102 protein-coding genes, 5 tRNA genes, 4 pseudogenes and 1 riboswitch (2 of these 112 only partly in view) are annotated in these 114,017 nt (G+C 70.4%); of the genes and pseudogenes, 77 read left to right on the top strand and 34 right to left on the bottom strand.

Features of this window, described 5'->3' with window-relative positions:
• The 5 genes from SGFS_RS19460 to SGFS_RS19440 all read right to left on the bottom strand — a co-directional run.
• Positions 1–2,532, bottom strand: the 5' portion of a protein-coding gene (locus SGFS_RS19460) for a sensor histidine kinase (protein WP_286251966.1). Its footprint begins 696 nt before the window's first position; only the first 2,532 of its 3,228 coding nucleotides appear in the window; it begins with the start codon at positions 2,530–2,532; its stop codon lies beyond the left edge, outside the window.
• Between the two features lie 388 nt (positions 2,533–2,920).
• Positions 2,921–3,496 carry a GTP-binding protein gene (locus SGFS_RS19455; protein WP_286251965.1) on the bottom strand — a complete coding sequence of 192 codons (576 nt, stop codon included), beginning with the start codon at positions 3,494–3,496 and terminating at the stop codon, positions 2,921–2,923.
• The gene (locus SGFS_RS19450) at positions 3,477–3,875 is read right to left on the bottom strand and encodes a DUF742 domain-containing protein (RefSeq protein ID WP_086754757.1); all 399 of its coding nucleotides are present in this window, start codon (positions 3,873–3,875) and stop codon (positions 3,477–3,479) included. The genes SGFS_RS19455 and SGFS_RS19450 overlap by 20 nt, the downstream gene beginning before the upstream one ends.
• A 111-nt stretch (positions 3,876–3,986) precedes the next feature.
• Entirely contained in the window at positions 3,987–4,400 is a 414-nt protein-coding gene (locus tag SGFS_RS19445; protein ID WP_005479910.1) for a roadblock/LC7 domain-containing protein, read from the bottom strand.
• 9 nt (positions 4,401–4,409) lie between these two features.
• The gene (locus SGFS_RS19440; protein WP_286251962.1) at positions 4,410–8,417 is read right to left on the bottom strand and encodes a nitrate- and nitrite sensing domain-containing protein; all 4,008 of its coding nucleotides are present in this window, start codon (positions 8,415–8,417) and stop codon (positions 4,410–4,412) included.
• A 610-nt stretch (positions 8,418–9,027) separates the two neighbouring features.
• Between SGFS_RS19440 and SGFS_RS19435 the strand changes: the two genes are divergently transcribed.
• The 9 genes from SGFS_RS19435 (at position 9,028) to SGFS_RS19395 (ending at position 13,134) form a co-directional block, all read left to right on the top strand.
• Complete coding sequence (locus SGFS_RS19435) at positions 9,028–9,207, top strand: hypothetical protein (protein WP_286251960.1); 180 nt, start codon at positions 9,028–9,030, stop codon at positions 9,205–9,207.
• 265 nt (positions 9,208–9,472) lie between these two features.
• The gene (locus SGFS_RS19430) at positions 9,473–10,249 is read left to right on the top strand and encodes a fumarylacetoacetate hydrolase family protein (protein ID WP_286251958.1); all 777 of its coding nucleotides are present in this window, start codon (positions 9,473–9,475) and stop codon (positions 10,247–10,249) included.
• Positions 10,242–11,726, top strand: a complete 1,485-nt coding sequence (gene gltX / locus SGFS_RS19425; RefSeq protein WP_286251957.1) for a glutamate--tRNA ligase — start codon at positions 10,242–10,244, stop codon at positions 11,724–11,726. Before SGFS_RS19430 ends, gltX begins: the two co-directional genes overlap by 8 nt.
• Before the next feature lie 93 nt (positions 11,727–11,819).
• Positions 11,820–12,551, top strand: a complete 732-nt coding sequence (locus SGFS_RS19420; RefSeq protein WP_286251956.1) for an HAD family hydrolase — start codon at positions 11,820–11,822, stop codon at positions 12,549–12,551.
• A 90-nt stretch (positions 12,552–12,641) separates the two neighbouring features.
• Positions 12,642–12,713 (top strand) — tRNA-Gln (locus SGFS_RS19415).
• A gap of 21 nt (positions 12,714–12,734) precedes the next feature.
• A tRNA-Glu gene (locus SGFS_RS19410) sits at positions 12,735–12,807 on the top strand.
• Between the two features lie 62 nt (positions 12,808–12,869).
• Positions 12,870–12,942: transfer RNA gene (locus tag SGFS_RS19405), tRNA-Glu, on the top strand.
• 20 nt (positions 12,943–12,962) lie between these two features.
• A tRNA-Gln gene (locus tag SGFS_RS19400) sits at positions 12,963–13,034 on the top strand.
• A 27-nt stretch (positions 13,035–13,061) separates the two neighbouring features.
• A tRNA-Glu gene (locus tag SGFS_RS19395) sits at positions 13,062–13,134 on the top strand.
• Between the two features lie 137 nt (positions 13,135–13,271).
• On the opposite strand, the pseudogene SGFS_RS51835 reads toward SGFS_RS19395, so the two are convergent.
• Positions 13,272–13,351, bottom strand: a pseudogene (locus SGFS_RS51835) (MerR family transcriptional regulator); the annotation flags it as partial.
• 110 nt (positions 13,352–13,461) lie between these two features.
• On the opposite strand from SGFS_RS51835, the gene SGFS_RS19385 reads away from it, so the two are divergent.
• Positions 13,462–13,959, top strand: a complete 498-nt coding sequence (locus SGFS_RS19385) for a DUF4188 domain-containing protein (RefSeq protein WP_286251955.1) — start codon at positions 13,462–13,464, stop codon at positions 13,957–13,959.
• A gap of 176 nt (positions 13,960–14,135) precedes the next feature.
• Here the strand turns inward: SGFS_RS19385 and ndgR are convergent, their stop codons facing one another.
• Positions 14,136–14,852 carry an IclR family transcriptional regulator NdgR gene (ndgR, locus tag SGFS_RS19380; protein WP_089098541.1) on the bottom strand — a complete coding sequence of 239 codons (717 nt, stop codon included), beginning with the start codon at positions 14,850–14,852 and terminating at the stop codon, positions 14,136–14,138.
• A gap of 197 nt (positions 14,853–15,049) precedes the next feature.
• Here ndgR and leuC point away from each other — a divergent pair, with 197 nt between their 5' ends.
• The 4 genes from leuC (at position 15,050) to SGFS_RS19360 (ending at position 18,389) form a co-directional block, all read left to right on the top strand.
• Positions 15,050–16,474, top strand: a complete 1,425-nt coding sequence (gene leuC, locus SGFS_RS19375) for a 3-isopropylmalate dehydratase large subunit (protein ID WP_286251953.1) — start codon at positions 15,050–15,052, stop codon at positions 16,472–16,474.
• 5 nt (positions 16,475–16,479) lie between these two features.
• Positions 16,480–17,073: a 3-isopropylmalate dehydratase small subunit gene (gene leuD / locus SGFS_RS19370; protein WP_286251952.1), complete on the top strand. Its 594-nt coding sequence runs from the start codon at positions 16,480–16,482 to the stop codon at positions 17,071–17,073.
• Between the two features lie 287 nt (positions 17,074–17,360).
• Positions 17,361–17,591, top strand: coding sequence for an SCO5555 family protein (locus SGFS_RS19365; protein ID WP_286251951.1), 231 nt, complete (start codon positions 17,361–17,363; stop codon positions 17,589–17,591).
• A gap of 138 nt (positions 17,592–17,729) precedes the next feature.
• Positions 17,730–18,389 carry an HU family DNA-binding protein gene (locus SGFS_RS19360; RefSeq protein ID WP_286251949.1) on the top strand — a complete coding sequence of 220 codons (660 nt, stop codon included), beginning with the start codon at positions 17,730–17,732 and terminating at the stop codon, positions 18,387–18,389.
• A 168-nt stretch (positions 18,390–18,557) separates the two neighbouring features.
• On the opposite strand, the gene SGFS_RS19355 is transcribed toward SGFS_RS19360, so the two are convergent.
• Both SGFS_RS19355 and cofC read right to left on the bottom strand, forming a co-directional pair.
• Positions 18,558–18,761 carry a hypothetical protein gene (locus SGFS_RS19355; protein WP_286251948.1) on the bottom strand — a complete coding sequence of 68 codons (204 nt, stop codon included), beginning with the start codon at positions 18,759–18,761 and terminating at the stop codon, positions 18,558–18,560.
• Between the two features lie 9 nt (positions 18,762–18,770).
• A complete protein-coding gene (gene cofC / locus SGFS_RS19350) occupies positions 18,771–19,421 on the bottom strand; it encodes a 2-phospho-L-lactate guanylyltransferase (RefSeq protein ID WP_286251947.1) in 651 nt (216 codons plus the stop codon).
• Positions 19,422–19,580: 159 nt separating this feature from the next.
• Between cofC and SGFS_RS19345 the strand changes: the two genes are divergently transcribed.
• Genes SGFS_RS19345 through SGFS_RS19335 form a run of 3 tightly spaced genes read left to right on the top strand, consistent with a single transcriptional unit; the run spans position 19,581 to position 22,617 of the window.
• Positions 19,581–20,393: a lysophospholipid acyltransferase family protein gene (locus tag SGFS_RS19345; protein ID WP_286251946.1), complete on the top strand. Its 813-nt coding sequence runs from the start codon at positions 19,581–19,583 to the stop codon at positions 20,391–20,393.
• Complete coding sequence (locus tag SGFS_RS19340; RefSeq protein ID WP_286251945.1) at positions 20,390–21,400, top strand: NAD(P)H-dependent glycerol-3-phosphate dehydrogenase; 1,011 nt, start codon at positions 20,390–20,392, stop codon at positions 21,398–21,400. The genes SGFS_RS19345 and SGFS_RS19340 overlap by 4 nt, the downstream gene beginning before the upstream one ends.
• A 59-nt stretch (positions 21,401–21,459) precedes the next feature.
• A complete protein-coding gene (locus tag SGFS_RS19335) occupies positions 21,460–22,617 on the top strand; it encodes a D-alanine--D-alanine ligase family protein (RefSeq protein WP_286251944.1) in 1,158 nt (385 codons plus the stop codon).
• Between the two features lie 93 nt (positions 22,618–22,710).
• On the opposite strand, the gene SGFS_RS19330 is transcribed toward SGFS_RS19335, so the two are convergent.
• A complete protein-coding gene (locus tag SGFS_RS19330; RefSeq protein ID WP_286251943.1) occupies positions 22,711–23,220 on the bottom strand; it encodes a DUF3515 domain-containing protein in 510 nt (169 codons plus the stop codon).
• 20 nt (positions 23,221–23,240) lie between these two features.
• Positions 23,241–23,474, bottom strand: a complete 234-nt coding sequence (locus tag SGFS_RS19325; protein ID WP_286251942.1) for an Lrp/AsnC family transcriptional regulator — start codon at positions 23,472–23,474, stop codon at positions 23,241–23,243.
• Positions 23,475–23,692: 218 nt separating this feature from the next.
• Here SGFS_RS19325 and SGFS_RS19320 point away from each other — a divergent pair, with 218 nt between their 5' ends.
• Both SGFS_RS19320 and thiD read left to right on the top strand, forming a co-directional pair.
• Positions 23,693–24,658 (top strand): thiamine-phosphate kinase, encoded by a 966-nt coding sequence (locus SGFS_RS19320; RefSeq protein ID WP_286251941.1) that lies wholly within the window; start codon positions 23,693–23,695, stop codon positions 24,656–24,658.
• Positions 24,655–25,446, top strand: coding sequence for a bifunctional hydroxymethylpyrimidine kinase/phosphomethylpyrimidine kinase (thiD, locus tag SGFS_RS19315; RefSeq protein ID WP_286251939.1), 792 nt, complete (start codon positions 24,655–24,657; stop codon positions 25,444–25,446). The genes SGFS_RS19320 and thiD overlap by 4 nt, the downstream gene beginning before the upstream one ends.
• 86 nt (positions 25,447–25,532) lie before the next feature.
• Here the strand turns inward: thiD and rpmB are convergent, their stop codons facing one another.
• Positions 25,533–25,718 (bottom strand): 50S ribosomal protein L28, encoded by a 186-nt coding sequence (gene rpmB, locus SGFS_RS19310; protein WP_003993230.1) that lies wholly within the window; start codon positions 25,716–25,718, stop codon positions 25,533–25,535.
• A 287-nt stretch (positions 25,719–26,005) separates the two neighbouring features.
• On the opposite strand from rpmB, the gene SGFS_RS19305 reads away from it, so the two are divergent.
• Entirely contained in the window at positions 26,006–27,697 is a 1,692-nt protein-coding gene (locus tag SGFS_RS19305; RefSeq protein ID WP_286251930.1) for a DAK2 domain-containing protein, read from the top strand.
• A 143-nt stretch (positions 27,698–27,840) separates the two neighbouring features.
• Here SGFS_RS19305 and SGFS_RS19300 read toward each other — a convergent pair whose 3' ends face one another.
• Together SGFS_RS19300 and SGFS_RS19295 are read right to left on the bottom strand one after the other, a co-directional pair.
• Complete coding sequence (locus SGFS_RS19300; protein WP_286251929.1) at positions 27,841–30,771, bottom strand: tetratricopeptide repeat protein; 2,931 nt, start codon at positions 30,769–30,771, stop codon at positions 27,841–27,843.
• Complete coding sequence (locus SGFS_RS19295) at positions 30,768–32,624, bottom strand: HSP90 family protein (RefSeq protein WP_286251927.1); 1,857 nt, start codon at positions 32,622–32,624, stop codon at positions 30,768–30,770. The genes SGFS_RS19300 and SGFS_RS19295 overlap by 4 nt, the downstream gene beginning before the upstream one ends.
• A gap of 190 nt (positions 32,625–32,814) precedes the next feature.
• Here SGFS_RS19295 and recG point away from each other — a divergent pair, with 190 nt between their 5' ends.
• The 9 genes from recG (at position 32,815) to mutM (ending at position 42,864) form a co-directional block, all read left to right on the top strand.
• Complete coding sequence (gene recG, locus SGFS_RS19290; RefSeq protein WP_286251926.1) at positions 32,815–35,025, top strand: ATP-dependent DNA helicase RecG; 2,211 nt, start codon at positions 32,815–32,817, stop codon at positions 35,023–35,025.
• A gap of 178 nt (positions 35,026–35,203) precedes the next feature.
• Positions 35,204–35,818, top strand: a complete 615-nt coding sequence (gene rsmD / locus SGFS_RS19285; protein WP_286259977.1) for a 16S rRNA (guanine(966)-N(2))-methyltransferase RsmD — start codon at positions 35,204–35,206, stop codon at positions 35,816–35,818.
• Positions 35,819–35,844: 26 nt separating this feature from the next.
• Positions 35,845–36,324: a pantetheine-phosphate adenylyltransferase gene (gene coaD, locus SGFS_RS19280; RefSeq protein WP_286259976.1), complete on the top strand. Its 480-nt coding sequence runs from the start codon at positions 35,845–35,847 to the stop codon at positions 36,322–36,324.
• Positions 36,325–36,454: 130 nt separating this feature from the next.
• Entirely contained in the window at positions 36,455–37,510 is a 1,056-nt protein-coding gene (locus SGFS_RS19275) for an ATP synthase subunit B family protein (protein WP_286251925.1), read from the top strand.
• Between the two features lie 168 nt (positions 37,511–37,678).
• Positions 37,679–38,332 (top strand): YceD family protein, encoded by a 654-nt coding sequence (locus tag SGFS_RS19270; protein WP_286251923.1) that lies wholly within the window; start codon positions 37,679–37,681, stop codon positions 38,330–38,332.
• A gap of 2 nt (positions 38,333–38,334) precedes the next feature.
• Complete coding sequence (gene rpmF, locus SGFS_RS19265) at positions 38,335–38,508, top strand: 50S ribosomal protein L32 (RefSeq protein ID WP_007493396.1); 174 nt, start codon at positions 38,335–38,337, stop codon at positions 38,506–38,508.
• A gap of 20 nt (positions 38,509–38,528) precedes the next feature.
• The gene (gene rnc / locus SGFS_RS19260) at positions 38,529–39,353 is read left to right on the top strand and encodes a ribonuclease III (protein ID WP_286251915.1); all 825 of its coding nucleotides are present in this window, start codon (positions 38,529–38,531) and stop codon (positions 39,351–39,353) included.
• Positions 39,354–39,542: 189 nt separating this feature from the next.
• Positions 39,543–41,951 (top strand): tetratricopeptide repeat protein, encoded by a 2,409-nt coding sequence (locus SGFS_RS19255; protein WP_286251913.1) that lies wholly within the window; start codon positions 39,543–39,545, stop codon positions 41,949–41,951.
• Positions 41,952–42,003: 52 nt separating this feature from the next.
• Positions 42,004–42,864 carry a bifunctional DNA-formamidopyrimidine glycosylase/DNA-(apurinic or apyrimidinic site) lyase gene (gene mutM, locus SGFS_RS19250; protein WP_286251912.1) on the top strand — a complete coding sequence of 287 codons (861 nt, stop codon included), beginning with the start codon at positions 42,004–42,006 and terminating at the stop codon, positions 42,862–42,864.
• On the opposite strand, the gene SGFS_RS19245 is transcribed toward mutM, so the two are convergent.
• Together SGFS_RS19245 and SGFS_RS19240 are read right to left on the bottom strand one after the other, a co-directional pair.
• Positions 42,837–43,280 carry a winged helix-turn-helix transcriptional regulator gene (locus tag SGFS_RS19245; protein WP_286251910.1) on the bottom strand — a complete coding sequence of 148 codons (444 nt, stop codon included), beginning with the start codon at positions 43,278–43,280 and terminating at the stop codon, positions 42,837–42,839. The two genes, mutM and SGFS_RS19245, sit on opposite strands and share 28 nt — an antisense overlap.
• Before the next feature lie 80 nt (positions 43,281–43,360).
• Positions 43,361–44,314, bottom strand: coding sequence for a CAP domain-containing protein (locus SGFS_RS19240; RefSeq protein WP_286251909.1), 954 nt, complete (start codon positions 44,312–44,314; stop codon positions 43,361–43,363).
• A gap of 174 nt (positions 44,315–44,488) precedes the next feature.
• Between SGFS_RS19240 and SGFS_RS19235 the strand changes: the two genes are divergently transcribed.
• From SGFS_RS19235 to SGFS_RS19220, 4 genes are all read left to right on the top strand, one after another.
• The gene (locus SGFS_RS19235; RefSeq protein ID WP_286251907.1) at positions 44,489–44,770 is read left to right on the top strand and encodes an acylphosphatase; all 282 of its coding nucleotides are present in this window, start codon (positions 44,489–44,491) and stop codon (positions 44,768–44,770) included.
• A 390-nt stretch (positions 44,771–45,160) separates the two neighbouring features.
• A complete protein-coding gene (locus tag SGFS_RS19230; RefSeq protein WP_005479841.1) occupies positions 45,161–45,361 on the top strand; it encodes a hypothetical protein in 201 nt (66 codons plus the stop codon).
• Between the two features lie 294 nt (positions 45,362–45,655).
• On the top strand, positions 45,656–49,681 hold the full coding sequence (locus SGFS_RS19225; protein WP_286251905.1) for a chromosome segregation SMC family protein: 4,026 nt from the start codon (positions 45,656–45,658) through the stop codon (positions 49,679–49,681).
• Positions 49,682–49,891: 210 nt separating this feature from the next.
• Entirely contained in the window at positions 49,892–51,310 is a 1,419-nt protein-coding gene (locus SGFS_RS19220; protein WP_286251903.1) for a sugar porter family MFS transporter, read from the top strand.
• A gap of 31 nt (positions 51,311–51,341) precedes the next feature.
• Here the strand turns inward: SGFS_RS19220 and SGFS_RS19215 are convergent, their stop codons facing one another.
• Positions 51,342–52,313: an LLM class flavin-dependent oxidoreductase gene (locus tag SGFS_RS19215; protein ID WP_286251901.1), complete on the bottom strand. Its 972-nt coding sequence runs from the start codon at positions 52,311–52,313 to the stop codon at positions 51,342–51,344.
• 134 nt (positions 52,314–52,447) lie between these two features.
• On the opposite strand from SGFS_RS19215, the gene ftsY reads away from it, so the two are divergent.
• A complete protein-coding gene (gene ftsY / locus SGFS_RS19210; RefSeq protein WP_286251899.1) occupies positions 52,448–53,653 on the top strand; it encodes a signal recognition particle-docking protein FtsY in 1,206 nt (401 codons plus the stop codon).
• A 112-nt stretch (positions 53,654–53,765) separates the two neighbouring features.
• Here ftsY and SGFS_RS19205 read toward each other — a convergent pair whose 3' ends face one another.
• Entirely contained in the window at positions 53,766–54,422 is a 657-nt protein-coding gene (locus SGFS_RS19205; protein ID WP_286251897.1) for a bifunctional DNA primase/polymerase, read from the bottom strand.
• Positions 54,423–54,915: 493 nt separating this feature from the next.
• Here SGFS_RS19205 and nsdA point away from each other — a divergent pair, with 493 nt between their 5' ends.
• The 5 genes from nsdA (at position 54,916) to ffh (ending at position 62,590) form a co-directional block, all read left to right on the top strand.
• A complete protein-coding gene (nsdA, locus tag SGFS_RS19200; protein ID WP_286251896.1) occupies positions 54,916–56,391 on the top strand; it encodes a transcriptional repressor NsdA in 1,476 nt (491 codons plus the stop codon).
• Between the two features lie 351 nt (positions 56,392–56,742).
• Entirely contained in the window at positions 56,743–58,092 is a 1,350-nt protein-coding gene (locus SGFS_RS19195) for an ammonium transporter (protein ID WP_286251895.1), read from the top strand.
• On the top strand, positions 58,089–58,427 hold the full coding sequence (locus SGFS_RS19190) for a P-II family nitrogen regulator (protein ID WP_003997576.1): 339 nt from the start codon (positions 58,089–58,091) through the stop codon (positions 58,425–58,427). The genes SGFS_RS19195 and SGFS_RS19190 overlap by 4 nt, the downstream gene beginning before the upstream one ends.
• 26 nt (positions 58,428–58,453) lie before the next feature.
• Complete coding sequence (locus SGFS_RS19185) at positions 58,454–60,904, top strand: [protein-PII] uridylyltransferase (protein ID WP_286251890.1); 2,451 nt, start codon at positions 58,454–58,456, stop codon at positions 60,902–60,904.
• 120 nt (positions 60,905–61,024) lie between these two features.
• Positions 61,025–62,590: a signal recognition particle protein gene (ffh, locus tag SGFS_RS19180; protein WP_286251888.1), complete on the top strand. Its 1,566-nt coding sequence runs from the start codon at positions 61,025–61,027 to the stop codon at positions 62,588–62,590.
• Positions 62,591–63,062: 472 nt separating this feature from the next.
• Here ffh and SGFS_RS19175 read toward each other — a convergent pair whose 3' ends face one another.
• The gene (locus SGFS_RS19175) at positions 63,063–63,821 is read right to left on the bottom strand and encodes an SAM-dependent methyltransferase (protein WP_286251887.1); all 759 of its coding nucleotides are present in this window, start codon (positions 63,819–63,821) and stop codon (positions 63,063–63,065) included.
• Between the two features lie 703 nt (positions 63,822–64,524).
• Between SGFS_RS19175 and SGFS_RS19170 the strand changes: the two genes are divergently transcribed.
• The 17 genes from SGFS_RS19170 (at position 64,525) to SGFS_RS19090 (ending at position 77,782) form a co-directional block, all read left to right on the top strand.
• On the top strand, positions 64,525–65,121 hold the full coding sequence (locus SGFS_RS19170) for a hypothetical protein (protein WP_086746543.1): 597 nt from the start codon (positions 64,525–64,527) through the stop codon (positions 65,119–65,121).
• Between the two features lie 440 nt (positions 65,122–65,561).
• A complete protein-coding gene (gene rpsP, locus SGFS_RS19165) occupies positions 65,562–65,981 on the top strand; it encodes a 30S ribosomal protein S16 (protein WP_286251884.1) in 420 nt (139 codons plus the stop codon).
• Positions 65,982–65,983: 2 nt separating this feature from the next.
• Complete coding sequence (locus SGFS_RS19160; RefSeq protein ID WP_003973401.1) at positions 65,984–66,223, top strand: RNA-binding protein; 240 nt, start codon at positions 65,984–65,986, stop codon at positions 66,221–66,223.
• A gap of 83 nt (positions 66,224–66,306) precedes the next feature.
• Entirely contained in the window at positions 66,307–66,849 is a 543-nt protein-coding gene (rimM, locus tag SGFS_RS19155) for a ribosome maturation factor RimM (RefSeq protein ID WP_286251883.1), read from the top strand.
• Complete coding sequence (trmD, locus tag SGFS_RS19150; protein WP_286251882.1) at positions 66,849–67,682, top strand: tRNA (guanosine(37)-N1)-methyltransferase TrmD; 834 nt, start codon at positions 66,849–66,851, stop codon at positions 67,680–67,682. Before rimM ends, trmD begins: the two co-directional genes overlap by 1 nt.
• Positions 67,683–67,816: 134 nt before the next feature.
• On the top strand, positions 67,817–68,167 hold the full coding sequence (gene rplS / locus SGFS_RS19145) for a 50S ribosomal protein L19 (RefSeq protein ID WP_013000407.1): 351 nt from the start codon (positions 67,817–67,819) through the stop codon (positions 68,165–68,167).
• 48 nt (positions 68,168–68,215) lie between these two features.
• Positions 68,216–68,941, top strand: coding sequence for a signal peptidase I (gene lepB, locus SGFS_RS19140; protein WP_286251881.1), 726 nt, complete (start codon positions 68,216–68,218; stop codon positions 68,939–68,941).
• Positions 68,934–70,055, top strand: a complete 1,122-nt coding sequence (gene lepB / locus SGFS_RS19135) for a signal peptidase I (RefSeq protein ID WP_286251880.1) — start codon at positions 68,934–68,936, stop codon at positions 70,053–70,055. Before lepB (SGFS_RS19140) ends, lepB (SGFS_RS19135) begins: the two co-directional genes overlap by 8 nt.
• On the top strand, positions 70,021–70,902 hold the full coding sequence (gene lepB / locus SGFS_RS19130) for a signal peptidase I (protein WP_286251879.1): 882 nt from the start codon (positions 70,021–70,023) through the stop codon (positions 70,900–70,902). The genes lepB (SGFS_RS19135) and lepB (SGFS_RS19130) overlap by 35 nt, the downstream gene beginning before the upstream one ends.
• A gap of 90 nt (positions 70,903–70,992) precedes the next feature.
• Positions 70,993–71,739, top strand: coding sequence for a signal peptidase I (gene lepB, locus SGFS_RS19125; RefSeq protein WP_286251878.1), 747 nt, complete (start codon positions 70,993–70,995; stop codon positions 71,737–71,739).
• A 40-nt stretch (positions 71,740–71,779) separates the two neighbouring features.
• Entirely contained in the window at positions 71,780–72,280 is a 501-nt protein-coding gene (locus SGFS_RS19120; protein WP_286259975.1) for an NUDIX hydrolase, read from the top strand.
• A gap of 56 nt (positions 72,281–72,336) precedes the next feature.
• The gene (locus tag SGFS_RS19115; RefSeq protein WP_005311352.1) at positions 72,337–72,645 is read left to right on the top strand and encodes a DUF2469 domain-containing protein; all 309 of its coding nucleotides are present in this window, start codon (positions 72,337–72,339) and stop codon (positions 72,643–72,645) included.
• A gap of 138 nt (positions 72,646–72,783) precedes the next feature.
• Entirely contained in the window at positions 72,784–73,158 is a 375-nt protein-coding gene (locus tag SGFS_RS19110; RefSeq protein ID WP_286251856.1) for a YraN family protein, read from the top strand.
• Complete coding sequence (locus tag SGFS_RS19105; RefSeq protein ID WP_286251854.1) at positions 73,158–74,780, top strand: YifB family Mg chelatase-like AAA ATPase; 1,623 nt, start codon at positions 73,158–73,160, stop codon at positions 74,778–74,780. Before SGFS_RS19110 ends, SGFS_RS19105 begins: the two co-directional genes overlap by 1 nt.
• Positions 74,781–74,814: 34 nt before the next feature.
• On the top strand, positions 74,815–75,975 hold the full coding sequence (dprA, locus tag SGFS_RS19100) for a DNA-processing protein DprA (protein WP_286251853.1): 1,161 nt from the start codon (positions 74,815–74,817) through the stop codon (positions 75,973–75,975).
• Between the two features lie 272 nt (positions 75,976–76,247).
• Positions 76,248–77,084: an RNA polymerase sigma factor WhiG gene (gene whiG / locus SGFS_RS19095; RefSeq protein WP_286251851.1), complete on the top strand. Its 837-nt coding sequence runs from the start codon at positions 76,248–76,250 to the stop codon at positions 77,082–77,084.
• A gap of 140 nt (positions 77,085–77,224) precedes the next feature.
• Positions 77,225–77,782, top strand: coding sequence for a TetR/AcrR family transcriptional regulator (locus tag SGFS_RS19090; RefSeq protein ID WP_286259974.1), 558 nt, complete (start codon positions 77,225–77,227; stop codon positions 77,780–77,782).
• Between the two features lie 274 nt (positions 77,783–78,056).
• On the opposite strand, the gene SGFS_RS19085 is transcribed toward SGFS_RS19090, so the two are convergent.
• Positions 78,057–78,686, bottom strand: a complete 630-nt coding sequence (locus SGFS_RS19085) for a murein hydrolase activator EnvC family protein (RefSeq protein WP_286251849.1) — start codon at positions 78,684–78,686, stop codon at positions 78,057–78,059.
• A gap of 274 nt (positions 78,687–78,960) precedes the next feature.
• On the opposite strand from SGFS_RS19085, the gene rpsB reads away from it, so the two are divergent.
• From rpsB to SGFS_RS19035, 10 genes are all read left to right on the top strand, one after another.
• A complete protein-coding gene (gene rpsB / locus SGFS_RS19080; protein ID WP_286251848.1) occupies positions 78,961–79,878 on the top strand; it encodes a 30S ribosomal protein S2 in 918 nt (305 codons plus the stop codon).
• Between the two features lie 207 nt (positions 79,879–80,085).
• Positions 80,086–80,922, top strand: coding sequence for a translation elongation factor Ts (tsf, locus tag SGFS_RS19075; RefSeq protein ID WP_286251847.1), 837 nt, complete (start codon positions 80,086–80,088; stop codon positions 80,920–80,922).
• A 194-nt stretch (positions 80,923–81,116) separates the two neighbouring features.
• A complete protein-coding gene (gene pyrH, locus SGFS_RS19070) occupies positions 81,117–81,875 on the top strand; it encodes a UMP kinase (protein ID WP_286251846.1) in 759 nt (252 codons plus the stop codon).
• A 157-nt stretch (positions 81,876–82,032) separates the two neighbouring features.
• A complete protein-coding gene (gene frr / locus SGFS_RS19065) occupies positions 82,033–82,590 on the top strand; it encodes a ribosome recycling factor (protein WP_286251843.1) in 558 nt (185 codons plus the stop codon).
• Positions 82,590–83,717 (top strand): phosphatidate cytidylyltransferase, encoded by a 1,128-nt coding sequence (locus tag SGFS_RS19060; protein WP_286251841.1) that lies wholly within the window; start codon positions 82,590–82,592, stop codon positions 83,715–83,717. Before frr ends, SGFS_RS19060 begins: the two co-directional genes overlap by 1 nt.
• 141 nt (positions 83,718–83,858) lie before the next feature.
• Positions 83,859–84,308 carry an SRPBCC family protein gene (locus SGFS_RS19055; protein ID WP_286251840.1) on the top strand — a complete coding sequence of 150 codons (450 nt, stop codon included), beginning with the start codon at positions 83,859–83,861 and terminating at the stop codon, positions 84,306–84,308.
• Positions 84,309–84,373: 65 nt separating this feature from the next.
• Complete coding sequence (gene rlmN / locus SGFS_RS19050; RefSeq protein WP_286251838.1) at positions 84,374–85,480, top strand: dual-specificity RNA methyltransferase RlmN; 1,107 nt, start codon at positions 84,374–84,376, stop codon at positions 85,478–85,480.
• A gap of 46 nt (positions 85,481–85,526) precedes the next feature.
• Positions 85,527–85,632: riboswitch (TPP riboswitch) on the top strand.
• A gap of 82 nt (positions 85,633–85,714) precedes the next feature.
• The gene (locus SGFS_RS19045; protein WP_286251837.1) at positions 85,715–86,806 is read left to right on the top strand and encodes a thiamine ABC transporter substrate-binding protein; all 1,092 of its coding nucleotides are present in this window, start codon (positions 85,715–85,717) and stop codon (positions 86,804–86,806) included.
• Positions 86,807–86,862: 56 nt separating this feature from the next.
• The gene (locus tag SGFS_RS19040) at positions 86,863–88,461 is read left to right on the top strand and encodes an ABC transporter permease (protein ID WP_286251835.1); all 1,599 of its coding nucleotides are present in this window, start codon (positions 86,863–86,865) and stop codon (positions 88,459–88,461) included.
• A complete protein-coding gene (locus SGFS_RS19035; protein WP_286251834.1) occupies positions 88,461–89,495 on the top strand; it encodes an ABC transporter ATP-binding protein in 1,035 nt (344 codons plus the stop codon). The genes SGFS_RS19040 and SGFS_RS19035 overlap by 1 nt, the downstream gene beginning before the upstream one ends.
• Positions 89,496–89,759: 264 nt before the next feature.
• On the opposite strand, the gene SGFS_RS19030 is transcribed toward SGFS_RS19035, so the two are convergent.
• From SGFS_RS19030 to SGFS_RS19000, 7 genes are all read right to left on the bottom strand, one after another.
• Positions 89,760–90,413 (bottom strand): LAETG motif-containing sortase-dependent surface protein, encoded by a 654-nt coding sequence (locus SGFS_RS19030; protein ID WP_286251833.1) that lies wholly within the window; start codon positions 90,411–90,413, stop codon positions 89,760–89,762.
• 227 nt (positions 90,414–90,640) lie between these two features.
• The gene (locus SGFS_RS19025) at positions 90,641–91,765 is read right to left on the bottom strand and encodes an LOG family protein (RefSeq protein ID WP_286251832.1); all 1,125 of its coding nucleotides are present in this window, start codon (positions 91,763–91,765) and stop codon (positions 90,641–90,643) included.
• Positions 91,766–91,809: 44 nt separating this feature from the next.
• Entirely contained in the window at positions 91,810–92,220 is a 411-nt protein-coding gene (locus SGFS_RS19020; RefSeq protein ID WP_286251831.1) for a VOC family protein, read from the bottom strand.
• A 121-nt stretch (positions 92,221–92,341) separates the two neighbouring features.
• On the bottom strand, positions 92,342–93,616 hold the full coding sequence (locus tag SGFS_RS19015; RefSeq protein ID WP_286251830.1) for a hypothetical protein: 1,275 nt from the start codon (positions 93,614–93,616) through the stop codon (positions 92,342–92,344).
• Complete coding sequence (locus SGFS_RS19010) at positions 93,598–94,335, bottom strand: ABC transporter ATP-binding protein (protein WP_286251828.1); 738 nt, start codon at positions 94,333–94,335, stop codon at positions 93,598–93,600. The genes SGFS_RS19015 and SGFS_RS19010 overlap by 19 nt, the downstream gene beginning before the upstream one ends.
• Before the next feature lie 219 nt (positions 94,336–94,554).
• Positions 94,555–95,919 (bottom strand): aspartate aminotransferase family protein, encoded by a 1,365-nt coding sequence (locus SGFS_RS19005; protein WP_286251826.1) that lies wholly within the window; start codon positions 95,917–95,919, stop codon positions 94,555–94,557.
• 19 nt (positions 95,920–95,938) lie between these two features.
• On the bottom strand, positions 95,939–96,457 hold the full coding sequence (locus SGFS_RS19000) for an Lrp/AsnC family transcriptional regulator (protein ID WP_286251825.1): 519 nt from the start codon (positions 96,455–96,457) through the stop codon (positions 95,939–95,941).
• 165 nt (positions 96,458–96,622) lie between these two features.
• Between SGFS_RS19000 and SGFS_RS18995 the strand changes: the two genes are divergently transcribed.
• Together SGFS_RS18995 and SGFS_RS18990 are read left to right on the top strand one after the other, a co-directional pair.
• Entirely contained in the window at positions 96,623–98,071 is a 1,449-nt protein-coding gene (locus tag SGFS_RS18995) for a gamma-aminobutyraldehyde dehydrogenase (protein WP_286251824.1), read from the top strand.
• Positions 98,072–98,155: 84 nt separating this feature from the next.
• Positions 98,156–99,343 (top strand): polyamine ABC transporter substrate-binding protein, encoded by a 1,188-nt coding sequence (locus SGFS_RS18990; RefSeq protein WP_286259973.1) that lies wholly within the window; start codon positions 98,156–98,158, stop codon positions 99,341–99,343.
• Positions 99,344–99,445: 102 nt separating this feature from the next.
• On the opposite strand, the gene SGFS_RS18985 is transcribed toward SGFS_RS18990, so the two are convergent.
• Positions 99,446–100,093 carry a dihydrofolate reductase family protein gene (locus tag SGFS_RS18985; RefSeq protein WP_286251823.1) on the bottom strand — a complete coding sequence of 216 codons (648 nt, stop codon included), beginning with the start codon at positions 100,091–100,093 and terminating at the stop codon, positions 99,446–99,448.
• Positions 100,094–100,240: 147 nt separating this feature from the next.
• Positions 100,241–100,477: pseudogene (locus tag SGFS_RS18980) on the bottom strand (2-keto-myo-inositol dehydratase); the annotation flags it as partial.
• A gap of 238 nt (positions 100,478–100,715) precedes the next feature.
• Between SGFS_RS18980 and SGFS_RS18975 the strand changes: the two are divergent.
• The gene (locus tag SGFS_RS18975; protein WP_286251822.1) at positions 100,716–101,717 is read left to right on the top strand and encodes a LacI family DNA-binding transcriptional regulator; all 1,002 of its coding nucleotides are present in this window, start codon (positions 100,716–100,718) and stop codon (positions 101,715–101,717) included.
• 116 nt (positions 101,718–101,833) lie between these two features.
• Here SGFS_RS18975 and SGFS_RS18970 read toward each other — a convergent pair.
• A pseudogene (locus tag SGFS_RS18970) lies at positions 101,834–101,943 on the bottom strand (sugar ABC transporter substrate-binding protein); the annotation flags it as partial.
• Between the two features lie 130 nt (positions 101,944–102,073).
• On the bottom strand, positions 102,074–102,733 hold the full coding sequence (locus SGFS_RS18965) for a YceI family protein (RefSeq protein WP_286251821.1): 660 nt from the start codon (positions 102,731–102,733) through the stop codon (positions 102,074–102,076).
• A gap of 137 nt (positions 102,734–102,870) precedes the next feature.
• Here SGFS_RS18965 and SGFS_RS18960 point away from each other — a divergent pair, with 137 nt between their 5' ends.
• Entirely contained in the window at positions 102,871–103,404 is a 534-nt protein-coding gene (locus tag SGFS_RS18960; RefSeq protein WP_286251819.1) for a hypothetical protein, read from the top strand.
• Positions 103,405–103,592: 188 nt separating this feature from the next.
• A complete protein-coding gene (locus SGFS_RS18955; protein WP_286251816.1) occupies positions 103,593–105,293 on the top strand; it encodes an RNA polymerase sigma factor in 1,701 nt (566 codons plus the stop codon).
• A gap of 12 nt (positions 105,294–105,305) precedes the next feature.
• On the opposite strand, the gene SGFS_RS18950 is transcribed toward SGFS_RS18955, so the two are convergent.
• The 3 genes and pseudogenes from SGFS_RS18950 to SGFS_RS18940 form a co-directional block, all read right to left on the bottom strand.
• Positions 105,306–105,995, bottom strand: a complete 690-nt coding sequence (locus tag SGFS_RS18950; RefSeq protein WP_286251814.1) for a glycerophosphodiester phosphodiesterase — start codon at positions 105,993–105,995, stop codon at positions 105,306–105,308.
• Positions 105,996–106,017: 22 nt separating this feature from the next.
• Positions 106,018–107,221 (bottom strand): annotated as a pseudogene (locus SGFS_RS18945) (adenosine deaminase).
• 116 nt (positions 107,222–107,337) lie between these two features.
• On the bottom strand, positions 107,338–107,898 hold the full coding sequence (locus SGFS_RS18940; RefSeq protein WP_286251803.1) for an NADAR family protein: 561 nt from the start codon (positions 107,896–107,898) through the stop codon (positions 107,338–107,340).
• 211 nt (positions 107,899–108,109) lie between these two features.
• Here SGFS_RS18940 and SGFS_RS18935 point away from each other — a divergent pair, with 211 nt between their 5' ends.
• The 6 genes from SGFS_RS18935 to SGFS_RS18910 form a co-directional block, all read left to right on the top strand.
• On the top strand, positions 108,110–109,645 hold the full coding sequence (locus SGFS_RS18935; RefSeq protein ID WP_286251801.1) for a gamma-aminobutyraldehyde dehydrogenase: 1,536 nt from the start codon (positions 108,110–108,112) through the stop codon (positions 109,643–109,645).
• Positions 109,646–109,728: 83 nt separating this feature from the next.
• Entirely contained in the window at positions 109,729–110,973 is a 1,245-nt protein-coding gene (locus SGFS_RS18930; protein WP_286251800.1) for a polyamine ABC transporter substrate-binding protein, read from the top strand.
• 8 nt (positions 110,974–110,981) lie between these two features.
• A complete protein-coding gene (locus tag SGFS_RS18925; RefSeq protein WP_286251799.1) occupies positions 110,982–112,160 on the top strand; it encodes an ABC transporter ATP-binding protein in 1,179 nt (392 codons plus the stop codon).
• Positions 112,160–113,098 carry an ABC transporter permease gene (locus SGFS_RS18920; RefSeq protein ID WP_286251797.1) on the top strand — a complete coding sequence of 313 codons (939 nt, stop codon included), beginning with the start codon at positions 112,160–112,162 and terminating at the stop codon, positions 113,096–113,098. The genes SGFS_RS18925 and SGFS_RS18920 overlap by 1 nt, the downstream gene beginning before the upstream one ends.
• Entirely contained in the window at positions 113,099–113,926 is an 828-nt protein-coding gene (locus SGFS_RS18915; protein ID WP_286251796.1) for an ABC transporter permease, read from the top strand.
• Between the two features lie 40 nt (positions 113,927–113,966).
• Positions 113,967–114,017: the start of an NAD(P)/FAD-dependent oxidoreductase gene (locus SGFS_RS18910; RefSeq protein ID WP_286251795.1), read on the top strand. 1,368 nt of this gene lie beyond the right edge of the window; 51 of the gene's 1,419 nt are visible here — the first part of the coding sequence; the start codon lies at positions 113,967–113,969; the stop codon falls past the right edge of the window.

Here is a 114,017-nt window from a genome sequence, read left to right as displayed (position 1 = left end):
ACCGCCGTTGCCGTTCGGCAGGCTGCCGTTCGACGCGAAGTACGGCTCGTCGTACGACGGCTGCTGCGGCTCCTCGTACCCCGTCTGCTGGTCGAACGAGCGCTGCGGGTCGACGTACCCCGTCGCGCCGTTGTCGTAGGACGGCTCGGGTGCCTGGAAGTCGTCGCCGTAGCGCGGGGCCTCGCCGCCGGGCTGCTGCGGGATCTGGCCGTGCGTCTGGGCCTCCAGGGCCGCCCGGCGCTCCTCGCGGATCAGGGAGCGGCCGACGGGGTCCAGCTCGCGGATGTCGTCCGGGACCTCGTAACGACTGTCGTCGAAGCCGAGCTCGGCGGCCGTGCGCATCGGGGGCACGGCGGCCTGCTGGAAGCCGTGCTGCTCCGGGATGATCTGCGAGACCGTGAACTGGTCGGCCTGCGGCTGGTGCTGCTCGCCACCGCCACCGTGGGTGATGACGTCGGGGAGCATGACCAGCGAGGTCGTACCGGCCTGCTCGCCCGAGGGGCGCAGCTGGACACGGATGCCGTGCCGGTCGGACAGCCGGCCGACCACGAACAGACCCATGCGCTGGGAGATCGCGGCGTCCACGGTCGGCGGGTTGGCCAGCTTGTGGTTGATGTCCGCGAAGTCCTCGGCGGTGAGGCCGATGCCCTTGTCGTGGATCTCGATCATCACGCGGCCGTCGGGGAGACGGGTCGCGGTGACGCGGACCTTGGTCTGCGGGGAGGAGAACGTGGTGGCGTTCTCCAGGAGCTCGGCGAGCAGGTGCACGAGGTCGGTCACGGCACGGCCGTGGATCTCGGCCTCCGGAACGCCGGAGAGCTCGATGCGCTCGTACTGCTCCACCTCGGAGGAGGCGGCGCGCAGCACGTCGATCAGCGGGACCGGCTGGTCCCAGCGGCGGCCGGGCTCCTCGCCGGCGAGGACCAGGAGGTTCTCGCCGTTGCGGCGCATACGGGTCGCCAGGTGGTCCAGCTTGAAGAGGTTCTCCAGCTGGTCCGGGTCGGCCTCGTTGTTCTCCAGGTCGGTGATCAGGGTCAGCTGGCCCTCGATCAGGGACTGGTTGCGGCGCGAGAGGTTGGTGAAGATCGCGTTGATGTTGCCACGGAGGAGGGCCTGCTCGGCGGCGAGCCGGACGGCCTCGCGGTGGACCTGGTCGAAGGCGCGGGCGACCTCGCCGATCTCGTCCGTGGTGTTGATCGGAATCGGGGCGACCCGGGTGTCGACGCGGCCGGGGTCGGTGCGCGAGAGCTGGTCGACCAGCATCGGCAGGCGCTGCTCGGCGATGCCGAAGGCGGCGTTGCGCAGCTGGCGCATCGAGCGGCTCATCTGACGGGCCATGATCCCGGCGATGATGAACGCCGCGAGCAGGGCGACCACGACGATCGCGCCGTTGATGTAGGCGTCGCGCTGGGCGTCGGAGGCGATCGTGCCGGCCTCGTCCACCGCGCGGTTGATCAGCTCGGTCTCGACCTCGCTGTAGCCCTCGAACTTCAGGGTGGAGGCCGCCATCCAGGTCGACGGGGTGATGCCCTTCGCCGCGAGCTCATCGGGCGTCTGGCCCTTGCCGATCTCCTGGATCATCGCCAGCATCGAGTCCGGCGGCGCGACGAAGTTCTTGCCCTGGGCCTTGGCGGCCGTGGCCGCGGCCTCGACCTGCTTCTTGCCCTCGGCGGTCTTCTCGGCCATGACCGACTGCAGCCGGGTGGCGTCCGCCTCGGTGCCACCGGAGACGTACTCCTGCACGGCGACGTTCTCGAGGTACGCGTACGAGGTGAAGGCGGTGACCTGCTGGCGGTAGGTCGTGGCGTTCTCGCTGGGCCTGACCAGCAGGTGCATGCCGATCGCGCGCTGCAGCGACGCGGCGCCCTTGGCCAGTGCGAGCGCGTAGACCGTACGGCCGTACGCGGTGACGTTGCCCGTACCGAGGCCGAGCTCGTTGGAGAACTCCATCAAGTAGTGCTCGATGGTGACGTAGCCCTCTTCGGTCTGCGTCGGGTCGGCCGCCCGGGTGAAGGCGGCCTGGCGTATGTCCTCGAGCTTGGGCTCGGCCTTCGTCACCAGGTCCAGACGGCGCTCCAGGCCCTGCCCGGAGGGCATGCCCACGACCGCCGCGTGGAAGGCGTCCTGCTTCTCGTCGGTGACGGCACGGGCCTTCTGGACGACATCGCTGTCCCGGTTGCCCTTCAGCAGGGGCTCGGCCGAGACGTCACGCTCGTTGAGCAGCGCCTCGGCGTAATCGCCTGCGGCGGCCACGATCTTCGCGACCTTCTCGGCGTCGCGTGCTTCCTGCCAGGTGTCGATCGAGCCCTTCACCTGGAAGCCGCCCATGACGAGGCCGACCAGCACGGGTATGAGGAGAATCGCGTTCAGGCGGGTGGGTACACGCCAGTTGCGAGGGGAGAGACGACTACCGCTGGAAGCGGGTGCGGCCGTCGGCTCCGGTCCGGTCACTTGTGCGGGTGCCGCTCCGCGCGGCGGCGGGGTGAAGTTGCCCCGCGCCGACGGCTCGGGACCTTTCTTGCTTCGCCTCACTCGACCAACAACCTCTCGGCGCCGGCACCTACGTCGTGCCGCGGGTGACTCCACGCCCTAGTACGTCTTTGACTAATGGGCAGTTCAGGCATTCCAGCACGTCGGGTTGCGCAGTTCCAAACACTGGGAGGCAACGATTCCGCGTGATGTAAGTCCCAGATAAAACGGTCAAAAAGAGCGAGCCCCGGCAAAAAGCGGGGCTTTTGTGAACGCAGCGACATCGGGCGACCGCGAGGCGTGGCCGTACCACCCTATTTCTCTGTCGAAACGTTATGAACACCTGCGCCGACCGTGTCAAAGGACACAGCCGGCGTTGGTGTATCTACGACAACTTGCGTATTCAACTGTGGACTTGGGTCCTGAATGTACGCCCTGGTGGCTACGTCCCCTAACGCAGGCGGGCCATCAGAGCGTGCTCGACGAGCGTGATCAGGGCCGATTTGGCGTCCGCGCGGTGGCGGGCGTCCGTCGTGATGATCGGCGCGTCCGGCCCGATCTGCAAGGCCTCGCGTACTTCCTCGGGCGAGTACGGCTGATGCCCGTCGAAGCCGTTGAGCGCGATGACGAAGGGGAGCCCGCTGTTCTCGAAATAGTCGACCGCGGGAAAACAGTCGGCGAGCCGACGCGTGTCCACCAGCACGACGGCACCGATGGCGCCGCGCACCAGGTCGTCCCACATGAACCAGAAACGGTCCTGCCCGGGGGTGCCGAACAGGTACAGGATCAGGTCCTGGTCCAGGGTGATACGGCCGAAGTCCATGGCGACCGTCGTGGTCGTCTTGTCCCCGGTGTGCGTCAGGTCGTCGATGCCCGCCGAGGCGGAGGTCATCACGGCCTCGGTGCGCAGCGGGTTGATCTCCGAGACGGCCCCGACGAACGTGGTCTTGCCCACGCCGAAGCCACCCGCCACCACGATCTTGGCCGAGGTGGTGGCCCGCCCCGGTTCAGAGCTTGCGAAGTCCACTGAGCACCCTTTCCAGCAGAGTCACGTCCGGAGCGCCACCGGCGTTCTCGTCGCCACCGGGCTGGTGGATCGCGACGAGTCCGGCCTCGGCGAGGTCCGCGACAAGGATCCGAGCCACGCCGAGCGGCATGGACAGCAGGGCCGACACCTCGGCCACCGACTTGACCTCGCGGCACAGATGGCAGATCCGCTGGTGCTCGGGAAGCAGCCCCATCAGGTGGGCGGGGTCTGCCGTCGTGCTGATCAGTGCCTCTAGCGCGAGCTGATAGCGCGGCCGCGTCCGGCCGCCGGTCATCGCGTAGGGCCGAACCAGCGGCTGGTCGCCCTCGTCTCCGTACGGCTCTGCGTACGGATCGTGAGGGGCGGTGGGCGGGGTCATGGATCCTCCGGGCGGGACAGCAAGTCGGTCAGTCGTGCCGTCTGACGGGGGCCGGTGGGGGGACTGTGGCGGCCGGACGGTGATTTGGTGAGTTCTGTGGATCCGCAGGCGTCAGTGGAGCAGACTGCCTTGGAGTTCGGCGCGCAGGTCGGGCGTGAGCACTGCTCCCGCACGGTCGACCAGCAGGGCCATCTCGTAACCGACGAGGCCGATATCGCACTCGGGGTGGGCCAGTACGGCCAGGGACGAGCCGTCCGAGACCGACATCAGGAAGAGGAAGCCGCGCTCCATCTCGACCACCGTCTGAGCCACATCGCCACCCTCGAAGATCCGGGACGCCCCGGCCGTGAGTGACGTGAGCCCGGAGGCGACGGCGGCGAGCTGGTCGGCACGGTCGCGCGGGAACCCTTCCGACATCGCCAGAAGGAGACCGTCGGCGGACACGACGACGGTGTGGGACACCCCTGGGGTGTTGTCCACGAAGTTGGTGATCAACCAGTTGAGGTTCTGTGCCGCTTGGCTCATCTGGCTCAACTAACGCTCCTGCTGGTGAGTGGGGCTCGGGAAGCTGCCGGTCTGACCGGTACCGGGACCAGTCCCGGCCTGACGGCCCTGTGCGATGCCCCGACGGAGATTGGTCAGCCGGCCGCGTACGTCATCGGGCGCACGCGAGATCTGCGGACCGGTTTGGTGCTGTTGCTGCTGAGCCGTGCCCGGTACGAGATTCGCACGCGGGACCCGACGCGGCAGGCCGGAGGTGGTGACGCCGCCCGCCGAGGGCTGACGGGCGCGTTCGGCCTGGCGGACCAGGTCGTCATTGGGGGTGCTCCGCCAGTTGGCGGCGGGAGCGGCGGCGGGCGCCACGGGGGCGGCGGGCCGCTGGGGGACCGGCGGGGCACGATCGGGCAGCGGCGGCTGCGGCGCACTGCCGTTGCCGTTCGCGTGGCCGCCCGCGCCGTTGCCGTCCTGGGGACCGCCGTGGAACCAGTTGGTCTCCAGCGTGTCGTACAGCGGCGTACGGCCGTCGCCCGGACCCGACGCCGGCGGCAGGGCCTCCGGCTGCTGCGGAGCCATGGGGCGCTGCGGCGGCACCGGCGGACGCTGCGGCGCCTGCGGACGGGAGGAACCGAAGCTCTCGCCGTTCACCTGCGGACGCTCGAACTGCCCGGTGTCCTGCGGGTTCTGGCCCGGCACACCGAACTGGCCGGTGGCCTGGCCGTTCTGCCGGCCCGGGATCGGGAACTGCCCCGTGCTCTCCGGGCCGCCCGGCCGACCGGGGACCGGGAACTGCCCCGTGCCCTCCGGACCGCTCTGCCGACCCGGGATCGGGAACTGCCCGGTGTCCTGCGGGTTCTGCCGCGCGGGCGGGTTGAACCGGGCGCCGTCCTGGCCGCCTGCCTGCCCGTTCGGCCGGCCCGGGGCCGCGAACTGGCCCGTGCCGGAACCGTCGAAGCTCGGAGCCGACGGGAACTGCCCGGTGGACGACGGGTCCTGCCCGGCGCCGCGGGGCGGACCCGCGGGCGCGGCCGGACCTGAGGTGCCGAAGACATCGGAGCGGACGTACGACCCGTTGCCGTTCTGCGGCGCACCCGCGCCGGGGCGCTGGGCGTCGAAGTCGGAACGCGGGAAGTCCGAGGCCGGGGCCTGGCTCGGGTCGACGCGCGGCATGGGCGCGGTGACGTCCGGCTGCTCGTCGTGGCCGCGCGGGGCGTCCAGCGAGGCACGCGGCACCGGCGGCAGCGCGTTCTCGTCGCTCCAGCTCGGCGTGCGCTGCGGGGCGTTGCCACCGGGCAGCTCGGCCCGCGCGCCACCGCGCCCGGGCAGCTGCGGCCGGCGCCTGCCGGAACGTTCCTTGCCCTGCTTGGGCGGTACGGCACCCGGGCCGCCCGACGGCGCGCCGCCGACGTCACCGAGGTTGCCGCCCGGCGGGCGCAGACCCGAGCCGCCGCCGGCGAAGCCGCCCTGACGGCCGGAGTCGTCGAAGTTCTCGCCCGTACCCGGGCCGGGGGGCCGCTGGCCCTGCTGTCCGCCGGGGTTCTGACCGCCGCCGTAGGCGTTGCCGCCACCGAAGGCGTCGGGGCCGCCGAACAGGTTGGCGCCGGTACCGGCGGGAGCCGGACGGCCGCCCTGCGGAGGCGGACCGCCCTGCGGGCCACGGGGACCACCGGGGTTGCCCGGACCGCTGGGGTTGCCGGGCAGCGCGGCCCGCGGACCCTGGCCGGCGCCGACCTGCCCGCGCTGGGGAGCGCCGCCGAGCAGACCCGCGGGGGCGGGACCGCCGCCGAGCGGGGGACCCGACTGACCGCCGGTCTGGCGACGCGCGGCGGCGACACCGGCCGCGGCCTGCGCGGCGGCCGGACCACCGGTGGAGGGGGCACCCTGGCCGGGCTTGCCCGGGGTCGGCTTCTTGTTGCCCTGCGCCACGTCGACGGGGAGCATGACCAGCGCGGTCGTGCCACCCGAGTCGGACGGACGCAGCTGGATACGGATGCCGTGACGCTGCGACAGCCGACCGACCACGAACAGACCCATGCGGCGGGAGACCGAGACGTCCACGGTGGGCGGCGAGGCGAGCCGCTCGTTGATCGCGGCGAGGTCCTCGGGGGAGAGGCCGATACCGGTGTCGTGGATCTCGATCAGCACCCGGCCGTCGGGCAGCGCGTGACCGGTGACCTTGACCTTGGTCTGCGGCGAGGAGAACGAGGTGGCGTTCTCCAGCAGCTCGGCGAGCAGGTGCACGAGGTCGTTGACGACCCGGCCGGCCACTTCGGTGGTCGGCACGGAGGCCAGCTCGATGCGCTCGTACTGCTCCACCTCGGAGGCGGCGGCGCGGAGCACGTCGACCAGCGGGACCGGACGGGTCCAGCGGCGGCCGGGCTCTTCACCTGCGAGAACGAGGAGGTTCTCACCGTTACGGCGCATACGGGTGGCGAGGTGGTCGAGCTTGAACAGCGACGACAGCTGGTCGGGGTCGGCCTCGCGGGACTCCAGCTCGGAGATCAGCGACAGCTGGCGTTGGATGAGACCCTGCGAGCGGCGCGAGAGGTTGGTGAACATCGCGTTGACGTTGCCCCGCAGCAGGGCCTGCTCGGCGGCGAGGCGGACCGCCTCGCGGTGCACGTCGTCGAAGGCCGCGGCCACCTGGCCGATCTCGTCCCGGGAGTGCACACCGACCGACTCGACGGAGGTGTCGACGTCCTGGGGGTCCGACTCCGACAGCTGCTTGACCAGCTCGGGCAGCCGGTCCTGGGCGACCTTGGTCGCGGTGTCCTGAAGGCGCCGCAGCGAGCGGATCATCGACCGGGCCACGACGAAGGCGCCGACGAGGGAGACACCGAGGACGAGGAGGATCAGCGCACCGGAGATGATCGCTTCCTGCTCGGCATCGCTGCGCAGCGATCGAGCGGTCTGCTCCATCTCCTCCAGCAGCGAGCCCTCGATCTTCTTCATCTGCTCCATCTTGGACGTGGAGTCGTCCAGCCAGTCCTTGTACGACCGATCGTCCTGCGAGCGCAGGCCGTTGGGGCTCTTGAGCACTCGGTTCGCGTACAGGTCGGCGGCCTCGATGGTGGGGCTCGCGTCGTCGATGGGCTTGGTGACCACGGCGGCGCCATCGCCGTAGATCTTGCCGAACGTGGTGCGGTCGGACTCCTCGTTGTCCAGCGCGGAGCTGCCGTACAGCCGGTCGTTCTCCGAGAGGGAACCGGCCTTGTTCTTGGTCTCCGGCAGGGCCGCCGCGATGATCGCGCGCTGCACGGAGGCGTACTCCTTGGCGGAGGAGAAGGCCGCCAGCGAACGGGTCTTGCTGATCATCTCCGGGTTGCTGGTGGCCTCGGCCATGTCCGTGGAGAGATCGAGCAGCTGCTGGATGAGGCGGTGGTACGCCTCGACGGTCTGCGTGGAGTTCTTGGGGTCCTCGTAGGCGCTCTTGCGGATGCCGTTGAGCTTCATCAGCTCCTGCGTCACGCGGACGAGGCTGTCGCGGACGCCGGGCAGCCGACCCGCGGCACTCGCGTCGTCGATTTCCTGGGTGGCCTCGGAGAACTGCTTCTTCTCCGTGTCCGTCTTCTCGCGCTGGCCCGTGACCGTGTAGTCCTCGGCGTCCCGGTTGTGCGCGAGCGGACCGGCGGACAGGTCGCGCTCCTGCTGGAGCGCGGTGGCGAGCTCGGTCGCCTGCTTGGTCATGTCCGTCAGCAGGCGCATGTTGTCGAGCTGCTGGATGTCGTCCACGTTGTCGCTGATGCGCAGCGCGCCGAGCGAGGTGGCGGCGACCACGGGCAGCGCGAGCAGCGAGACCAGACGGGTCGAGATGCGCCAGTTGCGCAGGGCTATTCGGGTGCCGGGGCCGCTGGGCCCGGCCTTCGCCTTCCCGGACTGCGGGGGAGGACCGGCCGCGCCGGGGCGCCCGGAGCGCTCACCGCCGTCGCCGAGCTCCGGCTGGCCCGGGTTCTGGGCGTGCTGGGGGGAGGAACCGTTACCGGCTCCGCTTTGTGGCTCCGGCTCCGCCGAAGCGCTGCCATCCCTCTTGAAACGTCCCTGCACTAGCGTCGCAACCTCTGGACCAGGCGCCCCTCCGCGTGAACGGACGGGACGGTGTCGGCGTCTTCGGGGGCGCCCTGAATACGTCCCCACTTGAGTGGTGGTCGGTGAGTGACCGGCGCTGACTCCCCCTCCACCGCCGCCCGGCGCTGCTGTGCGCCCCTGCGCGCCGGCACGATTCCGGCGGCGGTCCGTGGAATTCCAGCACAGTGCCGGATCTGCAACAAGGCCAATGGGTAACGGTCTGTTTACCGTGACGCCGAGTGAGGGCCGGAATACGAGGTGTGGAAGGCATTCTTCCGCAAAACGGGCGCAAAGTCGCCAATTTCTGGCGCGAAGAAGGTGTCCTAGTCGCCATGATCAGGAGCGGAATGAGCGCTTCAGTGGCTGAATGTCCGGTATGCCGGGCTGGGCTGAGGGTCCGAATTGCCCGTTATGCCAGTAAGTGAGTGAGCAAACTCACACAGCGATCATGCCTTCTTCGCGCCTCGGCCCGGGAATCGGATGTTTAGCCTGACGCTTTACAGGGATGGCGAATCCGACAACCCGCGCCAGTGGGGCAGCCGCTTGAGGCCTGCCCGGGGCGCCCTCACCCGCGAGGTCGACGACAACAGTGAAGACGACGACGATGTTCCGCCCGATAGCCAACCCGCGGCGCACGACGCTGGCCCACCTCAGCGACGCCGAGGACCTGCGCACGCCGGAGCTGGAGCACTCGGTCGACCTCCCCTCCCAGACCGCCAACCCCCGTCGGACCGTCCTGATGACGGTCCCGGTCCAGGCCGGCGAGTAGTCACAGCACCCCCCAATACGCGCCAGAATCGCCGACTGCTCAAGGCGGTTTCCGCGAGTTCCTGTGGAGATACGGGAAAGAAGGGCGCCCGGCACCGCCGAGGCGCCCTTCGCCACGTCATGGCCGGGGCACGAGCGGCATCCGGCGAGCCGCACCCGGGTCGATGCGCGAGGCGCGCCCCCCTCCCCGCGCTAGCCTGGAGCGTCAGACTCCAGCCAGCCCGGTCACTCACTCATTTCACTCAGTTAAGGGGCGCAAGGATCCCGTGCGCATCGCCAGGTTCTCCATCGACGGGAACGTAGCCTTCGGCGCGGTCGAGGGCGACAAGCCGGACGAGCTCGTCCTCGACATCATCAAGGGCATCCCGTTCACGGACTTCGAGCTCTCCGGCACGAAGGTCCCGCTCAGCAAGGTCAGGCTGCTGCCGCCGGTGCTCCCCAACAAGGTCGTGGCCTTCGGCCGCAACTACGCCGAGCACGCGCGGGAGCTGGGCAACGAGGTCCCCGACAGCCCCTTCGCCTTCTTCAAGCCCGCCACGTCGGTGATCGGCCCCGGTGACGAGATCCAGTACCCGACCTTCTCGCAGGAGCTGCACCACGAGGCCGAGCTGGCCGTGGTCATCGGCCGGATGTGCCGCGAGGTCCCGCGTGAACGCGTCAAGGACGTGATCTTCGGCTACACCTGCGCCAACGACGTCACCGCGCGGGACGTCCAGAAGCGCGAGAAGCAGTGGGCCCGCGCCAAGGGCTTCGACACGTCCTGCCCGCTGGGCCCCTGGGTGGAGACGGAACTCGACCCCTCGGACCTCACCATCCAGCTCACGGTCAACGGCGGGCAGCGCCAGCTCGGCCGGACGAGCGAGATGATCCACTCCATCGAGGACCTGATCGTCAACATCACCGAGGCCATGACGCTGCTCCCCGGCGACGTGATCCTCACGGGCACCCCGGCAGGGGTCGGCCCCCTGGCTGTCGGCGACGAGGTCGCCGTCACCATCGAAGGCATCGGCACTCTCAACAACAAGGTTGTCAAGCGTGGCTAGCGCACCCGGCTCCCCCGTACGCGTCCGTTTCTGTCCGTCCCCGACCGGCAACCCCCATGTGGGCCTGGTCCGCACGGCACTGTTCAACTGGGCGTACGCCCGCCACACCGGCGGCACCTTCGTCTTCCGCATCGAGGACACCGACGCGGCCCGCGACTCCGAGGAGTCCTACGAGCAGCTCCTGGACTCCCTGCGCTGGCTCGGCTTCACCTGGGACGAGGGCCCCGAGATCGGCGGCCCGCACGCGCCGTACCGCCAGTCGCAGCGGATGGACACGTACAAGGAGATCGCCCGGAAGCTCCTGGACGCCGGCCACGCGTACCACTGCTACTGCTCGACGGAGGAGCTGGACACCCGCCGCGACGCCGCCCGCGCCGCCGGCCGGCCCTCCGGCTACGACGGCCACTGCCGCGACCTGACCGCCGAGCAGAAGGCCGCGTACGAGGCCGAGGGCCGCACGCCCATCGTCCGCTTCCGGATGCCCGACGAGACGATCACCTTCACGGACCTGGTCCGCGGCGAGCTGACCTTCACCCCGGAGAACGTCCCGGACTACGGCATCGTCCGCGCCAACGGCGCCCCGCTGTACACACTCGTCAACCCCGTCGACGACGCCCTGATGGAGATCACCCACGTCCTGCGCGGCGAGGACCTGCTCTCCTCCACCCCGCGCCAGATCGCCCTGTACAAGGCGCTGACCGAGCTGGGCGTCGCCAAGCAGACCCCCCAGTTCGGCCACCTGCCGTACGTCATGGGCGAGGGCAACAAGAAGCTCTCGAAGCGCGACCCCGAGTCGTCCCTCAACCTCTACCGCGAGCGCGGCTTCCTCCCGGAGGGCCTGCTCAACTACCTCTCCCTCCTCGGCTGGTCGCTCTCGGCGGACCAGGACATCTTCACGATCGAGGAGATGGTCGCCGCCTTCGACGTCGCCGACGTGAACCCCAACCCGGCCCGCTTCGACCTGAAGAAGGCCGAGGCGATCAACGCCGACCACATCCGTCTGCTGGATGTGAAGGAGTTCACCGAGCGCTGCGCCCCGTGGCTGAAGGCCCCCTTCGCCCCTTGGGCGCCGGAGGACTTCGACCAGGCGAAGTGGGAGGCCATCGCCCCGCACGCGCAGACCCGCCTCAAGGTCCTCTCCGAGATCACGGAGAACGTCGACTTCCTGTTCCTGCCGGAGCCGGCGGAGGACGAGGCGAGCTGGACGAAGGCCATGAAGGAGGGCTCCGACGCGCTCCTGCGCACGGCGAAGGAGAAGCTGGAGTCCGCCGACTGGACCTCCGCCGAGTCCCTGAAGGAGGCCGTCCTGGCCGCCGGCGAGGCCCACGGACTCAAGCTCGGCAAGGCCCAGGCCCCCGTACGCGTCGCCGTCACCGGCCGTACGGTCGGCCTGCCCCTCTTCGAGTCCCTGGAGATCCTGGGCAAGGAGAAGACGCTGGCGAGGATCGACGCGGCCCTGGCCAAGCTGGCCGCGTAAGGCCCGTACGTGAGGGGCGGCACCCGATGGTCCGGGTGCCGCCCCTTCGCCATCCTCCGGACAGGACGGCCTGCCTCGGGCTACCGTCGGATCATGGACATCAAGGCCGTGCTCTGGGACGTCGACGACACTCTTTTCGACTACACCGCGGCCGACCGGACCGGAATGCGTGATCATCTCGCCGCCGAGGGCCTGCTGCTCGGACACGGGTCCGTCGAGGAGGCCCTCTCGCGCTGGCGCGAACTCACGAGCCTGCACTGGCGGCGGTACGCGGCGGGCGAGGGCGACTGGGAGTCCACACGCCGCGACCGGGTTCGGGACTTCCACGGGCGGCCCCTGAGCGACGCGGAGGCCGACGCCTGGTTCCAGCGCTACGTCGCCCACTACGAACGGGCCTGGGCGCTCTTCCCCGACGTCCTGCCCGTCCTGGACGTGCTCGCCGCCACCCACCGGCACGCGGTGCTGTCCAACTCCAGCCTCCCCGTCCAGGAACGCAAGCTGCGCACCCTCGGCGTGTGGGACCGCTTCGAGACGGTGCTGTGCGCCGAGCAACTGGGCGTCCACAAGCCGGCCGCCGAGGCCTTCCACGCGGCCTGCGAGGCCCTCGCCCTGCCTCCGCACGAGGTCGCGTACGTGGGCGACCACCCGGAGATCGACGGGCGTGGGGCCGCGGACGCCGGTCTGCTGTCGGTCTGGATCGACCGCGACGGCCTGCACGCGACGGTCGAGCCGCCCGTCGGTCCGCACCGGATCGCGACCCTCGCCGAACTCCCCGCGATCCTCGGCTCGGATACCCGTTTTGGAGCGCCGTCCACCTTCGGGTAATGTTCTTTCTGCGCCGCCGGGGAGCGGGCCGAAAGGCCGGAACCGACGGAGCAAACTAGAACAAGATCCCCTCAAGGGCTTGCGTTCCAGTGGCCTATGGTGTAATTGGCAGCACGACTGATTCTGGTTCAGTTAGTCTTGGTTCGAGTCCAGGTAGGCCAGCTCGCAGAGCTCATCTGCAAAGCCCCCGTTGTGTAGCGGCCTAGCACGCTGCCCTCTCAAGGCAGTAGCGCCGGTTCGAATCCGGTCGGGGGTACAGATCCTTCCCGCGAAGACAGTTCGGGTCGCACCCGCTGACCTCGATGCAGGATCGCTAGGGCCCCCGTTGTGTAGCGGCCTAGCACGCCGCCCTCTCAAGGCGGTAGCGCCGGTTCGAATCCGGTCGGGGGTACTGACTGGTCTAAACCACATTGGTCTATGGTGTAATTGGCAGCACGACTGATTCTGGTTCAGTTAGTCTTGGTTCGAGTCCAGGTAGACCAGCTCGGAACTGCGGAAACGCAGTTTCACGCCCCCGTTGTGTAGCGGCCTAGCACGCCGCCCTCTCAAGGCGGTAGCGCCGGTTCGAATCCGGTCGGGGGTACGTGACGAAGAAGGCCCTCCACTTCGGTGGAGGGCCTTCTTCGTGCTCCCGGCCCACTCGAAGCCGTACCCCCGCGCCGACCCGGTGTATCAACTCGGCGTACGAAGCCATGAGTTCGGCGTCACAGGTGAAGTCGAGTCCGCCGTCGTCCCGTTGATCCGGCGGCCGGCGCCAACAGCCCTTCGCGCAGGCAGTACTTGATCGTTGCCGTGGGCACCCCGCCGCGCTCGCTCGGCTCCGCCGGCCGCGTCTCTTGCGTCTTTTACTGGGTAGTGCCACTCTCCAATAGTTGTCTTCGATAGCGCCGCTCGCCAACAAGGGGGAGTCATGTTCGGGAAGCCGGTCAACGCTGGTCGCACCACTGCGGCCGCCGAAGGTGATGTGGTGGTCCTGCTCATCGGCATGCGCATCAACCACTTCTGGGCCGTGCACCACTGGGGGCCGGTCATCGCGGCGATGCCGCGGATGATGCGGGAGCTGCGCAAGGACCGGAGCCGGGGGCTGCTGAACGCCGTGCTGCTCACGGCCTCGCCGCGGACGTACTACCTGGTCCAGTACTGGGAGTCCAAGGAGAAGCTGTACGAGTACGCGCACGCGCCCGACGCGTTCCACCGGGTGGCGTGGGCGGCGCTCAACCGCAAGGAGCGGAAGGGGAAGACCCGGCAGCATGTGGGGCTCTGGCATGAGACGTACGTGGTGCCAGAGGGGTCGTACGAGTCGATCTACGCCGATATGCCCGCGTTCGGCCTCGCGGCGGCTACCGGGGTGCTGCCGATCGAGGGGCGGGGGCGTACCGCGAAGGAGCGGTTCGCTCACCGGGGGTGAGCGCCCAGGCGTCGTGGCGGGGAGTTGGGTGGGGCGGCGCGGGTTGGCTGTGGTTGCTCGCGCCCACGAGGCGGAGCCGCATATCGAGACAGCCCAGCGCCCCTTCAGGGTGTGAAGAAAGGCCTGCCGCGGCGTTGAGGCAGGCCTTGTTCGTGGTCGGACGGGGCTTTGACGGGTCAGCCTGTGCGGCGGAGGGCCTCCGACAGGCGGGCTGCGGCGTCGATGACCGCCTGGGCGTGCATACGGCCGGGGTGGCGGGTCAGGCGCTCGATGGGGCCCGACACCGAGACCGCCGCCACCACGCGGTTGGACGGGCCGCGTACGGGGGCGGAGACCGAGGCGACGCCCGGCTCGCGCTCGCCGATCGACTGGGCCCAGCCCCGGCGGCGTACGCCCGAGAGCGCGGTCGCTGTGAAGCGGGCGCCCTGGAGGCCGCGGTGCAGGCGCTCCGGCTCCTCCCAGGCCATCAGGATCTGGGCCGACGAACCGGCCTTCATCGTGAGCGTGGAGCCGACCGGGACCGTGTCCCGGAGTCCGGACAGACGCTCGGCCGCGGCGACGCAGATGCGCATGTCGCCCTGGCGGCGATAGAGCTGAGCGCTCTCGCCCGTGATGTCGCGGAGGTGCGTGAGCACCGGGCCGGCGGTGGCGAGGAGGCGGTCCTCGCCGGCGGCCGCGGCCAGCTCGGCCAGCCGGGGGCCGAGAATGAATCGGCCCTGCATGTCGCGCGCCACCATCCGGTGGTGTTCCAATGCCACGGCCAGGCGGTGGGCCGTGGGTCGTGCGAGTCCGGTGGCCCCGACCAGACCCGCGAGGGTGGCCGGACCGGACTCCAGAGCGCTCAGGACCAGGGCCGCCTTGTCCAGAACGCCGACGCCGCTACTGTTGTCCATGCAACGATACTCGCGTCTCACTCTGTGAAACGCAAGTTCAATTTCGCGTGGACCTTGCCACTCTGGAAGCAGAACGACAGCGGCTCGCGGACCAACGAGCCCGGCGGCCGGCGCGCGATACGAGGGGTACGGGCGCTCGCCACCTCCGATATCTCTAGTTGGGCCGGTGCTCGGACAAGCCGGCCGGAGGGAAAGCGATGGGTAGGACACTCGCGGAGAAGGTCTGGGACGACCACGTCGTCCGGCGCGCCGAGGGCGAGCCCGACCTCCTCTTCATCGATCTGCACCTGCTGCACGAGGTGACCAGCCCCCAGGCCTTCGACGGCCTCCGCAAGAGCGGGCGGAAGGTTCGCCGGCTCGACCTGACCATCGCGACCGAGGACCACAACACCCCCACCCTCGACATCGACAAGCCCATCGCGGACCCGGTCTCCCGTGTTCAGCTGGAGACACTGCGCGCGAACGCCGCCGAGTTCGGTGTGCGTCTGCATCCGCTGGGCGACGTCGAGCAGGGTGTCGTGCACGTCGTCGGCCCGCAGTTGGGTCTGACCCAGCCCGGCATGACGGTCGTCTGCGGTGACTCCCACACCTCCACGCACGGAGCCTTCGGCGGTCTGGCGTTCGGCATCGGCACCTCCCAGGTGGAGCATGTGCTGGCCACGCAGACCCTGCCGCTGGTCCGCCCCAAGACCATGGCGATCACGGTCGAGGGCGAGTTGCCCGAGGGCGTCACGGCCAAGGACCTGATCCTGGCGATCATCGCCAAGATCGGTACGGGCGGCGGCCAGGGCTATGTCCTGGAGTACCGCGGCTCCGCCATCGAGAAGCTCTCGATGGAGGCCCGGATGACCATCTGCAACATGTCGATCGAGGCCGGCGCCCGCGCGGGCATGATCGCCCCCGACGAGACGACCTTCGAGTACCTCAAGGGCCGTCCGCACGCCCCCGAGGGCGAGGACTGGGACGCGGCCGTCGCGTACTGGAAGACGCTGAAGACCGACGAGGACGCCGAGTTCGACGCCGAGGTGATCATCGACGGTGCCGCTCTGTCGCCGTTCGTCACCTGGGGCACCAACCCCGGTCAGGGCGCGCCGCTTTCGGCGTCGGTCCCCGACCCGGCTTCGTACGAGGACGCTTCGGAGCGCCTCGCCGCCGAAAAGGCCCTGGAGTACATGGGGTTGGAGGCCGGCCAGCCGCTGAAGTCCATCAACGTGGACACCGTCTTCGTAGGTTCGTGCACCAACGGCCGCATCGAGGACCTGCGCGCCGCCGCCGAGCTGATCAAGGGCCGCAAAGTCGCCGACGGCGTACGGATGCTGGTCGTCCCCGGCTCCGCGCGGGTCGGTCTGCAGGCCGTCTCCGAGGGCCTGGACGTCGTCTTCAAGGAGGCCGGCGCCGAGTGGCGGCACGCGGGCTGCTCGATGTGTCTGGGCATGAACCCGGACCAGCTGGCCCCGGGTGAGCGTTCCGCGTCCACCTCCAACCGCAACTTCGAGGGCCGGCAGGGCAAGGGCGGTCGTACGCACCTGGTCTCGCCGCAGGTCGCCGCCGCGACCGCCGTGCTGGGCCACCTGGCCTCGCCCGCCGACCTGTCCGACGCCCCTGTGTCCGCTGGAGTCTGAGAGTCATGGAAGCATTCACCACGCACACCGGCCGGGCCGTTCCGCTGCGCCGCGGCAACGTCGACACCGACCAGATCATCCCCGCCCACTGGCTCAAGAAGGTGACCAGGGACGGCTTCGAGGACGGGCTGTTCGAGGCCTGGCGCAAGGACGAGACCTTCGTCCTCAACCTGCCCGAGCGCAAGGGCGCCACTGTCCTGGTCGCCGGCCCCGACTTCGGCACCGGCTCCTCCCGTGAGCACGCCGTGTGGGCGCTGCAGAACTACGGCTTCAAGGCGGTCATCTCCTCCCGCTTCGCCGACATCTTCCGCGGTAACTCGCTCAAGAACGGCCTGCTCACGGTCGTGCTGGAGCAGCAGATCGTGGACGCGCTGTGGGAGCTCACCGAGAAGGACCCCGAGGCCGAGGTGACGGTCGACCTCGAGGCCCGCGAGGTGCGTGCCGAGGGCATCACCGCCTCCTTCGAGCTGGACGAGAACTCCCGCTGGCGGTTGCTGAACGGGCTGGACGACATCTCCATCACGCTCCAGAACGAGGCCGACATCTCCGCGTACGAGGCCAAGCGGCCCTCGTACAAGCCGCGGACGCTGAAGGTCTGAATCCGCCGTCGCGCGGGTCCGCCCCAGGACCCGGCAGCGGTTGATTCCAGCCACCGCGACACCCCTCTGTACCCCCAATCGTGCACGGTTGGGGGTACAGCCATGTGTGGGGTCGGACACCTTCGAAGTCGCGTGCAGAAAGGTTTCAACTCCCCTAGTTACAAAGGCGATTGCCTGGGTACGCGCACCATGGTGCCGACCTGGGGCGGGGTGCCCGACTGGCCCCCGGGAGGCCGCAGTTGCCCCCTGCGCAGGCGACAACTCGCCCCAGATGGCACAATCTGTGCATGGAACACGACGGCCAACTCGAGCTCTATGCGGCGGTCGCGGGCCAACTCAAGGAAGCGCACGCAAGAGTGCGCGCACTGCAAGTCCCGGAGGGCGTACGCATGGCGCTGACCCGGAAGCTGCTGGTCATTACGGCCGTGGCCAAGCACGATCTCGCCGACGCGGCAAGGCGTCTGGAGAGCTTCACGACGGACCTCGACGAGGGACGAATCCCCGCAGAGGAACGCTGAAGGAACTCCGAGACCGCCGAGTTCGTTGCGGCACAAGGGTGATAAGCCCGTTTCGTGTTTGATTTGCGGTATATATCTGCCTAACGTGCGAAAAAGCTTGAACACTTTCGTTCTGGCGAGGTCTCCGAAGGGGAAGACGTGAACAAGGCGCAGCTCGTAGAAGCGATTGCGGACAAGGTCGGTGGGCGTCAGCAGGCCGCCGACGCTGTCGACGCCGTTCTGGACGCCATCGTCCGCGCGGTCGTCGCCGGAGACCGGGTGTCGGTCACGGGGTTCGGTTCGTTCGAGAAGGTCGACCGTCCGGCCCGCTACGCCCGCAACCCGCAGACGGGTGAGCGGGTTCGGGTCAAGAAGACCTCCGTGCCGCGTTTCCGCGCGGGCCAGGGCTTCAAGGACCTGGTGAGCGGCTCGAAGAAGCTTCCGCGTGGTGGCGAGGTCTCGGTCAAGAAGGCGCCCAAGGGCAGCCTGACCGGCGGTGCCTCGGCCACGGTCAAGAAGGCCGCCGCGAAGAAGACCACGGCGAAGAAGGCGACCACCGCCCGCAAGGCGGCGCCGGCCAAGAGGACTACGGCCGCGGCGAAGAAGACGACCGCGACCGCGAAGAAGACCACGGCGAAGAAGGCGACGAGCAAGACCGCCGCCGCGAAGAAGACCACGGCCGCGGCCGCGAAGAAGACGGCCACGGCGAAGAAGGCGACCGCGACGAGCGCGCCGGCCAAGAAGGCCACGGCGAAGAAGGCGCCGGCCAAGAAGTCGACTGCTCGCAAGACCACCGCGAAGAAGTCTGCCGCCCGCTAGTCGGTGGGGCGTATCGGGTACTCACGCGTCGGGCCGGGCTCCTGTTCTGGAGCCCGGCCCGCGGCGTTCTTGAGCGCCTGATCGCCTTTGCCTCGGAGGACTGGCCGTGTGCGACTGCGGGTGCTTCGTGGCTGGTCGCGCAGTTCCCCGCGCCCCTGAAGGGGTGCGTCAGAGCGTCTGCAGGGTGATCAAGGTGATTCGGAGGGCTTCGCCCTCACCCTCCGTCTCGATGCGGACCCGCTGGCCCGGGCGCAGCAGGCGCAGGCCGCCCGCGTCGAAGGCCGGGGTGTCGAAGGGGACCGGGGTGCCGTCGTCCAGGAGTACCTGGCCGGAGCGGGTCTCGGGGTCGTACGTGTACGCGGTCGCCTGCATGGGCGCAGCCTACTGGCCCGGGGTCAGCAGGCGCGCGGCCGCGGCGGCCGTACGAGGGCCGACGCCCAGGGCCAGGGCCGCCCGCAGATCGTCGCCGGTGTCCACGTCCTGGCGTACGGAGTCCACCTTGTCCGGGGTCAGTTCCGTCGCGCCCGAGCGGCGGTGGCGCAGCCGGGAGTCGGGGCCGAAGGCGGGGCGCAGGGCCCGGCCGGGGGCCGCGGTGAGAAGTGTGGTGCCGATTTCGGCGGCGTCCGGAAGGAATGCGCGAGGGAATTCGGCGGCGGCGTCCAGGACGCGGGCCAATTCCTCGGGGCGCAATGCCGGCAGATCGGCGTTCAGGGCCGCCATGGGGCTTTGCGGGTGCGCGGCGCGAACGAGCGCCGCCCCGTGCCGCAGGGCCGCGTTCAGGCCGTCCGCGGGGTCGGCCTGCGGGTCGTCCGGGGCGATCCGGGCGCCCAGCGCCGCCAGCTCGCGCCCGGCCAGCGGGTCGTCCGTGACGACGACCACACCGCGGACCGCCCCGCAGGCCAGCGCCGCCGCCACGGTGTCCTGCGCGAACGCGAGGGCAAGCCCCGGGCGCACCCCGTCGCCGACGGTGTCCGCGAGCCTGCTCTTGGCCCGCGCCAAAGGCTTCAGGGGTACGACCAGGGTCCACTGCACAGGCGTTCCGTTTCTCTCTCGTCGCGGTCATTGTCACCTGGCCGCAATGGCGACGCGCAGACCGGGGCGTACGGTGTTCTCGACAGACAGACGGCCCGGGGCGACACTTGTGCGGCTCCCCGGCGAGCAGCCCCTTGGTTCCTGGAGGAAGGTGTCCGCGTGCCCCGCCGCAGAATCGGCTTCTGGTACCGCTTCGCAGCGGTGATCGCCAAACCGCCGCTGGTGGTTCTGATCAACCGGGACTGGCACGGAATGGAGAACATTCCGGCCGACGGCGGATTTATCACCGTGGTGAACCATAATTCGCACGTTGATCCCTTCGCCTACGCGCACTTTCAGTACAACACCGGCCGCGTTCCGCGATTCCTCGCGAAGAGCGGTCTTTTCAAGAAGGGATTCATCGGCGCCTTCATGCGAGGCACCGGGCAAATCCCCGTCTACCGCGAGACCACGGACGCGCTGAGCGCCTTCCGGGCCGCCATCGAGGCCGTGGAGCGCGGCGAGTGCGTGGCGTTCTACCCCGAGGGCACGATCACCCGGGATCCCGACCAGTGGCCGATGACCGGCAAGACCGGCGCCGCGCGCGTGGCCCTGCAGACCAAGTGCCCGGTGATCCCGGTCGCGCAGTGGGGCGCCAACGAACTGCTGCCGCCGTACGCCAAGAAACTCAACGTCCTGCCGCGCAAGACCTCGCGTGTCCTCGCGGGCCCGCCCGTGGACCTCTCGCGCTTCTACGACGAGGAGATGACCCCGGAGCTTCTGAAGGAGGCGACCGAGGTCCTCATGGCCGCCATCACCCTCCAGCTGGAGGAGATCCGCGGCGAGAAGGCGCCCGAGACGCCGTACGACCCCAAGCGGGAGCGCATCGAGCAGCGGCGCCGGACCTCCGCGGCGGTCGAGCACCGGCGGCCCGAGCAGCACAATGGAGCCCTGCGGGAACAAGAACGTCAGGAAGAGGGGCAGGGCAAGTGAGCAAGCCGGTCAAGGCGGCCGTCTTCGGCACCGGTTCATGGGGCACGGCCTTCGGCATGGTGCTCGCCGACGCGGGGTGTGATGTCGTGCTGTGGGGGCGGCGTCCGGAGCTCGCGGACGCGGTCAACTCCACCCGGACCAACCCGGACTACCTGCCGGGTGTGGAACTCCCGGAGAACCTGCGGGCCACCTCGGACCCCGCCGAGGCGGCTGCCGGGGCCGACTTCACGGTTCTTGCCGTCCCGTCCCAGACCCTGCGCGCCAACCTCGCCGAATGGGTGCCCCTGCTGGCGCCCGACACCGTCCTCGTCTCGCTCATGAAAGGCGTCGAACTCGGTTCCGCCATGCGGATGAGCGAGGTCGTCGAGGACGTCGCGAAGGTCGGCCAGGACCGTATCGCCGTGGTCACCGGGCCCAACCTGGCGCGCGAGATCGCCTCCCGGATGCCGGCCGCGTCCGTGGTCGCGTGTACCGACGAGGCGGTCGCCCAGCGGCTCCAGGCCGCCTGCCACACGCCGTACTTCCGGCCGTACACGAACACCGACGTGGTCGGCTGCGAGCTGGGCGGCGCGGTGAAGAACGTCATCGGTCTCGCCGTCGGCATCGCGGACGGCATGGGTCTCGGGGACAACGCCAAGGGGTCGCTCATCACCCGCGGTCTCGCCGAGACGACCCGGCTGGGCCTGGCGATGGGCGCCGACCCGCTCACCTTCTCCGGACTCGCGGGCCTCGGCGACCTGGTGGCGACCTGCTCCTCGCCGCTCTCCCGGAACCACACCTTCGGCACCAACCTCGGCAGGGGCATGACCCTGCAGGAGACCATCGCGGTCACCAAGCAGACCGCCGAGGGTGTCAAGTCCTGTGAATCCGTACTGGACTTGGCCCGTCGGCACGGCGTCGACATGCCCATCACCGAGACGGTCGTCGGTATCGTCCACGAGGGCAAGCCGACCGTCGTCGCTCTCAAGGAGCTGATGTCGCGCAGTGCCAAGCCTGAGCGACGTTGAGCGAAAGCGACCGTATGGGCGCTGACTGGCGCACTACCAACGGGTACTCTCAACGCGATATGAGCAGCGAGAACCTCCCCCAGAGCCCTGAGCAGCCGTCCCGCAAGCCGCGCGTGGCCGTCGTCTTCGGCGGCCGCAGCTCGGAACACGGGATCTCCGTGGTCACGGCCGGCGCCGTACTGCGCGCCATCGACCGGACGAAGTACGACGTCCTGCCGATCGGCATCACGCGCGACGGCCGTTGGGCGCTCACCGCCGACGAACCGGAACGCATGGCGATCACCGAGCGCCGTACGCCCGAGGTCGAGGAACTCGCCGAGTCGCGGGAGGGCGGCGTCGTCCTCCCGGTCGACCCCGCCAACCGCGAAGTCGTCTACAGCGAGCCCGGTTCGGTACCCAAGGCGCTCGGCGAGGTCGACGTCGTCTTCCCCGTCCTGCACGGCCCGTACGGCGAGGACGGCACCCTCCAGGGCATGCTGGAGCTCTCCGGCGTCCCCTACGTGGGCTCCGGCGTACTCGCCTCGGCCGTCGGCCAGGACAAGGAGTACATGAAGCGGGTGTTCACCTCCTTCGGGCTCAAGGTCGGCCCGTATGCGGTGATCCGGCCGCGCGAGTGGCAGCTGGACGAGTCGGCCGCCCGCAAGAAGATCATCGACTTCGCCGGTGAGCACGGCTGGCCGCTGTTCGTGAAGCCCGCGCGCGCGGGGTCGTCGATCGGCATCACCAAGGTCGAGGACCTCACCGACCTCGACGAGGCGATCGCCGAGGCCCAGCGGCACGACCCGAAGATCCTCGTCGAGGCGGCGCTGCGCGGCCGCGAGATCGAGTGCGGCGTCCTGGAGTTCGAGGACGGCCCGCGCGCGTCCGTCCCCGCCGAGATCCCGCCGCCGAGCGCTCACGCGTACTACGACTTCGAGGCCAAGTACATCGACTCGACGCCGGGGATCGTGCCCGCGCCGCTGACGCCGGAGGAGACCGCTGAGGTCCAGCGGCTCGCGGTGGACGCGTTCGAGGCGGCGTCGTGCGAGGGGCTGGTGCGGGCGGACTTCTTCCTCACGGAGGGGGGCGACTTCGTCATCAACGAGATCAACACGATGCCGGGGTTCACGCCGATCTCGATGTACCCGGCGATGTGGAAGGCGAGCGGGATCGAGTACGCCGAGTTGGTGGACCTCTTGGTGCAGGCCGCTCTGCGGCGTTCGACGGGGCTGCGGTAGGCCGTTGGCCGGCTGCGGGTCCGTCGTGGTCGCTCGCGCCCACGCGGCGGAGCCGCACGATGCCACAGCCCCGCGCCCCTCAAGGGGCGCGCCTCAGCTCGCCACGCCCTCAGGGATCGCCTTCTTGATCGCCGGCGTGAGAGCGACGAGCACCGGCGATGTGTCCTCGCCCGCCCGCTCCTTCGAAACCGTCACCTCCACGTACGCCGAGCGATTCGCGGTGGTGAAGCGGTAGGAGCCGTCCTCCCGCTTCTCCATCAGCCAGTCGATGCCGTCCACCGTGCCGGCCACCGCGTCCGGATCGCGCCCGACCGGCACATCAGGGTCGATCATCTTGGGCGGCTGGGGCACCCCGCAGCGCAGTATGATCGCCGGGTCGCCCCAGCCTGCCGTCAGCGCGGAGGCCGGCTCAGGGTCCCGGCGGCTCTGACCGTCCACCTTGCGCGGCAGCGCCTCGTCCAGGTTCCGGCACAGCTTCGTGACCTCCGCGTCCGGGCTGGGAACCGCCGCCGAACCACCGTCGTCTGCTGAGGAGCAGCCCGCGGAGGCGATCAACAGTACGAGGGCGGGCAGACCGAGAAGCCGGTGACGCGAGAAGTTCACCGGCCAAGGGTAGACGGGGGCTACAGGTGCACGACCGGGCAGGTCAGAGTTCGGGTGATCCCTTCCACTTGCTGGACCTTCGCGACCACCATGCGACCGAGCTCGTCGACGGTGTCGGCCTGCGCGCGCACGATGACGTCGTACGGACCTGTCACGTCCTCTGCCTGGAGGACCCCAGGGATCTTGCTGATCTGCTCGGCGACGGTCGACGCCTTGCCGACCTCCGTCTGGATCAGGATGTACGCCTGTACCACGGAACCTCCAGGGCGGCCACGAGGATCATGTGGGGAAAAGGAACGCCACGGTATCGCGTCGTCACGCGCCACGGGGAGACCCGCGGGGGCCGAGCCGCCGACACCGGGGTGCGCGGACGACGGAAGTTGACGGTCGACTCGACCGTACCGAGCACGAGGACGCCTCGCGACCGGGCGCGGGCGACACTGGAAGCGGCACAAGAAGGGGCGATACGACGATGAAGGGCACCGTGGGAGAGCTGGGGGAGTTCGGGCTCATCAGGGAGCTCACCTCCCGGCTCACCACCACCCCGGCGGTCCGGATCGGCCCCGGCGACGACGCGGCCGTGGTGGCCGCCCCGGACCGCAGGGTCGTGGCGAGCACCGACCTGCTCCTGGAGGGGCGGCACTTCCGCCGCGACTGGTCCACGGCGTACGACGTCGGGCGCAAGGCGGCGGCGCAGAACCTCGCCGACATCGCCGCCATGGGTGCCGTACCGACCGCGCTGCTCCTCGGCCTGGTCGCCCCCGCCGAACTCCCGGTGACGTGGGCCACCGAGCTGATGGACGGCCTGCGCGACGAGTGCCAGGTCGCGGGCGCGGCCGTGGTGGGCGGCGACGTCGTACGCGGCGACACGATCATGATCTCGATCACCGCGCTCGGTGATCTGCGCAACCACGAGCCCGTGACCAGGGGCGGAGCCCAGCCCGGCGACGTCGTGGCCGTCACCGGCTGGCTCGGCTGGTCCGCCGCCGGGCACGCGGTGCTCTCCCGGGGCTTCCGCTCGCCGCGCGCCTTCGTGGAGGCCCACCGGCGCCCCGAGCCGCCGTACCACGCGGGTCCGGCCGCCGCCGAGCTGGGCGCGACCGCGATGTGCGACGTGAGTGACGGGCTGATCGCGGATCTGGGGCACATCGCGGAGGCGAGCAAGTGCCGGATCGACATCCGCTCGGGCGCGATCGACGTCCCGTCCCAGATGTACGACATCGGGCAGGCCGTCGGGGTCGACCCCATCCAGTGGGTGCTCACCGGCGGCGAGGACCACGCGATCGTGGCGACGTTCCCGCCGGATGTGAAGCTGCCCGCCAGGTGGAAGGTGATCGGCGAGGTCCTGAACCCGTCGGCGCTGCCCCAGGTGACCGTGGACGGGGCGCCCTGGACCAGCAAGGGCGGCTGGGACCACTTCGGGGACATCGAGTCATGAGCCCGGCGCCACCGAGAGTGCTCACCGTGGCCGGCTCCGACTCCGGCGGTGGCGCGGGCATCCAGGCCGATGTGAAGACGATGCTCGCGCTCGGCGTGCACGGCATGAGCGTGATCACGGCGGTCACCGCGCAGAACTCCCTCGGGGTGCAGGGCGCTTGGGAGCTGCCCGTGGAGGCCGTACGGGCCCAGTACCGCAGTGTCGTCGACGACATCGGCGTCCAGGCGGTCAAGACCGGCATGCTGGCCTCGGCCGAACTGGTCGAGGCGGTCGCCGCATTGCTCGACGGCACGGACGCGCCGGTCGTCGTCGACCCGGTCGGCGTCTCCAAGCACGGCGACCCGCTGCTCGCCGCGTCCGCCCTGGACTCCGTACGCGCGAAGCTGCTGCCGGTCGCGACCGTCGCGACCCCGAACCTCGACGAGGTGGCCCAACTCACGGGCGTACGGGTCGAGAACGAGTCGGGGATGCGCGAGGCCGCCCGGGCCGTGCTGGCGTACGGCCCCCGGTGGGCGCTGATCAAGGGCGGGCATCTGTCCGGTGACGCCGTGGACCTGCTGACCGACGGCTCCGAGGAGCACTGGCTGCGGGCGCCCAGGTACGACAACCGGCACACGCACGGCACGGGCTGCACCCTCGCCTCCGCGATCGCCTCACGGCTGGCGCACGGCGACTGCGTGCCGGAGGCCGTGACGGCGGCCAAGGAGTACGTCACCGGGGCGATAGCGGCCGGGTTCGCGCTCGGTGGGGGGATCGGGCCGGTGGATCACGGGTGGCGGTTCCGGTAGCACGTGGGTACGGCAAAAAGCCGGCCCACCTGTCGGTGGACCGGCTCTGTGCAGCGAACCAGCAGTGGCCGCGCGCTAGCTGAGCGTCAGCGCGAGACCTTGCCGGCCTTGATGCACGAGGTGCAAGCGTTCACGCGCTTCGGCGTCCCGCCGACCACGGTACGGACGCGCTGGATGTTCGGGTTCCAGCGGCGGGACGTACGGCGGTGCGAGTGCGAGATGTTGTTGCCGAAGCCCGGCCCCTTGCCGCAGACGTCGCAGTTGGCAGCCACGGGTCACTCCAAAGACTTCAGATGCACTTACGGTTGATCCCGGCATGCCGGGATCAGGATCTGAGATCTGAGTGGCGCTGCCGGGGGGAAGGCCCGAACCTGAATCATCGATTCGGATCGGGCAACCGGAGCAGCATACAACGACTGCGTCCGTGGAACGAAACTACCATGGCTGGTCCGGGTGCTGCTCCCGGCCCTCTTACCGGCGGTCACCACCCCGGGTCTACGCTGCGTGCGGCGTTCCACGTACGACACGGTCACACGCACAGCAGCTCAGGGAGGCGCAGGTGCCGCAGGTGCCGCAGACATTCTTCGATGCTCTCGCGGTGCGCACCTGGTGCGGCCTCGCGCTGGCGGCGCTGGGGCGCGCGCGTGAGGAGATCGACGCGATCAACGTGTATCCGGTGGCCGACGGGGACACCGGCACGAACCTGTATCTGACGGTGGAGTCGGCGGCGGCGGCCGTCGAGGCGGTGTTCGCGGGGCACGAGACCGGGGCCGACCTGGGTACGCCCACACTCGGCGAGGCCGCGCGGGCCATGGCACACGGGGCGCTGATAGGCGCCCGGGGGAACTCGGGGACGATCCTCGCGCAGCTGTTGCGGGGCATGGCCCAGGTGCTGGCCGACGACCATGCCGCAGCCCACACCGACGGCCCGGGCCTGTGCCTGGCCCTGCGCCGGGCGGCCGACTCGGCCCGCGACGCCGTCGCGCACCCGGTGGAGGGCACGGTCCTCACGGTCGCCTCGGCGGCGGCCGACGCCGCCGACGCGGCCGAGGGCGACTGCGGGACGATCGCCCGGGCCGCCTACGAGGGCGCCCGTGCGGCGCTCGCGGAGACCCCCGGGCAACTCGTCGCCCTGGCACGCGCGGGCGTCGTGGACGCGGGCGGCCGGGGGCTGGTGGCGGTGCTGGCGGCGCTGGTGGAGACGTTCACCGGGGAGGCGCCCCGGGGGCTGACGGCGAGCGAGACTCAGGTGCACGCGCGCGTGGCCGCCGCAGCAGGTGCGGAGGTGGGCGAGGAGAGCTCCGCCGGGGCCTGTGCGGCCGGTGGGCCCGCCTTCGAGGTGATCTACCTCCTGGAGGCCGACGACACGGCCGTGGCCCGGCTGCGGACCCGGCTCGACTCCCTCGGCGACTCGCTCGTCGTGGTCGGCGGCGACGGGCTCTGGAACGTCCATGTGCACGTCGACGACGCCGGGGCCGCCGTGGAGGCCGGGGTCGAGGCCGGACGGCCGTACCGGATCCGGATCACGCACTTCGGGGCCGAGGACGCGCACATGGCCGGTGGCGCCGGGCGTCCGCCGCGTGAGCGGGTGCAGCGCGCGGTGGTGGCGGTCGTGCCGGGGGAGGGCCTGGCCGGGCTGTACACCGAGGCCGGCGCGACGACAGTCCTGGCGCGTCCCGGGGAGCCGCCCGCCAGCGGGGAGCTGGTCGATGCCGTACGGCGGGCCCACGCGCGCGAGGTGGTGCTGCTGCCGAACGACGCGGACCTGCGCCACACGGCGGCGGCCGCGGCCGAGCAGGCGCGGACGGAGGGGGTGCGGGTGGCGTTGATCCCGACGCGCTCGGCGGTCCAGGGGATCGCCGCGCTCGCCGTCCACGAACCGGACCGCCGCTTCGACGAGGACGTCGTCTCCATGACCTCGGCGGCCGGCGCCACCCGCTACGCCGAGGTCGTCATCGCCGAGCGCCAGTCCTGGACCATGGCGGGCATCTGCCAGGCCGGAGACGTCCTCGGCCTCATCGACGGCGATGTCGCGGTCATCGGCTCCGATGTGACGGCGGCGGCCGAGACGGTCGTCGACCGGATGCTGTCCGCGGGCGGTGAGATGGTCACGCTGGTCCTGGGGGACGAGGCGCCGGCCGGTGTCGCGGACCACCTGGAGGCACGGGTACGGGAGTCCTACCTGGCGGTGGACACGGTGGTGTACCGGGGCGGGCGGCAGGGGGCGTTGCTGCTGATCGGGGTGGAGTAGGGACGCCCTTGAGGGGTGCGGGGATCTGCGCGACAACCCCCCGGGCCAGAGCCGACGACCGGCCGGGGGTCTGGGGACGCAGCCCCCAGGGCGGACGGGTAGGGGCGGCGGGGGCGGAGAGAAACTCAAACGCCCCAGCCCCTTCACTCCACCGCCCCCACCACCTCCCGCATCCTCTCCGCCTCGGCCCGCCGCGCCGTCGCCACCTCGTCGTCCCGGTCGCCGTACGCGGCCAACACCCCCAGCGCCCGCCCCGACGCCTCCTCAGGACGCCGTAGATCGGCCTCCAGCCACCCGGCGGCAAGCTCCGCCGCCGTACGCTCGTCGAGCGCATCGACCCCCAGCGAGCCGTACACCGCGACCGCCCGCTCCACGAGCGCCAGCGCCTCCTCGAACACCGGCCGGAACGCGGCGAGTTCCGCTTCCTCGGCGACGGACCGGGCGAGAAGATCCCCGAACTGCCGGTACGTCTCGCCGAGCTCGGCGGCGATCCGCCGCCGGTTGTCCTCACCCGTCACGTCCGACAGCGCCGCCTCACAGCCCAGCACCGCGTCGCCCATCAACTCCCGCGCCGAGGACAGCCCTTCGCCGCCCTCCCCGCGCGCCGCGTACCACGCCCGCGCCCGCAACGCCCGCACGTACCCGTGGACATTGCCGAGCGCGCCCCACAGCTCGGCCGCGCGCTCGTACGCCCGGTCGGCGTCGGCGGGCAGCCCCGCGCGGGCGAGGGCCTCGGCGGCGAGATGCGCGAGCATGGCGTGGTCGCGCTGCTCGGGCCAGTGCCGGGCGATCTCGGCGGCCTTCAGCCACCGCTCGGCCGCCTCCCGGTGCTCGCCCAGCTCGGTGTGGCAGTCGCCGAGCCACCACTGGGTCTGCGCGATCGCCCCCTCGCCGTGCGTCTCGGCGGTGAGATCCGGCAGCGCCGACTCCAGGACCTCCGCCGCCTCCGCCCACCGCCCCAGCCGCAGCAGGAACCCGCCGAGCTGATGCCGGGCCCAGGCGCCCAGCGTCGGCCCCTCGCCCGCCCCGTCGGCCCAGTGCGCCGCCTCCAGGGCGTGCTCGGCGGCCGGCTCGAACCGCTCGGTGGCGCCGAGGATCTCGGCCAGCTGGACGTGCAGCTGGGCGTGGCCCAGCGGCTCCAGGTCCGCCCCGCCGTGCTCCAGCGCGGCGAGCGCCGCCCGCTCGGCGGTCTCCAGGTCCCCGAGCTGCTGCGCCGCCCCGGCGAGCCGAGCCTCGTACTGCACCGCGAACCACGGCAGCCCGGCCGCCACATACCGCTCCGCGGCCTCGGCGAAGAGCGCCATGGCGGTCTGCGCGTCCCCCGCGTGCGCGGCCAGCTCCCCGAGCATCGCCCGCGCCTCCGCCGCCCGCGAGGCCAGCCGCACGTCCTCGGCGCGGTGCGGCTCGGCGAACTCCGCCAGCTCGCGCACGGCGGCCTCGGCGGCGGCCACGGCGCCCGCGTCCTCCTCCGTCTCGTGCATCCGCTGCATCAGGATCCGGGCCCGGCCCACCAGGACGGACGCTGTCTGCCGCACTCCCGTCCCGCCGTCCGCGAAGAGCGCCAGGATCTTGTCGTACGGCTCCGAGACGAGGGCCAGGGCCTCTTCCGTGTGGCCCGTCAGGGCGTGGACGTTCGCGTTGCGCGCGCGTGCCGCCAGGGCCTCGCCCGGGTCGCCCGCCTGCTCATACAGCTCGGCGGCGCGGTCGAACAGGGCGCGGCCCTCGGGGCCGAGACCGATCGCCTCGTGGTCGACGATCTCCGCGCGGTCCCGGACGTCCAGCTCGGCGCCCTCGGCCTCGGCGGCCCGTGACACGGCGGCCCACGCCCCCACGGAGTCGGGGTGGAGGGACGCGGAGAGCCGTCGCGCCTCGGCGAGGAGGCTCGCCAGGTCCTCCCGTGCCGCCGCCACCCGCTCCACCACGGCGGGCGGCCTCGGCGCCGGCGCCGCCCGCTTCGCGCGCACCCCCAGCGGCAGCCGGTCCAGCAGTGGGGCCTGGTCCATCCGCTCACGCGCGCGCGTGCTGACGTACGACGTGCCGTTGCGGGCGTCGAACAGCGCGGCCAGGGAAAGCGCCTCCTCGCGCGCGTGGGAGGCCAGTTCGCGCGCCGTCCACGTACGACCCGCCGGACCCGGGACGGTCTGATCGCCGAAGCCTCGGTCGGCCAGGCGGTCCATGAGGAGGGCCACCACGGTCAGGAAGTCCAGCTTGCTGCGCGGATCCCCGGAGTCCGTGAAGTACGCAGGACGCTCGGCCAGCAGTTCGAGACCACGCGCCTCGTTACCGGTCAGGGCACAGAACTCGACGTGGTCCGCGTACGCGTCCCGCATGCTCTCCATGGCCCTCACGAGCCGGAAACCGCGCAGATGGTGGGCGCGCGCCTCGTCCGGGCGGCCCAGGCGCAGCAGCGGCACCAGGGAGGACGCCAGGACGGTGTGCGGCTCGTGGGCGCAGGCGTACTCGCCGTCCAGGACCGGCGCCCACAGCTCCAGCGCCTCCGGGTCCGCGCCGAGCCGTGACTGCCACCAGCCCTGGCTGTGCAGCTCGCACGCGTGGCAGTCGGCCATGGTGTCCCGATCGGCGGCCAGCCAGGCCGCGTAGGCCCGCTCGGCCCGCGCCAGGTCCCCGATGTGCGCGGCCACACTGAACTCGGCGCTGCGCACGGCCCGTTCGGTGTGTCCGGCGAGCCGGTAGCGGTGCTCCATCTCGCCGAGCCACTTCTCGATGGAGGCGAGCGGCACATGCGGCTGGTTGAGCATGCCTGCCGACATCCACTTGAAGACCCAGTGCAGGGAGTGGATCTCGTACTCGTCGAAGTCCTCCGGACGCTCGTCCCACATGCGCAGCAGGCGCGCGAAGGGGACGAACATCTTGTCCTTCTCGGAGCTGTAGTTGTAGACCTTCAGCTGGTGTCCGAGCGCCTCGATCACGGCGAGCGGGATGTTCAGCTTCTCGGCCTCGGCGAGCAGCTGCTCCGCGCGCGCGTTGCGCGCGGGGCCCTCCGGCTGCTCGTAGTTCTCGGCCAGGGCATGGCGGAGCCCGTCGAAGTCGGTGATGTCGTTGATTCCGCTCATCGGCGGCCGCCCTCCCCGGACTCGGTGTGCGTGGCCCACTCCAGCAGACCGAGGAACGCGCGGTTCAGCAGCGCGGAGTCCGCGGGCCTCAGCGGGCGCTGCGCCATCAGCAGGGCCTGCCCGTACAGGGACTCGGTGGCGGTGCCGATCAGCTCCGGATCGCCCAGGGAACCGATCCGCCGGATCAACGGGTTGAGGTGGTTGAGCACCAGCCGCGCGCGCGGGGCGCTGCCCCGGAGCGAGCCCAGGATGCCCGCCCACAGGTCGTCGGCCCGCTCCTCGGCCTCCGCGCGGGCCTGCTCGTGGCGCGAGGACCGGTCGTCCAGGTGCAGCGCCGGCACCGAGACCGGATGGAAGGCCCGGAGCACGACATCGCACCCCAGGGAGTCCAGCTTGGCCCGCGCGGCCGACAGGAAGCCCGCCAGCGCCAGCTCCTCGTCCGGGTCGAGCGTGTCCAGGTGCGCGGTCACCGTGTCTGCGTCCAGCTCGGCGACCGCCGTACCCGGCCGCACCGACGGCAGCGCCTCGACCAGCTCGCTGTCGTACGTGTAGCCGCCGTTGACGACGCCGATGCCCTGCGCCGAGGCGATCGGCGCGACCTGGCGGTACTCCTCCACCGTGCGCGTGAAGTGCACCACCGGGTGCCGCTGCGCGAACTCCTCCAGGGACAGCCGCCCGTCGGTCGTCTCGAAGGGCAGCCACGGCAGCATCGTGCGCAGCATCTCCTTGTCGTGCCGCGCCAGGGACTTCACACCCAGGTGGTGCACCGACAGGAAGGCCGCCAGCCGCTCGGGATCACCGGCGGCGAGCCCGGTCAGCCAGGAGCGGATGCGTTCCCCCAGGGCCTCCCGTACGGCCGCCAGGGTCTCGTCCTCGTACAGCGACTCGCGCGACGCCGTGGGCCGCAGACTGTCCGTGTCCAGGACACAGCGCACGAAGAACGCCCAGTCCGGCAGCAGCTGTTCGGCCCGCTCGGTGAGCAGCATGCCCTTGAGATGCACCCGGTGACTCGCCCGCTGGGCGGGGCTCACGGCCGACGGCAGCACGTACGCCACGCCCCGGACCCCGGCGAGCGGCACGTTCAGCTCGATCGCGTCCAGCGGGGTGAACCCGAACAGCTCGTGGCAGTGCCGCGCGAGGGCCACCCTCCGGGTGGCGGGGGAGGGGTGGGCACGGTCCCAGGGCGCCGGCAGATCCGTGACCGCCTCGTCGCCCACCCGGACGTCGTACGGCAGCAGCGAACCGAAGTCCCGGGCCAGCGTCAGCACGCGCGCGTGGGAGAGCCATTCGGCGGCGCCGGGCCGCGCCACCAGGTGCACGGTCGTGCCCGGCTCGGGGCGCGCCTCGTCGGGCAGCGTGCGCACGGTGTACGACCCGTCGTCGGTCGCCGTCCACTCCACGGGCGGCGCGCCCGGCGTACGGGCGCTGCGGCTGACCACCCGGATCCGCTCGGCGACCACGAAACAGGCCAGCAACCCGATGCCGAACTGCCCCAGGAAGTCCGAACGGGCCTCCTGGAGCCCCTCGGCCCGCTTGGAACTGCGGCCGATCGTGGCCAACAGGTCGTGCACGTCGGACTCGGTGAGCCCGACCCCGGAGTCCTCCACCCGCAGGGCACCGCCCTCTGCGAACAGACGTACGCGGGCGGGCGCGTCGGGCTGCTCGGCGCGGCGCGCGGTGATCGCGTCCACGGCGTTCTGCAGCAGCTCGCGCAGATAGACCTTCGGACTGGAATAGAGGTGGTGCGAGAGCAGATCCACCAGGCCACGCAGATCGACCTGGAACGTATGGGGTGACTGTGGTGATTGTGGTGACCGAGGTGCCTGGGACGACTGTGAGGTCATTGAGTCCATCGTCGCAGCGCCGGGGCGGGGGTCTGAAGGCGACGGCGCGGGGTCGGGCGGTCCCGCGAGACGGTGACCGCGGACGGGAGGCGTGAGTGCGCCATCCTAGGCGCGAACGACCCACCTGACCAGCGGATTTCAAGGACGTATACGGCATTGTCGGTGACGTGCGACGCCATTGTCAGTGCGGTGGTGTGCAATGGATCTCGTGTACGCGCTCGAAGAACCGCTCAAGAACGCGCTCGGCTCCGCCACCGCGAAGGTGATGGCCGAGCACCTCGGCCTGCACACCGTCGGCGATCTGCTCCACCACTATCCGCGCAGATACGAGGAGCGCGGCCAGCTCACCCACCTCGCCGACCTCCCGATGGACGAGCACGTCACGGTGGTCGCCCAGGTCGCCGACGCCCGCCTGCACACCTTCGCCTCCGCCAAGGCCCCCCGGGGCAAGGGCCAGCGACTCGAAGTCACGATCACCGACGGCAGCGGCCGCCTCCAGCTCGTCTTCTTCGGCAACGGCGTGCACAAGCCCCACAAGGAGCTCCTCCCCGGCACCCGCGCCCTCTTCGCCGGCAAGGTCTCCGTCTTCAACCGCCGCCTCCAGCTCGCCCACCCGGCCTACGAGCTCCTGCGCGGCGACGATGTCTCGGAGACGGTCGACACCTGGGCCGGCGCCCTCATCCCGCTCTACCCGGCCACGGCCAAGCTGGAGTCCTGGAAGATCGCCAAGGCGGTCCAGACGGTCCTGCCGAGCGCCCAGGAGGCCATGGACCCGCTGCCGCCCTCCCTCCGGGACGGCCGAGGCCTGGTCCCCCTCCCCGAAGCCCTCCTGAAGATCCACCGCCCCCACACGAAGGCCGACATCGAGGGCGCCCGCAGCCGCCTCAAGTGGGACGAGGCCTTCGTCCTCCAGGTCGCCCTGGCCCGCCGCCGCCACGCCGACGCCCAACTCCCCGCCGTGGCCCGCAGACCCACCCCCGACGGCCTCCTCACCACCTTCGACGCCCGCCTCCCCTTCACCCTCACCGAGGGCCAACTGAAGGTTTCCAAGGAGATCTTCGACGACCTGGCGACGGAGCATCCGATGCACCGGCTGCTCCAGGGAGAGGTCGGCAGCGGAAAGACGCTGGTGGCCCTCCGCGCCATGCTCGCCGTGGTCGACGCGGGCGGACAGGCCGCCATGCTGGCGCCCACCGAAGTGCTCGCGCAGCAGCATCACCGGTCGGTCACCGAGATGATGGGTGAGTTGGCGGAGGGCGGCATGCTGGGCGGGGCCGAGACCGCCACCAAGGTCGTGCTGCTCACCGGATCCATGGGCACGGCCGCCCGCCGCCAGGCCCTGCTCGACCTGGTCACCGGTGAGGCCGGGATCGTGATCGGCACACACGCGCTGATCGAGGACAAGGTGCAGTTCCACGACCTGGGTCTGGTCGTGGTGGACGAGCAGCACCGCTTCGGCGTCGAGCAGCGCGACGCCCTGCGCGGCAAGGGCAAGCAGCCGCCCCACCTCCTCGTCATGACGGCCACCCCCATCCCGCGCACGGTCGCCATGACGGTCTTCGGCGATCTGGAGACCTCGGTCCTCGACCAGCTTCCGGCCGGCCGCTCACCGATCGCGAGCCATGTCGTCCCGGCCGCCGACAAGCCCCACTTCCTGGCCCGCGCCTGGGAGCGGGTGCGGGAGGAGGTCGGCAACGGCCACCAGGCGTACGTCGTCTGCCCCCGCATCGGCGACGAGGACGACGACCCGAAGAAGTCCGGCAAGAAGAAGTCCCCCGAGGACGAGGCCGAGAAGCGCCCGCCGCTCGCCGTGCTCGACGTGGCCGACCAACTGGCCAAGGGCCCCCTCCAGGGGCTCAAGGTCGAGGTCCTGCACGGCCGCATGCACCCCGACGACAAGGACGCGGTCATGCGCCGCTTCGCCGCCGGCGAGACGCATGTCCTGGTCGCCACGACGGTCATCGAGGTCGGCGTGAACGTCCCGAACGCCACGGCCATGGTGATCATGGACGCCGACCGCTTCGGCGTCTCCCAGCTGCACCAGCTGCGCGGCCGCGTCGGCCGTGGCTCGGCCGCCGGACTCTGCCTCCTCGTCACCGAGATGCCCGAGGCGAGCGCGGCCCGCCAGCGCCTGAACTCCGTCGCCTCCACCCTCGACGGCTTCGAACTCTCCCGCATCGACCTCGAACAACGCCGCGAGGGCGACGTCCTCGGCCAGGCCCAGTCCGGCGCGCGCACCAGCCTGCGGATGCTGGCGGTCATCGAGGACGAGGAGATCATCGCCGAGGCGAGAGAGGAAGCGGCGGCCGTGGTGGCGGCCGACCCGGAGCTGGAGCACCTCCCCGGCCTACGCACGGCCCTGGACGCCTTGCTGGACGAGGAGAGGGAGCAGTACTTGGACAAGGGGTAAGAGAGCAGCCGCCGTTTTGAGGGGCGCGGGGCTGTGTCGATATGAGGTTCCGCCCCGTGGGCGCGACCGACCACCACGGACCCGCAGCCGCCCATGGCGATCAAGAGGCACCCCATCAGGCGCCCCTCTCCGACGACAGGCGCACCCCCCACCCGACGCCTGCCAAACTGGACCCCATATCCGCCCCCTCCCACAAGGACCCCAGATGACCCGCGTGATCGCCGGCGCAGCCGGCGGACGCCGCCTCGCCGTCCCGCCGGGGACCGGCACCCGCCCCACCTCCGACCGCGCACGCGAGGGCCTCTTCTCCACCTGGCAGGCCCTCCTCGGCGGCCCCCTGGACGGCGAGCGCGTCCTCGACCTGTACGCGGGCTCCGGCGCGGTCGGCCTGGAGGCCCTCTCCCGCGGCGCCGGGCACGCCCTCCTCGTCGAGGCGGACGCCCGCGCGGCCCGCGTCGTCCGGGAGAACGTGAAGAATCTCGGCCTCCCCGGCGCCGAGGTGAGGGCGGGCAAAGCGGAACAGATCATCCGCACACCGGCGTCGGCCGAGCCGTACGACCTCGTCTTCCTGGACCCGCCGTACGCCGTCTCGGACGACGATCTTCGGGAGATCCTGCTCACACTCCGTGCGGAGGGCTGGCTCGCCGGGGAAGCCCTCGTCACCGTGGAGCGCAGCACCAGAGGCGGAGAATTCCGGTGGCCCACCGGTTTCGAGGCGATCAGGGCCCGTCGCTACGGCGAGGGAACGTTTTGGTACGGTCGCGCCGCCTCTACGTGCGAAGACGCACGATGACCGGACCGGAGAGCGAGGGATTCCAAGTGCGCCGCGCCGTCTGTCCCGGGTCATTCGACCCGATCACCAACGGACACCTCGACATCATTGGCCGAGCCTCCAAGCTGTACGACGAGGTCTACGTCGCGGTGATGATCAACAAGTCCAAGAAGGGCCTGTTCGAGGTGGACGAGCGGATCGAGCTGATCCGCCAGGTAACCGCCGAGTACGAGAACGTACGGGTCGAGGCCTTCCACGGCCTGCTCGTCGACTTCTGCAAGCAGCGCGACATCCCCGCCATCGTCAAGGGCCTGCGCGCGGTCAGCGACTTCGACTACGAGCTGCAGATGGCCCAGATGAACATCGGCCTGTCGGGCATCGAGACGCTCTTCGTGCCGACCAACCCCACCTACAGCTTCCTGTCCTCCTCGCTGGTCAAGGAGGTCGCGACCTGGGGCGGCGACGTCTCCCACCTGGTGCCGTCGCTGGTCCTCGAAGCCCTGAACGAGCGCCTCGCAAGAGACTGAGTCCCTGCCCCGGGCAACGGCGCGCTCACCCCGATCTGACAATTCGCCACCGGGTGTCCGGCGGTCGTCGGCTGGCCGTACAGTCGGTGCGACCGTCTCCAACACAGCTGTAGAGAGTGGCGAGCACACGGTGGACGTCCAGAAGAAGCTCGACGAGATCGTCTCGGTGGTCTCCGGCGCCCGGGGCATGCCCATGTCGGCCTCCTGCGTGGTCAACCGCGCCGAACTGCTCGCCATGCTGGAGGAGGTGCGCGCGGCGCTGCCCGACTCCCTCGCCCAGGCGCAGGAGCTGATCGGCGACCGCGAGCACATGGTCGAGCGGGCCCGTCTGGAGGCCGAGCGGATCATCGAGAACGCGCACGCAGAGCGCGGCTCCCTGATCTCCGACACCGAGGTCGCCCGCCGCTCCCAGAACGAGGCCGACCGCATTCTCACCGAGGCCCGCCAGGAGGCCGAGGAGGTCCGCGCCGAGGCCGACGACTACGTCGACTCCAAGCTCGCCAACTTCGAGGTCGTCCTCACCAAGACCCTCGGCTCGGTCGGCCGCGGTCGCGAGAAGCTCCTCGGCACCGGCCCCGGCCTCGACGAGCAGGGCTACGAGGACGAGGACGCCCCCGAGCGCAGCCACGACCCCGAGACCCTGCGCCGCGACGCCGACACCTATGTGGACGCCAAGCTCGGCGCCTTCGAGGCGGTCCTCGCCAAGACCCTGGAGGCCGTCGGCCGGGGCCGCCAGAAGCTCCACGGCCGCATCGCCACCGACGACCTCGGCGCCCTCGCCCTGCACGACGACGGCACCTCCCCGCAGCCCACCAGCGACGCCGACTACCTCGCCGACCTCGCGGCCCTCACGGAGACCCCCGCCGCCCCGGTCCAGCAGTCGTACGGGCAGGACGCGTACCAGGCGACGGCGTACCAGCAGCAGGACCAGTACGGCTACCAGCAGCAGTACGCCCAGCCCCAGCAGGCGGCCGACCCCTACGGGTACCAGCAGGCCGACCCGTACGCGGCGGGCTACCCGCAGCAGCCGTCGTACGACCCGAACCAGGGCCACCAGGAGCAGCAGGGGCACCAGGGGCATCACGGGTACGCGCAGGCCGAGGACAACGCCCTCGACGAGACCAGTCTCTTCGACACGACCATGATCACCGCGGAGCAGCTGCGCCGCTACGAACAGGGTCGCTGACAGCGGATTGGGCCGAGAGCGGAAGGTCCAGTATCCTGGCTCTTCGGTCGCGCGTGCGTTCATGCTGTCCTGCGTTCACGCGGTATGCGGAAGATGCCCGCGATCGAGCGCTGCCCGGAACACCGGGGGGCAGTGCCCTCCCTCCAGCAGTGAAGACCGAAAGCAGAAATGGCTTTGAACGCCCGCCTCGACCACCGCAACCCTCTCGTGTTCGACACGCACGAGCTGGGCCGGCGGCCCGGCGCGCTGCAGCGCCTGACGCGTACGGTCGACACTCCGGGGGACTTCGGTGTCCAGGGAGTCATCGGAGTGCCGGAAGGCGCCCCGCTGGATCTCGAACTCCGTCTGGAGTCGGTCATGGAAGGTGTGCTCGTCACAGGCACCGCCCGTGCACGGGCCGCAGGGGAGTGCGTAAGGTGTCTGGAGCCGCTGGAGCTGCCGCTCGAAGCGGACTTCCAGGAGATGTTCTCGTACCCTGACGCCGACGACCGGGGCCGCGTGAAGGCGGAGCCGGCCGACGACGCCGAGGAAGACGAGGACAGGCTCTTCATCGAGGACGGCCTGTTCGACCTCGAACCCGTGCTGCGTGATGCGGTGGTGCTCGCACTGCCGATGCAGCCGGTGTGCCAGGAAGACTGCCCCGGCCTGTGCTCCGAGTGCGGAGCGCGGCTCGCGGACGACCCGGCCCACCACCACGACGCCGTCGACATCCGTTGGGCGGCACTGCAGGGACTCGCCGGTTCACTCGAAGATGGCGAGAAGGACGAGATGAGTGGCGAAGCGCCTCGATCGGCGCCCGCCAACGAGAAGCAGGAGAAGTAGCCGTGGCTGTTCCGAAGCGGAAGATGTCGCGCAGCAACACGCGCCACCGCCGGTCGCAGTGGAAGGCTGCGGTCCCCACCCTGGTTGCGTGCGAGCGCTGCCACGAGCCCAAGCTGCAGCACATCGCGTGCCCGTCGTGCGGCACCTACAACAAGCGCCAGGTCCTCGAGGTCTGAGCGGGCTGGTGAGAGGCACCATGTCTGACGCCAAGAAGAACGCTCTCCGTGCAAACGGAGGTAACCCGTCGGCGGACAGCACGGCCTCGTCCCACACGCTTCTGGAAGGGCGGCTCGGGTACAAGCTCGAGTCCGCCCTTCTGGTGCGCGCGCTGACCCACCGTTCGTACGCGTACGAGAACGGCGGCCTGCCCACCAACGAGCGCCTGGAGTTCCTCGGGGACTCCGTCCTCGGCCTCGTGGTCACGGACACGCTGTACAACACCCACCCCGACCTGCCCGAAGGCCAGCTGGCCAAGTTGCGGGCCGCGGTGGTCAACTCGCGTGCGCTGGCGGAGGTGGGCCGTGGGCTCGACCTCGGCTCCTTCATCCGGCTCGGCCGCGGTGAAGAGGGCACGGGCGGCCGGGACAAGGCGTCCATCCTCGCCGACACCCTCGAAGCGGTGATCGGCGCCGTCTATCTCGACCAGGGCCTCGACGCCGCGTCCGAACTGGTACACCGCCTGTTCGACCCGCTGATCGAGAAGTCCTCGAACCTCGGTGCCGGCCTGGACTGGAAGACCAGCCTCCAGGAGCTCACCGCGACCGAAGGGCTCGGCGTCCCCGAGTACCTGGTCACGGAGACCGGCCCGGACCACGAGAAGACCTTCACCGCTGCCGCCCGCGTCGGAGGCGTCTCGTACGGCACCGGCACCGGCCGCAGCAAGAAGGAAGCGGAGCAGCAGGCGGCCGAGTCCGCCTGGCGTGCGATCCGCTCCGCGGCGGACGAGCGCGCGAAGCAGGAAGCCGCGACGGCCGCCGAGGCCGAGGCCCCCGACACCTCGTCGGACACGGCCCCGGCCTGACCCTCCGCACATGCCGTGAAACCCCTGTCGGACTCCCGTCCGGTGGGGGTTTCGGTATGCGGAGGTCAGGCCACGGCCGAGCGGCCCCGGCGCCGGAAGGGGAACAGGGTGGCGGAGCCGGACCGAATCTCAGGACCGTTCGCGAGCGCGGAGCCACGTCGGAGCACGGCCCCGGCCGACGACGGCACGGTGACGAACCGCCTGACGGGAACCGTCATCGGCGGTCACAGCCTGCAGATCGGCAAGGTCGTCGGCGATGTCCTGGTGGTGACGCCGTCCGGCGCGGTGCCCCGGGCGAGCCGCGGGCCGGAGCCGATCCGGGTGCGGGACGCCGATCCGTTCCGGCTCGGAGTGCACCGGCCCATCCGGCTCACCGGCCCGGCCACACCGCCCCTGCCCGGCTATGTACCGCGTGACCTGGACGTTCCCGGACACGGCGGACTGCGCGAGCTGATCGGGCGGGCAGCCGACCGCAGCGGGTTCGTCCTGCTGGTCGGCGGCTCCTCCGTGGGCAAGACGCGCTCGCTGTACGAGGCGGTCCTGGACCGAGTGCCCGACTGGCCGCTGCTGCACCCGGCCGACGCGGAACAGGTCGAACGGCTCCTCGAACTCCCGCCCGGGCCGCTGGTGCTCTGGCTGGACGAACTCCAGAACCATCTGGCCGGCGAGCACGGCCTCACCGCGGCCACCCTGCGCGCCCTGATGGCACCGCCCCGCCAGGTCCTGGTCGTGGCGACGCTCTGGCCGGGCTACTACGACGCGTACACGGCACCGCACACCTCACCCAAGGAAGACGACCGCTACCGCACCGAGCGGGACCTGCTCAAGCTGGCCGAGGTCGTCCATGTGCCGACGGGCCTCACGGCCGCCGAGCGGGAGCGGGCCCGGCAGATCGCGGTCACGGACGAGCGGCTCCGCACGGCCCTCGCGTCGACGGACTTCGGCCTGACCCAGGTCATCGCGGGCGCCCCGCAGCTGGTCCACCGCTGGGAGAGCGCCGACCCCTGTGCGCGAGCGGTACTGGCCGCGGCCGCGGATCTGACCGTCCTCGGTGCGCGGTCCGCGCTCCCCGAGGCCCTGCTGCGGTCGGCGGTCCCGGGCTACTGCACACCCGCCGAACGCGCCGCGGCGCCCGCCGACTGGTTCGAACAGGCCCTGGCGTACGTCACGCGGGAACTCCTCGGTGCCACGGCACCCCTGCGCCCCGCGAGTGACGGCCAGGAGATGGGCCGCCCGGACGGCTACCGCATGGCGGACTACCTCGTACAGCACATCGGCCGCGAGCGGCGGGCCACGCCCCCGCCGCAGTCCTTCTGGGACGCGTGCGCGGAGCACCTGCGCGACCCGGCGGACGCCCGTCGGCTCGGCACCTCCGCGGTCGCCCGGCAGCGCTTCGCCGTGGCCGTACCGCTGCTGCGCAGGGCCGTGGAGGCGGGCTCGGCGTCCGCGACACAGGAGCTGGGCACCCTCTTCCGGACGATGGGCGACCAGCTGGGCGCCGAGGAGATGGCGCACCTGTTGTCCACCTCCGAGCACCCCGACGCCCCGCTGTACCGGACCGTCCTCGCGGGCTGGGACTTCGAGGAGATCCTCGACCTGGCCGAGGCCGGAAACGAGTACGCCGTCAGCCATCTCATCGAGTACGGCGATCCACAACTGGCGATCTCCCTGCTGATCGAGGAGATCGAGCCCGGCGACCTCTGGTCCTATAAGCGGCTCGCCGAGCTCTTCCACGACGAGGGCGATGACGAACGGGCCATCCCCATCCTGGAGATGCTCGTGGAGAAGGAGTACGACGACGCGATCTCCTTCCTGGCCGAACTCCTCCAGCGGAGCGGGCGGCTGGACCGGCTGTGGGAGCTGACCGACGAGGGGTACTTCGCGGCGGCGTACTTCCTGGCCGACGCACTCCACGAGAAGGGGCGGACCGACGAGGCGCTGGACGTCCTCGAAGAGTTCGCCGGCGAGGGATACCGGGACATCGACTCCCTGCTGGCCCGGCTCCTCGTGGAGCGGGGCGACTTCGACGCCTTGCTCGAACGCGCCGAGGACGGTGACGTGGACGCGGCCGTCGAAGCCGCCGAGTGGCTCCGGTCGCGCGGCGAAGCCGACCGGGCGGTGGCCCTGTTGACGCCCCTGGCCGACGCCGGTGAGGTCTACGCGGCCTCCTCGCTCGCCGGGCTGCTGCGCCGGACCACGGACGAGGCCCGGCTGCGGGCACGGGCCTCGGCCGGAGACGAATGGGCGGCCCGCGAACTCGTCCGACTCCTCCTCGCCCGGGGCGAGTTCGACGAGGCGATACGCCACGGCACGGACAGCCGGACCCACTCGGACATCGTCGACGCCCTCGTGGCGCACGGCGACGTGGACGGGGCCGTGCGGTTCCTCATGGAGAGGTCCGACGGCGACTCGCGCCTGCGTGATCTGCTCAGGGAACACGGCCGCGTCGACGACTTGCGCATCCTGATCGACCGAGGCGACCGTTTCGCTGCCGACGCCCTCGCCGACGTCCTGGCAGCCCAGGGCAAGGAGGCCGAGGCCCGCTCCCTGCGCACCCGCGGCCTCACCTCCGACGGCCACCTCACCGACACCCCCTGACCACCCGGTACGCTGCCGACGTCACCCGCCCAGCCGCTTCCCGGAGGACCCCGTGCCCGAACTTCCCGAGGTCGAGGTCGTACGACGTGGCCTTGAGCGCTGGGTGGCGCACCGGACCGTCGCCGACGTCGAGGTGCTGCACCCGCGCGCGATCCGGCGGCATCTCGCCGGCCCCGACGACTTCGCGCACCGGCTCAAGGGGCACCGGATCGGGGAGCCGAGCCGGCGCGGGAAGTACCTGTGGCTGCCCGTGGAGGACACCGGCATCGCGGTCCTCGCCCACCTCGGCATGAGCGGCCAGCTGCTGGTCCAGCCGCAGGACGCGGCCGACGAGAAGCACCTGCGGATCCGCGTACGGTTCGCCGACGACCTCGGCACCGAACTGCGGTTCGTGGACCAACGCACCTTCGGCGGGCTCTCGTTGCACGACACCACCCCCGACGGACTGCCCGACGTCATCGCGCACATCGCCCGTGACCCCCTCGACCCGCTCTTCGACGACGAGGCCTTCCACCAGGCGCTGCGCCGGAAGCGCACGACCATCAAACGGGCCCTGCTCGACCAGTCGTTGATCAGCGGTGTCGGCAACATCTACGCCGACGAGGCGCTCTGGCGCTCACGCGTCCACTACGAACGCCCCACCGCCGGGTTCACCCGCCCGCGCACGGCCGAACTCCTGGGCCATGTACGAGACGTCATGAACGCCGCCCTCGCCGTGGGCGGCACGAGCTTCGACAGTCTCTACGTCAACGTCAACGGCGAATCGGGGTACTTCGACCGGTCGCTCGACGCGTACGGACGGGAGGGGCTGCCCTGCCGGCGCTGTGCCACGCCGATGCGGCGGCGGCCCTGGATGAACCGGTCCAGCTACTACTGCCCGAAGTGTCAGCGGGCGCCGCGGGCCTCGTCGTAACGCTCGCGGGCCTGGAGCACGTCCTCCATGCGGTCCTCCACGCACGCGATGAGGGATCGCAGACGCTCGGAGACCTCGCGGCCGAGCGGGGTGAGCGTGTACTCGACACGCGGCGGGTTGGTGGGCTGGGCCTCGCGGTGCACCAGGCCGTCGCGCTCCAGGGCGTGCAGGGTCTGGGAGAGCATCTTCTCGCTGACGCCGTCGACGCGGCGGCGCAGTTCGTTGAAGCGGAGCGTGCCCTGGTGGAGTGCGCCCATCGTGAGCACGCCCCAGCGGCCCGTGACGTGCTCCAGGGTGCCCCGCGAGGGACAGTTCCTGGCGAACACGTCGAAGGACAGGTCCTCGAATCTCTGCACGGCTTCCGCGTCCGCGGAGGCCTGCGCGGGCGTCACGGCGGTCTGCGCGGCTGAATCCATACCTCGAGCATACTTCGGCACAGCGCTAACCAGAAGGGTGCACTAACTTCTGGTTAGCGACTGAGGGGCTTCCCGTCGGCTCAGTAGCCGAAGTCCTGCGTCCACCAAGGCCCGCCGTCGGCCATGTACACACCTACGCCGAGGGTCTTGAAGTCGCAGTTCAGGATGTTCGCCTTGTGGCCGGGGCTGTTCATCCAGGCTTCCATGACCGCCTCGGCGGTGGCCTGGCCCCGGGCTATGTTCTCGCCGCCGAGACCGGTGATCCCGAGCGTGGCCGCGCGGTCCCACGGGTCGTCGCCGTCGGGGTCGGTGTGGTCGAAGAAACCGCGGGTGGCCATGTCCTTGCTGAACGTCTCCGCCAGCTTCGCCAGCGAGCTGTTCGCCGCGACCGGGCTGCAGCCGGCCTTGGCCCGCTCCTCGTTGACCAGCTTCAGGACCTGGGCCTCGGCCGCCGTCTCCGCGGAGACCTCGATCGGGGCGACGGTCTCCTTCTCCTTGGTGGGCTTGGCGGAGGGCTTCTTGCCGTTGTTCTGCTTCGAGCCCGAGTTGCCCTTCTTCTCCTTCTCGGGCTTCTTCGACGGCTCGGCAGATTCGGACGGGCCGGTCGACGGCGAGGCCTCGCGCTCGGCGTCCCGGCTCGTGGACTCGTCCTCGCGCTCCTGCGCGGCGCCGTCCGTACCGCCCTGCTGGGTGGCCGCGCCCGTCGGGGAACCGGCCGGCACCACGGTGTCGGAACTGTTGCCCCCGCTGACCGTGTACTTGTCGCCGCCCGGCAGCACTCCGGTGGCCACCGCGGCCGTACCGATGGCGACGGCGGCGGACACGCCGAGCAGGCCGGTCTTGACGGGCGTCACGGCCTTCTTCTTGCGGCGGCGCGAGCGCCCTCCGCGTGCGGCCTGGGCATCGGCTTCCAGGACTGCGGCGAACCCGTACAGGTTCTCGGGGCCGTAGTCCTCCGGGGCGATGCTGTTCGTGACCCCGGCGGCGCGGCCACTGGCGGCGCGGCCGGCGGCGTGGCGTCGGTGGCGTCCCATTTCCTGGCCTTCCTCGTCCCTAGCGGTGGTCCCGCTGTCAACGTTGTGATCAACGTCTTCACGAATCTCACACTAAGGAGTGAGTTTCATATGAGATTCATTGGGTGGGGACGGTACAGCATGGCGGGTGGGGAGGGTGAGCCCCAGGAGACATTGGCCCGTTAGCGTGCAGCCATGAGTGACGACGTACGGCTGGTCGCGTGGGTGCGCGGACAGGTGCAAGGTGTGGGTTTCCGCTGGTTCACCAGGGCCAGGGCGCTGGAGATCGGCGAGCTGAGTGGCTTTGCTCTCAATTTGGCCGACGGACGGGTTCAGGTGGTCGCGGAGGGCCCGCGAGGCGCGTGCGAGGGCCTGCTGGAGTGGCTCCAGAGTGACGACACGCCCGGGCGCGTGGACGGTGTCACCGAGATCTGGGACACACCGCGCGGGGGTTATGAGGGGTTCGCCATCCGCTGACCCGGTTCTGCGGATCGGGGCGGAGAGAGCGGAGGGTCACGCCACTGGCATATGCCGGAAGCATGCACAAAGTGGAAACGTGCTGGTGGTTGCCAAGACGGGCTTGTCGTGGCAGGCTCCGCGACAAGGATGATCCCCTCACCCCGAGGGCCCCGCAGCAGTCGTAGCGCCGCCCTTGTGAGGGCTTGGCCGTGCCGGGACGCCACCAATACGGGGCGTGATCGTGTTGACCGTCAAACTTTTTGGTGAGACGCTGAAAGCCCCGCGCACCTTAGCTGTTTGGCATGGTTGAACGGCAGCGGAAACTCAACAGTGCCAAGCATCGCGGGTGCGATTCCCTCACGACCCACACCGCTTCGGTCGGTCACTCAGTGTGGAGGACCATCCATCATGGCAAAGGCGCTTCTCGGTTACGTCGGCGGCTCCGACCCGCGACTTCTCGCCGAGATGCGACGGCTCCAGCAGCGCGTCCAGGACCTGGAATCCGAGCTCGGACGAATCCAGGCGGAGAACGACGCGCTGACGGCTGCCGCTTCTCACGACTCGCTCATGGAGCTCGACGCACGCCAGGCGGAGCCTGCGCTCACCTGATCACTGCATCGCAGCAATCGCACCACGACAGCAGTGGTTGGGCTGCTCGTATCAACCGCTAAGTTGTCAGATCTGCAAGGGGCGCCTTCTGGGCGTCCCTTTTTCTTTCCCCCGCGATGTCCCCGTCGTCCCCGGCCCCCGCCGTCCCCCTGTCGGCTTCGAGTCCTCGGCCCCGTGGCCCGGTACGCCCTCACTCTCTTTAACGTCTGATGTGCCCTGCACGTTCATGGGTGAAACCGCGGGAAACCGTGCGTTCATGGAGTGAGATGGACGCGGGAGGTAGAGTCCGGCGGCGTGCACCTCAAGGCCCTGACCCTCCGCGGGTTCAAATCGTTCGCCTCGGCGACCACACTGCGGTTCGAGCCGGGCATCACCTGTGTCGTGGGTCCCAACGGCTCGGGCAAATCCAATGTCGTGGACGCGCTCAGCTGGGTCATGGGCGAGCAGGGCGCCAAGTCACTGCGCGGCGGCAAGATGGAGGACGTCATCTTCGCCGGCACCACCGGCCGCCCGCCGCTCGGCCGCGCCGAGGTGTCCCTGACCATCGACAACTCCGACGGCGCCCTGCCGATCGAGTACGCCGAGGTCACGATCACCCGGATCATGTTCCGCAACGGCGGCAGCGAGTACCAGATCAACGGCGACACCTGCCGTCTGCTCGACATCCAGGAACTGCTGTCCGACTCCGGCATCGGCCGCGAGATGCACGTCATCGTCGGCCAGGGCCAGCTCGACTCCGTTCTGCACGCCGACCCCATGGGCCGCCGCGCCTTCATCGAGGAGGCCGCCGGCGTCCTCAAGCACCGCAAGCGCAAGGAGAAGGCGCTCAGAAAACTCGACGCGATGCAGGCCAACCTCGCCCGCGTCCAGGACCTCACGGACGAGCTGCGCCGCCAGCTCAAACCCCTGGGCCGCCAGGCCGCGGTCGCGAGAAGGGCCGCCGTCATCCAGGCGGACCTGCGGGACGCCCGCCTCAGACTGCTGGCCGACGATCTCGTACGACTCCGCCAGGCGCTCCAGAACGAGGTCGCCGACGAGGCCGCGCTGAAGGAGCGCAAGGAGGCCGCCGAGGCCGAGCTGCGCAAGGCGCTCCAGCGGGAGGCACTCCTGGAGGACGAGGTACGCCGCCTCACCCCACGCCTCCAGCGCGCCCAGCAGACCTGGTACGAGCTGTCGCAGCTCGCCGAGCGCGTACGCGGCACGATCTCCCTGGCCGAGGCCCGCGTGAAGAGCGCCACCTCCACGCCCCCCGAGGAGCGGCGCGGCCGCGACCCCGAGGACATGGAGCGCGAGGCCGCTCGCATCCGCGAACAGGAGGCCGAGCTGGAGGCGGCTCTGGAGGCGGCCGAGCGGGCCCTGGAGGACACGGTCGCGCACCGGGCCGACCTGGAGCGCGAGCTGGCGGTCGAGGAGCGCCGGCTCAAGGACGTCGCCCGCTCCATCGCCGACCGCCGCGAGAGCCTCGCCCGCCTGGGCGGCCAGGTCAACGCCGCCCGCTCCCGCGCGGCCTCCGCCAGAGCCGAGATCGACCGCCTCGCCGCCGCCCGCGACGAGGCGCAGGAACGTGCCGTCACGGCTCAGGAGGAGTACGAGGCGCTGAAGGCCGAGGTCGACGGCCTCGACGCGGGCGACGCCGACCTGGCCGAGCAGCACGAGGCGGCCAAGCGGGCCCTCGCCGAGGCCGAGGCCGCCCTCACCGCCGCCCGCGAGGCCACCACCACCGCCGAACGCCGGCGCGCCGCGACCCAGGCCCGCCACGAGGCGCTGTCGCTCGGCCTGCGCCGCAAGGACGGCACTGGGGCGCTGCTGAGCGCGAAGGACCGGCTGGGCGGATTGCTGGGCCCGGCCGCGGAACTGCTGACCGTGACCCCGGGCCACGAGGTCGCCCTGGCCGCAGCCTTCGGTGCCGCGGCGGACGCCATCGCGGTCACGACCCCGGCCTCGGCGGCGGAAGCGATCCGCCTGCTGCGCAAACAGGACGCCGGACGGGCCGCCCTGCTGCTGGCGGGGGCGCCGGAGGGGCCGGCCGGTGAGCGCCTGGGGGTCGTGGGCTCGGGCCGGGGAGACGCCTCGGACGCCGCCGGTGCCGAGGCCGCCCGAGCGGAGCGAGGCGCCGAGGACGCCGAAGGCGGGAGCAGGATACGAGGCATCGGCGGGTGGGGCGAGGCGGCCGACGAGAGCGGCCGTATCGCCGGGGCGAACCCGGCCGGCATGATCCGCGGTGGTGAGCCGGGCGCCGCATTCGGCGGCGCACAGGACGCTTCCGGCAGCGCGGGGCCGGATGACGCGGGCGCCCCGGCGCGCGACGGGAACGGCGTCGGTGCCCCTGGCATCGCGAGACCGGCAGACCCGGGCGCCCTCGCGCACGAGGCGGGTGATCCCGGCGCCCCGGACGGATCGCGAGCCACTGCCACCGCAGTGCAGGCCGGCTCGCACGGAGACGGGCCCGCCCACCAGAACGCTCACCGCGACGAGCGGCTCCCCATCTCGGCGGACCCCGCGGCCGTACGCGCCGCCGGCCCTCCCTTCGCCGCCGACCTCGTGCGAGGTCCCGCCGAACTCATGCCCGCCGTACGGCGGTTGCTGCGCGGCATCGTGGTCGTGGGCACCCTCGAAGACGCCGAGGATCTTGTCCACGCGCGCCCCGACCTCACCGCGGTGACCGCCGAAGGAGATCTGCTCGGGGCGCACTTCGCGCACGGCGGGTCGGCCGGGGCGCCGAGCCTGCTGGAGGTGCAGGCCTCCGTCGACGAGGCGGCGGCCGAGCTGGCGGAACTCGCCGTGCGGTGCGAGGCGTTGGCCGAGGCCCAGCAGGCGGCGGTCGAGGTGCGCCGCGGCCGGGCCGGACTCGTCGAGGAGCTGGGCGAGCGGCGCCGGGCGGCCGAGCGGGAGAAGTCGGCGGTCGCCCAGCAACTCGGGCGGCTGGCCGGGCAGGCGAGGGGCGCCGCGGGAGAGGCCGAGCGGTCCACCGCGGCGGCCGCACGGGCCCAGGAGGCGCTCGACAGGGCCGTGGAAGAAGCCGAGGAGCTGGCCGAACGGCTCGCCGTGGCCGAGGAGATGCCCGTCGAGGAGGAGCCCGACACCTCCGTACGGGATCGGCTGGCCGCCGACGGGGCCAACGCTCGGCAGACCGAGATGGAGGCCCGGCTCCAGGCGCGTACGCACGAGGAGCGGGTCAAGGGACTTGCGGGGCGCGCCGATTCGCTCGACCGGGCCGCACGCGCCGAGCGCGAGGCGCGGGCGCGGGCCGAGCAGCGCCGGGCCCGGCTGCGGCACGAGGCCGCCGTCGCGGAGGCCGTCGCGTCCGGCGCCCGGCAGCTCCTCACGCACGTCGACGTCTCCCTCGTACGCGCCGACGAGGAGCGCACCGCCGCAGAGACCGCCAAGGCGCGCCGGGAGCAGGAACTCACCCAGGCGCGGAGCGCGGGGCGTGACCTCAAGGCCGAGCTGGACAAGCTGACCGACTCCGTGCACCGGGGCGAGGTGCTCGGCGCCGAGAAGCGGATGCGGATCGAGCAGCTGGAGGCGAAGGCGCTGGAGGAGCTGGGCGTCGAACCGGCCGGGCTGGTGGCCGAGTACGGGCCCGACCAGCTCGTGCCGCCGTCGCCCCCGGCAGAGGGGGAGGAGCTGCCCGAGGACCCGGAACATCCCCGGAACCAGCCGAAGCAGTTCCACCGGGCCGAGCAGGAACGGCGGCTCAAGGCGGCCGAGCGGGCGTACCAGCAGCTCGGCAAGGTCAACCCGCTGGCGCTGGAGGAGTTCGCCGCGCTGGAGGAACGCCACAAGTTCCTCAGCGAGCAGCTGGAGGACCTGAAGAAGACCCGTGCCGATCTGCTTCAGGTGGTGAAGGAGGTCGACGAGCGCGTCGAGCAGGTCTTCACCGAGGCGTACCGGGACACGGCCCGGGAGTTCGAGGGTGTCTTCAGCCGGCTCTTCCCGGGCGGCGAGGGGCGGCTGCTCCTGACCGATCCCGACAACATGCTCACCACGGGTGTGGACGTCGAGGCGCGGCCACCCGGCAAGAAGGTCAAGCGGCTCTCGCTGCTCTCCGGTGGCGAGCGGTCGCTGACCGCCGTCGCGATGCTGGTGTCGATCTTCAAGGCGCGGCCCAGCCCCTTCTACGTCATGGACGAGGTCGAGGCCGCGCTCGACGACACCAACCTTCAGCGACTGATCCGGATCATGCAGGAGCTGCAGGAGGCCTCGCAGCTGATCGTGATCACCCACCAGAAGCGGACCATGGAGGTCGCCGACGCGCTGTACGGCGTATCCATGCAGGGTGACGGCGTGTCGAAGGTGATCAGCCAGCGGCTCCGCTGACGTGACCCGTTTCCATTCCTTCAAATCTTGAACACAGGATGCTTGCCGCCTTGCCTTTGTTGGCTCATATCCGCCTGTTGACTTCGAAAACTGAAGGCATAGTCTCGGGAACGTTGCTTTTACCTTCAGGTGGTGGTCGGCATGAGCCGTGTGCCACTGGGAAGGGTTCCCCCCACACCGGCGGCGTTGCCGGTGGCACGAGGAGTACACGTGACCAGAACAGCGCGGGCATCCGGCTCAGAAGTGCGGGAAGCTCATCCCGAGCATCTCTCCCATGTGATCTTCATCGCGGCGGCGGCCGCGATGGGCGGGTTCCTCTTCGGCTACGACAGTGCCGTCATCAACGGCGCCGTCGAAGCCATCAGACACCGCTACGACATCGGATCGGCGGCCCTGGCCCAGGTCATCGCCATCGCGCTGATCGGCTGTGCCATCGGCGCCGCCACCGCCGGCCGTATGGCCGACCGGATCGGCCGTATCCGCTGTATGCAGATCTCCGCCGTGCTGTTCACCATCAGCGCCCTCGGCTCCGCGCTCCCCTTCTCCCTGTACGACCTCGCCTTCTGGCGCATCGTCGGCGGCTTCGCCATCGGCATGGCCTCCGTGATCGGCCCCGCCTACATCGCCGAGGTCGCCCCCGCCGCGTACCGCGGACGACTCGGCTCCTTCCAGCAGGCCGCGATCGTCGTCGGCATCGCCATCTCCCAGCTCGTCAACTGGGGCATCCTGAACGCCGCCGACGGCGACCAGCGCGGTGAGCTGCTCGGGCTCGAGGCCTGGCAGGTCATGCTCGGCGTGATGGTGATCCCGGCCGTCCTCTACGGTCTGCTCTCCCTCGCGATCCCCGAGTCCCCGCGCTTTCTGATCTCCGTCGGCAGGGACGAGCGCGCCCGCGAGGTGCTCGCCGAGGTCGAGGGCGGGGACGTCGACCTGGACGCCCGGGTCGCCGAGATCGAACAGGCCATGAAGAGCGAGCACAAGTCGACGTTCAAGGATCTGCTCGGCGGTACCTGGTTCTTCAAGCCGATCGTCTGGATCGGTATCGGCCTGTCGGTCTTCCAGCAGTTCGTCGGCATCAACGTGGCGTTCTACTACTCCTCCACGCTGTGGCAGTCCGTCGGCGTCGACCCGGCGGGGTCGTTCTTCTACTCCTTCACGACCTCGATCATCAACATCGTCGGCACGGTGATCGCGATGATCTTCGTGGACCGCATCGGCCGCAGACCCCTCGCCCTCATCGGTTCCGTGGGCATGGCCCTCGGCCTGGCCCTGGAGGCCTGGGCCTTCTCCTTCGACCTCGTCGACGGCAAACTGCCGGCCACGCAGGGCTGGGTCGCCCTGGTCGCCGCCCATGTCTTCGTCCTCTTCTTCGCCCTCTCCTGGGGTGTCGTCGTCTGGGTCTTCCTCGGCGAGATGTTCCCGAACAGGATCCGCGCCGCCGCCCTGGGCGTGGCCGCCTCCGCACAGTGGATCGCCAACTGGGCCATCACCGCGAGCTTCCCGTCCCTGGCCGACTGGAACCTCTCGCTGACGTACGTGATCTACACCGTCTTCGCCGCGCTCTCCATCCCGTTCGTCCTCAGGTATGTGAAGGAGACGAAGGGCAAGACGCTGGAGGAGATGGGCTGATCGACGGATCGCGCCCCACCCCGGCTCGGCCTCAGCCGTCGAGCCGGGGCAGCACGCGCTCGCAGAACAGCCGCAGCCCCCGCCACCCCTCCTCCACCGGCATCCCGCCCACCAGCGGATGCAGTACGTAGTTGTCGAGCCCCAGCGCCACACACTGGTCCGGCGTGAGGATCCGGTACACCCCCTCGGCCCGCAGCTCCTCCACGGTCGCGGCCCCCGACCGCACGGCCGACCGCACACCGACGGACTGCCAGGAGGCGTACGTCCGCGCCTCGTGCAGGAAATGCCCGCCGTACGCGGCCCACGCCCGGTCCGGGTCCTCGGCGATGTGCAGCAGCGGGGTCTCGGCGGCGGGCATCATCGTCCAGCCCGCGGTGCCGTACTCGACGAGCCGCTCCTTGTAGTACGACTCCAGCTCGGGCAGATGCGCACTGGGGAAGAAGGGGAGCCCGAGGCGCGCCGCCCGCCGTGCCGCGGCCTTCGACGAACCGCCGACCAGCAGCAGCGGATGCGGCTCGGTGCCCGGGCGCGGGGTGACCCGGACGGTACGGCCCCGGTAGGCGAAAGGCTCACCGGTCCACGCCTTCAGCAGGGTCTCCAGCAGCTCGTCCTGCAGCCGCCCCCGGCCCTTCCAGTCGACGCCGGCCCGCTCGTACTCCGCCGGCCGGTATCCGATCCCGGCCACCGTCACCAGTCGGCCGCCGCTCAGCAGATCCAGCACGGCGATGTCCTCCGCCAGCCGCAGCGGGTCGTGCAGCGGGCCGATCACCGCCGACACCGTGACCGCGATACGCCGGGTGGCCCCGAACACCGCCCCCGCGAAGACGAACGGCGACGGCAGCCAGTTGTTCTCGACCCCGTGGTGCTCCTCCGTCTGCACCGTGCCGAGGCCCTGCTCATCGGCGTACGCGGCCATCTCGACGGCGGCCCGGTAGCGGGCCCGGAGAGAGGAGGGAGTGGCGTCGGGCTCGACCAGGTTGAAACGGACGACCGTGACGGGCATGGGGACCCCCTTCGGGCGGCTGTGGAGGGGGACGGTAGCTGACGGTTCGTCAAGTAACCAGAGTATTGAAGGGCAGCGTGCCCCCGTACGGCGATCGGACGCGACGCGGGGCGGTCCCGCATACTGGCCTTGTTATGGAACTCATCCTTGCTGTAGTCATCGCCGTGGTCGTGCTCGGCGTGCTGGGCGGGCTCGTCGTAGGCAGCCGCAGGAAGAAGCCGCTGCCCCCGGCGCCCCCCACGACACCCGACATCACCGCCCCTCCGGCCGAGCCGCACGTCGGCGACGAGGCCGAGACGCCGCGCGACGAACCGCGCAGAACGATCGAGGAGGTGGACCTCCCGGACGGCTCGGCGTCGGCACCCGTCGCCGAGGCGGAGCCCCTGGCCCCCGAGGCCCCCGCGATCGAGATCCCGGAGCCCACCGCCGGCCGGCTCGTACGGCTGCGCGCCCGGCTCTCCCGCTCGCAGAACGCGCTCGGCAAGGGGCTGCTCACGCTCCTCTCGCGCGAGCACCTCGACGAGGACACCTGGGAGGAGATCGAGGACACCCTCCTCACCGCCGACGTCGGCGTACAGCCCACCCAGGAACTGGTCGAGCGGCTGCGCGAACGCGTGAGGGTGCTCGGCACGCGGACCCCGGCCGAGCTGCGCGCCCTGCTGCGCGAGGAGCTGCTCACGATCCTCGTCCCCGAGTTCGACCGCACGGTCAACACCGACTCGCCGCTCGACACCCCGGGCATCGTCATGGTCGTCGGCGTCAACGGCACCGGCAAGACCACCACCACCGGCAAGCTCGCCCGCGTCCTCGTCGCCGACGGCAAGAACGTCGTCCTCGGCGCCGCCGACACCTTCCGCGCCGCCGCCGCCGACCAGCTGCACACCTGGGGCGAGCGCGTCGGCGCCCGTACCGTGCGCGGCCCCGAGGGCGGCGACCCGGCCTCCGTCGCCTTCGACGCCGTCAAGGAGGGCATCGAGGAGGGCGCCGACGTCGTCCTCATCGACACCGCGGGCCGGCTGCACACCAAGACCGGTCTCATGGACGAGCTCGGCAAGGTCAAGCGCGTCGTGGAGAAGCACGCGCCGCTGGACGAGATCCTGCTGGTCCTCGACGCCACCACCGGTCAGAACGGCCTGGTCCAGGCGCGCGTCTTCGCCGAGGTCGTCGACATCACCGGCATCGTGCTCACCAAGCTGGACGGCACCGCCAAGGGCGGCATCGTCATCGCCGTACAGCGTGAGCTGGGCGTACCGGTCAAGCTCATCGGCCTGGGAGAGGGCGCGGACGACCTCGCGCCGTTCGAGCCGGAGGCGTTCGTTGACGCCCTTATCGGAGACTGACCCCCTCCTGCGGAAAATCGTAGGTGCCCCTGCGAAGGAAGCGCCCGCCCCCACGGTGCAGTCGGGGACGGGCGCTTCGCTGTATACGCGGCGGAGGTCGGAGAGCCGAGGCCTACGTCCGTGACCGGTGTGCCACGTACGCCAGCGTGCCGAGGAGCAGGCGCGCCTGCGGAGGTTTGGTCGCCGAGTCCAGCGCGGGGGAGCGGAGCCAGCGGACCGGGCCGAGGCCGCCGCGGTCGGAGGGCGGGGCGGTGACGTACGAGCCGGGGCCCAGGCCGCGCAGGTCCAGGGCGGACGGGTCGTCCCAGCCCATGCGGTAGAGCAGCCCGGGCAGCTCGGCAGCGGCGCCGGGGGCGACGAGGAAGTGGGCGCGGCCCTCGGGGGTGGCGATGACCGGGCCGAGGGGGAGGCCCATGCGCTCCAGCCTTACGAGTGCGTGGCGGCCGGCCGACTCGGCGACCTCGATCACGTCGAAGGAACGGCCCACCGGCAGCATGATCGAGGCACCGGGGAACTCGGCCCACGCCCCGGCCACCTCGTCGAGCGTCGCCCCGGCGCGTACCGGGGGAGCGAAGTCCAGTGGATGTGCGCCGGGCGCTTCGCAGGTCGTTCTGCCGCACGAGCACGCGCCCGAAGCCGCCCGCGCGCCGGGGACGACGTCCCACCCCCAGAGGCCGGTGAACTCGGCCACGGCCGTGCACTCGGAGGAGCGGCCGCGCCTGCGTGTGCCGGAACGAATCTCCCGAATGCCGCCGATCGTGAAGCCCATGCCCCCTCCAACGGGTCCAGCGCGCCGGTGGTTACGAGGCGGAGACGGATCGTGACCCTGTGTCGCCGTTCCCGTCCGAGTCCCCACTCGTGTCCCTACTCCCGATCCCTTGCCGCGTGCCGTTCCTGCGGTCGGCTTCCGTCGGCGCTCTGGGGTGCCCCGGGTGGTGTGTCCGGAGACACGCGCCCTCGAATGCATCGCTCCGCCTGCTTCAGCTCCGCATGTGTCAAGTGAATCGCGTGCGAGCGACCGTGAGTTCATTCGAAGGGGTGGCGAATGGTGGCGTTTCTGGAATCGCCGTGGCCGGACGCGTGATCGTAGGATTACTTTGAGTGCACGGTCCTGGGGGCATACGCGCTTGTGGGTATGCCGGAGGCAAGTCGCCTTTCCGTTCGATGGGTGACAACGGTCGGACGTACGGCGCGGTAACCGGCATTCTGTTAGGGCTTGGCGCATACAGCGCACAAGTGGTTTGAGGGATGGGGGCGTTCCAGTGGGCGGCAACGGCGGAAGCGGTACGAACGCTGACAAGCGCCCGAACGAACTGCTGGGCTCGTGGTTCGTCCGCAGCGGCTGGTCCAAGGGCGAGCTCGCCCGCCAGGTGAACCGCAGGGCCCGTCAGCTCGGGGCCAGTCACATCTCCACGGACACCTCCCGTGTGCGCCGCTGGCTCGACGGGGAGAACCCGCGCGAGCCGATCCCGCGGATCCTGTCCGAGCTGTTCTCCGAGCGGTTCGGCTGTGTGGTGGCCGTGGAGGACCTGGGGCTGCGGGCCGCCCACCAGTCACCGTCCGTGTCCGGTATCGACCTGCCCTGGACGGGTCCGCAGACCGTGGCGCTGATCAGCGAGTTCTCGCGCAGCGACCTGATGCTGGCGCGGCGCGGCTTCCTCGGGACCTCGCTGGCCCTCTCCGCGGGCCCGTCCCTCATCGAGCCGATGCAGCGCTGGCTCGTCCCCACGGTTCCAGCCCCGCGTTCCGAGCCCGAGTCGCCCGCCGCCGCGCGGCGCCCGGGCCGACTGTCCAAACCCGAGCTGGAACTCCTCGAATCCACCACAGAGATGTTCCGCCAGTGGGACGCCCAGTGCGGCGGTGGCCTGCGCCGCAAGGCGGTCGTCGGCCAGCTGCACGAGGTGACCGACCTCCTCCAGGAGCCCCAGCCCGAGGCCACCACCCGCACGCTGTTCAAGGTCGCCGCCGAACTGGCCGAGCTGGCCGGCTGGATGAGCTACGACATCGGCCTCCAGCCCACCGCCCAGAAGTACTTCGTCCTCGCCCTGCACGCGGCGAAGGAGGCGGGCGACAAGCCCCTCGGTTCGTACATCCTCTCCAGCATGAGCCGCCAGATGATCCACCTCGGCCGGCCCGACGACGCGCTCGAACTGATCCACCTCGCCCAGTACGGCAGCCGTGACTGCGCGAGCCCGCGCACCCAGTCCATGCTGTATGCGATGGAGGCCCGCGCCTACGCCAACATGGGCCAGCCCGGCAAGTGCAAACGGGCCGTCCGGATGGCCGAGGACACCTTCTCCGACGCCGAGGAATGGGACGACCCGGACCCCGACTGGATCCGTTTCTTCAACGAGGCCGAGCTGCACGGCGAGAACAGCCACTCCTACCGCGACCTCGCCTATGTGGCCGGCCGCAGCCCCACCTACGCCTCCATGGCCGAGCCCGTGATGCAGCGCGCCGTCGACCTCTTCGCCACGGACACGGAGCACCAGCGGTCGTACGCACTGAACCTGATCGGCATGGCCACCGTGCATCTGCTGCGGAGCGAGCCCGAGCAGGGTGCGGCCCTGGCCAAGCAGGCCATGGACATCGCGAGGAAGGTCCGCTCCGAGCGCGTCAACACTCGTATCCGAAAAACGGTCGACACGGCCGTCCGTGATTTCGGCGATCTGGCCGCGGTCGTCGACCTCACCGACCAGCTCGCCGTCCTTCTCCCCGAAACCGCCGAAGCGGTCTGACCCCGCCCGGGCCCGCCACACCGCCCCAAGGGCCCCTTGACTCCGGCCGCGGCCGGCCGTCCCGACTGCCCGACTCGGCTCCCCCATGCCTGGTCATCGGACGGCTTGCCGCGGCCGGTTCCCGTCCTTCTGCCGAAGGTTGCGTCACGATAACGATCGGCGTGACCGGAATCCGGCAGTTCATCGACGTGTAACACGACACGCGCCTTCGTCACGGCTGCGAAACATCGAGGGGCTTCCAACGAAACCGCGCTGCGCCAATCTCTTGGCGCATAACCGGCCCACCCCTCAATCCGCTCAGGCTTCCAGGCTTCGCCCGCACGGGGCCGTACCAATGACGAGGAGACGCCGATGGCTCCAGCCATCATGATGGCGGCAGACAAAGTAGAGCTGTCGCCCGCCAACACAGGTTTCATGCTCATCTGCTCCGCCCTGGTGATGCTCATGACGCCGGGACTGGCCTTCTTCTACGGAGGCATGGTCCGCGTCAAGAGCACCCTGAACATGCTGATGATGAGCTTCATCAGCCTGGGGATCGTCACCATCCTGTGGACGCTGTTCGGCTTCTCGCTCGCCTTCGGCAAGGACACCGGCAGCCTCATCGGATGGAACTCCGACTGGATCGGCCTCAGCGGCGTCGACAAGGGCGAGCTGTGGACCTCGGCCGGGACGACGTACAACATCCCGCTGCTGGTCTTCTTCGTCTTCCAGCTGATGTTCGCGATCATCACGCCCGCCCTGATCAGCGGTGCGCTCGCGGACCGTGTGAAGTTCACCGCGTGGGCGCTGTTCATCACGCTGTGGGCCGTCGTCGTCTACTTCCCCGTCGCCCACTGGGTCTGGGGTGCGGGTGGCTGGGCCTTCGACCTCGGTGTGATCGACTTCGCCGGTGGTACGGCGGTCCACATCAACGCGGGTGCCGCGGCGCTCGGCGTGATCCTGGTCATCGGCAAGCGCGTCGGCTTCAAGAAGGACCCGATGCGCCCGCACAGCCTCCCGCTGGTCATGCTCGGCGCGGGCCTGCTGTGGTTCGGCTGGTTCGGCTTCAACGCCGGTTCGTGGCTCGGCAACGACGACGGCGTCGGCTCCCTGATGTTCGTCAACACGCAGGTCGCCACCGCCGCCGCCATGCTCGCCTGGCTCATCTACGAGAAGATCCGCCACGGCGCGTTCACCACCCTCGGTGCCGCCTCCGGCGCGGTCGCCGGTCTGGTCGCCATCACCCCGTCGGGTGGCGCTGTCACCCCGGTCGGCGCGATCGCCGTCGGCGCGATCGCCGGTCTGCTCTGTGCCATGGCCGTCGGTCTGAAGTACAAGCTCGGCTATGACGACTCGCTGGACGTCGTCGGTGTCCACCTCGTCGGTGGTGTCGTCGGCTCCCTGCTCATCGGCTTCTTCGCCAGCGGCAAGGGCCAGTCCGATGTCGAGGGCCTCTTCTACGGCGGCGGTCTGACGCAGTTCTGGAAGCAGTGCGCCGGTGTCTTCGCGGTCCTCGCCTACTCCCTGATCGTCTCCGCGATCCTCGCCTTCATCCTCGACAAGACCATCGGAATGCGGGTCTCCGAGGACGACGAGGTCGCCGGTATCGACCAGGCCGAGCACGCCGAGACCGCATACGACTTCAGCGGAGCGGGTGGCGGCGCCGCCCGGACCGCCGTCTCCAGCCCGGTCGGCGCCGCGAGCAAGAAGGTGGACGCATGAAGCTCATCACCGCCGTCGTGAAGCCGCACCGGCTCGACGAGATCAAGGAGGCCCTGCAGGCCTTCGGGGTGCACGGTCTTACGGTCACCGAGGCCAGTGGGTACGGTCGGCAGCGGGGACACACCGAGGTGTACCGCGGCGCCGAGTACACGGTCGACCTGGTTCCCAAGATCCGGATCGAGGTACTGGCCGAGGACGACGACGCCGAACAGCTGATCGACGTCATCGTCAAGGCCGCCCGCACCGGCAAGATCGGTGACGGCAAGGTCTGGTCCCTCCCGGTCGAGACGGCCGTACGGGTCCGGACCGGCGAGCGCGGCCCGGACGCGCTCTGACCGAACAGAAGAACAGGAGTCGCTGGGTGACGAGTACGGACGTACGTACGGATGCAGAGGACTCGGGACCCAGCGGCTACGCGGCGGCCCGGCTGCGCCTCCTCCAGGAGGAGGCGCGGTCCGGGCCGCCGCGCCGTGCCGCCCTCGCCGAGCTGACCGACGACTGGCTCACCGGCCTGTTCGACGCCGGAGCCGGTGGGCTGCGCGGGGTCTCGCTGATCGCCGTGGGCGGGTACGGGCGCGGGGAGCTGTCTCCGCGCAGCGACCTCGATCTGCTCCTCCTCCACGACGGCGCCGACGCGGACGCCGTCGCCGCCCTCGCCGACCGGCTCTGGTACCCCGTGTGGGACCTCGGCCTCGCGCTCGACCACTCCGTGCGCACTCCCGCCGAGGCCCGCAAGACAGCCGGTGAGGACCTCAAGGTGCAGTTGGGCCTGCTGGACGCCCGGCACATCGCAGGCGACCTCGGGCTCACCGCCGGGCTGCGCACCGCCGTCCTCGCCGACTGGCGCAACCAGGCGCCCAAACGCCTCCCCGAGCTCCAGGAGCTGTGCGCCGAGCGGGCCGAGCGGCAGGGGGAGCTGCAGTATCTGCTGGAGCCTGACCTCAAGGAGGCGCGCGGCGGACTGCGGGACGCCACCGCCCTGCGGGCAGTCGCCGCCTCCTGGCTCGCCGACGCCCCGCGCGAAGGGCTCGCCGACGCACGACGCCGGCTGCTCGACGTACGGGACGCGCTGCACCTCACCACCGGGCGCGCGACCGACCGGCTCGCGCTCCAGGAGCAGGACCAGGTCGCCGCCGAGCTGGGGCTGCTGGACGCGGACACCCTGCTGCGCCAGGTGTACGAAGCAGCGCGGGTCATCTCGTACGCCAGTGATGTGACCTGGCGTGAAGTGGGGCGTGTGCTGCGGTCGCGCGCCGTGCGGCCCCGGCTGCGCGCCATGCTGGGGGGCGGCAAGCCCGTCGCCGAGCGGTCGCCGCTGGCCGAGGGCGTGGTCGAGCAGGACGGGGAGGTCGTGCTCGCGCGCGCCGCCAAGCCCGACCGGGACCCCGTACTGCCGCTGCGCGCCGCCGCCGCTGCCGCGCAGGCCGGGCTGCCGCTGTCCCTGCATGCCGTACGCCGGATGGCGGCCGCCGCGAAGCCGCTGCCGACGCCGTGGCCCGCCGAGGCGCGCGAGCAGCTCGTCACCCTGCTGGGCTCCGGCCCGCCGACCATCGAGGTCTGGGAGGCGCTGGAGGCCGAGGGGCTCATCACCCGGCTGCTCCCCGACTGGGAGCGGGTCCGCTGTCGGCCGCAGCGCAACGCCGTGCACATCTGGACCGTCGACCGGCACCTCATCGAGACCGCCGTCCGCGCCTCCGAGCTGACCCGCCGCGTCCACCGCCCCGACCTGCTGCTCGTCGCCGCGCTGCTGCACGACATCGGCAAGGGCTGGCCCGGCGACCACTCCGTCGCCGGCGAGATCATCGCCAAGGACGTGGCCGCGCGCATCGGCTTCGACCGCGAGGACGTGGCGGTGCTCTCCACCCTCGTACGCCACCATCTGCTGCTCGTCGACACGGCGACCCGGCGTGATCTGGAGGATCCGGCGACCGTCCGGTCGGTGGCGGAGGCCGTCGGCTCGCAGGGCACGCTGGAACTGCTGCACGCGCTCACGGAGTCGGACGCGCTGGCCACCGGGCCCGCCGCCTGGTCGTCCTGGCGTGCCTCCCTCGTCTCCGACCTGGTCAAACGGGTCTCGGCGGTGTTCGCCGGGGATCTGCCCGAGGAGCCGGAGCCCGACGCGCCCACCGCCGAGGAGGAGCGGCTCTCCATCGAGGCGTTCCGCACGGGCGGGCCGGTGCTGTCGCTGCGGGCCCAGACCGAGGCGCACACCGAGGAGAAGGACGCCAAGGCCGACCCCGAGCCCCTCGGCGTGGAGCTCCTCATCGCCGTACCCGACCAGAAGGGCGTCCTGCCCGCGGTCGCCGGTGTCCTCGCCATGCACCGCCTCACCGTGCGCACCGCCGAACTGCGGGCGCACGACCTGCCGGACGGTGTCGAGGGCTCCGTACTGCTGCTGAACTGGCGTGTCGCCGCCGAGTACGGCTCCCTGCCCCAGGCGGCCCGCCTCCGCGCCGACCTCGTCCGCGCGCTCGACGGCTCGCTGGACATCGCCGGACGGCTCGCCGAGCGGGACGCGGCCTACCCCCGGCGTCGGGGCGTGGTCGCGCCCCCGCCGCGCGTCACCGTGGCCGGGGCTGCATCCCGGCACGCCACGGTCATCGAGGTCCGGGCCCAGGACGCGCCCGGCCTGCTGCACCGCATCGGGCGGGCGCTGGAGGACGCGGGCGTACGTGTGCGCAGCGCACACGTCAGCACTCTCGGCGCCAACGCCGTGGACGCCTTCTATGTGACGAGCGGCGACGGTGTGCCGCTCGCGAGCGGGGAGGCGGCGAGCGTGGCGCGGAAACTGGAGGAGATGCTGCGCGGCTGACCGCAAGGCATTTCCCCCGTCCCCGTCCGCCGCCTCCGGCGGGCGGGGACGATTCTCTTGCGGGGCCCGATACCCTGGAAGACACTCACACTGCCCCCGACTCCGAGGACCGACACCGCCGTGTTCGATACGCTCTCCGATCGCCTCTCAGCGACTTTCAAGAACCTGCGGGGCAAGGGACGCCTTTCCGAGGCGGACATCGACGCCACGGCACGCGAGATCCGCATCGCGCTCCTCGAGGCGGACGTGGCGCTGCCGGTCGTCCGGGGCTTCATCAAGAACGTCAAGGAGCGCGCGCTCGGCGCCGAGGTCTCCAAGGCGCTCAACCCCGCCCAGCAGGTCCTCAAGATCGTCAACGAGGAGCTCGTCTCCATCCTCGGTGGCGAGACCCGCCGCCTGCGCTTCGCCAAGACCGCGCCGACCGTGATCATGCTGGCAGGTCTCCAGGGTGCCGGTAAGACGACCCTCGCGGGCAAGCTCGGCCGGTGGCTGAAGGAGCAGGGCCACTCGCCGCTGCTGGTCGCCTGTGACCTCCAGCGTCCGAACGCCGTGAACCAGCTGAGCGTCGTCGCCGAGCGCGCCGGCGTGGCCGTCTACGCCCCCGAGCCGGGCAACGGCGTCGGTGACCCGGTCAAGGTCGCCAAGGACTCCATCGAGTTCGCCAAGTCGAAGGTCCACGACATCGTGGTCGTCGACACGGCCGGTCGCCTGGGTATCGACCGCGAGATGATGCAGCAGGCCGCCGACATCCGGGACGCGGTCCGCCCCGACGAGATCCTCTTCGTCGTCGACGCGATGATCGGCCAGGACGCCGTCAACACGGCGGAGGCCTTCCGGGACGGCGTCGGCTTCGACGGCGTGGTCCTCTCCAAGCTCGACGGTGACGCCCGCGGTGGTGCCGCCCTGTCGATCGCGTCGGTCACCGGCAAGCCGATCATGTTCGCGTCGAACGGCGAGAAGCTCGACGACTTCGACGCGTTCCACCCCGACCGGATGGCCTCCCGCATCCTCGACATGGGTGACCTGCTCACCCTGATCGAGCAGGCGGAGAAGACCTTCAGCCAGGAAGAGGCCCAGAAAATGGCCTCCAAGCTGGCGTCCAAGAAGGGCCAGGACTTCACCCTCGACGACTTCCTGTCCCAGATGGAGCAGGTCAGGAAGATGGGCAGCATCAGCAAGCTGCTCGGGATGCTGCCGGGCATGGGGCAGATCAAGGACCAGATCAACAACCTGGACGAGCGGGACGTCGACCGTACGGCCGCGATCATCAAGTCGATGACCCCGGCCGAGCGCCAAGAGCCGACGATCATCAACGGCTCTCGTCGGGCCCGTATCGCCAAGGGTTCCGGCGTCGAGGTCAGCGCCGTGAAGAACCTGGTCGAGCGGTTCTTCGAGGCCCGCAAGATGATGTCCCGCATGGCCCAGGGCGGCGGGATGCCCGGGATGCCAGGTATGCCCGGCATGGGTGGCGGCCCCGGCCGGACCAAGAAGCAGCCGAAGCAGGCCAAGGGCAAGCAGCGCTCGGGCAACCCGATGAAGCGCAAGCAGCAGGAGCAGGAGGAGGCCGCGCGCCGGGCCGCCGCGGCCCAGGGCGGTGCCGCTCCGGGCGGCGCGTTCGGCCTGCCGGGCCAGCAGGGCGGCCAGGACCTCGAACTGCCGGACGAGTTCAAGAAGTTCCTGGGCTGACCAGCGCCTGTACGTACATGGCCGAGGGCACCCTTCCGCACGGGAGGGTGCCCTCGGCGCGTCACCGACGTCGCGCGCCATCACGAGCGCGGCGCCGGGCGGACCGGAGGCATGCGGACCGGAGACATAAGGGGGCGCCGTGCGTCCGGCCGGGGGGTTTGGCCGGTCGCACGGCGCCCGCGTGATGCGTGGACCGTGGTTGTGCCCGTTACTCGTGGTCGAACTTCCAGCTGTACGGCTCGCCGTCGTCCGCCGACCGGTGGACCCCGGCGCTCTGGGGCAACTCCCTTACACAGCTGTGTAGTTCCCCCTGGCGATGCAGCTGGCTAGGGGGATGATGTGGCACGGGGCGAAGCGAGAGGTGCACAGGCCCGCTTTCCTCACACCATTCACACATGCGTCGGAAGAAGTGCTCAAGGAATCCCCGGGAGGCCCTCAGGAGGTGCTGGAGAGGCCCTCGCGCGGACTGTTCTCAGGGCGTCCGCGCGACCAGATAGCGGAACACGTTCGGCATCCACACCGTGCCGTCGCCGCGCCGGTACGGGTGCAGGGCCTCGGTCAGCTCCTTGTCCACCTGGTCCTGGTCGGTGGCCGCGATCGCCGCGTCGAACAGCCCGGTCGACAGGAGCCCGCGTACCGCGTTGTCCATGTTGGCGTACCCGAAGGGGCAGGCCACGCGTCCGGAGCCGTCGGGGTTGAGGCCCGCCCGCTGGGCGACCTCCTCCAGGTCGTCCCGGAGCGCCGGGCGCCAACTGCCCGCACCGCGCAGCGGATCGGCGAGCTTGGCGGCGACCCGGAGCACGGTGGAGGTGGCGCAGCGCTCCGGTGGACCCCAGCCGGCCAGGACCACCGTGGAGCCGTGTTCGGCCAGCGGGACCGCGGCGGCCAGCAGCTCACCGAGGCCCTCGGAGTCCCCGGCCAGACAGCCGACGGGTTCGAAGGCGGTCACCAGGTTGTACTTGGGGGCGTCGGGCGCGCAGGCCGCGTCCTCGGGGGCGCCCTCGACGATCCGGGCGCCGGCACGCGCGCGCGTGCCCCACGCCTGAGGCAGCAGACGTTCCCGTGCGAGCGCCGTCCTGCTCGGGGACGAGGCGTCGAAGCCGGTGACCGTGGCGCCCCGCGACGCCGCCATCAGCAGTGCGAGCCCCGATCCGCAGCCGAGGCCCAGCAGCCGGGTGCCGGTGCCCACGTCGAGCCGCTGGTGGACGGCCTCGTAGAGCGGTACCAGCATCCGTTCCTGGATCTCGGCCCAGTCACGCGCGCGTGCACACCGGTCCGCGCGAGGTGCGGTCCCCGCGCGAGGCAGTTGCTGCCGCACGAGCGTAGGTGTCATATGAAAGCGCCCCAATCCGCCGAGAGTTCCGCTGTACCCGTTTTCCTTGGCCCCCGTGCCAGTGCGCCCGCGCTCCCCCGTATGTCCCCCGTATGCCAGGTAACTGCGCAGTCGACCCGTCGTCCAGAGGTCTCGGACACCGGCTTGCCATGTGTCTGTGCGGGGGCAAAAGAATTCACATGCCCGCAACGCGGCTGTACGCCGCCGCACCACGGCGAAGGCGCCCGTTCGCACGGGCGGTGGTTCCGGCCGAGGCCCACCGCGATGCCGACCGCCCGGACGGGGCAGTGCCCGGAACCGACGGCGCACCCGGTAACGTCGCTGTCATAGGGCGCTGTCAGAGCGAACCCTTCCGCCAGGAGAGCGTCCGAAACGCCCCTTGCGCATCGGACGACCGAAGGTGCCCCTGAGCGCGGACCCCGGCTACGTGCCGGGACGTACGTGTTACTACGTACCGCCTTGTGATGAGCTGTGAGGCTTCTCCGCAGATCAGCGCACCCGCCCTCGTCAGGACGAACTATCGGCAACTGACGGGTACGTGCAAATTATTTGGGATGCCCCGGAATCGGAACACAGCGGCACTCCGGCTCGTTGTCCTTACGTGAGCACGACACAGACACCACCTGTTCTCGCCGCAGAGCTGGCACAGGCGTGGGCCGACATTCAACGGCACCACCCCGAGTTGCCGGATCTTGCCGCTCCCGAGTCCCTGATCGGGGAGTCGTCGTCCGCCTGCGGGCACGAACTCTCCTTCGAGCGACTGCTCCATGAGGCAGTCCACGGCATCGCCGCCGCCCGAGGTGTCCGCGACACCTCCCGCGCCGGCCGCTACCACAACCGCAGATTCCTCGCGATCGCCGAGGAGCTGGGCCTCGACCACCCCGACGAACCGCACCCGAGCAGCGGTTTCTCGCTGGTCACGCTCAACCCCGAGGCGAAGCGGCGCTACCGCCCGACGATTGATCGACTGCAGCGCGCGCTCAAGGCCCACACGGCCGCGACGTCCGCGGACACGGCCCGCAGCTTCCGGGGCCCGGCCGCCCGCCACGGCTCCTCCGGCGGCGGCGTCCGCGTCAAGGCCGTGTGCGACTGCGGTCGCAACGTCCGGGTCGTCCCGTCCGTCCTCGCCCAGGCGCCGATCGTCTGCGGCGGCTGCGGAAAGCCGTTCCGGATTCCGGAGGTCGTGGGCGCGGCCTGATGGACGACGAGCTGAGAGACGACTGCTCGTGGCAGCCGTACGTCAGCGAGTCGTACGTGTACGCAGTGCGGGGTGGGCGCAGCGGCACCCGGCGCCGGGCCTGACCGAGCCGGGTCCGACCGAGCCGGGTCTCACTCGCGGGCGCTCGCGGGGTGCCGCCGCGCCCACCCTCCCCCACTCTCGGCTTCGCTCGAGGGGGGGACCCCCCGTCGCCCCAGCGGCACGACCACCCGCAGCTGTGGGGTGCGTCAGCCATGCCCGCGCACAGCCCTGACGGCAAGGGTGACCCGCGGCATGTGGCACAATGGCTAGCTGTACTCGACAGTCGCACAGGACCCCTCTCTCCTCCGGCTGACGCGTCCATCGGGCACTCGGGTACCGCAACCCCACGCGGCTTTTCCGCCGTGCCCAACACGTCAATTCCAGGAGAACCCACTCCAGTGGCAGTCAAGATCAAGCTGAAGCGTCTGGGCAAGATCCGTTCGCCTCACTACCGCATCGTCATCGCCGACTCCCGCACCCGTCGTGACGGCCGTGCGATCGAGGAGATCGGCAAGTACCACCCGACGTACAACCCCTCGGTCATCGAGGTCGACGCGGACCGTGTCGCGTACTGGCTGGGTGTCGGCGCGCAGCCGACCGAGCCCGTGCTCGCCATCCTGAAGAAGACCGGCGACTGGCAGAAGTTCAAGGGCGAGCCCGCCCCGGCTCCGCTGCTCGTCGCGCAGCCGAAGTCCGCGCGTCCGCTGTTCGAGTCTCTCGGCGGCGACGACGAGGGCAAGGGTGAGGCGATCACCCAGAAGAAGAAGACCGAGAAGAAGGACGAGGCTGCGGCTGAGTCCGAGTCGACCGAGGCCTGAGCATGCTCGAGGAGGCTCTCGAGCACCTCGTGAAGGGCATCGTCGACAACCCCGATGATGTGCAGGTCGCCTCGCGCAACCTGCGTCGCGGGCGCGTGCTGGAGGTCCGGGTCCACCCCGACGACCTCGGCAAGGTGATCGGCCGCAACGGCCGTACCGCCCGCGCCCTGCGCACCGTCGTGGGCGCCATCGGCGGCCGCGGTGTCCGTGTCGACCTCGTCGACGTGGATCACGTCCGCTGACGCCAAACGCAGCACCGGCTCGGGCCGGGGAGGGCCACTGGGCCGTCCCCGGCCCGCAGTCGTATGACAGGAGACAAAGCACAGTGCAGCTCGTAGTCGCACGGATCGGCCGCGCCCACGGCATCAAGGGCGAGGTCACCGTCGAGGTCCGCACCGACGAGCCGGAACTCCGGCTCGCCCCCGGCGCCGTCCTGTTCACGGACCCCGCCTCGACGGGCCCGCTCACCATCGAGACCGGCCGGGTCCACAGCGGCCGCCTCCTCCTGCGCTTCGAGGGCGTGAAGGACCGCACCGCCGCCGAGGCCCTCCGCAACACCCTCCTGATCGCCGAGGTCGACCCGGAGGAACTGCCGGAGGAGGAGGACGAGTACTACGACCACCAGCTCATCGACCTCGACGTCGTGACCGCGGACGGCGTGGAGGTGGGCCGGATCACCGAGATCTCGCATCTGCCCTCCCAGGACCTCTTCATCGTCGAGCGGCCCGACGGGAGCGAGGTGATGATCCCGTTCGTCGAGGAGATCGTCACCGAGATCGACCTGGAGGAGCAGCGTGCGGTCATCACCCCGCCGCCGGGGCTGATCGACGACAATGCCGAGATCGCCTCCTCGCGAGAAGAGGCGTGATGCGGCTCGACGTCGTCACGATCTTCCCCGAGTACCTCGAACCCCTGAACGTCTCCCTCGTCGGCAAGGCACGCGCGCGTGGCCGGATCGACGTCCATGTGCACGACCTGCGGGAATGGACGTACGACCGGCACAACACGGTCGACGACACCCCGTACGGCGGCGGCCCGGGCATGGTCATGAAGACCGACCCCTGGGGCGACGCGCTGGACTCCGTGCTGGCCGACGGCTACGAGACGGGTTCCCGGGCGCCCGCGCTGATCGTCCCCACCCCCAGCGGGCGCCCCTTCACCCAGGAACTCGCCGTCGAACTCTCCGAGCGCCCCTGGCTGGTCTTCGCCCCGGCGCGCTACGAGGGCATCGACCGCCGTGTCATCGACGAGTACGCCACCCGGATGCCCGTCCATGAGGTGTCCATCGGCGACTACGTCCTCGCCGGCGGCGAGGCAGCCGTCCTCGTCGTCACCGAGGCCGTGGCCCGGCTGCTGCCGGGCGTCCTCGGCAACGCCGAGTCTCACCGGGACGACTCCTTCGCGCCCGGAGCCATGGCCAACCTCCTGGAGGGGCCGGTGTACACCAAGCCGCCCCAGTGGCGTGGCCGTGAGATCCCGGACGTGTTGCTCAGCGGCCACCACGGCAGGATCGCCCGCTGGCGCCGCGACGAGGCCCTTCGGCGTACGACCGCCAACCGGCCCGATCTCATCGAGCGCTGCGACCCCAAGGCCTTCGACAAGAAGGACCGCGAGATGCTCTCCATCCTGGGCTGGGCACCGGACCCGGCCGGGGAGCCGTACGGCCGATTTTGGCGTCGGCTGGAGGGCGTGGAAGAATAGCTCGCTGTTGTGCGTCGTCCGGCGCGCGCCCCTGCCACAGGGGGACACGACGCCCGCCCCGACCCGGACAGCATCCTTCCGAACCACCTAGCTTCCGCCGATGACCTGTGGCATGGGCGAAGAAAGCAGACGAAATGTCTCACCTGCTCGACTCCGTCGACTCCGCGTCGCTGCGTAGCGACATCCCGGCCTTCCGCCCGGGTGACACCGTCAACGTCCACGTCCGCGTCATCGAGGGCAACCGCTCCCGTGTGCAGCAGTTCAAGGGCGTAGTCATCCGTCGCCAGGGCGCCGGTGTCCGCGAGACCTTCACGGTCCGCAAGGTCTCGTTCTCCGTCGGCGTCGAGCGCACCTTCCCGGTGCACACCCCGATCGTCGAGAAGATCGAGCTCGTCACCCGTGGTGACGTCCGTCGCGCCAAGCTGTACTACCTGCGCGAGCTGCGCGGCAAGGCGGCGAAGATCAAGGAGAAGCGCGACAACTGAGCGCGCGCTCAGGTGTCTCAAAGCGGGGCCGGATAGCATCTGGCCCCGATGGACACCGAAGCACAGCAGTACATGGAGCGCGACCGTTCCTCCCGCCCTTCCGCCGAGCTCTCCCAGGAGACCTCGGACACAGGAGAGTCGGAGGGGCGGTCGCGTTTCGTGTGGGCGGGTCAGGTCGCCGACCTCGTCCCCGGCGGCCGTATCACCCTGACCGTGCTGATCTGCCTGCTTTTTCTGGCGCTCTTCAGCAACTTCGTGATCCAGCCGTTCCAGATTCCCAGCAGCTCGATGCAGCTCACATTGAGGATCGGGGACCGCGTTCTCGTAAATAAGTTGGCGTACCGTTTCGGTGCTCAGCCGCAGCGCGGTGACATCGTCGTGTTCGACGGCACCGGCTACTTCGGGAACGCCGACTACATCAAGCGCGTTGTCGGCGTGGGGGGAGACCGAGTGGTCTGTTGCGACCAGGAGGGGAGGCTTGAGGTGAACGGCCGGTCGGTCGACGAGTCGTCGTTTCTGTACCCGGGGGACAGCCCGTCGAGCGTCACTTTCGACGTGGTCGTCCCCGAGGGGCGCCTGTTCGTCCTCGGCGACCACCGCAGCGACTCCAGCGACTCCCGCGACCATCTGGGCTCGCCGGGCGGCGGCATGATCCCCGTCGGCGAGGTGATCGGCAGGGCTGAGTGGATCGCCTGGCCGGCGGACCATTGGACGAGACTCAGCCGCCCCGACGCCTATACGCGTGTGCCCGCCGTCGGCGGTGCCCATGGGTAACCGTGGCAAGCCGCGCGGAGCCGCCCCCACCACCGCCGCGGACAACCTGCTGCCCACCGGCACCCGGCGCTCCGGCGGAGCCGCCCGGCCGAGCCGGGTCGAGCGGCGCAAGCTCGCCCGCAAGATCAAGCGGCGCAGGCAGCGCTCGGCGGTCAAGGAGATCCCGCTCCTGGTCGGTGTCGCCGTCCTCATAGCCCTGGTCCTGAAGACCTTCCTCGTCCAGGCGTTCGTGATCCCGTCGGGCTCCATGGAGCAGACGATCCAGATCGGCGACCGGGTCCTGGTCGACAAGCTCACCCCGTGGTTCGGCTCCGAGCCGACCCGTGGTGACGTCGTCGTCTTCAGGGACCCCGGCGGCTGGCTGGAGGACGAGCAGACGACGCCCACGGCGGAGGACCCCATCGTCGTCAAGCAGGTCAAGGAAGGCCTGCAGTTCATCGGCCTGCTCCCGTCGGACGACGAGCAGGACCTGATCAAGCGGGTCGTCGCGGTCGGCGGCGACACCGTCAAGTGCTGCGACGCCCAGGGCCGCGTCATGGTCAACGGCATGCCGCTGGACGAGACCGCCTACATCCATCCCGGCAACAGCCCCTCCGACCAGGAGTTCGAGGTGACCGTGCCGCAGGGCCGCCTCTGGGTCATGGGCGACCACCGGGCGAACTCCGCCGACTCACGCTTCCACCAGACCGACAAGTCCAAGACGGCCAAGTTCGGCGGCACGGTCCCCGGGGACGCCGTCGTCGGCCGGGCCGTGGTCATCGCCTGGCCCGTGGGCCACTGGGGGCAATTGGAAGAGCCGGACACGTTCTCGGCCGTGCCGGGCGCGTCGACCACCGCCCTCGGCGCTTCGCATAGGGTGGCCTCCGCGGATCGAAACGGTTTGATCCCTCTCCCGACCCCTGCGGAACTCCCGCTCGTTATGGGAGTGGTGGGCCTGCACCGGATGTGGCGTGGGCGGCGGTACGGAGTGAGGAGTGGATGTGGGGGATTTGGCGGTCGGCGCACGGTCCGGACACGGTGGTTCCGAAGATCGGCCGGAGCGGTCCGACGAGGCGGCTTCCCCGGCCGCGGAGGACACGGTGAGCCCCGAAGGTTCCGTGGACCCCGGGAGTGACTCCCCGGACGGGGCGGACAAGGCACAGACCTCGGCGGACGACGGCGACCAGAACCAGCGGCCCAAGAAGAAGCAGCGTTCCTTCTGGAAGGAACTGCCGATCCTCATCGGAATCGCGCTGGTCCTCGCGCTGCTGATCAAGACCTTCCTGGTGCAGGCGTTCTCGATCCCGTCGGAATCGATGCAGAACACCCTGCAGAAGGGCGACCGGGTCCTGGTCGACAAGCTCACCCCGTGGTTCGGCTCCGAGCCCGAGCGCGGCGAGGTCGTCGTCTTCCACGACCCCGCCAAGTGGCTGGAGGGTGAGCCCGTCATCGAGCCCAACGCTCTGCAGCGCGTTCTCGGCTGGATCGGCCTGATGCCCTCCGCCGAGGAGAAGGACCTCATCAAGCGCGTCGTGGGCGTCGCCGGCGACACGGTCGAGTGCGACGGCACGGGCCCGTTGAAGGTCAACGGCAAGGCGCTCGAAGAGGAGTCGTACGTCTACGCGGGCAACACTCCTTGCACGGTCGACGACGGCGGTCAGTTCAAGGTGAAGGTGCCCAAGGGCAAAATCTGGGTCATGGGCGACCACCGGCAGAACTCGCTGGACTCCCGCTACCACCAGAACGACAAGAACAAGGGCATGGTCCCCGTGAGCCAGGTCGTGGGCCGCGCCATCGTGGTCGCCTGGCCGCCCACCCACTGGTCCACGCTGCCGGTTCCCGACACCTTCGACCAGAACCTGACCGCCGCCGCCCCCGGCGCGCTCGGTCTCGCGGGCGCGGTGCCGCTGGTGCTGTGGCGTCGGCGCCGTCTGATCACCGCCGACACCACGAGGGTTTCTGGCACGGGTACCGCCGGGTAGGGTGCCGTCCCAGATCGCCGATCTCCGTTTTCCCGTACGAACTCCGTGCGGGCCGCGGAAGATCGATTCTCCGAGTTGGGGAGCACTGGGATGAGCGGGACGACAGGTCGTACGGACGAGGGCCACGGACGGCTCGGCAGCACGCTGTCGGGGCTGGCCGTGGCCCTCGGCTGTGTGCTCTTCCTCGGCGGCTTCGGCTGGGGCGCGGTCGCCTACCAGCCCTACACCGTGCCGACCAACTCCATGTCGCCCACCATCACCGGCGGCGACCGTGTGCTGGCCGAGCGGATCGACGGCGACGAGATCGAGCGCGGGGACGTCGTGGTCTTCCGGCAGGAGAGCTGGGGCAACACCCCCATGGTCAAGCGGGTCGTGGCGGTCGGCGGCGACACGGTCGCCTGCTGTACCGAGGGCAAGCTGACCGTCAACGGCAAGAAGATCGACGAGCCGTATCTGCCCGCGGACCAGGTGGTCGCCGAGATGACGGGCATCCCGGAGATCACGGTCCCCAAGGGCCGGCTCTTCCTTCTCGGCGATGAGCGCAGTGGGTCCCTGGACTCCACGGCCCACCTCACGGAGGCCGGCAACGGCACGGTGCCGCGCACGTCCGTGGACGCCCGCGTGGACGCCGTCGTCTGGCCCATGGAGGGCATGCTCGCCCGCCCCACCGGCTTCGAGAAGCTCGGCTCGCTCTCCTCGCCCGGCCCGCTGCGGCTGATCACCGTCGCGCTGGTCGCCGGCATGGCGCTCGTCCTCGGCGGCGGAGCCTACGGCCCCATCGCCAAGCGGATGGGTGGACGCGGCCGCACGCGCACGGAGCCCGTCGGTGCCCGCTGAGACGTCGTACGGCGACGGACCGGCGGGCGGGGCCGCAGACATGTACGAGGGCGGTCTGCGCAAGGTGGCCCGGGTCGTGCTGCTGGATCCGCAGGAGCGCATCCTGCTGCTGCACGGGCACGAGCCGGACGATCCGGCGGACGACTGGTGGTTCACACCGGGCGGCGGTGTGGAGGGCGACGAGACCCGCGAACAGGCCGCCCTGCGGGAACTCGCGGAGGAGACCGGCATCACGGACGTGGAGCTGGGCCCGGTCCTGTGGCGGCGGAGGTGCTCCTTCCCGTTCGCCGGGCGCCGCTGGGACCAGGACGAGTGGTATTACCTGGCCCGTACGGCCGCTACGCACGCGCCGGTGCCCTCCGGGATGGCCCTGACGGAGCTGGAACGGCGCAGCGTCGCCGGAGCGCGATGGTGGACGTGCCAGGAACTCGCCCGGGCGCATGAGACGGTGTATCCGACCAGACTCGCCGAACTGCTCCGCACGCTGCTCGACGAGGGTCCGTCGGCCAGGCCGGTTGTCCTGGACGCGGAAATCGTCTAGAGGCGCGCGGGACTGGCGCACAATGGTGGGATCGCACGGCTGAAGGGGAACATGCCATGAGCGCCGAGGACCTCGAGAAGTACGAGACCGAGATGGAGCTGAAGCTCTACCGGGAGTACCGCGATGTCGTCGGTCTGTTCAAATACGTGATCGAGACCGAGCGGCGCTTCTACCTGACCAACGACTACGAGATGCAGGTGCACTCGGTCCAGGGTGAGGTGTTCTTTGAGGTGTCCATGGCGGACGCCTGGGTGTGGGACATGTACCGGCCGGCTCGTTTTGTGAAGCAGGTGCGTGTCCTCACGTTCAAGGACGTGAACATCGAGGAGCTGAACAAGAGCGATCTGGAGCTGCCGGGCAGCTGAGTCCGGCGGTGGAGGTGGCCCGGGTGGTGGGCTTTCACTCGTGTGAGTGAGTGAGTTATCCACAATCGTCCACTTGTCCACCAAGATCCAATAGCGGGCTGAGCCGCCCTCAGTGTTGGCGCCGGAGGTGGTGCCGACATGAGCAACGCACGAGGTGCGCTCGGCAGGTACGGCGAGGAGCTGGCCGCGCGGCGGCTGGCCGAGGCCGGGATGACGGTCCTGGAGCGCAACTGGCGCTCCGGCAGGACCGGCGAGATCGACATCGTGGCCCGCGACGGGGACGCGCTGGTCGTCTGCGAGGTCAAGACCCGAAGGGCCGGCGCGGCGGGTGTGTTCGAGCACCCGATGGCCGCGGTGACGCCCACGAAGGCCGAGCGGCTGCGCGGCCTCGCGGAGCGCTGGGTGCAGGAACACGGGGGAGCCCCGCCGGGCGGAGTCCGTATCGACGTCGTGGGCGTCGTCCTGCCCGAGCGCGGCGCGCCCGTCGTGGAGCACGTACGGGGGGTGGCGTAATGGGATTCGCCCGTACGTGCTCGGTGGCGCTCGTGGGCGTCGAGGGCGTGGTCGTCGAGGTCCAGGCCGACCTGGAGCCGGGAGTCGCGGCGTTCACGCTGGTGGGGCTGCCGGACAAGAGCCTGACGGAGAGCAGGGACCGGGTCAGGGCGGCGGTGGTCAACTCGGGCGCCGAGTGGCCGCAGAAGAAGCTGACCGTGGGGCTCAGTCCCGCGTCGGTGCCGAAGGCCGGCAGTGGTTTCGATCTCGCGGTCGCCTGCGCGATCCTGGGAGCCGCCGAGCGGCTCGACCCACGCGTGCTCTCCGACATCGTGATGATCGGCGAGCTGGGCCTCGACGGGCGAGTGCGGCCGGTGCGGGGCATCCTGCCCGCCGTGCTGGCCGCCGCCGAGGCCGGATACGAGCAGGTGGTGGTGCCGGAGTGCGCGGCCGCTGAGGCCTCGCTCGTGCCCGGGGTGTCCGTGCTGGGAGTGCGTACGCTGCGGCAGCTGATCGCCGTCCTGGCGGACGAGCCCGTGCCGGACGAGGAGCCCGACGAGGGCCGCCCGGATCCGCTGATGGCGGGACTGCGGCTGCCGGGCACGGGAGCGGCCACCGGCATGCACACGGCCGGAGCCGGGCAGCACGACCTGGGGCACGATCTCGCCGATGTGGTCGGACAGTTCTCGGCTCGGACGGCGGTGGAGGTCGCCGCGGCCGGGGGGCACCACCTCTTCCTGGAGGGACCGCCGGGCGCGGGCAAGACGATGCTCGCGGAGCGGCTGCCGGCGATCCTGCCCACGCTCTGCCGACAGGAGTCCCTGGAGGTCACGGCCGTCCACTCGGTCGCGGGGCTGCTGCCCGTGGGGAAGCCACTGGTCGACGTCCCGCCGTACTGCGCCCCGCACCACTCGGCCACGATGCAGTCCCTGGTCGGAGGCGGGCAGGGCGTCGCCAGGCCGGGCGCGGTGTCGCTCGCCCATCGCGGGGTGCTCTTCCTGGACGAGACCCCCGAGTTCGGCAGCCAGGCCCTGGAGGCGCTGCGGCAGCCGCTGGAGGCCGGGCACGTCGTGATCGCGCGCAGCGCGGGAGTGGTGCGGTTCCCGGCGAAGTTCCTGATGGTCCTGGCGGCGAACCCGTGCCCGTGCGGCCGTTTCTCGCGGACGGACGAGCTGTGCGAGTGCCCGCCCGCCGCCGTCCGCCGCTACCAGGCCCGGCTCTCCGGGCCGCTGCTGGACCGGGTCGACCTCCGGGTCGAGGTGGACCGTGTCACCCGCTCGGAGCTCACCCGGCGTGGGTCGCGGGGTGAGTCCACGGCGACCGTCGCCGACCGGGTGCGCTCGGCCAGGGAGCGGGCGGGCGTACGTCTGGCCGGCACGCCCTGGCGCACGAACAGCGAGGTGCCGGGGCGTGAGCTGCGCAGCCGGTGGCACCCGGCGCCCGGTGCGATGGACGAGGCCGAGCGGAGCCTGGAGCGGGGCGTGCTGACCGCGCGCGGCCTGGACCGGGTACTCAGGGTCGCCTGGACCGTCGCGGATCTGCTGGGCCATGACCGCCCCGACGCGACGGACGTCAACCTGGCGCTGCAACTGCGCACCGGTGTCCCTCGCGGGGTGCCGATGGCGATCGGGGCGCTGACATGAGGCCCGCGTCCGGGTGTGCGTCGGTGGGGGAGCCATGAGCGGTTGCGACGCGTCCGACGCCGAGCGGCTCGACCGGGTCTTCCTCAGCCGCGTCCTGGAGCCCGGTGACGAGCTGGGCGGGCGCTGGCTGAGGGAACTCGGCGCCCGGGAGGTGGTGCGGCGGCTCTCCGGGAGCGGAAGGCGGCTGCCGGAAGCCTCGGACAAGCGGTGGGCGGGGCTGCGGGCCCGTGCCCAGTGCGTCGAGCCGGAGCGGGACCTGGCCCGGGCGCGGGACGCCGGGGCACGGTTCCTCGTTCCCGGTGACACCGAGTGGCCCGGTCAGCTCGACGACCTCGGGGACGGGCGGCCCCTCGGGCTCTGGGTCCGCGGAAAGGCCAACGTACGGATGTGGGCCCTGCGGTCCGTGGCTGTCGTGGGGGCGCGGGCCTGCACGGAGTACGGGGCGCACATGGCGGGCGCGCTGGGGTCCGGACTCGCCGAGCGGGGGTGGGTGGTGGTCTCCGGCGGTGCGTACGGGGTCGACGGGGCCGCTCATCGAGGGGTGCTCGGGGTCGGTGGGGCGACCGTCGCCGTGCTGGCCTGCGGGGTCGACCGGCCCTATCCACGAGGGCATGTCCAGCTGATCAGCAGGATCGCCGAACAGGGGCTCGTGGTGGGGGAGTTACCACCCGGTGATCACCCGACGCCCAGCCGGTTCATTCTGCGGAACCGGGTCATCGCCGCGCTGACCAGGGGGACCGTCGTGGTCGAGGCGGCCCACCGCAGCGGCGCGCTCGTCACGGCACGGGCCGCACAGCGGTTGGGGCGGTTCACGATGGGGGTGCCCGGGCCCGCGACCTCGGCCCTGTCGGCCGGGGTGCACGAACTGCTGCGCGGGGAATCCGTGCTCGTCTCCGACGCCGCGGAAGTCGTCGAGCTGGTGGGTGACATGGGCGAGCTGGCGCCCGACCGACGAGGCCCTGTGCTCCCCCGTGACCTGCTCGAACCCGATGCCCGGCGGGTGCTCGACGCGCTGCCCGGGCGGCGGAGCGCGGCGGCCGACGAGATCGCCCGGGGCGCGGGGACGGCCCTGGACGACGCCGTCGGGAGACTGTACGAGCTCCGATCACTTGGTTACGTCGAACGACACGGCGACGGCTGGAAGTTGACACGCCAGGCGATGATCTCGGTCTCGCCGGATCGGAGGCGAAGTTGACCGAGCGTGTTCGGCCGTCCGGGGGAACGCCGACAGCCTTGCGGTTTCCCGCAGTTGGCACCCCCGGACGGTCACACAGTGCGACAGTCGTGACACGGCCGGGCGCCCAGCGGAACGTATCTGCGCACGGGCGATCCCTCGGCCTTCGCGTACTGCGACACCACAGTCACGCTACGCTCACGAGGATTCCGACTCAGGACAGGCAACTCGACATCAGACCGACAGCTCACCCAGGCACCCCCAGTTCACAGCAGAACGGCACAAGGCGACGAATGCCCCAGCACACCTCCGGGTCTGACCGGGCGGCGGCTCCCCCCGCCGCCCGCGGCACCGTCCGCCCGCCCGCCCCCTCGACACTCGACGAGCTGTGGCGGACGTACAAGACGACGGGCGACGAACGGTTGCGCGAGCAGCTGATCCTGCACTACTCACCGCTGGTGAAGTACGTCGCGGGCCGGGTGAGTGTCGGCCTGCCGGCCAATGTCGAGCAGGCCGACTTCGTCTCCTCCGGGGTTTTCGGGCTCATCGACGCGATCGAGAAGTTCGACATCGACCGGGAGATCAAGTTCGAGACGTACGCGATCACGCGGATCCGTGGCGCGATGATCGACGAGCTGCGGGCGCTGGACTGGATCCCCCGGTCGGTGCGGCAGAAGGCGCGCAATGTGGAGCGGGCCTACGCCACGCTGGAGTCGCGGCTCAGACGCACCCCCAGCGAGGGCGAGGTCGCCGCCGAGATGGGTATCCCGGTCGACGAACTCCACTCGGTCTTCAGCCAGTTGTCGCTGGCCAACGTCGTGGCGCTGGAAGAGCTGCTGCACGTCGGGGGCGAGGGCGGCGACCGGCTGAGCCTGATGGACACGCTGGAGGACACCGCCGCGGACAATCCGGTGGAGGTGGCCGAGGACCGGGAGCTGCGGCGGTTCCTGGCGCGGGCCATCAACACGCTGCCCGAGCGGGAGAAGACCGTCGTCACGCTCTACTACTACGAGGGGCTCACGCTCGCGGAGATCGGGAACGTGCTGGGGGTGACCGAGAGCCGGGTCAGCCAGATCCACACGAAGTCCGTGTTGCAGTTGCGGGCGAAGCTGGCGAGTTTTGGTCGTTGAGGTGGGTTGGCCCGGCCGGATGGTCGGCGTTCGGTCGTGGTTCGGTCGGGGGCCGGCCTGGGTTCGGTCGGGGAAGCCACTCCCGTGTGTGGCGGTCCGTCCGTAAAGTGGTTGACGTGCCAAGGATTCGAGCGGCCTCCGTGGCCGAGCACCGGTCGATGCAGCGAGCCGCCTTGCTGGACGCGGCGCGGTCCCTGTTGTCCGAGAGCGGGACGGAGGCGTTGACGTTCCCGGCGCTCGCCGAGCGCACGGGGCTGGCGCGGTCGTCCGTGTACGAGTACTTCCGGTCGCGGGCAGCCGTGGTCGAGGAGCTGTGCGAGGTCGACTTTCCCGTCTGGGCGGCGGAGGTCGAGGCGGCGATGGCCGCGGTCGGCTCGGCCGAGGGGAAGGTCGAGGCGTACGTGCGCAAGCAACTGGAACTGGTCGGGGACCGGCGGCACCGGGCCGTGGTCGCGATCTCGGCGAGTGAGCTGGACGCGGGGGCGCGGGAGAAGATCCGGGCCGCGCACGGTGGGCTGATCGCGATGATCGTGGAGGCGCTCGGGGGGTTGGGGCACGCGGAGCCTCGGTTGGCCGCGATGTTGTTGCAGGGGGTCGTGGACGCGGCGGCGCGCCGCATCGAGCTGGGGGCGGCCGAGGATCCCTCCGCGATCACCGAGGCGGCGGTGGCCATGGCACTGCGGGGCGTGCGGGGCTGAGCCTTTCCGGCCTGGGCACCCGGTGGCCGTCGCTGGGTGGGGCTGGGTCGCGCGGCTCGGCGAGTCACAGGGTGCCGCTCTCTTCGGGACGGATGCCGCCCCAGAGGCACGACTGCCGGCCGCTACGACAGGTGGATGGGCTGCCAGTGCCGCTGCTGGGTGAGCAGCCGTCCCGGCGCGCTGCCACCTGGGCGGTCGCCGCGGCCGAGGGGTGCCCCCGCCCCCTCCCGGGCCCCGGCCGGGCAGCCGCCCTGGCTCCCTCCCTCCCTCGCAGTCAAGGCGACAGCGGGAGCAAGCGGGACGGCCCTCCGCGCAGGAGCCATGGTGGTAGTAGCGACAGGGGGTTCAGGTACGTCCCCGCTCTGCGAAGGCCCCAGTGCAGGCATGTTGTCGGGCAGTGGGAGGGGGACGCCTCCAAGGTTCCCAGTACTTCGCCCGCCGTCACCTCGTCGCCCTTCTTCGCGGATGCCCGTACCGGCTCGTAGGTCGTGCGCAGGGGCGGGGCACCCGTGCCCGACAGCTCGACGGAGATGACTCCGCGGCCTGCGACCCGGCCCGCGAAGGACACCCTGCCCGACGCGACCGCTCGTACCGGGGAGCCCGGAGGGGCCGACAGGTCGACGCCCCGGTGGCCCCGGGCGTAGGGGGTCGGTGGGGGATCCCAGGTGCGGAGCACCGAGGGGCGCAGGCCCACGGGCCAGGCGCGGCCCACGGCGGGCACGGGGTCCTCGGGCGCTGGTGGCACGGGTGGCAGCGGTGGCGCGGGTGCCGTCGGCGCCGACGACGGCGCCGCTCGTGGTGGGGTCGTCCAGGCCGAGGTCAGGAAGGTCATGGCCAGGCAGAGGAGCAGCGCCGGCCACCTGCGGGCGCGTCCATTCGGTCGGTTGTCAGTCGTGCGAGCCATGGGAGAACCGTGCCGCGAACAGGGCGATCATGGCCGGGATCTGTGGAGTACCCGCCGGTTGTGGATATCGGCGTCACCCGGGGCCTCCTGGGTCCCGTACACTTCTGGTGGCGATCCGGGTCACCGGGTCGACTTCGCACGCCCCGGTACGAGGCCCGTCTGTGGTCCGTATCAGCGCCCCTCGGTCCTTCGTGGCAACGGCGCAAACGCGGGCGTCAGGCGCGGGAGCCGTCCGGTTCTCGCGGCACAACCGAGAAATTCAAGGAGAACGGCCATGGCCGTCGTCACGATGCGGGAGCTGCTGGAGAGCGGCGTCCACTTCGGTCACCAGACCCGTCGCTGGAACCCGAAGATGAAGCGCTTCATCTTCACGGAGCGCAACGGCATCTACATCATCGACCTGCTCCAGTCGCTGTCGTACATCGACCGCGCCTACGAGTTCGTCAAGGAGACCGTCGCCCACGGCGGCACGGTCATGTTCGTCGGCACGAAGAAGCAGGCGCAGGAGGCCATCGCCGAGCAGGCCACCCGCGTCGGCATGCCCTACGTCAACCAGCGCTGGCTGGGCGGCATGCTCACCAACTTCTCGACCGTCTACAAGCGTCTGCAGCGCCTCAAGGAGCTCGAGCAGATCGACTTCGAGGACGTCGCCGCGTCCGGTCTGACCAAGAAGGAGCTTCTCGTGCTCTCGCGCGAGAAGGCCAAGCTGGAGAAGACCCTCGGTGGTATCCGCGAGATGCAGAAGGTGCCCAGCGCCGTCTGGATCGTGGACACCAAGAAGGAGCACATCGCGGTCGGTGAGGCCCGGAAGCTCAACATCCCGGTCGTCGCCATCCTCGACACCAACTGCGACCCCGACGAGGTCGACTACAAGATCCCCGGCAACGACGACGCGATCCGCTCCGTCACGCTGCTCACCCGTGTGATCGCGGACGCGGTCGCCGAGGGCCTCATCTCCCGCTCCCGTGTCGCCACCGAGGGCAAGGGTGACAAGGCCGCGGGCGAGCCGCTGGCCGCGTGGGAGCGCGACCTGCTCGAGGGCGACAAGAAGGCCGACGAGGCGCCGGCCGCCGAGGCTCCGGCTGCCGCCGAGGCTCCCGCTGAGGCCGCTGCCGAGGCTCCGGCCGAAGAGGCCCCCGCTGCTGAGGCCCCCGCCGCCGAGGCGCCGGCCGCGGACGCCGAGCAGGCCTGACCTTCACGGTCGCCCGGCCTTCACGGTCGTAAGGCTGAGATGACGGCGGGTGGCACCGAGCACGCCACCCGCCGTTCATCCACAGCCACCAGATCTTCGTGGCCGTAGATCTCCGTAGCCCGTAGATCTTCGGTGGACGCCCGCCCCCACGAGCGGCGGCGGACGCCGACTTCGAGACTTCGAACTCCGAGAAGAGATTCACAGATCATGGCGAACTACACCGCCGCTGACGTCAAGAAGCTCCGTGAGCTCACCGGCGCCGGCATGATGGACTGCAAGAAGGCGCTGGACGAGGCCGAGGGCAACGTCGACAAGGCCGTCGAGGCCCTGCGCATCAAGGGCCAGAAGGGCGTCGCCAAGCGCGAGGGCCGCTCCGCCGAGAACGGCGCCGTGGTCTCCCTCATCGCCGACGACAACACCTCCGGTGTCCTGGTCGAGCTGAAGTGCGAGACGGACTTCGTCGCCAAGGGCGAGAAGTTCCAGGCCGCCGCCGCCGCGATCGCCGAGCACGTCGCCGCGACCTCCCCGGCCGACATCGAGGCCCTGCTCGCCTCCGAGATCGAGGCCGGCAAGACCGTCCAGGCGTACGTCGACGAGGCCAACGCCAACCTCGGTGAGAAGATCGTCCTCGACCGCTTCGCGCAGTACGCCGACGGTTTCGTGTTCTCCTACATGCACCGCACCATGCCCGACCTGCCCCCGCAGATCGGTGTCCTGGTCGAGCTGGACAAGGCCGACGCCGACGTGGCCAAGGGCATCGCCCAGCACATCGCCGCCTTCGCGCCGAAGTACCTCGCCAAGGAGGACGTGCCGGCCGAGGTCGTCGAGTCCGAGCGCCGCGTCGCCGAGGAGACCACCCGCGCCGAGGGCAAGCCCGAGGCCGCCCTGCCGAAGATCGTCGAGGGTCGCCTCAACGGCTTCTTCAAGGACGCCACGCTGCTCGGCCAGCCGTACGCGCTGGACAACAAGAAGTCCGTCCAGAAGGTCCTGGACGAGGCCGGTGTCACCCTGAAGCGCTTCACGCGCATCAAGGTCGGCATCTGAGTCCGTTACGCGACGGACGCCCGGCCCCGATAGGGTCGAGCGCAGTCGTTCGCGTACGCCGCCACGTGCGTGCGTGACGCGCGACGGGCGACAGCAGATCTGACGAGGAGGCCATTGCCGCGCACGGGTTGCGAACACCACCCCACGGCAATGGCCTTCTTGGTATGTGCGACACGTAAAGAGGCGAGATCTCCATGACCACCAAGCCCCAGAAGAGCGACGACGGCAAAGTAGGCGGCCGGTTTCTGCTGAAGCTGTCCGGAGAGGCGTTCTCCGGGGGCGGTGGCCTCGGCGTCGACCCGGACGTGGTGCACGCCATCGCCCGGGAGATCGCGGCCGTCGTCCGTGACGGCGCGGAGATCGCGGTCGTCATCGGCGGCGGCAACTTCTTCCGCGGTGCCGAACTCCAGCAGCGCGGCATGGACCGGGCCCGCTCCGACTACATGGGCATGCTCGGCACGGTCATGAACTGCCTCGCCCTCCAGGACTTCCTGGAGAAGGAAGGCATCGACAGCCGCGTCCAGACCGCCATCACCATGGGCCAGGTCGCCGAGCCGTACATCCCGCTGCGCGCCGTGCGCCACCTGGAGAAGGGCCGTGTGGTCATCTTCGGCGCCGGTATGGGCATGCCCTACTTCTCCACCGACACCACCGCCGCCCAGCGCGCCCTGGAGATCGACGCCGAGGCCCTGCTGATGGGCAAGAACGGTGTGGACGGGGTCTACGACTCCGACCCGAAGACCAACCCGGACGCGGTCAGGTTCGACGCCCTCGGCTACGGCGAGGTCATCACCCGCGAACTGAAGGTCGCCGACGCCACCGCGATCACGCTCTGCCGTGACAACAAGCTTCCGATCCTCGTGTTCGAGCTTCTCAAGGAGGGCAATATCGCGCGGGCCGTCAAGGGTGAGAAGATCGGCACTCTCGTGGGTGATCAGGGAAGCCGGGCCTGACCGGCACCTTCCCCTGCCCGGGGGACGGAGCCTGACCGGGGGATGGACAATGTCCTGCCGGTCGGGAACCGTGCAGGAAGAAGACGCGACGCAGCCGGCCGCCGACCGAAACTCAAGAACAGCAGCCGGGCCTACTCAAGACACGCAGGAGCAAGTGGTGATCGAAGAGACCCTCCTCGAGGCCGAGGAGAAGATGGAGAAGGCCGTCGTGGTCGCCAAGGACGACTTCGCCGCGATCCGCACCGGTCGTGCGCACCCGGCGATGTTCAACAAGATCGTGGCCGACTACTACGGCGCGCTGACGCCGATCAACCAGCTGGCCTCGTTCTCGGTGCCGGAGCCGCGCATGGCCGTGGTGACCCCGTTCGACAAGACCGCGCTGCGCAACATCGAGCAGGCGATCCGCGACTCCGACCTGGGCGTCAACCCGAGCAACGACGGCAACATCATCCGAGTGGTGTTCCCCGAGCTGACCGAGGAGCGCCGCCGCGACTACATCAAGGTCGCCAAGACCAAGGCCGAGGACGCCAAGGTCTCCATCCGGTCCGTCCGCCGCAAGGCCAAGGACGGCATCGACAAGCTCGTCAAGGACGGCGAGGTCGGTGAGGACGAGGGCCGCCGTGCGGAGAAGGAGCTCGACGACACCACCGCGAAGTACGTCGCCCAGGTGGACGAGCTGCTCAAGCACAAGGAAGCGGAGCTCCTCGAGGTCTGATGAACGACTCTTCCTGGGGAGCGCCGCCACAAGCCGGGTACTGGGCGCCGACCGACCGGGGACCTGTCCAGGGGGCCACCCCGTCGGGTCCCGCGTACGATGCGCCTGAGGCCCCGCACTACATGCAGACTCAGCCCATGCCCATCGTGCCCGACGTACCCGCGCATGGCGGGAACCAGGATGACGACCGGGGGGCCGCCCGGATGGGTGGCCCCCTGTTCCGCGACGAGACCCAGTCGGCGCAGTCCTCCGTGGCCGCGTCGCAGAAGCCGGAGCCCATGCCCGACGCCCCTCAGCCCGCCCCGCAGAAGAAGAGCGCGGGCCGTGACCTGGGCGCCGCCATAGGGGTCGGCGTCGGGCTCGGCGCGGTCATCGTCGCCTCGCTGTTCATCGTCAAGGCAGTTTTCGTCGGTGTGATAGCGGTCGCCGTCGTCGTCGGCCTGTGGGAGCTCACCTCCCGGCTGCAGGAGCGCAAGGGCATCAAGGCGCCCCTCGTACCCCTCGCGGTCGGCGGGGCCGCCATGGTCGTCGCCGGGTATGTACGGGGCCCGGAGGGCGCCTGGGTGGCCATGGCGCTCACCGCGCTCGCCGTCCTGGTCTGGCGGATGACCGAACCGCCGGAGAACTACCTCAAGGACGTCACGGCAGGGGTCTTCGCGGCCTTCTACGTGCCGTTCCTGGCCACGTTCGTCGCGCTCATGCTCACCGCCGACGACGGGCCGCAGCGGGTTCTCGTGTTCCTGCTGCTGACCGTCGTCAGCGACACGGGCGCGTACGCCGTCGGCTGGCGCTTCGGCACGCACAAGCTCGCCCCGCGCATCAGCCCCGGCAAGACCCGCGAGGGCCTGCTCGGGGCTGTCGCCTTCGCCATGGTCGCGGGCGCGCTGCTCATGCAGTTCGTCATCGCCGACGGCGCCTGGTGGCAGGGCCTGCTCCTCGGCCTCGCCGTCGCCGCCAGCGCCACACTGGGCGACCTCGGCGAGTCGATGATCAAGCGGGACCTCGGCATCAAGGACATGGGCACCCTGCTGCCGGGCCATGGAGGGATCATGGACCGGCTGGACTCGCTGCTGCCCACGGCTCCGGTGGTGTGGCTGCTGCTGGTGCTGTTCGTGGGTTCCGGCTGATCGAAGCGCGTACATGAGGTGTGTGAGCCCCCGTCCTGTCCTGGGCGGGGGCTCACTGCCGTGGTCCCCCGCGCGGTCAAGTGGGACGATGCTCGTAGAGCCACTCCCAGGGGGGATCGCTCTTGGAAGGGGGCGGACCTCATGTCCGACTTCCGTGAATCGATCGACATCGACCGCCGCCCGGAGGACGTCTGGGCGTACATCAGCGACTTCGCCCACCTGCCCGAGTGGCAGGAGAGCGCGGTCTCGACGGAGCAGCTCGACGCCGGGCCCGTCGGCGTCGGCTCCCGGGTGCGGATCACCCGGCACTTCGGCCGCCGGGACATGCCGATGACCATGCAGCTCACCGAGTACGAGCCCCCGCGGGTCTGGGGCATGCAGGGCGTCGACGGACCCGTTCGCGGGCATGTGCACGGCGAGATCACCCCGCTCGACGACGGCCGCCGCTCCCGCGTGACCATAGAAGTCGACTTCGAGGGCAAGGGCATCGGCAAGGTCCTCGTACCCCTCGTCGTCCGCCCCCAGATCCGCAAGGAACTCCCGCGCAACGAGCAACACCTCAAGGACCAGCTGGAGCACACCGCCGCGTAGCGCTCACAGCGGTGCACGCCCGTGGCCGCAGATCACCCCGAACGATCTGCGACACTTGAGAAACCATGCCCAAGCCCGGAGAACTCACTTTCGTCGCCCCCCGCGGAGCCAAGAAGCCGCCGCGGCACCTTGCCGATCTCACGCCTGCCGAGCGCAAGGAAGCCGTGGCGGAGATCGGCGAGAAGCCGTTTCGCGCCAAGCAGCTCTCGCAGCACTACTTCGCGCGGTACGCGCACGCCCCGGAGCAGTGGACCGACATCCCCGCCGGTGCGCGCACCAAGCTCCAGGAGGCGCTGCTTCCCGAGCTGATGACGGTCGTACGGCATCTGTCGACCGACCAGGAGACCACCCGCAAGACGCTGTGGCGGCTGTTCGACGGCACGCTCGTGGAGTCGGTGCTGATGCGGTACCCGGACCGGGTCACCATGTGCATCAGCTCCCAGGCCGGGTGCGGTATGAACTGCCCGTTCTGTGCGACCGGGCAGGCCGGGCTGGACCGGAATCTGTCCACCGCCGAGATCGTCCACCAGATCGTGGACGGCATGCGGGCGCTCAGGGACGGCGAGATCCCGGGTGGTCCGGCGCGGCTCTCCAACATCGTCTTCATGGGGATGGGTGAGCCGCTCGCCAACTACAACCGGGTCGTGGGTGCCATCCGTCGGCTCACCGACGCGGAGCCGGACGGGCTGGGGCTTTCGCAGCGCGGGATCACCGTGTCGACCGTCGGGCTGGTGCCGGCCATCCATCGGTTCGCCGACGAGGGCTTCAAGTGCCGGCTCGCCATCTCGCTGCACGCGCCGGACGACGAGCTGCGCGACACGCTCGTGCCCGTCAACACGCGGTGGCAGGTGCGGGAGGTGCTGGACGCCGGCTGGGAGTACGTCGCCAGGTCCGGGCGGCGGCTGTCCATCGAGTACGCGCTGATCCGGGACATCAACGACCAGGCGTGGCGCGGCGACCGGCTCGGCCGGCTGCTCAAGGGCAAGCCCGTGCACGTCAACCTCATCCCGCTGAACCCGACGCCGGGGTCCAAGTGGACCGCTTCCCGGCCCGAGGACGAGAAGGCGTTCGTCGAGGCCATCGCCGCCCATGGAGTGCCGGTGACCGTTCGGGACACCCGGGGGCAGGAGATCGACGGGGCCTGTGGCCAGCTGGCGGCCACCGAGAGGTAGTACGGATTCGGCCACGGGGTACGCTGACCTCCGTACGCATATCTTCATATTCCGACAGGGGAGCGCCACAGCGCTGAGAGTGCGGCATCGGCCGCAGACCCTCCGAACCTGGCCCAGGTCATTCTGGGTAGGGAGATCGGTCACCACTCGAGCTGTTGCGCCCTGCCCGGGGAGCCCGTCATGGGAGTCCCGGGCAGGGCCGCGTCTCTTCCTGGTCACTCCAGGAGGAATTCAGTGAGCATCACCAACAGACGGTTCGCGGCCGTGGTCGTGGGCCTGGGACTCGTCACCCTGTCCGCCTGCGGGTCGTCCGACTCCGACGGGAGCAGCGGCAGCGGCGGTGGTTCAAAGACCGTCACGCTCGTCAGCCATGACTCCTTCGCCTACTCCAAGGACGTGCTGAAGGCGTTCGAGAAGGAGTCCGGCTACAAGGTCAAGGTCCTCAAGAGCGGTGACGCCGGGCAGGCCGTCAACCAGGCGATCCTCACCAAGGACAACCCGCAGGGCGATGTCTTCTTCGGCGTCGACAACACCCTGCTCTCCCGCGCCCTCGACAACGGCCTCTTCCAGTCGTACGAGGCGAAGGGGCTCGACAAGGTCGGCGCCGCCTACCAACTCGACAAGGACAAGCACCGGGTCACGCCCATCGACACCGGTGACATCTGCGTCAACTACGACAAGGCGTACTTCGCCGAGCACAAGATCGACCCGCCGGCGTCGTTCGACGACCTCGTCAAGCCCGCGTACAAGGATCTGCTCGTCACCGAGAACGCCTCCACGTCATCTCCCGGGCTCGGCTTCCTGCTCGGTACCGCCGCCAGGTACGGCGACGGGGGCTGGGAGGGCTACTGGAAGAAGCTCCAGGCCAACGGTGTGAAGGTCGTCGACGGCTGGGAGCAGGCGTACTACGAGGAGTTCTCCGGGTCCGCCGACGGGAAGAAGGCCGGAGGTGACCGGCCGCTCGTCGTGTCGTACGCCTCCTCGCCGCCCGCCGAGGTCGTCTACGGCGACCCGCGGCCGAAGACCGCGCCGACCGGTGTCGCCACCGGCACCTGCTTCCGGCAGATCGAGTTCGCGGGGCTGCTGAGCAACGCCAAGAACGCCGAGGGCGGCAAGGCGCTCATCGACTTCCTGATCTCGAAGCGGTTCCAGGAGGACATGCCGCTCAACATGTTCGTGTACCCGGTGGTCGAGGGCGCCTCGGTGCCCGCCGAGTTCACCGAGTACGGGCCGGCGGCGAAGGATCCCGAGACGATGGCACCGGCGAAGATCGCCGAGAACCGTGACCAGTGGGTCAAGTCGTGGACCTCGCTCGTACTGAAGTAGGGGCCAAGGGCTCGCCGCGGCGGGCCCGTACGGGGAGCGCGGCGCGGCTCGGGCTCATGGCCCTGCCCGTCGCGTTCTTCGGCGTGTTCTTCGCCTATCCGGTGGCGGCGATCGTGACGCGCGGGCTGCGCGTCGACGGGGACTGGCAGTTCGGGCGGATCGCCGATGTCCTCGGGGACTCCGGGATCCGGCACGTGCTGTGGTTCACCACCTGGCAGGCGCTCGTCTCCACCGCGCTCACCCTGCTGATCGCGCTCCCCGGCGCGTATGTCTTCGCGCGCTTCGATTTCAGGGGCAAGCAGCTGCTGCGGGCGGTCGTCACCGTGCCGTTCGTCCTGCCGACGGTCGTGGTCGGTACGGCCTTCCTGGCGCTCGTCGGGCGCGGCGGACTGCTCGACGAGCTGTGGGGCGTACGGCTGGACACGACCGTGTGGGCGATCCTGCTCGCGCATGTGTTCTTCAACTACGCGGTCGTCGTACGGACGGTGGGCGGGCTGTGGGCGCAGCTCGATCCCCGGCAGGAAGAGGCCGCGCGGATGCTCGGGGCGTCGCCGATGACCGCCTGGCGGAAGGTGACGCTGCCCGCGCTCGGGCCCGCCGTCGGTGCCGCCGCGCTCATGGTCTTCCTCTTCACCTTCACCTCCTTCGGCGTGGTGCAGATCCTCGGCGGGCCGACCTTCTCCACGCTCGAGGTGGAGATCTACCGGCAGACCTCGGCGATCTTCGACCTCGCGACCGCCGCCGTGCTGACGCTCGTCCAGTTCGTCGCCGTCGGCCTGATCCTCGCCGTGCACGCCGTGACCGTACGGCGGCGGGAGACCGCGCTGCGGCTGGTGGACGCGTCCATGACGGCGCGGCGGCCGCGTGGGGCGGGGCAGTGGGCGCTGCTCGCCCTCGTGCTCGGCACCGTCGTCCTGCTGATCCTGCTGCCGCTCGGGGTGCTGGTGGAGCGGTCGCTGGACGCGCCGGGGTTCGGTTACTACAGGGCTCTGACCAGCGCCGACAGCGGGATCTTCCTGGTCGCGCCGATCGAGGCCGTCGGGAACTCGCTGAAGTACGCGCTCGCCGCCACCGCCATCGCCGTGCTGATCGGCGGGCTCGCCGCGGCCGCTCTCACCCGGCGGGCCGGCCGGCTCGTCCGCGGCTTCGACGCGCTGCTGATGCTGCCGCTCGGGGTGTCCGCGGTCACCGTCGGCTTCGGGTTCCTGATCGCGCTGGACGAACCGCCGCTGGACCTGCGCTCGTCCTGGATCCTGGTGCCGCTCGCGCAGGCCCTGGTGGGCGTTCCCTTCGTCGTGAGGACCATGCTGCCCGTGCTGCGGGCCGTGGACGAGCGGCTTCGGGAGGCGGCGGCCGTGCTCGGGGCGTCGCCGTGGCGGGTGTGGCGCGAGGTCGATCTGCCGATGGTGCGGCGGGCGCTGCTGATCGCGGCCGGGTTCGCCTTCGCCGTGTCGCTCGGGGAGTTCGGGGCGACCGTGTTCATCGCGCGGCCCGACAATCCGACGCTGCCGGTGGCCGTGGCGCGGCTGCTCGGTCGACCCGGTGACCTCAACTACGGGCAGGCGATGGCCCTTTCGACGATTCTGATGGTGGTGTGCGCGGTGGCGCTGCTGGTGCTGGAGCGACTGCGCACCGATCGCACGGGGGAGTTCTGATGCTGCTGAGGCTTGAGCGTGCGACCGTACGGTTCGGGGGCCGGCCGGTGCTCGACGACGTCGATCTGGCGGTCGCCGAGCACGAGATCGTGTGTGTGCTGGGGCCGAGCGGCAGCGGCAAGTCGACGCTGCTGCGGGCGGTCGCGGGGCTTCAGCCCCTCCGCTCCGGGCGGGTGTTCCTCGACGGGCGGGACATGACATCCGTGCCGGCGCACAAGCGGGACGTCGGTTTGATGTTCCAGGACCACCAGCTCTTCCCGCAGCGGGACGTGGGCGGCAACGTCGGCTTCGGGCTGCGGATGCACGGCGCTTCGAAGGCCGAACAGGCAGTACGGGTAGGGGAGTTGCTGGAGTTGGTCGGGCTGCCGGGGGCCGCGCGACGGGCCGTCGCCTCGCTCTCCGGCGGTGAGCAGCAGCGGGTCGCGCTGGCCCGCGCCCTCGCCCCGCGCCCCCGGCTGCTCATGCTCGACGAGCCCCTCGGCCAGCTGGACCGCTCGCTCCGGGAGCGGCTGGTCGTCGAACTCCGACAGCTGTTCGGTGAGTTGGGCACGACCGTGCTGGCGGTCACGCACGACCAGGGCGAGGCGTTCGCGCTCGCCGACCGGGTCGTGGTGATGCGGGACGGGTGGATCGCCCAGGCCGGGACGCCGCTGGAGGTGTGGCAGCGGCCGGCGGACGAGTTCGTGGCACGCTTCCTCGGCTTCGACAACGTGGTCGAGGCGACGGTGAGCGGCCAGGCCGCCGACACGCCCTGGGGCAAGGTGCCCGTGCCGGAGGGCTCGCGGCAGGGACCGGGCGCGCTGCTGGTCCGGCCCGCAGGCGTACGCCTGGTCGCGCCGGCCGACGGGCTGCGCTGCACGGTGACCGCGCGCACCTTCCGGGGCACCCATGTGGCCGTACACCTTCAGCCGGAGGACGCGCCCCGGCTGGAGGCGGCGTGTGCGCTGCGGGAGGCGCCGGGGGTCGGGGACGAGGTCGGGGTGGCGTTCGACGCGGCCGACATCGTCGTGATGGGGGACGGCTCCGGCGCATAGGGTGCGCTTCGTGGCGATGCGTGCCCAGGAACCCCAGGCCCTGGCCGGGAGCACACCGCCGGGTTCTGGGCCCGCCGGATGGCTCATGAGCAGGTCATTCACGGAACGGACGCGGCGCTCGCCACCTGGCTGCCGTACGAGATGGCGCCGGACATCGCCGCCGACGCGGGTGCCCGACTTCTGGCCGGCGAAGGCGACCTTCGGCTGAACGGGGTGTGGCCCGCCCCTCGGGGAGGGCGCGGGCCACAGGGCCGTACGGGCGGGTCAGCGGGTGCTGCCGCGCCGCCGCATGCTGTAGTGCACGGCTCCGGCGCCGAGCATGACCAGAGCCGTCGCGATCGCGGCGATCGGGCCGGTGTGGGAGTCGGCACCGGTCTCGGCGAGGTTCGATTCACCCTCGGGGGACGGGGCGTTGTTGCTGCCGCCGGTGGTCGAGGGGGTGCCGCTGTCGGACGCCGAGGGGGTGGGGGTGGACTTGCCCGTCGACTTGCCCGGCGCCTTCGACGGCTCCTCCGGGCTCTCGGAGGCCTCCGGCGGGGTGTCCGCCTTCTTGCACGCCTCGGCCGGTGCGACCAGGTTCGGCTCGATGTCCTCGTCGACGTACTTGTCGGCGGTGATGTGGATGCGGTACTCCGCGTTCGGCTTCCAGTCCTCCTCGAAGGTGATGGTGACACCCTCGGCCGTGGCGTTCTCGATGGTCTTCTTGCCGACCAGCCGCAGGTCGGCGCCGTTGTTCTCCAGATAGACACTGACTTCGGCGGTGACGCCCAGTGGGTCCACGTCGGTCACGCGGATGACGCCCTTGTCGCCGTCGCACGCGGCGACGGCGGAGAAGTCCTTGATGCTGCAAGCCATGGCGTTGCCGGCGACACCGAGCACGAGCGCGGCCGACGCTACGACGACACCGAGGGGACGCACCGCTCGAGCGCTACGGAGGGCGCGGGGGGCGCGAGGAGATATGGACACGTTTGCCCTTCAGGGGGTGCACTTGGGCAGGAGTGGGGGGTGATGGAGGCGCCGCCGAGGGAACGGCGGCTTCCCCATGTGTCTCAAAGGTTTATAAGCGTGGTGTAAGCACTGTCAATCCGGAAGAGGGCACCCTCAGTTGGCTTTGCCCGCTCATTAACCGTACGAATGTTTAGCCCTTAATCGACAATACGGCGAAGGGCCTCCGGGGCCTCCTCGATCCGGTCCACCAGAGCGATCCGTGACTCCATCGAACGCCCGCGCGCCAGCGACTGGAGCAGCGGCCAGGTCGGCAGTCTCTCCGTCCAGTGGGCGCGGTCGACGAGGACCATCGGGGTCGGTTCGCCGCGCGATTCGTAGTAGTTGGGCGTCGCGTTGTCGAAGATCTCCTGGACGGTTCCGGCGGCGCCCGGCAGGAAGATCACGCCTGCGGTGGAGCGGGCCAACAGGCCGTCCTCACGCGTGGCGTTGGCGAAGTACTTGGCGATGTGCGAGGCGAACGGGTTCGGCGGCTCGTGGCCGTAGAACCAGGTCGGAATGCCCACGGAGGTGCCGCCCTTGGGCCAGCGGGTGCGCACCTCGAAGGCGGCGGACGCCCACTCCGTGATGGAGGGCGTGAACTTCGGCGCCTTGGCGAGGAGCCGAAGCGACTCGGTGAGCATCTCGTCGTCGTACGGGGCCGCGTACGCGCCGAGGTTCGCCGCCTCCATCGCGCCCGGGCCGCCGCCGGTGGCGACCGTGAGCCCGGCGCGGGCCAGCGTACGGCCGAGCCGGGCGGCGCCCTCGTATGCCTCCGTTCCGCGCGCCATCGCGTGGCCGCCCATCACGCCCACCACACGTGCCCCGGACAGCAGTTCGTCGAGGGCGTCCGACACGGCGTCGTCGTGGAGGGCGCGCAGTGTCGAGGCGAAGACGTCGCGGTCGGCCTTGGTGCGCTGGAACCAGGCGTACGCGCGGGCGTCCGGCGTGGCCTCGTAACCACCCTCCGCGAGCGACTCGAAGAGCTCGTCGGGGGAGTAGACCAGGCCTCGGTACGGGTCGAAGGGCAGGTCCGGGAGGGGCGGGAAGACCAGGGCGCCGCCCGCGCGGACCTTCGCCGCGGCGTCCTCGCGCATCGGGCAGCCGAGGAACACGGCGCCCGTCGTGTCGGTGGTGAGCAACTCGCGCGTACGGTCCGTCAGGTCGACGGCCTGGACCCGGAATCCGCTCAGGGTGCCGCGCGCGGACACGGTCGCGTCGAACTCGGCGAGCGACTCGATCTCACGGTCGTCGTGGTGGGCCGCATGGGCGGGCATCGTCTGCACCCGCCCATGCTAGGCGCGGTTCGTACGGCGGTTCGTGCGGATGCTCAGCCTTCGATGGCGTCCGGGTTCATCCACACGACCTCCCAGGTGTGGCCGTCGAGGTCGTCGAAGGCGCGACCGTACATGAAGCCCTCCATGTCCTGGACCTTCTCCGACGCCGTGCCACCGGCGGCCACGGCCTTCTCGACCAGCTCGTCCACCTTCGCGCGGCTCTCGGCGCTCAGACAGATCAGCACCTCACTGGTCCGCGTGGCGTCCGCGATCTCCTTCTTCGTGAAGGTCGCGTAGAACGGCTTGGTGAGCAGCATCGCGACGATCGTGTCGCTGATCACGACGGAGGCCGCGTTCTCGTCGCTGAACTGGGGGTTGAGCGCGTACCCGAGCTCCGTGAAGAACTTCTTCGAGGCGTCCAGGTCGCTCACGGGCAGGTTCACGAAGATCATCTGCTGGTACATGGCGAGGTCTCTCCCATCGGTTTCGGTCCGTTCGCGGGGGTAGACCGGGGTGCCGTACGGAACTCATCGCCGATCGCGGATTTTTTCCGTACGAGTTTTCCGGCGCCCTCGGCAGGGGGTTTCACACGGCCAGCGGCCAGGCCGCCAGCTCCGCGACCGTCAAGGTCAGCGGGCCGAACAGGGCGAGCAGGGCGCCCGCCCGCAGCAGGGCCGCCCGGCGGGGCAGGGCCGCGGACGCCCCCATCCGCAGCAGCGCGGCCGTGGTGTCGGCGTGCGCCCGCCGCGCCTCGACGGCGGCCGTGGCGAGCGTCAGAAGCGTGCAGCCGGCCACCACGAGCCCGCCCAGCAGGGTGAGCGGACCGACCGAGGGGCGCGCGCCGGAGGAGAGGTTCACCATGGCGTACGCGCCGGAGGCCACCGCGCACACCACGCCGAGCGGCCGCCCGATGCGCCGGGCCTCCTCCTGCAGCACCCGCCCGGCGAGCAGCCGCAGCGCGCCGGGGCGTACGGCCTGGAGCAGTCGTCCGGTGAGGTGGGTGAGCCCGGGCCCGGCGAGGGCCAGGCCCAGCGCGGTGAGCAGCCAGCCGGCGAGGACCCCGGCGGGGCTGTCGGCGAAGCCGCCGGGCAGGGCCAGGCCGGAGCCGACGCCGGAGCGCCCGGCGTACGTCTCGGTGGCGAGGCCGACGGCGAGCACGGCGATGCCCCAGGGGAGGCCGCCGGGGGCGGGGCGCGGGGCCGGGGGCTGCGCGGGCTCGGCGGGGGCGGGCTCCTCGGTGGGCTCCTCCTCGTACCGGGTCGCCCCGGCGGGTGTCGCGGCCCTCCGGCCGATGTCGAAGGTGTCGTACGCCATGAAGCGGGTGCGGGGGCCGGTGCTGCGGGGCCGGGTGTCCTTCGGGCGCAGGAGCAGGGCGGTCGTCACGGAGGCGATGACCGGGACCAGCAGGAGGAGGGTGAGGGCGGCCGGCAGCGGCAGGGGCTCGTGGGCGGCCAGGGCGTCCGCGGCGGCCCCGTCGAAGGGCATGCCGGTCAGGTCGCCGCGCAGATGGAGGAAGAAGAGGAGGGCGAGCAGGGAGCCGAGGGTGGTGGCCAGGGCCGTGGTGAACGCCGAGACGGCCATCAGGCGGGCGGGGCCGAGGCCGATGGCCGAGAGGCCGGGGCGCGGACGGGTGCCCGGGTCGGTGCGGGCGATCGTCACCGCGAAGTACACCGTGGCGGCGGCGGGCGCGACGCACCAGGCGAGGCGAAGCACCGAGCCGCCGGGGGCGTGCGGGTGGGACAGGGCGTGTCCGAGGGCGCAGAGCAGCAGGAAGCCCGTGCCGGCGGAGGCCGCGGTGACGAGGAGGCGGCGGAGCTGGACGACGGGGTGGGCCCGGCGGGCTAGGCGGAGAGCGAGCACGCGGCCCGGCCTTCCCCGTCGGAGGCCGCGGGCAGATGCACCGTCTTCACACACCGCCCGTCAAGGAGCGACACCGTACGGTCGACGAACGAGGCGACGTCGGCGTCGTGGGCGGTGAGGACGACGGTGATGTCGTGCGAGCGGGCCGCCGTGGTGAGGGTGCGAAGGACGTGGGAACGCTCGGCGCGGTGCAGCGGGGCGGTCGGCTCGTCGGCGAAGAGCACGCTGGGGGAGGCGACCAGGGCACGCGCGACGACCACGCGCTGGCGCTCGGACTGCAACAGGGCGTGCGGGCGCTTACGGGCGCACGCGCCGATGTCGAGGCGCTCCAGCCACTCCAGGGCGGCGGTCTTGGCGGCCCGGCGGCCGGTGCCGCGCAGCATCAGCGGCAGCGCGGTGTTCTCCCAGGCGTTCAGCTCGGGGACGAGGACCGGCTCCGGATCGATCCAGCCGAAGCGGTCGCGCCGCAGCCGCTCCCGGGCGACCGGCCCCATGGTGTGCACGGGAATGCTGTTGAACCACACCACGCCCTGCTGGGGCCGCAGTTGTCCGGACAGGCACCGCAGGAGCGTGGTCTTGCCGCTGCCGCGCGGGCCGACCACCGCGAGGATCTCACCCTCGCGGACGCCGATCGAGACACCTTGCAGCGCGGGCGAGCCGTCGTGCGCGTAGGTCAGACCACGTGCCCAGAGCACGTCGTTGTCCGGCGGGGCCACCATGGGCGTACACCTCGGTTCAGATCAGGAATGCCGTGGCAGGGAATGCCGTGGGGAGTCCCCGTCCGGGGGAACGAAGGCAGGGCCGATCGGTTACAGGGCACGCTAGGCAGGCAGGGTCGCAGAGGCGGGACAGCACACGGCCCGGAACGCCCCCATCTCACTCGGACGGGTGCATCCCGGGCCGTTTGAACGCCGGAGCGGACAGCCAGAGGCAAGTGGCTACAGGAGCGTCGACGCCTCCGTCAGCGTCGCGCGCAGGATCTGCTCGATCTCGTCGAACGTCTGCTGGTCGGAGATCAGCGGCGGGGCGAGCTGGACGACCGGGTCGCCGCGGTCGTCGGCACGGCAGTACAGGCCGTTCTCGAACAGCTTCTTCGACAGGAAGCCGTAGAGGATGCGCTCGGTCTCGTCCGCGTCGAAGCTCTCCTTCGTCGCCTTGTCCTTGACCAGCTCGATTCCGTAGAAGTAGCCGTTGCCGCGGACGTCGCCGACGATCGGCAGGTCGTGCAGCTTCTCCAGCGTGGACCGGAACGCGCCCTCGTTGTCGAGGACGTGCTGGTTGAGGCCCTCACGCTCGAACAGGTCGAGGTTGGCGAGGCCGACCGCCGCGGAGACCGGGTGGCCGCCGAAGGTGTAGCCGTGCAGGAAGGTGTTGTCACCCTTGTAGAACGGCTCGGCCAGCTTGTCGGAGATGACGCAGGCGCCGATGGGGGAGTAGCCCGAGGTCATGCCCTTGGCGCAGGTGATCATGTCCGGGACGTAGCCGAACTTGTCGCAGGCGAACATCGTCCCGAGCCGGCCGAAGGCGCAGATGACCTCGTCCGAGACCAGCAGCACGTCGTACTGGTCGCATATCTCGCGCACCCGCTGGAAGTAGCCGGGCGGCGGCGGGAAGCAGCCGCCGGCGTTCTGCACCGGCTCCAGGAAGACCGCGGCCACCGTGTCCGGGCCCTCGAAGAGGATCTGCTGCTCGATCTGGTCGGCGGCCCAGCGGCCGAAGGCCTCCGGGTCGTCACCGAAGATCGGCGCCCGGTAGATGTTGGTGTTCGGGACCTTGTGCGCGCCCGGGACCAGCGGCTCGAAGGGGGCCTTGAGAGCCGGCAGGCCGGTGATGGACAGGGCGCCCTGCGGGGTGCCGTGGTAGGCGACGGCCCGCGAGATGACCTTGTACTTGGTCGGCTTGCCCGTGAGCTTGAAGTACTGCTTGGCGAGCTTCCAGGCGGTCTCCACGGCCTCGCCGCCGCCGGTGGTGAAGAAGACCTTGTTCAGGTCGCCGGGGGCGTAGGAGGCGATACGTTCCGCCAGCTCGACGGCCTTGGGGTGGGCGTAGGACCACACCGGGAAGAAGGCCAGCTCCTGGGCCTGCTTGAACGCCGTCTCCGCCAGCTCGGTGCGGCCGTGGCCCGCCTGGACCACGAACAGGCCGGCGAGACCGTCGAGGTAACGCCTGCCCTTGTCGTCGTAGATGTAGGTGCCCTCGCCCCGGACGATCGTGGGGACGGGGGACTTCTCGTACGAGGACATGCGGGTGAAGTGCATCCACAGGTGGTCGTACGCGGTCTGGCTGAGGTCCTTGGAGCTCACGGTTATCGGGTCCTCACGGTTATCGGGTTCCCCACATGTAGGTCTGCTTCTTGAGCTTCAGATAGACGAAGCTCTCGGTGGAGCGCACTCCGGGGATGGCGCGGATGCGTTTGTTGATGACTTCCAGGAGGTGGTCGTCGTCCTCGCAGACGATCTCCACCATCAGGTCGAAGGAGCCGGCCGTCATCACCACGTACTCGCATTCGTCCATGGCGGTCAGCGCGTCGGCCACGGGATCCAGGTCGCCCTCGACCCGGATGCCGACCATCGCCTGCCGCCGGAAGCCCACCGTGAGCGGATCCGTGACGGCGACGATCTGCATCACGCCCTGGTCGAGCAGCTTCTGGACGCGCTGGCGCACGGCCGCCTCGGACAGGCCCACGGCCTTGCCGATCGCGGCGTACGGCCGACGGCCGTCCTCCTGGAGCTGCTCGATGATCGCGAGGCTCACGGCGTCCAGCTGAGGGGTGCCGCTCCTGGACTCGCGGGACGAGTCCCTGTGCTCTGCGTTTCGACTGGCCACGCCCACACTGTGCACGACGTCTCGACAGTTTCGCAAGGCTCTATCGATGAAATTCGTTGTCTGTAGGGTCATGGTGTGCGGATTTCGCAGAAATGAAGGGAGCGGGGGTGTTGAAAACGTCGGACAGCGGATTAGGGTGGGTGTCTCAGGTACTGGACACCCACACATGGAGGGCCTGCAGTGAGCACCGAGCTGGGACGGCTGCGCAAGCTACGGAACTACATCGCAGGCGAGTTCCGGGACGCCGCCGACGGACGGACCACGGAGGTGGTCAACCCCGCGACCGGCGAGGCGTACGCGACGGCGCCGCTGTCCGGTCAGGCCGATGTCGACGCCGCGATGGCTGCCGCCGCCGAGGCCTTCCCCGGCTGGCGCGACACGACGCCCGCCGAGCGCCAGAAGGCCCTCCTGAAGATCGCCGACGCGTTCGAGGAGCGCGCCGAGGAGCTGATCGCGGCCGAGGTGGAGAACACGGGCAAGCCGATCGGGCTCACGCGGTCCGAGGAGATCCCGCCCATGGTCGACCAGATCCGCTTCTTCGCGGGCGCGGCGCGCATGCTGGAGGGCCGCTCGGCCGGTGAGTACATGGAGGGCATGACGTCGATCGTCCGCCGTGAGCCGGTCGGTGTCTGCGCCCAGGTCGCGCCCTGGAACTACCCGATGATGATGGCCGTGTGGAAGTTCGCCCCGGCGATCGCGGCCGGCAACACGGTCGTACTGAAGCCGTCGGACACGACCCCGGCGTCGACGGTCCTGATGGCGGAGATCATCGGGGCGATCCTCCCGAAGGGCGTCTTCAACGTCGTCACGGGCGACCGTGACACCGGCCGCCTGATGGTCGAGCACTCCGTGCCGGCCATGGCGTCCATCACGGGTTCCGTGCGCGCGGGCATGCAGGTCGCCGAGTCCGCGTCCAAGGACCTCAAGCGCGTCCACCTGGAGCTGGGCGGCAAGGCGCCGGTCGTCGTCTTCGAGGACACCGACATCGCCAAGGCCGTCGAGGACATCTCCGTGGCGGGTTTCTTCAACGCCGGCCAGGACTGTACGGCCGCGACCCGTGTCCTCGTCCAGGAGTCCATCCACGACGAGTTCGTGGCGGCGCTGGCCAAGGCCGCCGCCGAGACGAAGACCGGCCAGCCGGACGACGAGGACGTGCTGTACGGGCCGCTCAACAACCCCAACCAGCTCAAGCAGGTGACCGGGTTCATCGAGCGGTTGCCCGCGCACGCGAAGGTCGAGGCGGGCGGCCAGCGGGTCGGTGAGAAGGGCTACTTCTACGCCCCGACCGTCGTGTCCGGCCTCAAGCAGGACGACGAGATCGTCCAGAACGAGGTCTTCGGCCCGGTCATCACCGTCCAGTCCTTCTCGGACGAGGGCCAGGCCGTGCAGTGGGCCAACGGCGTCGAGTACGCCCTCGCCTCCTCCGTGTGGACCAAGGACCACGCGCGTGCGATGCGGATGTCCAAGGCGCTGGACTTCGGCTGCGTCTGGATCAACACGCACATTCCGCTGGTCGCGGAGATGCCGCACGGCGGCTTCAAGAAGTCCGGGTACGGCAAGGACCTGTCGGCGTACGGCTTCGACGACTACACGCGCATCAAGCACGTCATGACGTCGCTGGACGGATGAGTGCAGGGCCACAGCGGTGAGGGGCGTGCCGCGCGCACGCCCCTCCCGTCGACGCCGCGCTCGTCGTCCCGCGGTTCCCCCTCCATTCGTTCACTCTCCCGTCGTTCCGTCCCCCGCCGTTCCCTGCTGCGCGCCCTCGGGGGCGCCGCCGCGGTCGGCGGGCTCGCGGGGTGTGGAGTGCCCGCCGCGTACGTGGCGCCCGGTGACCGGGCCGGTGCCGATCTCTCGGCCACGGACAAACGGCTGAGCTGGGCGAACTGGCCGCTGTACATCGACACCGACGACGAGGACGAGTCCCGGCGCCCGACCCTGGAGGCGTTCGAGAAGCGCACCGGGATCGCCGTCGACTACGTCGAGGAGATCAACGACAACGACGAGTTCTTCGGCAAGATCAGCCCGGCCCTGATGAACCATCAGCAGACCGGCCGGGACCTCGTCGTCATCAGCGACTGGATGTGCGCCCGCTTCGTACGGCTGGGCTGGGTCCAGGAGATGGACCGGGCGAACCAGCCGAACGTCACCGCGCATCTGGACCCGCAGCTGCGTTCGCCCGCCTTCGACCCCGGCCGTGTGTACACCGTGCCGTGGCAGTCCGGGATCACGGGTATCGCGTACAACCGCCGGAAGGTGGGCCGCGAGATACGGCATGTGTCGGACCTGTGGGCGGACGACCTCAAGGGGCGGGTCACCCTGCTCTCCGGTCTCGACGAGGCGTTCGCACTGCTGATGCAGGGCAACGGCGTGGACGTCACGCGCTGGACGGCCGACGACTTCCACGAGATCTGCGACCAGGTGGAGTCCCGCGTCCGCGGGGGCCATGTCCGCCGCTTCACCGGCAACGACTACATCAAGGACCTGGCGGGCGGTGACGTCCTCGCCTGCCAGGCCTACTCCGGCGACGTCATCCAACTCCAGGCCGACGACCCGGACATCGAGTTCGTCGTCCCCGAGGAAGGCGCCGAACTCTGGTCCGAGTCCCTGATGATCCCCGACCTGGCCCGCCACAAGACCAACGCCGAACGGCTCGTCGACTACTACTACGACCCCGAGGTCGCCGCCGAACTGGCCGCCTGGGTGAACTACGTCTGCCCCGTCCCGGCCGCCCGCGAGATCCTCGCCTCCGCCAAGGACAAGGAGACGGCGGCCCTGGCCGAGGACCCGCTGATCTTCCCCGACGACGCCATGCGCGGGCGTTTGGCGATCGCCCGCGACATCACGTCGGAGGAGAGGGTGGGGTTCGCGAAGCGGTGGAACGGGATCGTGGGGTTGTAGGGAGGGGCTGCGGGGGTCTGGAGCTGCTGTCGCTGGAGTGTGTTCAAGAGCGTTCTGGTGAGCGGGTGTGGGTGTGGGTGGTCAGTTTCGTGTCGAGGCGGTTCAGAGGCCCACACGGGTGAACGTCACATGCGTGACTCCGCTGGGCGAGGAGGTGGCCTCGACCTCGTAGTCCTTCTCGAGGCCCTCCAGTCCGTCCCAGAGGCGTACGCCTCGGCCGAGCAGGATCGGGGCCACCACGATGTGCATGTGGTCGATGAGCCCGGCGGCGAGGAAGTCGCGGACCATGCTGGGTCCCCCTCCGATGCGTACGTCCTGGCCGTCCGCAGCCTCGCGGGCCGTCTCGAGCGCCTTGGTCGGCGAAGCGTCGAGGAAGTGGAACGTCGTGCCGCCCTCCATCTCGATCGACGGGCGCGGGTGATGAGTGAGGATGAAGGTCGGTGTGTGGAACGGCGGGTTGGGCCCCCACCACCCCTTCCACTCCGGGTCCTCGTGCCATCCGGGGTAGCCGAACTTCCCGGCGCCCATGATCTCGGCGCCGATCCCGGGCGTGAACTGGCGCACGAAGGCGTCGTCGAGGCCCCCGGTCCCGCCGGGCCGACCGGTCCGTTCGTGCCACCACCGGGTGGCGAACATCCATTCGTGCATTCTTTCGCCCGCGTGGCCGAACGGCGCGTCCCGGCTCAGACCCTCACCGGTGCCGAAGCCGTCGAGCGAGATGGAGAAGTTGTGGACACGGACGAGTGGCATGGCTGGCGACACCGTTCCTTCCGCTGGTCGAGTTTTGTCGGATCGGCTCGGTCATGCAGCGACGATGGCCGCCCGATGTCGGACGTCCACCGCCAAACCATCCAGATCGTATAGATCAACTTAATCCAGGCCGAACCTGACTCACCAGCCGCCACGGACGGCCCGACCCGCAGTCGTCGCCACCGCGTTCAGCTGCCGGGGATCGGTGGGGAGACAGCCATAGGGGCCCAGTTCGAGCCACTCGTATCCGGCTGAGGCCGGCTCGTCGAGGAAGCGGGTGTACGACACCTGGTGTTCGTCCCCGGGGAACCGGACGCCCCAGGAGTCGGGCGCGGAGCCCAGGCGCAGCTTGCCTCGGCCGTGCGGAGGGGGCGCCGTCGCCATGGCGTGTCCTTCGCGGAGGAGGGAGGAGAGGCAGCGGCAACCGGGATTGTCGCGCTCTACTAGCGCGCTCTAATCCGAGTACGATGGCCCTGTCAAAATGTCATGTCAATGGCTGTCGCGGGGAGTCTTCGCGACCGTGGCAGGGTCTGCCCAAAGGATCTGCGGGTCAGGCCCTAAGGTGGGCGGCGATCGGAGAGTGGGTTCACACGTGGATGCATCGGGCAGGCAGCGGCCCACGATGGCGGACGTCGCCGCGAGGGCGGGCGTCTCCCGGGCGCTCGTGTCGATCGTGTTCCGCAATCAGCCGGGCGCGAGCGAGGAGACCCGGGAGCGGGTGCTGAGGGTCGCCGACGAGATCGGCTACCGGCCCGACAGCGCGGCCCGGCTGCTGGCGCGTGGTCGCAGCCGCACGCTCGGCGTGATGTTCACCGTGCAGCAGACCTTCCACACCAACCTCATCGAGGGCATCTACCCCGAGGCCGAACGCCTCGGCTACGAGGTCCTGCTGTCCGGTGCCACCCGGGGCCGCAGCGAGGAGAAGGCCGTCGAGGCGCTGCTCAGCCACCGCTGCGAGGCGCTGGTCCTGCTCGGCTCCTTGGCCGAGCCCGCGTTCCTCGCGGAACTCGGTCGCCGTACGGTCGCCGTCTCCGTCAGCCGCCGGGTCCCGCACGCCCACGTCGACTTCGTGCACTCCGCCGAGGGCAAGGGCGTACGGCAGGCGATGGATCACCTCGTCGAGCTGGGACACCGCAGGATCGTGCACATCGACGGCGGCCGGGGTCCCGGTTCGGCCGAGCGGCGGCGGGCGTACCGGGCGGCGATGCGGCGCCATGGGCTGGAGTCCGAGGCGCGGGTCGTCCCCGGCGACCACACCGAGGAGTCGGGCATCGAGGCCGGCCGCACGCTCCTCGCGGAGCGGGACCGGGGGCGGTCGCTGCCGACGGCGGTCCTCGCGGGCAACGACCGTTGCGCGATGGGTCTGTTGATGGCCCTGACCCGGGCCGGTGTGGAGGTCCCGCGCGATCTGTCCGTCGTCGGGTACGACGACAGTCACCTCTCCCACCTGATGCCGATCGGCCTGACCACGGTCCGTCAGGACGCCGGGCTCATGGCGGAGCACGCGGTGCGGTTCGCGGTCGAGCGGCTGGAGAAGCCCGAACTGGAGCCGAGGGAAGCGGTGTTGGAGCCGAAGCTGGTGGTGCGCGGGACCAGTGGGCCGCCGCCGGGGAGTGCGGCCTGAGGTCGCTCGGCGGCCGTTCGGCGGGTGAGGCCGTCCGGCGGTCGGGGGCCACGGGACTCGGTCGGCGCCGCTGTCGCGATGCCGGCCGTTCACCTCGATCCGCCTACCGGCGCCCGTCAGCGTGTTCCCTTCGCGGCGAACTCGGCCACGGCGTCGACGTTGTCCTTGTGATGAAGGCGGGGCCGGTGAGAACGGGTGCGGTGCCGCCGCCGCTGAAGTTGCCGTCCGGTCCGCGCGACAGAGGCTGCCCGCCCTCGCCGGGATCGGCGTCCCGGGACCGGGCCCGGCGGTGACCTTCGCGTACACCCCCGGGCTGGTCCCGTTCGCGTGACGGCGCGTCAGCGGTGGGCGTCCCGTCAGACGCCGGGCATCGTACGGATGGCGGCGATGTCGAACTGGAGACGTACCTTGTCGCTGACCATCGCGCCGCCCTCCGCCAGCCTCGCGTCGTACGTCAGACCCCATTCCGAGCGGTTGATGGTGGTCGTGCCGTCGAATCCGACCCGCTCGTCCCCGAACGCGTCGGTGACATGGCCGATGTAGGTGAGCTCCAGGTCGACGGGGCGCGTGGTGCCCTTGATGGTGAGGTCACCGGTCATGCGGTAGACGTCGCTGCCCTCCAGGCTCACCGTCGTACTGACGAAACGCATCCGTGGATGGCGCGCGGCGTCCAGGAAGTCATGGCCGACCAGGTGGGCGTCGCGTTGTTCCACGCCGGTCTCCACGGACGCGGTGGACAGGACGATCTCGGCTCGTGAGCGCGCGGGGTCACGGCCGTCGAAGTAGAGCCGGCTCTGGTACTCCGTGAACGCCCCGCGCACGGTCGTCACCATGGCGTGGCGGACGGAGAAACCGATACGGCTGTGCGCCGGGTCGATCATCCATTCCCCGGTGAGCGCCGACAGTGTGGGATCGGGCAGGCCGTCGGGGCCGAACGCCCGGCGCTCGTGGGGCCGTTGGGGGGCTGTGGGGGGAGCCGGGCGGCGCAGGGACGCAGCTCGGGTGAACAAGTTCATGATTCACGTACTTACGGCACGGCAGAAGCCGCCGCAAGTGTTCTTCAAGAGCCGCGCACAGGGTCGCCACGAATTCCCCCTGCAATCAGCCGGGGGCAGTTTTGAACGTGTTCAAACGCAGGAGTAGGGTCACCCTCATGAGCGACAGAGCCGCCCTGGTGAAGGGCATCCGCGCATGGCTGGTCTTCTTCGTCGTCTGTCTGGTGCTCTCCGGCGCCACGGCGTTCCCGCTCGTCCACGAACTGCGCTGGACCGAGGAGTTGCTGCGTTCGCTCTCCGTCGGGGACCAGCTGCCCGCGCTGACGGAGTGGATCGGGCGGGTGCGCGCGGGCCTGGACGAGGCCGACACCGAGTACCCCTTCCTCCTCTACGGCACCGACTGGCTGGCCTTCGCGCACCTGGTGATCGCGGTCGCCTTCTACGGGCCGTACCGCGACCCGGTGCGCAACATCTGGGTCGTCGAACTCGGCATGATCGCCTGCGCCGGGATCATCCCGCTCGCCCTGATCTGCGGGCCGATCCGCGGGATCCCCTTCTGGTGGTCGGTGATCGACATGTCGTTCGGGGTGTTCGGTGTGATCCCGCTGTACCTGGTGTGGAAGCGGATCAAGCGCTTGGAGGCCCTCACGGCGGAGGCGACGGCAGTCCCGACAGCCGCCGCTGTCGGCTGACACATACCCCTTGAGCGGGGGCGACGAAAAACTGTTATCCGGGCCGCCCCCGCCCCGTCTCCTCTCCCACACCGTGATCCCGGCCTGTGATCTCCGCCTCGGGGTTCCCTATGCCACGGCGTTGGCTGAGAAGGTACGGAACACACCGATCGAGCCGGGTGAGCCGGGCAGGACCGGAAGGGACGTACGTGGACGGGCGGCAGTGGCGCTCCATCATCGCGGCCGCGCAGTCGGGCGACCGACGCGCCCTCGACGAGCTGATCGAGGGCTGGCTGCCGCTCGTCTACAACATCGTCGGCCGGGCCCTCAACGGGCACGCCGACGTCGACGACGTCGTGCAGGAGACCATGCTGCGCGCCGTCGACAACCTCGACACGCTTCGCGATCCGGACAGCTTCCGGTCCTGGCTGGTCGCCATCGCCATGCGGCAGATACGGGACCGGGCGCGCCGGCGTACGGCCGACCCGCTCGACGACGACAGCGACGCGCACGCCGCCGCCGACTTCGCCGAACTGACGGTCCTCAGGCTCCAGTTGGAAGGGCAGCGGCGCGAGGTCGCGGAAGCCGTCCGCTGGCTCGACGACGAGGACCGGCAGCTGCTGTCGCTGTGGTGGCTGGAGGTCGCGGGCGAACTCACCCGGCGCGAACTGGCCGCCGCCGTCGGCATCAGCCGCCAGCACGCCGCCGTACGTGTCCAGCGGATGAAGGCCCGGCTGGAGACCGCGCGCGGCATCGTCCGCGCCCTCGACTCCGGCTGCCCCGACCTCGGCGCGGTCACCGCCCGCTGGGGCGGACGGCCCGACTCGGTGTGGCGCAAGCGCATCGCCCGCCACATCCGGGGCTGCGGCCACTGCTCCGACCCGGTCAGCCCCGGCGAGGTCGTGGTCCCCGCCGAACGCCTCCTGGTCGGCATCGCCCTCGTCCCGATCCCGGTCGGCTTCACCCTCTCCCTCGCCTTCGGCGGCAAGACGGCGGTGGCGGCGACGGCTGTGGCGACGGGGTCTGCCTCCGTCGGCTGGTCGGCCAAGGTGCTCGGCGTGCTCACCAAGCCCGCGGTGGCGGTGACGGCGGGCGCGACGATCGTCGCGGGCGGCGCGTACGTGGCGACACAGCCCCCGGCGGACCGCCCTCCACAGGCGGCCCCCACGTCCCTGAGCACGGCCCGGGCCCCGGCGGCGGCCCAGCCGACGAGGCCACCGTCGCCCACCACGTCACCGTCCCCCAGCTCCTCCCCGTCGCCTTCGCCGAGCTCGAAAACCGGCCTGTACGGCACGGTCGTCGACGCCGTGGACCGGGCCCCGGACGCGAACGCCCGGCCCGCCGCCCTTCCGCGCCGGCCCGAATCGGGCGTCACCAGCAGCTGGGGCCAGAAGGCGGTCATGCAGCACCGCGGCGAAAGCGTGCAGCTCAGCGGCGAGGGTTATGTCCTCGTCCGCTGGCAGATCTCCCCGAGGAACAGGCCCGGCGCGCTGGTCATGCCGAGCTGGACCGGCCTGACGGGCAAGCTGTTCCATGTGGCCTCGGGCGGCGGCCGCCGCATGGACGACCCGCACGTCACCGCCGACGGCTACGAGACCGGCATGGGCGGAGCGAGCATCGGATACGCCGTACTACGCGACGGCACCCAGCAGATGTGGCAGAACGAGTACTTCTACCTCGATGGCAGCGTCACCCTCACCCAGAACGAACGGGGCTGTGACTACGGCATCATCGTCTTCCCCTCCACCTGGGACGAGGCGAACAGGGACGTCAACCACGGCCCCGCCCAGGGCGCCTTCCGCTACGGCCTGACCCGGGACAACGGCAAGGACTCGGCGCCGGTACCGCAGTACGTGACGAGGGCGAAGCCGCAGGACGCGGCGACGGTGGAGCAGAAGTCGAAGGTGTAGGCCGCCCGTCCCTCAGCTTCCCCCCTTGCGCAGGGCGCACAGCGTGTCGACCCGGTTGGTGGTGATCGAGTCCACCCCCAGCTCGGCCAGTCGCCGCATGGACCGTCGAGTGTCGGGCGTCCACACGGACATCAGATACCCGTCCCGGTGGACCCGCTCCACGAGCCCCCGGCTCACCAGCCCGAACCGGTAGTTCAGCCACCGCGGCCGTACCGCGTCGAGCAGTGCCGGCCGCGGCGGTGCGAGGGTCTTCCAGGTCAGCGCGATCTCGGCGGCGGGGTCGACGGACCGCACCGCGAGCATCGTCGCGGGCCCGGCGCTGTAGTACACCCGCTCCGCCGCCCCGCACTCCCGTACGACGTCCACCACCCGGCGCGCTCCCCGCGTGTCGACCTCCCCGGGCAGGTCGACCATGACCCGCGCCCCCTCGGTGACCCGCAGTGCGTCCACGAGGGTGGGGACGCCCTCCCCGGTGAGGCCCCGCACCTCGGCGGCGGAGAGCGCGGTCAGCGGACGGTCCAGTTCCCAGAGCCGGTTCAGTGTGGAGTCGTGCAGCAGCACGGGTACGCCGTCGCGCGTCGACCGCACATCGAACTCGACGGCGTCCGCGCCGAGGGTAAGCGCGGAACGCAGCGAGTCGAGCGTGTTCTCACGGACACGGTAGGGAGCGCCGCGATGGGCGACGGCGGTCAGGTTGCGCATGGCGCCCATTGTGCGGTTCGGGTCAGGGGGTGAGCCAGGCCGAGGTGTAGGTGTCGATCTCCCCGGCCAGCCGCGCCTTGCCCGCCTCGTCGAGGAACGACGCCTCCACCGCGTTCTTCGCGAGCGCGGCCAGCCCCTGCTCGTCGAGGTCGAGGAGCCGCGCGGCGACCGCGTACTCCGTGTTGAGGTCGGTGCCGAACATCGGCGGGTCGTCGGAGTTGATCGTGACCAGGACCCCGGCCTTCACGAACTCCTTGACGGGATGCTCGTCGAGGACGCGGACCGCGCGCGTCGCGATGTTCGACGTCGGGCACACCTCCAGCGCGATCCCGTGCTCGGCGAGGTGGGCGAGGAGCTTCGGGTCCTGCGCGGAGCTGGTGCCGTGCCCGATCCGCTCGGCGCGCAGCTCGTTGACCGCGTCCCACACCGTTTCCGGGCCGGTCGTCTCACCGGCGTGCGGCACGGAGTGCAGACCGGCGGCGATGGCCCGGTCGAAGTACGGCTTGAACTGCGGCCTCGGTACGCCGACCTCGGGCCCGCCGAGCCCGAACGACACCAGCCCCTCCGGCCGCAGCCGGTCGTCCGTGGCGAGCCGGACCGTCTCCTCGGCGGCGACGAGCCCCGCCTCGCCGGGAATGTCGAAGCACCACCGCAGTACGGTCCCGAAGTCGGCCTCGGCCGCCTTGCGCGCGTCCTCGATCGCGTCCATGAAGGCCCGCGCGTCTATCCCGCGCCGGGTGGAGGAGTACGGGGTGATGGTCAGCTCGGCGTAACGCACCTGCTGGCGGGACAGCTCCCGGGCCACCTCGTAGGTCAGCAGCCGTACGTCCTCCGGGGTGCGGATCAGGTCGACGACCGACAGGTACACCTGGATGAAGTGCGCGAAGTCCGTGAACGTGAAGTAGTCGGCGAGGGCCTCGGGGTCGGTCGGCACCTTGGAGTCGGGGTGACGGGCGGCCAGCTCGGAGACGATCCGGGGGGAGGCGGAGCCGACGTGGTGGACGTGCAGTTCGGCCTTGGGCAGCCTCGCGATGAAGGTGTTCAGGTCGCGGGCGCCGGGTGCGGCGGTCTGGTCGGTCAAGGTTCCTCCCCGGGAACGGCGTCCCCGGGACCATGGCCTCGGCGGGGACGCGGGTGATCGGCTGATCGATGACTCGGGGATCATCGTAGGCGGCGGCCCATGCCTCCGAGGCAGGGCCTAAGCATGACGGAACGTACGACGGCACGGAACGGAACAGAGGGGACCGCGCACGCCGCCCGACGAGGCACCGAACGGCACACGCGGTGCCCGCCCCCGGAGCCGTCTACGCGCCCGGTGCTATGCCGCCCCCCCCGCTGACTGTCAGACAGACCCCAGCAACCGCTCCCGCGCCTCCATCAACGCGAACCCCAGCAGATTCGGCCCCCGCCAGCGCGCGGGGTCGTACGCCCGCTCGTCGTCCTTGGCCAGTCCGATGCCCCACACGCGGTCCACCGGGCTGGCCTCGACGAGCACGCGCCGACCCGTGCCCAGCAGGAACGCCCGCAGGTCCTCGTGCGCCCCGAACTTGTGGACGCTGCCCTCGACGACGATCCCGAAGCGCTCCCGCTCCCATATCGACTCGTCGAAGTCGCGCACCAGCCGCCCGACCTTCTTCGCCAGTGCCGGACTGGACGCCGCGACGGCCTTCTCCGCCGCCTCCTCGTCCCCGAACAGCCGGGCCTTCGACGCCATCATCCAGTGCTCCGCCGTCGCGTACCGCACTCCGTCGACCGTGAACGGCGACGGCCACCACTGGCTCAGACAGCTCGCGCCCACCTGACCGTCGGGCCGCGGCCGGTGCCCCCAGAAGTGCAGATACTTGACCTTCGCCCCCGCACGGACCTCCCTCGTGAGGGTGTCCCAAGATTCGATCTTCCCCATGCCCACGAGTCTGGCAGCCACCACTGACAATCCGTCCCCTGTTTTTCACCCCGAGTCGACACCCCGTCGACAGATTCCGTTGCGTAACCAAAAGGCAACAACGGAATCACTTGTTGATGCCCCATTGCTCTGCCAGGATCGGCACTCAAATCGAGCTGGAGCTACGCCACCCGTCCCCGGGGCAGAGGGGGCACAGGCGGAGGAGAGCGACATGCACAAGGCGGGCACCGCCACCCCGGACCGATTCCCCGCGCAGGAACGCCTCGCGGCCGGCGCGCAGTACATCGGGGGCCGCCTGACCAAGGGCACCACCGGCCGTACCCACGCGGTCGTCGACCCCGCGACCGGCGACGAGGTCTACACCTTCGAGCTGGCCGGCACGGACGACGTCGACGCCGCCGTGGCCGCCGCCCGCGCCGCCTTCCCGGGCTGGGCCGCCACCACGCCCGGTGAGCGGTCCGAGGCGCTGCACCGCTTCGCCGCCGTCCTGGCCGACCGGGCGGAGGAGTTCGCGCGGGCCGAGTCCCTGCAGTGCGGCAAGCCGCTCAAGCTCACCCGCGAGTTCGACGTGCCGGGGACCATCGACAACACCGCGTTCTTCGCGGGCGCCGCCCGGCACCTCCAGGGCCAGTCGGCCGGCGAGTACTCCGGCGACCACACCTCGTACGTACGCCGTGAGCCCATCGGGGTCGTCGGCTCCATCGCGCCCTGGAACTATCCGCTCCAGATGGCCGCCTGGAAGATCCTCCCGGCCGTCGCGGCGGGCAACACGATCGTGCTGAAGCCCGCCGAGCTGACCCCGCTGACCTCGCTGCTGTTCGCGGAGGCCGCCACCGCCGCGGGCATCCCGGACGGGGTGATCAACATCGTCACCGGCACCGGCAAGGAGGCCGGCGAGCACCTCGTCGGGCACCCGGACGTGGCCATGACCTCCTTCACCGGTTCCACCGCCGTCGGCAAGCGCGTCGCCGAGATCGCCACCGCCACCGTCAAGCGCATCCATCTGGAGCTGGGCGGCAAGGCCCCCTTCCTCGTCTTCGACGACGCGGACCTGGAGGCCGCCGTCAACGGCGCGGTCGCGGGCGCCCTCATCAACACCGGGCAGGACTGCACGGCCGCCACGCGCGCGTACGTACAGCGTCCCCTCTACGAGGAGTTCGTCGCGAGAACGGCCGCCCTCATGGAGACCGTCCGGCTGGGCGACCCCTTCGCGCACGGCACCGACCTCGGGCCGCTGATCTCGCACGTCCAGCGCGACAGGGTCGCCGGGTTCGTCGAGCGGGCACGCGCGTACGCGCGCGTGGTGACCGGCGGCGAGGCGCCACAGGGGGAGCTCGAAAAGGGCGCGTACTATCGCCCGACCCTCGTCGCCGACGCCCCCCAGGACAGCGAGATCGTCCAGTCCGAGCTCTTCGGGCCGGTGCTGGTCGTCCTGCCGTTCGACAGCGACGACGAGGGCATCCGCCTCGCGAACGACACGCCGTATGGGCTCGCCGCCTCCGCCTGGAGCCGGGACGTCTACCGCGCGAACCGTGCCACCCGCGAGATCAAGGCGGGCTGTGTGTGGGTCAACGACCACATTCCGATCATCAGCGAGATGCCCCACGGCGGATACAAGGCGTCCGGCTTCGGCAAGGACATGTCCGCGTACTCGTTCGAGGAGTACACCCAGATCAAGCACGTCATGTTCGACAATACGGCGGTTGCCAGGAAGGACTGGCACCGCACGATCTTCGGGGACCGCTAGCCATCTCGGAGTCCGACCGCCCGACCTCCGGCCGGTCTCCGCTCACCTTCCCGACAGGGCACCTCCGAAAGGGCACCACGCGCATGGAGCAGTACGAGCCCGACCGCCTGTCCCCGGCCCAGGTGGCCGCCATGCGGCGCAGTCTCACCAGCGGCAGGGCCGCACTCGGCCGCCGCTCGCTGCTGCGTGCCGGAACCGGCGGCGCACTGGCGATCGGCGGGCTCGGCGCGCTGAGCGCCTGTGGCATCCCCGCGGCGAAGAACACCTCGGGCGTCTCGTCCGAGGACCACTCGGCCGAGGAGAAGGAGATCAACTTCTCCAACTGGACCGAGTACATGGACGTCGACGACAGCGGCAAGCACCACCCCAGCCTGGAGCAGTTCACCAAGCGCACCGGTATCGCGGTCAAGTACACCGAGGACATCAACGACAACGTCGAGTTCTTCGGCAAGATCAAGCCGCAGCTCGCCGCGGGTCAGGACACCGGGCGCGACCTGATCTGCGTCACCGACTGGCTCGCCGCCCGGCTGATCCGCTTCGGGTGGGTCCAGAAACTCGACGCGTCCAACCTGCCGCACGCCTATCTGAACCTGTCCCAGCAGTTCCGCGGCCCCGACTGGGACCCCGGGCGCGCCTACTCGTACCCCTGGACCGGCATCTCCACCGTCATCGCCTACAACAAGAAGGCCCTCGACGGCGAGGAGGTGAAGTCGGTCTCGGACATGCTCGACAACCCCAGACTGAAGGGCCGGATCGGCTTCCTCTCCGAGATGCGCGACAGCATGGGCATGACCCTGCTGGACATGGGCAAGGACCCGGCGAAGTTCACCGACGACGACTTCGACGCGGCGATCGCCCGCCTGCAGAAGGCCGTCGACAAGGGCCAGATACGCCGCTTCACCGGCAACGACTACACCTCGGACCTCAGCAAGGGCGACCTCGCGGCCTGTATCGCCTGGGCCGGCGACGTCGTCCAGCTCAAGGCCGACACCCCGGACATCGACTTCGTCATCCCCGACAGCGGCTATCTGACCTCGACGGACAACCTGCTGATCCCCAACCGGGCCCGGCACAAGACCAACGCCGAACGGCTCATCGACTACTACTACGAGCCGAAGCCGGCCGCCGAGCTCGCCGCGTACATCAACTACGTGTGCCCCGTCGACGGGGTGAAGGCGGAGCTGGCCAAGATCGACCCGGACGCGGCGAACAACCCGCTGATCATTCCCGACGCGGCCATGGCAGCCAAGTCCCACGCCTTCCGCTCCCTCACCCAGAAGGAAGAGACGGCGTACGAAGAGAAGTTCGCGAAGCTGACAGGGGCGTGACGAGGACGATGACCAGCAAGAAAACCACAGACAACGGCAGCGGTGACGTCCGCCTCTCCGGCATAGGCAAGACCTACGGCTCCTTCACGGCCGTCCACCCGCTCGACCTGACCGTGCCGGAAGGTTCCTTCTTCGCCCTCCTCGGCGCCTCCGGCTGCGGCAAGACCACCACCCTCCGCATGATCGCCGGCCTGGAGGAACCTTCCTGCGGCACGGTCTCGCTCGGCGACCACGACGTGACGAACCTGCCCCCGTACAAGCGGCCGGTGAACACGGTCTTCCAGTCGTACGCCCTCTTCCCGCACCTCGACATCTTCGAGAACGTCGCCTTCGGCCTGCGCAGGCGTGGCATCAAGAGCGTGAAGAAGCAGGTCGAGGAGATGCTGGAGCTGGTCCAGCTCGGCGAGCAGGCGCGCAAGAAGCCGCACCAGCTGTCCGGCGGCCAGCAGCAGCGCGTCGCCGTCGCCCGCGCGCTCATCAACCACCCCAAGGTCCTGCTCCTCGACGAGCCCCTCGGCGCCCTCGACCTCAAGCTGCGCCGCCAGATGCAGCTGGAGCTGAAGCGCATCCAGACCGAGGTCGGCATCACGTTCATCCATGTCACGCACGACCAGGAGGAGGCCATGACCATGGCCGACACGGTCGCGGTGATGAACGGCGGCCGCGTCGAGCAGCTCGGCTCCCCGGCCGACCTGTACGAGAACCCGAAGACCACCTTCGTCGCCAACTTCCTCGGCACCTCCAACCTCATCGAGGCCGAGGTCGACTCCCAGAGCGGCGCCGAGATCGTGCTGAAGGCGGGCGACGGCAAGCTGCTCCTCCCCGAGGCGCGATGTTCCGCGCCCACCCGCACCGGCGGCAAGGTCCTCGTCGGGGTACGCCCCGAGAAGATCACCCTCACGCACGCGGACGACGCCGGCGAGATCCCCGTCGGCCGCAACCGCATCACCGGCAAGATCGCCGCCACCAGCTTCATCGGCGTCTCCACGCAGTACGTCATCGACAGCTCGGTCTGCCCCGAGTTCGAGGTGTACGTCCAGAACATCGACCGCGACGCCCGGCTCGTCCCCGGCGCCGACGTCGTCCTGCACTGGAGCCCGGCCCACACCTTCGGCCTGGACGCGGCCCAGTCCCTGCTTGCCGGGACAGCGGGCTCCGCCGGTGTCGAAGAAGGGGCGGCCGTCTGATGTCGACCCTCACCGAAGCCGCGGCCGAGGCCCCACCGCCCCTCGCTCCCGGCCCCACGGCGAAGCCGCCCCGCAAGAGAGGCCGCTGGACGCCCTATCTGCTGCTCGCGCCCGGTCTCATCTGGCTCGTGGTGTTCTTCGCGATGCCGATGGTCTACCAGGCCTCCACGTCCGTGCAGACAGGCTCGCTGGAGGACGGCTACAAGGTCACCTGGCACTTCGCGACCTACTGGGACGCGCTGTCCGAGTACTACCCGCAGTTCCTGCGCTCGGTGCTCTACGCGGGCTCGGCGACGATCCTGTGTCTGCTGCTCGGCTATCCGCTGGCGTATCTGATCGCGTTCCGCGCGGGCCGCTGGCGCAATCTGATCCTGATCCTGGTGATCGCCCCGTTCTTCACCAGCTTCCTGATCCGTACGCTCGCCTGGAAGACGATCCTCTCGGACGGCGGCCCGGTCGTCGGCGCCCTCGGCTCGCTGCACGTCCTGGACGTCACCAGCTGGCTCGGCCTGACGGCCGGTGACCGGGTGCTGGCCACCCCGCTCGCGGTGGTCTGCGGCCTCACGTACAACTTCCTGCCGTTCATGATCCTGCCGCTGTACACCTCGCTGGAGCGCATCGACGGGCGGCTGCACGAGGCGGCCGGCGATCTGTACGCGAGGCCGTTCACGACCTTCCGCAAGGTCACCTTCCCGCTGTCCATGCCCGGTGTCGTCTCCGGCACGCTGCTGACCTTCATTCCGGCGAGCGGCGACTACGTGAACGCCGAACTGCTCGGCTCCACCAACACCCAGATGATCGGAAACGTCATCCAGAGCCAGTTCCTGCGGATTCTCGACTATCCGACGGCGGCGGCCCTCTCGTTCATCCTCATGGCCGCGATCCTGCTCATGGTCACGGTGTACATCCGCAAGTCCGGGACGGAGGATCTGGTTTAAATGGACACGCGACAGAGTCGCATATTCGGCACGAGCGTCAACTGGCTCAAGAGCCGTCTTGTGGTCATCGCGGGACTGCTGACACTCGGTTATCTGCTTCTGCCGAACGTCGTCGTCACGGTCTTCTCCTTCAATCAACCGAAGGGCCGATTCAACTACGAGTGGCAGCAGTTCTCCACGGCCGCCTGGACCGATCCGTGCGGTGTCGCCGACCTGTGCGGCTCGCTCTCGCTGAGCCTCCAGCTGGCGGCCTGGGCGACGCTCGGCGCGACCGTCCTCGGCACGATGATCGCCTTCGCGCTCGTCCGCTACCGGTTCCGCGCGCGGGGCGCGGTGAACTCGCTGATCTTCCTCCCCATGGCGATGCCCGAGGTCGTGATGGCCGCCTCGCTGCTCACCCTGTTCCTCAATCTGGGTGCGCAGTTGGGTTTCTGGACGATCCTGATCGCCCACATCATGTTCTGCCTCAGCTTCGTCGTCGTCGCCGTCAAGGCGCGCGTGATGTCGATGGACCCGAGACTGGAGGAGGCCGCGCGCGATCTGTACGCCGGTCCCGTCCAGACCTTCGTCCGGGTCACCCTGCCCATCGCCGCCCCCGGTATCGCCGCGGGCGCGCTGCTGGCCTTCGCGCTCTCCTTCGACGACTTCATCATCACCAATTTCAACGCGGGCTCGACCGTCACCTTCCCCATGTTCGTCTGGGGCTCGGCACAGCGCGGCACGCCCGTCCAGATCAATGTCATCGGTACGGCCATGTTCCTTGTCGCCGTACTGTTCGTGGTGGCCGGAATGGCCATCGGAAACCGCAGAAAAAAGCAGAAGGCATAAGCCTCGGCGACCCGAATTGGCTCTGTAGGGAGTTGAAATCATGGCCCCAAGCGCCATGACCCGTTGGACAAAGTCTCTTTCCGACGCACAG

This window comes from Streptomyces graminofaciens (assembly GCF_030294945.1).
Lineage (GTDB): Bacteria > Actinomycetota > Actinomycetes > Streptomycetales > Streptomycetaceae > Streptomyces > Streptomyces graminofaciens.
This window is presented reverse-complemented; position numbering and strand designations above follow the sequence as displayed.

Bases quoted from the DNA above. Each gene is read 5' to 3' on its own strand.
- SGFS_RS19235 (WP_286251907.1), top strand. From the start codon at position 44,489: ATGAGTGACGACGTACGGCTGGTCGCGTGGGTGCGCGGACAGGTGCAA.
- SGFS_RS19355 (WP_286251948.1), bottom strand. From the start codon at position 18,761: ATGCAGGCGACCGCGTACACGTACGACCCCGAGACCCGCTCCGGCCAG.
- SGFS_RS19230 (WP_005479841.1), top strand. From the start codon at position 45,161: ATGGCAAAGGCGCTTCTCGGTTACGTCGGCGGCTCCGACCCGCGACTT.
- leuC (WP_286251953.1), top strand. From the start codon at position 15,050: ATGGGTAGGACACTCGCGGAGAAGGTCTGGGACGACCACGTCGTCCGG.
- SGFS_RS19335 (WP_286251944.1), top strand. From the start codon at position 21,460: ATGAGCAGCGAGAACCTCCCCCAGAGCCCTGAGCAGCCGTCCCGCAAG.
- whiG (WP_286251851.1), top strand. From the start codon at position 76,248: ATGCCCCAGCACACCTCCGGGTCTGACCGGGCGGCGGCTCCCCCCGCC.
- SGFS_RS19115 (WP_005311352.1), top strand. From the start codon at position 72,337: ATGAGCGCCGAGGACCTCGAGAAGTACGAGACCGAGATGGAGCTGAAG.
- SGFS_RS19205 (WP_286251897.1), bottom strand. From the start codon at position 54,422: ATGGGCTTCACGATCGGCGGCATTCGGGAGATTCGTTCCGGCACACGC.
- SGFS_RS18940 (WP_286251803.1), bottom strand. From the start codon at position 107,898: ATGGGGAAGATCGAATCTTGGGACACCCTCACGAGGGAGGTCCGTGCG.
- SGFS_RS19085 (WP_286251849.1), bottom strand. From the start codon at position 78,686: ATGGCTCGCACGACTGACAACCGACCGAATGGACGCGCCCGCAGGTGG.
- recG (WP_286251926.1), top strand. From the start codon at position 32,815: ATGGATCTCGTGTACGCGCTCGAAGAACCGCTCAAGAACGCGCTCGGC.
- SGFS_RS18935 (WP_286251801.1), top strand. From the start codon at position 108,110: ATGCACAAGGCGGGCACCGCCACCCCGGACCGATTCCCCGCGCAGGAA.
- SGFS_RS18965 (WP_286251821.1), bottom strand. From the start codon at position 102,733: ATGAACTTGTTCACCCGAGCTGCGTCCCTGCGCCGCCCGGCTCCCCCC.
- SGFS_RS19270 (WP_286251923.1), top strand. From the start codon at position 37,679: ATGGCTTTGAACGCCCGCCTCGACCACCGCAACCCTCTCGTGTTCGAC.
- SGFS_RS19445 (WP_005479910.1), bottom strand. From the start codon at position 4,400: ATGAGCCAAGCGGCACAGAACCTCAACTGGTTGATCACCAACTTCGTG.
- SGFS_RS19110 (WP_286251856.1), top strand. From the start codon at position 72,784: ATGAGCAACGCACGAGGTGCGCTCGGCAGGTACGGCGAGGAGCTGGCC.
- SGFS_RS19450 (WP_086754757.1), bottom strand. From the start codon at position 3,875: ATGACCCCGCCCACCGCCCCTCACGATCCGTACGCAGAGCCGTACGGA.
- SGFS_RS18925 (WP_286251799.1), top strand. From the start codon at position 110,982: ATGACCAGCAAGAAAACCACAGACAACGGCAGCGGTGACGTCCGCCTC.
- ftsY (WP_286251899.1), top strand. From the start codon at position 52,448: ATGGAACTCATCCTTGCTGTAGTCATCGCCGTGGTCGTGCTCGGCGTG.
- SGFS_RS18975 (WP_286251822.1), top strand. From the start codon at position 100,716: ATGGCGGACGTCGCCGCGAGGGCGGGCGTCTCCCGGGCGCTCGTGTCG.
- ndgR (WP_089098541.1), bottom strand. From the start codon at position 14,852: ATGGACAACAGTAGCGGCGTCGGCGTTCTGGACAAGGCGGCCCTGGTC.
- SGFS_RS19160 (WP_003973401.1), top strand. From the start codon at position 65,984: ATGCTCGAGGAGGCTCTCGAGCACCTCGTGAAGGGCATCGTCGACAAC.
- dprA (WP_286251853.1), top strand. From the start codon at position 74,815: ATGAGCGGTTGCGACGCGTCCGACGCCGAGCGGCTCGACCGGGTCTTC.
- SGFS_RS19105 (WP_286251854.1), top strand. From the start codon at position 73,158: ATGGGATTCGCCCGTACGTGCTCGGTGGCGCTCGTGGGCGTCGAGGGC.
- SGFS_RS19215 (WP_286251901.1), bottom strand. From the start codon at position 52,313: ATGCCCGTCACGGTCGTCCGTTTCAACCTGGTCGAGCCCGACGCCACT.
- SGFS_RS19245 (WP_286251910.1), bottom strand. From the start codon at position 43,280: ATGGATTCAGCCGCGCAGACCGCCGTGACGCCCGCGCAGGCCTCCGCG.
- SGFS_RS19175 (WP_286251887.1), bottom strand. From the start codon at position 63,821: ATGCTGGTACCGCTCTACGAGGCCGTCCACCAGCGGCTCGACGTGGGC.
- SGFS_RS19420 (WP_286251956.1), top strand. From the start codon at position 11,820: ATGGACATCAAGGCCGTGCTCTGGGACGTCGACGACACTCTTTTCGAC.
- SGFS_RS19195 (WP_286251895.1), top strand. From the start codon at position 56,743: ATGGCTCCAGCCATCATGATGGCGGCAGACAAAGTAGAGCTGTCGCCC.
- SGFS_RS19240 (WP_286251909.1), bottom strand. From the start codon at position 44,314: ATGGGACGCCACCGACGCCACGCCGCCGGCCGCGCCGCCAGTGGCCGC.
- leuD (WP_286251952.1), top strand. From the start codon at position 16,480: ATGGAAGCATTCACCACGCACACCGGCCGGGCCGTTCCGCTGCGCCGC.
- trmD (WP_286251882.1), top strand. From the start codon at position 66,849: ATGCGGCTCGACGTCGTCACGATCTTCCCCGAGTACCTCGAACCCCTG.
- SGFS_RS18985 (WP_286251823.1), bottom strand. From the start codon at position 100,093: ATGCCACTCGTCCGTGTCCACAACTTCTCCATCTCGCTCGACGGCTTC.
- tsf (WP_286251847.1), top strand. From the start codon at position 80,086: ATGGCGAACTACACCGCCGCTGACGTCAAGAAGCTCCGTGAGCTCACC.
- SGFS_RS19060 (WP_286251841.1), top strand. From the start codon at position 82,590: ATGAACGACTCTTCCTGGGGAGCGCCGCCACAAGCCGGGTACTGGGCG.
- pyrH (WP_286251846.1), top strand. From the start codon at position 81,117: ATGACCACCAAGCCCCAGAAGAGCGACGACGGCAAAGTAGGCGGCCGG.
- lepB (WP_286251881.1), top strand. From the start codon at position 68,216: ATGGACACCGAAGCACAGCAGTACATGGAGCGCGACCGTTCCTCCCGC.
- rnc (WP_286251915.1), top strand. From the start codon at position 38,529: ATGTCTGACGCCAAGAAGAACGCTCTCCGTGCAAACGGAGGTAACCCG.
- SGFS_RS19035 (WP_286251834.1), top strand. From the start codon at position 88,461: ATGCTGCTGAGGCTTGAGCGTGCGACCGTACGGTTCGGGGGCCGGCCG.
- SGFS_RS18920 (WP_286251797.1), top strand. From the start codon at position 112,160: ATGTCGACCCTCACCGAAGCCGCGGCCGAGGCCCCACCGCCCCTCGCT.
- rlmN (WP_286251838.1), top strand. From the start codon at position 84,374: ATGCCCAAGCCCGGAGAACTCACTTTCGTCGCCCCCCGCGGAGCCAAG.
- SGFS_RS18950 (WP_286251814.1), bottom strand. From the start codon at position 105,995: ATGCGCAACCTGACCGCCGTCGCCCATCGCGGCGCTCCCTACCGTGTC.
- lepB (WP_286251878.1), top strand. From the start codon at position 70,993: ATGAGCGGGACGACAGGTCGTACGGACGAGGGCCACGGACGGCTCGGC.
- SGFS_RS19385 (WP_286251955.1), top strand. From the start codon at position 13,462: ATGTTCGGGAAGCCGGTCAACGCTGGTCGCACCACTGCGGCCGCCGAA.
- SGFS_RS19320 (WP_286251941.1), top strand. From the start codon at position 23,693: ATGAAGGGCACCGTGGGAGAGCTGGGGGAGTTCGGGCTCATCAGGGAG.
- lepB (WP_286251880.1), top strand. From the start codon at position 68,934: ATGGGTAACCGTGGCAAGCCGCGCGGAGCCGCCCCCACCACCGCCGCG.
- SGFS_RS19295 (WP_286251927.1), bottom strand. From the start codon at position 32,624: ATGGACTCAATGACCTCACAGTCGTCCCAGGCACCTCGGTCACCACAA.
- SGFS_RS19055 (WP_286251840.1), top strand. From the start codon at position 83,859: ATGTCCGACTTCCGTGAATCGATCGACATCGACCGCCGCCCGGAGGAC.
- SGFS_RS18960 (WP_286251819.1), top strand. From the start codon at position 102,871: ATGAGCGACAGAGCCGCCCTGGTGAAGGGCATCCGCGCATGGCTGGTC.
- SGFS_RS19120 (WP_286259975.1), top strand. From the start codon at position 71,780: ATGTACGAGGGCGGTCTGCGCAAGGTGGCCCGGGTCGTGCTGCTGGAT.
- rplS (WP_013000407.1), top strand. From the start codon at position 67,817: ATGTCTCACCTGCTCGACTCCGTCGACTCCGCGTCGCTGCGTAGCGAC.
- rpsB (WP_286251848.1), top strand. From the start codon at position 78,961: ATGGCCGTCGTCACGATGCGGGAGCTGCTGGAGAGCGGCGTCCACTTC.
- SGFS_RS19190 (WP_003997576.1), top strand. From the start codon at position 58,089: ATGAAGCTCATCACCGCCGTCGTGAAGCCGCACCGGCTCGACGAGATC.
- SGFS_RS19300 (WP_286251929.1), bottom strand. From the start codon at position 30,771: ATGAGCGGAATCAACGACATCACCGACTTCGACGGGCTCCGCCATGCC.
- thiD (WP_286251939.1), top strand. From the start codon at position 24,655: ATGAGCCCGGCGCCACCGAGAGTGCTCACCGTGGCCGGCTCCGACTCC.
- SGFS_RS18915 (WP_286251796.1), top strand. From the start codon at position 113,099: ATGGACACGCGACAGAGTCGCATATTCGGCACGAGCGTCAACTGGCTC.
- SGFS_RS19020 (WP_286251831.1), bottom strand. From the start codon at position 92,220: ATGTACCAGCAGATGATCTTCGTGAACCTGCCCGTGAGCGACCTGGAC.
- SGFS_RS18930 (WP_286251800.1), top strand. From the start codon at position 109,729: ATGGAGCAGTACGAGCCCGACCGCCTGTCCCCGGCCCAGGTGGCCGCC.
- SGFS_RS19040 (WP_286251835.1), top strand. From the start codon at position 86,863: ATGGCCCTGCCCGTCGCGTTCTTCGGCGTGTTCTTCGCCTATCCGGTG.
- SGFS_RS19365 (WP_286251951.1), top strand. From the start codon at position 17,361: ATGGAACACGACGGCCAACTCGAGCTCTATGCGGCGGTCGCGGGCCAA.
- SGFS_RS19010 (WP_286251828.1), bottom strand. From the start codon at position 94,335: ATGGTGGCCCCGCCGGACAACGACGTGCTCTGGGCACGTGGTCTGACC.